This is a genomic window from Kocuria sp. HMSC066H03 (assembly GCF_001812045.1).
In the GTDB taxonomy this organism is placed as follows: Bacteria; Actinomycetota; Actinomycetes; order Actinomycetales; family Micrococcaceae; genus Kocuria; species Kocuria rhizophila.
This window is the reverse complement of the sequence record NZ_KV807505.1, coordinates 169,733-285,075: the sequence shown is the minus strand read 5'-3', so window position 1 is coordinate 285,075 and position 115,343 is coordinate 169,733. Positions and strand designations below refer to the sequence as shown.

At 71.2% G+C, this 115,343-nt stretch carries 91 protein-coding genes and 4 tRNA genes (2 of these 95 running past the window's edge); 33 read left to right on the top strand and 62 right to left on the bottom strand.

Annotated elements, in window-relative coordinates; all coding sequences use genetic code 11:
* From glgB to HMPREF2833_RS03435, 3 genes are all read right to left on the bottom strand, one after another.
* Nucleotides 1-2,302, bottom strand: partial view of a 1,4-alpha-glucan branching protein GlgB gene (glgB, locus tag HMPREF2833_RS03445; RefSeq protein WP_070636692.1) — the 5' portion only. 2,036 nt of this gene lie to the left of the window's left edge; the window shows 2,302 of its 4,338 coding nt (coding positions 1-2,302); its start codon is at nucleotides 2,300-2,302; the stop codon falls past the left edge of the window.
* Between the two features lie 62 nt (nucleotides 2,303-2,364).
* On the bottom strand, nucleotides 2,365-4,134 hold the full coding sequence (treS, locus tag HMPREF2833_RS03440) for a maltose alpha-D-glucosyltransferase (RefSeq protein ID WP_070636691.1): 1,770 nt from the start codon (nucleotides 4,132-4,134) through the stop codon (nucleotides 2,365-2,367).
* Nucleotides 4,135-4,228: 94 nt separating this feature from the next.
* A complete protein-coding gene (locus tag HMPREF2833_RS03435; protein ID WP_070636710.1) occupies nucleotides 4,229-6,421 on the bottom strand; it encodes an alpha-1,4-glucan--maltose-1-phosphate maltosyltransferase in 2,193 nt (730 codons plus the stop codon).
* A gap of 200 nt (nucleotides 6,422-6,621) precedes the next feature.
* Between HMPREF2833_RS03435 and glgP the strand changes: the two genes are divergently transcribed.
* Complete coding sequence (gene glgP / locus HMPREF2833_RS03430; RefSeq protein ID WP_070636690.1) at nucleotides 6,622-9,252, top strand: alpha-glucan family phosphorylase; 2,631 nt, start codon at nucleotides 6,622-6,624, stop codon at nucleotides 9,250-9,252.
* Nucleotides 9,253-9,337: 85 nt separating this feature from the next.
* Here the strand turns inward: glgP and glgX are convergent, their stop codons facing one another.
* From glgX to HMPREF2833_RS03400, 6 genes are all read right to left on the bottom strand, one after another.
* Nucleotides 9,338-11,284 carry a glycogen debranching protein GlgX gene (gene glgX, locus HMPREF2833_RS03425; protein WP_246829068.1) on the bottom strand — a complete coding sequence of 649 codons (1,947 nt, stop codon included), beginning with the start codon at nucleotides 11,282-11,284 and terminating at the stop codon, nucleotides 9,338-9,340.
* Between the two features lie 197 nt (nucleotides 11,285-11,481).
* Complete coding sequence (gene rlmB, locus HMPREF2833_RS03420; protein WP_070636709.1) at nucleotides 11,482-12,450, bottom strand: 23S rRNA (guanosine(2251)-2'-O)-methyltransferase RlmB; 969 nt, start codon at nucleotides 12,448-12,450, stop codon at nucleotides 11,482-11,484.
* Between the two features lie 85 nt (nucleotides 12,451-12,535).
* The gene (gene cysS / locus HMPREF2833_RS03415) at nucleotides 12,536-13,978 is read right to left on the bottom strand and encodes a cysteine--tRNA ligase (RefSeq protein ID WP_070636689.1); all 1,443 of its coding nucleotides are present in this window, start codon (nucleotides 13,976-13,978) and stop codon (nucleotides 12,536-12,538) included.
* A gap of 92 nt (nucleotides 13,979-14,070) precedes the next feature.
* Nucleotides 14,071-14,610 (bottom strand): 2-C-methyl-D-erythritol 2,4-cyclodiphosphate synthase, encoded by a 540-nt coding sequence (gene ispF / locus HMPREF2833_RS03410; RefSeq protein WP_070636708.1) that lies wholly within the window; start codon nucleotides 14,608-14,610, stop codon nucleotides 14,071-14,073.
* Between the two features lie 123 nt (nucleotides 14,611-14,733).
* Complete coding sequence (ispD, locus tag HMPREF2833_RS03405; protein ID WP_070636688.1) at nucleotides 14,734-15,474, bottom strand: 2-C-methyl-D-erythritol 4-phosphate cytidylyltransferase; 741 nt, start codon at nucleotides 15,472-15,474, stop codon at nucleotides 14,734-14,736.
* Between the two features lie 13 nt (nucleotides 15,475-15,487).
* Nucleotides 15,488-15,973, bottom strand: a complete 486-nt coding sequence (locus tag HMPREF2833_RS03400) for a CarD family transcriptional regulator (protein WP_019310495.1) — start codon at nucleotides 15,971-15,973, stop codon at nucleotides 15,488-15,490.
* A gap of 197 nt (nucleotides 15,974-16,170) precedes the next feature.
* Here HMPREF2833_RS03400 and HMPREF2833_RS03395 point away from each other — a divergent pair, with 197 nt between their 5' ends.
* Nucleotides 16,171-16,710: a hypothetical protein gene (locus tag HMPREF2833_RS03395; RefSeq protein ID WP_070636687.1), complete on the top strand. Its 540-nt coding sequence runs from the start codon at nucleotides 16,171-16,173 to the stop codon at nucleotides 16,708-16,710.
* A 151-nt stretch (nucleotides 16,711-16,861) separates the two neighbouring features.
* On the opposite strand, the gene HMPREF2833_RS03390 is transcribed toward HMPREF2833_RS03395, so the two are convergent.
* Together HMPREF2833_RS03390 and HMPREF2833_RS03385 are read right to left on the bottom strand one after the other, a co-directional pair.
* Nucleotides 16,862-17,542 carry a response regulator transcription factor gene (locus HMPREF2833_RS03390; RefSeq protein ID WP_070636686.1) on the bottom strand — a complete coding sequence of 227 codons (681 nt, stop codon included), beginning with the start codon at nucleotides 17,540-17,542 and terminating at the stop codon, nucleotides 16,862-16,864.
* On the bottom strand, nucleotides 17,539-18,732 hold the full coding sequence (locus tag HMPREF2833_RS03385) for a sensor histidine kinase (protein WP_070636685.1): 1,194 nt from the start codon (nucleotides 18,730-18,732) through the stop codon (nucleotides 17,539-17,541). The genes HMPREF2833_RS03390 and HMPREF2833_RS03385 overlap by 4 nt, the downstream gene beginning before the upstream one ends.
* 222 nt (nucleotides 18,733-18,954) lie before the next feature.
* Between HMPREF2833_RS03385 and phoU the strand changes: the two genes are divergently transcribed.
* Complete coding sequence (gene phoU, locus HMPREF2833_RS03380; protein ID WP_039101073.1) at nucleotides 18,955-19,653, top strand: phosphate signaling complex protein PhoU; 699 nt, start codon at nucleotides 18,955-18,957, stop codon at nucleotides 19,651-19,653.
* Nucleotides 19,654-19,728: 75 nt separating this feature from the next.
* Here phoU and HMPREF2833_RS03375 read toward each other — a convergent pair whose 3' ends face one another.
* Entirely contained in the window at nucleotides 19,729-20,487 is a 759-nt protein-coding gene (locus HMPREF2833_RS03375) for a phosphoglyceromutase (protein ID WP_039101072.1), read from the bottom strand.
* Between the two features lie 67 nt (nucleotides 20,488-20,554).
* Here HMPREF2833_RS03375 and HMPREF2833_RS03370 point away from each other — a divergent pair, with 67 nt between their 5' ends.
* Nucleotides 20,555-21,346, top strand: a complete 792-nt coding sequence (locus HMPREF2833_RS03370) for a class I SAM-dependent methyltransferase (RefSeq protein WP_070636684.1) — start codon at nucleotides 20,555-20,557, stop codon at nucleotides 21,344-21,346.
* Between the two features lie 98 nt (nucleotides 21,347-21,444).
* Here the strand turns inward: HMPREF2833_RS03370 and HMPREF2833_RS03365 are convergent, their stop codons facing one another.
* Complete coding sequence (locus tag HMPREF2833_RS03365) at nucleotides 21,445-21,795, bottom strand: DUF2516 family protein (RefSeq protein ID WP_039101070.1); 351 nt, start codon at nucleotides 21,793-21,795, stop codon at nucleotides 21,445-21,447.
* Nucleotides 21,796-21,804: 9 nt separating this feature from the next.
* A complete protein-coding gene (locus tag HMPREF2833_RS03360) occupies nucleotides 21,805-22,935 on the bottom strand; it encodes a trans-sulfuration enzyme family protein (RefSeq protein ID WP_070636683.1) in 1,131 nt (376 codons plus the stop codon).
* 95 nt (nucleotides 22,936-23,030) lie between these two features.
* Between HMPREF2833_RS03360 and tmk the strand changes: the two genes are divergently transcribed.
* From tmk to HMPREF2833_RS03340, 4 genes are all read left to right on the top strand, one after another.
* Complete coding sequence (gene tmk, locus HMPREF2833_RS03355) at nucleotides 23,031-23,687, top strand: dTMP kinase (protein WP_039101099.1); 657 nt, start codon at nucleotides 23,031-23,033, stop codon at nucleotides 23,685-23,687.
* Nucleotides 23,684-24,811 carry a DNA polymerase III subunit delta' gene (locus HMPREF2833_RS03350; RefSeq protein ID WP_019310505.1) on the top strand — a complete coding sequence of 376 codons (1,128 nt, stop codon included), beginning with the start codon at nucleotides 23,684-23,686 and terminating at the stop codon, nucleotides 24,809-24,811. The genes tmk and HMPREF2833_RS03350 overlap by 4 nt, the downstream gene beginning before the upstream one ends.
* Before the next feature lie 17 nt (nucleotides 24,812-24,828).
* On the top strand, nucleotides 24,829-26,403 hold the full coding sequence (locus HMPREF2833_RS03345; RefSeq protein WP_070636682.1) for an alpha/beta hydrolase: 1,575 nt from the start codon (nucleotides 24,829-24,831) through the stop codon (nucleotides 26,401-26,403).
* Nucleotides 26,404-26,490: 87 nt separating this feature from the next.
* Nucleotides 26,491-26,566, top strand: a tRNA-Thr gene (locus tag HMPREF2833_RS03340).
* Nucleotides 26,567-26,657: 91 nt separating this feature from the next.
* Here HMPREF2833_RS03340 and HMPREF2833_RS03335 read toward each other — a convergent pair.
* The 5 genes from HMPREF2833_RS03335 to HMPREF2833_RS03315 all read right to left on the bottom strand — a co-directional run bounded on the left by HMPREF2833_RS03335 (nucleotide 26,658) and on the right by HMPREF2833_RS03315 (nucleotide 33,982).
* Nucleotides 26,658-29,333: an HAD-IC family P-type ATPase gene (locus HMPREF2833_RS03335; RefSeq protein WP_070636681.1), complete on the bottom strand. Its 2,676-nt coding sequence runs from the start codon at nucleotides 29,331-29,333 to the stop codon at nucleotides 26,658-26,660.
* Nucleotides 29,334-29,708: 375 nt separating this feature from the next.
* On the bottom strand, nucleotides 29,709-30,326 hold the full coding sequence (locus HMPREF2833_RS12840) for a hypothetical protein (protein ID WP_039101067.1): 618 nt from the start codon (nucleotides 30,324-30,326) through the stop codon (nucleotides 29,709-29,711).
* A gap of 46 nt (nucleotides 30,327-30,372) precedes the next feature.
* Nucleotides 30,373-30,597: a YbdD/YjiX family protein gene (locus HMPREF2833_RS03325; protein ID WP_039101066.1), complete on the bottom strand. Its 225-nt coding sequence runs from the start codon at nucleotides 30,595-30,597 to the stop codon at nucleotides 30,373-30,375.
* Nucleotides 30,597-32,882, bottom strand: coding sequence for a carbon starvation CstA family protein (locus tag HMPREF2833_RS03320; RefSeq protein ID WP_039101065.1), 2,286 nt, complete (start codon nucleotides 32,880-32,882; stop codon nucleotides 30,597-30,599). Before HMPREF2833_RS03320 ends, HMPREF2833_RS03325 begins: the two co-directional genes overlap by 1 nt.
* Before the next feature lie 116 nt (nucleotides 32,883-32,998).
* Complete coding sequence (locus HMPREF2833_RS03315; protein ID WP_070636680.1) at nucleotides 32,999-33,982, bottom strand: NAD(P)H-quinone oxidoreductase; 984 nt, start codon at nucleotides 33,980-33,982, stop codon at nucleotides 32,999-33,001.
* A gap of 223 nt (nucleotides 33,983-34,205) precedes the next feature.
* Here HMPREF2833_RS03315 and HMPREF2833_RS03310 point away from each other — a divergent pair.
* Nucleotides 34,206-34,293 (top strand) — tRNA-Ser (locus HMPREF2833_RS03310).
* 97 nt (nucleotides 34,294-34,390) lie between these two features.
* Here the strand turns inward: HMPREF2833_RS03310 and HMPREF2833_RS03305 are convergent.
* From HMPREF2833_RS03305 to HMPREF2833_RS03295, 3 genes are all read right to left on the bottom strand, one after another.
* Entirely contained in the window at nucleotides 34,391-36,094 is a 1,704-nt protein-coding gene (locus HMPREF2833_RS03305) for a phospho-sugar mutase (RefSeq protein ID WP_070636679.1), read from the bottom strand.
* On the bottom strand, nucleotides 36,094-36,750 hold the full coding sequence (gene deoC / locus HMPREF2833_RS03300; RefSeq protein WP_039101062.1) for a deoxyribose-phosphate aldolase: 657 nt from the start codon (nucleotides 36,748-36,750) through the stop codon (nucleotides 36,094-36,096). The genes HMPREF2833_RS03305 and deoC overlap by 1 nt, the downstream gene beginning before the upstream one ends.
* A 92-nt stretch (nucleotides 36,751-36,842) precedes the next feature.
* Nucleotides 36,843-38,138, bottom strand: a complete 1,296-nt coding sequence (locus HMPREF2833_RS03295) for a thymidine phosphorylase (protein WP_019310514.1) — start codon at nucleotides 38,136-38,138, stop codon at nucleotides 36,843-36,845.
* 174 nt (nucleotides 38,139-38,312) lie between these two features.
* Between HMPREF2833_RS03295 and HMPREF2833_RS03290 the strand changes: the two genes are divergently transcribed.
* Both HMPREF2833_RS03290 and HMPREF2833_RS03285 read left to right on the top strand, forming a co-directional pair.
* Complete coding sequence (locus HMPREF2833_RS03290; RefSeq protein WP_019310515.1) at nucleotides 38,313-39,530, top strand: NupC/NupG family nucleoside CNT transporter; 1,218 nt, start codon at nucleotides 38,313-38,315, stop codon at nucleotides 39,528-39,530.
* A gap of 31 nt (nucleotides 39,531-39,561) precedes the next feature.
* The gene (locus HMPREF2833_RS03285; protein WP_070636678.1) at nucleotides 39,562-40,497 is read left to right on the top strand and encodes a sugar-binding transcriptional regulator; all 936 of its coding nucleotides are present in this window, start codon (nucleotides 39,562-39,564) and stop codon (nucleotides 40,495-40,497) included.
* 48 nt (nucleotides 40,498-40,545) lie between these two features.
* On the opposite strand, the gene HMPREF2833_RS03280 is transcribed toward HMPREF2833_RS03285, so the two are convergent.
* Nucleotides 40,546-42,549, bottom strand: a complete 2,004-nt coding sequence (locus tag HMPREF2833_RS03280) for an FAD/NAD(P)-binding protein (protein WP_019310517.1) — start codon at nucleotides 42,547-42,549, stop codon at nucleotides 40,546-40,548.
* Between the two features lie 87 nt (nucleotides 42,550-42,636).
* Complete coding sequence (locus HMPREF2833_RS03275) at nucleotides 42,637-44,613, bottom strand: S8 family serine peptidase (protein WP_070636677.1); 1,977 nt, start codon at nucleotides 44,611-44,613, stop codon at nucleotides 42,637-42,639.
* Between the two features lie 342 nt (nucleotides 44,614-44,955).
* Here HMPREF2833_RS03275 and HMPREF2833_RS03270 point away from each other — a divergent pair, with 342 nt between their 5' ends.
* Nucleotides 44,956-46,440, top strand: coding sequence for an MDR family MFS transporter (locus HMPREF2833_RS03270; RefSeq protein WP_070636676.1), 1,485 nt, complete (start codon nucleotides 44,956-44,958; stop codon nucleotides 46,438-46,440).
* Between the two features lie 79 nt (nucleotides 46,441-46,519).
* Here the strand turns inward: HMPREF2833_RS03270 and HMPREF2833_RS03265 are convergent.
* A tRNA-Ser gene (locus HMPREF2833_RS03265) sits at nucleotides 46,520-46,609 on the bottom strand.
* Between the two features lie 77 nt (nucleotides 46,610-46,686).
* A complete protein-coding gene (locus HMPREF2833_RS03260; RefSeq protein ID WP_070636675.1) occupies nucleotides 46,687-47,811 on the bottom strand; it encodes a glycosyltransferase in 1,125 nt (374 codons plus the stop codon).
* 77 nt (nucleotides 47,812-47,888) lie between these two features.
* On the opposite strand from HMPREF2833_RS03260, the gene HMPREF2833_RS03255 reads away from it, so the two are divergent.
* Complete coding sequence (locus HMPREF2833_RS03255) at nucleotides 47,889-49,391, top strand: lipopolysaccharide biosynthesis protein (protein ID WP_070636674.1); 1,503 nt, start codon at nucleotides 47,889-47,891, stop codon at nucleotides 49,389-49,391.
* Between the two features lie 99 nt (nucleotides 49,392-49,490).
* Here the strand turns inward: HMPREF2833_RS03255 and HMPREF2833_RS03250 are convergent, their stop codons facing one another.
* A complete protein-coding gene (locus tag HMPREF2833_RS03250; protein WP_083310920.1) occupies nucleotides 49,491-50,645 on the bottom strand; it encodes a glycosyltransferase in 1,155 nt (384 codons plus the stop codon).
* A gap of 91 nt (nucleotides 50,646-50,736) precedes the next feature.
* Complete coding sequence (locus HMPREF2833_RS03245; RefSeq protein WP_070636672.1) at nucleotides 50,737-52,893, bottom strand: RecQ family ATP-dependent DNA helicase; 2,157 nt, start codon at nucleotides 52,891-52,893, stop codon at nucleotides 50,737-50,739.
* A gap of 611 nt (nucleotides 52,894-53,504) precedes the next feature.
* Between HMPREF2833_RS03245 and HMPREF2833_RS03240 the strand changes: the two genes are divergently transcribed.
* Nucleotides 53,505-53,897 carry an SRPBCC family protein gene (locus HMPREF2833_RS03240; protein ID WP_035885296.1) on the top strand — a complete coding sequence of 131 codons (393 nt, stop codon included), beginning with the start codon at nucleotides 53,505-53,507 and terminating at the stop codon, nucleotides 53,895-53,897.
* 249 nt (nucleotides 53,898-54,146) lie between these two features.
* Here HMPREF2833_RS03240 and HMPREF2833_RS03235 read toward each other — a convergent pair.
* Nucleotides 54,147-54,222, bottom strand: a tRNA-Lys gene (locus HMPREF2833_RS03235).
* Nucleotides 54,223-54,481: 259 nt separating this feature from the next.
* Here HMPREF2833_RS03235 and glsA point away from each other — a divergent pair.
* The 4 genes from glsA (at nucleotide 54,482) to HMPREF2833_RS03215 (ending at nucleotide 59,214) form a co-directional block, all read left to right on the top strand.
* Entirely contained in the window at nucleotides 54,482-56,323 is a 1,842-nt protein-coding gene (glsA, locus tag HMPREF2833_RS03230) for a glutaminase A (RefSeq protein ID WP_052239247.1), read from the top strand.
* Nucleotides 56,324-56,598: 275 nt separating this feature from the next.
* Nucleotides 56,599-57,219: a hypothetical protein gene (locus tag HMPREF2833_RS03225; protein ID WP_019310525.1), complete on the top strand. Its 621-nt coding sequence runs from the start codon at nucleotides 56,599-56,601 to the stop codon at nucleotides 57,217-57,219.
* 339 nt (nucleotides 57,220-57,558) lie between these two features.
* The gene (locus HMPREF2833_RS03220) at nucleotides 57,559-58,176 is read left to right on the top strand and encodes a hypothetical protein (protein WP_019310526.1); all 618 of its coding nucleotides are present in this window, start codon (nucleotides 57,559-57,561) and stop codon (nucleotides 58,174-58,176) included.
* Nucleotides 58,177-58,182: 6 nt separating this feature from the next.
* Nucleotides 58,183-59,214: an inorganic phosphate transporter gene (locus HMPREF2833_RS03215; RefSeq protein WP_039101054.1), complete on the top strand. Its 1,032-nt coding sequence runs from the start codon at nucleotides 58,183-58,185 to the stop codon at nucleotides 59,212-59,214.
* 101 nt (nucleotides 59,215-59,315) lie between these two features.
* Here HMPREF2833_RS03215 and pstB read toward each other — a convergent pair whose 3' ends face one another.
* From pstB to pstS, 4 genes are all read right to left on the bottom strand, one after another.
* A complete protein-coding gene (gene pstB / locus HMPREF2833_RS03210; RefSeq protein WP_019310528.1) occupies nucleotides 59,316-60,095 on the bottom strand; it encodes a phosphate ABC transporter ATP-binding protein PstB in 780 nt (259 codons plus the stop codon).
* A gap of 34 nt (nucleotides 60,096-60,129) precedes the next feature.
* Nucleotides 60,130-61,248 carry a phosphate ABC transporter permease PstA gene (pstA, locus tag HMPREF2833_RS03205; RefSeq protein WP_039101053.1) on the bottom strand — a complete coding sequence of 373 codons (1,119 nt, stop codon included), beginning with the start codon at nucleotides 61,246-61,248 and terminating at the stop codon, nucleotides 60,130-60,132.
* Entirely contained in the window at nucleotides 61,248-62,195 is a 948-nt protein-coding gene (pstC, locus tag HMPREF2833_RS03200) for a phosphate ABC transporter permease subunit PstC (protein ID WP_047979436.1), read from the bottom strand. Before pstC ends, pstA begins: the two co-directional genes overlap by 1 nt.
* Before the next feature lie 148 nt (nucleotides 62,196-62,343).
* On the bottom strand, nucleotides 62,344-63,450 hold the full coding sequence (gene pstS / locus HMPREF2833_RS03195; RefSeq protein ID WP_039101051.1) for a phosphate ABC transporter substrate-binding protein PstS: 1,107 nt from the start codon (nucleotides 63,448-63,450) through the stop codon (nucleotides 62,344-62,346).
* 236 nt (nucleotides 63,451-63,686) lie between these two features.
* Here pstS and HMPREF2833_RS03190 point away from each other — a divergent pair, with 236 nt between their 5' ends.
* The 3 genes from HMPREF2833_RS03190 to disA all read left to right on the top strand — a co-directional run bounded on the left by HMPREF2833_RS03190 (nucleotide 63,687) and on the right by disA (nucleotide 67,545).
* Nucleotides 63,687-64,844, top strand: coding sequence for an FUSC family protein (locus HMPREF2833_RS03190; RefSeq protein ID WP_083310919.1), 1,158 nt, complete (start codon nucleotides 63,687-63,689; stop codon nucleotides 64,842-64,844).
* Nucleotides 64,845-64,949: 105 nt separating this feature from the next.
* A complete protein-coding gene (gene radA / locus HMPREF2833_RS03185) occupies nucleotides 64,950-66,341 on the top strand; it encodes a DNA repair protein RadA (RefSeq protein WP_039101096.1) in 1,392 nt (463 codons plus the stop codon).
* A gap of 127 nt (nucleotides 66,342-66,468) precedes the next feature.
* Nucleotides 66,469-67,545 carry a DNA integrity scanning diadenylate cyclase DisA gene (gene disA, locus HMPREF2833_RS03180; RefSeq protein ID WP_039101049.1) on the top strand — a complete coding sequence of 359 codons (1,077 nt, stop codon included), beginning with the start codon at nucleotides 66,469-66,471 and terminating at the stop codon, nucleotides 67,543-67,545.
* Nucleotides 67,546-67,573: 28 nt separating this feature from the next.
* Here disA and HMPREF2833_RS03175 read toward each other — a convergent pair whose 3' ends face one another.
* Nucleotides 67,574-68,311, bottom strand: coding sequence for a DUF4232 domain-containing protein (locus HMPREF2833_RS03175; protein WP_070636671.1), 738 nt, complete (start codon nucleotides 68,309-68,311; stop codon nucleotides 67,574-67,576).
* Between the two features lie 25 nt (nucleotides 68,312-68,336).
* Between HMPREF2833_RS03175 and HMPREF2833_RS03170 the strand changes: the two genes are divergently transcribed.
* A complete protein-coding gene (locus HMPREF2833_RS03170) occupies nucleotides 68,337-69,320 on the top strand; it encodes an HhH-GPD family protein (RefSeq protein WP_052239250.1) in 984 nt (327 codons plus the stop codon).
* Here HMPREF2833_RS03170 and HMPREF2833_RS03165 read toward each other — a convergent pair.
* The 20 genes from HMPREF2833_RS03165 to dacB all read right to left on the bottom strand — a co-directional run bounded on the left by HMPREF2833_RS03165 (nucleotide 69,304) and on the right by dacB (nucleotide 89,935).
* Nucleotides 69,304-69,822, bottom strand: coding sequence for an amino-acid N-acetyltransferase (locus tag HMPREF2833_RS03165; RefSeq protein WP_029603384.1), 519 nt, complete (start codon nucleotides 69,820-69,822; stop codon nucleotides 69,304-69,306). The genes HMPREF2833_RS03170 and HMPREF2833_RS03165 overlap by 17 nt on opposite strands.
* 121 nt (nucleotides 69,823-69,943) lie before the next feature.
* A complete protein-coding gene (locus HMPREF2833_RS03160) occupies nucleotides 69,944-72,562 on the bottom strand; it encodes an ATP-dependent Clp protease ATP-binding subunit (RefSeq protein WP_070636670.1) in 2,619 nt (872 codons plus the stop codon).
* A 283-nt stretch (nucleotides 72,563-72,845) separates the two neighbouring features.
* Nucleotides 72,846-73,187: a histone-like nucleoid-structuring protein Lsr2 gene (locus HMPREF2833_RS03155; RefSeq protein ID WP_019310539.1), complete on the bottom strand. Its 342-nt coding sequence runs from the start codon at nucleotides 73,185-73,187 to the stop codon at nucleotides 72,846-72,848.
* Nucleotides 73,188-73,407: 220 nt separating this feature from the next.
* Entirely contained in the window at nucleotides 73,408-73,695 is a 288-nt protein-coding gene (locus HMPREF2833_RS03150; protein WP_019310540.1) for a hypothetical protein, read from the bottom strand.
* Nucleotides 73,696-73,744: 49 nt separating this feature from the next.
* Nucleotides 73,745-75,277 carry a lysine--tRNA ligase gene (gene lysS / locus HMPREF2833_RS03145; protein WP_070636669.1) on the bottom strand — a complete coding sequence of 511 codons (1,533 nt, stop codon included), beginning with the start codon at nucleotides 75,275-75,277 and terminating at the stop codon, nucleotides 73,745-73,747.
* A gap of 24 nt (nucleotides 75,278-75,301) precedes the next feature.
* Nucleotides 75,302-76,150 (bottom strand): pantoate--beta-alanine ligase, encoded by an 849-nt coding sequence (gene panC / locus HMPREF2833_RS03140; protein ID WP_053069381.1) that lies wholly within the window; start codon nucleotides 76,148-76,150, stop codon nucleotides 75,302-75,304.
* Nucleotides 76,147-77,136 carry a Rossmann-like and DUF2520 domain-containing protein gene (locus tag HMPREF2833_RS03135; RefSeq protein WP_019310543.1) on the bottom strand — a complete coding sequence of 330 codons (990 nt, stop codon included), beginning with the start codon at nucleotides 77,134-77,136 and terminating at the stop codon, nucleotides 76,147-76,149. The genes panC and HMPREF2833_RS03135 overlap by 4 nt, the downstream gene beginning before the upstream one ends.
* 52 nt (nucleotides 77,137-77,188) lie before the next feature.
* Entirely contained in the window at nucleotides 77,189-78,925 is a 1,737-nt protein-coding gene (locus HMPREF2833_RS03130) for a PH domain-containing protein (RefSeq protein ID WP_039101043.1), read from the bottom strand.
* Nucleotides 78,922-79,437 carry a PH domain-containing protein gene (locus HMPREF2833_RS03125; RefSeq protein ID WP_019310545.1) on the bottom strand — a complete coding sequence of 172 codons (516 nt, stop codon included), beginning with the start codon at nucleotides 79,435-79,437 and terminating at the stop codon, nucleotides 78,922-78,924. Before HMPREF2833_RS03125 ends, HMPREF2833_RS03130 begins: the two co-directional genes overlap by 4 nt.
* The gene (locus HMPREF2833_RS03120; RefSeq protein ID WP_019310546.1) at nucleotides 79,421-79,975 is read right to left on the bottom strand and encodes a DUF3180 domain-containing protein; all 555 of its coding nucleotides are present in this window, start codon (nucleotides 79,973-79,975) and stop codon (nucleotides 79,421-79,423) included. Before HMPREF2833_RS03120 ends, HMPREF2833_RS03125 begins: the two co-directional genes overlap by 17 nt.
* Complete coding sequence (gene folK, locus HMPREF2833_RS03115) at nucleotides 79,963-80,484, bottom strand: 2-amino-4-hydroxy-6-hydroxymethyldihydropteridine diphosphokinase (RefSeq protein ID WP_019310547.1); 522 nt, start codon at nucleotides 80,482-80,484, stop codon at nucleotides 79,963-79,965. The genes HMPREF2833_RS03120 and folK overlap by 13 nt, the downstream gene beginning before the upstream one ends.
* Nucleotides 80,484-80,897 carry a dihydroneopterin aldolase gene (gene folB / locus HMPREF2833_RS03110; RefSeq protein WP_019310548.1) on the bottom strand — a complete coding sequence of 138 codons (414 nt, stop codon included), beginning with the start codon at nucleotides 80,895-80,897 and terminating at the stop codon, nucleotides 80,484-80,486. Before folB ends, folK begins: the two co-directional genes overlap by 1 nt.
* 7 nt (nucleotides 80,898-80,904) lie before the next feature.
* Entirely contained in the window at nucleotides 80,905-81,939 is a 1,035-nt protein-coding gene (gene folP, locus HMPREF2833_RS03105) for a dihydropteroate synthase (RefSeq protein ID WP_019310549.1), read from the bottom strand.
* The gene (folE, locus tag HMPREF2833_RS03100) at nucleotides 81,936-82,586 is read right to left on the bottom strand and encodes a GTP cyclohydrolase I FolE (RefSeq protein WP_019310550.1); all 651 of its coding nucleotides are present in this window, start codon (nucleotides 82,584-82,586) and stop codon (nucleotides 81,936-81,938) included. The genes folP and folE overlap by 4 nt, the downstream gene beginning before the upstream one ends.
* Nucleotides 82,587-84,716, bottom strand: a complete 2,130-nt coding sequence (ftsH, locus tag HMPREF2833_RS03095) for an ATP-dependent zinc metalloprotease FtsH (protein ID WP_019310551.1) — start codon at nucleotides 84,714-84,716, stop codon at nucleotides 82,587-82,589.
* A 253-nt stretch (nucleotides 84,717-84,969) separates the two neighbouring features.
* Complete coding sequence (hpt, locus tag HMPREF2833_RS03090) at nucleotides 84,970-85,521, bottom strand: hypoxanthine phosphoribosyltransferase (RefSeq protein WP_019310552.1); 552 nt, start codon at nucleotides 85,519-85,521, stop codon at nucleotides 84,970-84,972.
* The gene (tilS, locus tag HMPREF2833_RS03085) at nucleotides 85,518-86,639 is read right to left on the bottom strand and encodes a tRNA lysidine(34) synthetase TilS (RefSeq protein WP_070636668.1); all 1,122 of its coding nucleotides are present in this window, start codon (nucleotides 86,637-86,639) and stop codon (nucleotides 85,518-85,520) included. The genes hpt and tilS overlap by 4 nt, the downstream gene beginning before the upstream one ends.
* A gap of 4 nt (nucleotides 86,640-86,643) precedes the next feature.
* Nucleotides 86,644-87,105 carry a hypothetical protein gene (locus HMPREF2833_RS03080; protein WP_019310554.1) on the bottom strand — a complete coding sequence of 154 codons (462 nt, stop codon included), beginning with the start codon at nucleotides 87,103-87,105 and terminating at the stop codon, nucleotides 86,644-86,646.
* Between the two features lie 55 nt (nucleotides 87,106-87,160).
* Nucleotides 87,161-88,258 carry a zinc-dependent metalloprotease gene (locus tag HMPREF2833_RS03075; protein WP_039101040.1) on the bottom strand — a complete coding sequence of 366 codons (1,098 nt, stop codon included), beginning with the start codon at nucleotides 88,256-88,258 and terminating at the stop codon, nucleotides 87,161-87,163.
* A gap of 132 nt (nucleotides 88,259-88,390) precedes the next feature.
* A complete protein-coding gene (dacB, locus tag HMPREF2833_RS03070) occupies nucleotides 88,391-89,935 on the bottom strand; it encodes a D-alanyl-D-alanine carboxypeptidase/D-alanyl-D-alanine endopeptidase (protein ID WP_070636667.1) in 1,545 nt (514 codons plus the stop codon).
* A gap of 291 nt (nucleotides 89,936-90,226) precedes the next feature.
* On the opposite strand from dacB, the gene HMPREF2833_RS03065 reads away from it, so the two are divergent.
* Together HMPREF2833_RS03065 and HMPREF2833_RS03060 are read left to right on the top strand one after the other, a co-directional pair.
* Nucleotides 90,227-90,742: an inorganic diphosphatase gene (locus HMPREF2833_RS03065; RefSeq protein ID WP_019310557.1), complete on the top strand. Its 516-nt coding sequence runs from the start codon at nucleotides 90,227-90,229 to the stop codon at nucleotides 90,740-90,742.
* 175 nt (nucleotides 90,743-90,917) lie between these two features.
* On the top strand, nucleotides 90,918-91,739 hold the full coding sequence (locus tag HMPREF2833_RS03060) for a hypothetical protein (protein ID WP_070636666.1): 822 nt from the start codon (nucleotides 90,918-90,920) through the stop codon (nucleotides 91,737-91,739).
* A 53-nt stretch (nucleotides 91,740-91,792) separates the two neighbouring features.
* On the opposite strand, the gene HMPREF2833_RS03055 is transcribed toward HMPREF2833_RS03060, so the two are convergent.
* From HMPREF2833_RS03055 to serS, 3 genes are all read right to left on the bottom strand, one after another.
* Complete coding sequence (locus HMPREF2833_RS03055) at nucleotides 91,793-92,425, bottom strand: hypothetical protein (protein ID WP_019310559.1); 633 nt, start codon at nucleotides 92,423-92,425, stop codon at nucleotides 91,793-91,795.
* 63 nt (nucleotides 92,426-92,488) lie between these two features.
* Complete coding sequence (locus HMPREF2833_RS03050) at nucleotides 92,489-93,403, bottom strand: HAD family hydrolase (protein ID WP_019310560.1); 915 nt, start codon at nucleotides 93,401-93,403, stop codon at nucleotides 92,489-92,491.
* A 163-nt stretch (nucleotides 93,404-93,566) separates the two neighbouring features.
* Entirely contained in the window at nucleotides 93,567-94,871 is a 1,305-nt protein-coding gene (gene serS, locus HMPREF2833_RS03045; RefSeq protein WP_019310561.1) for a serine--tRNA ligase, read from the bottom strand.
* A 129-nt stretch (nucleotides 94,872-95,000) separates the two neighbouring features.
* Here serS and HMPREF2833_RS03040 point away from each other — a divergent pair, with 129 nt between their 5' ends.
* Entirely contained in the window at nucleotides 95,001-95,981 is a 981-nt protein-coding gene (locus tag HMPREF2833_RS03040; protein ID WP_100205746.1) for a diacylglycerol/lipid kinase family protein, read from the top strand.
* An 84-nt stretch (nucleotides 95,982-96,065) separates the two neighbouring features.
* Here the strand turns inward: HMPREF2833_RS03040 and HMPREF2833_RS03035 are convergent, their stop codons facing one another.
* From HMPREF2833_RS03035 to HMPREF2833_RS03020, 4 genes are all read right to left on the bottom strand, one after another.
* Nucleotides 96,066-97,460, bottom strand: coding sequence for a GntP family permease (locus HMPREF2833_RS03035; protein ID WP_070636706.1), 1,395 nt, complete (start codon nucleotides 97,458-97,460; stop codon nucleotides 96,066-96,068).
* 5 nt (nucleotides 97,461-97,465) lie between these two features.
* On the bottom strand, nucleotides 97,466-98,467 hold the full coding sequence (gene pheA / locus HMPREF2833_RS03030) for a prephenate dehydratase (protein ID WP_019310564.1): 1,002 nt from the start codon (nucleotides 98,465-98,467) through the stop codon (nucleotides 97,466-97,468).
* Nucleotides 98,464-98,799: a rhodanese-like domain-containing protein gene (locus HMPREF2833_RS03025; RefSeq protein ID WP_019310565.1), complete on the bottom strand. Its 336-nt coding sequence runs from the start codon at nucleotides 98,797-98,799 to the stop codon at nucleotides 98,464-98,466. Before HMPREF2833_RS03025 ends, pheA begins: the two co-directional genes overlap by 4 nt.
* Before the next feature lie 184 nt (nucleotides 98,800-98,983).
* Nucleotides 98,984-100,483 carry an amino acid permease gene (locus HMPREF2833_RS03020; RefSeq protein ID WP_019310566.1) on the bottom strand — a complete coding sequence of 500 codons (1,500 nt, stop codon included), beginning with the start codon at nucleotides 100,481-100,483 and terminating at the stop codon, nucleotides 98,984-98,986.
* 377 nt (nucleotides 100,484-100,860) lie between these two features.
* Between HMPREF2833_RS03020 and HMPREF2833_RS03015 the strand changes: the two genes are divergently transcribed.
* The 3 genes from HMPREF2833_RS03015 (at nucleotide 100,861) to HMPREF2833_RS03005 (ending at nucleotide 106,065) form a co-directional block, all read left to right on the top strand.
* Nucleotides 100,861-102,591, top strand: coding sequence for an amidohydrolase (locus HMPREF2833_RS03015; protein ID WP_070636665.1), 1,731 nt, complete (start codon nucleotides 100,861-100,863; stop codon nucleotides 102,589-102,591).
* A 78-nt stretch (nucleotides 102,592-102,669) separates the two neighbouring features.
* Entirely contained in the window at nucleotides 102,670-104,316 is a 1,647-nt protein-coding gene (locus HMPREF2833_RS03010; protein WP_070636664.1) for a thiamine pyrophosphate-binding protein, read from the top strand.
* 120 nt (nucleotides 104,317-104,436) lie between these two features.
* Nucleotides 104,437-106,065, top strand: coding sequence for an amidohydrolase (locus tag HMPREF2833_RS03005; protein ID WP_070636663.1), 1,629 nt, complete (start codon nucleotides 104,437-104,439; stop codon nucleotides 106,063-106,065).
* Nucleotides 106,066-106,170: 105 nt separating this feature from the next.
* Here the strand turns inward: HMPREF2833_RS03005 and HMPREF2833_RS03000 are convergent, their stop codons facing one another.
* Nucleotides 106,171-107,550 (bottom strand): NAD-dependent succinate-semialdehyde dehydrogenase, encoded by a 1,380-nt coding sequence (locus tag HMPREF2833_RS03000; RefSeq protein WP_039101028.1) that lies wholly within the window; start codon nucleotides 107,548-107,550, stop codon nucleotides 106,171-106,173.
* Between the two features lie 324 nt (nucleotides 107,551-107,874).
* On the opposite strand from HMPREF2833_RS03000, the gene HMPREF2833_RS02995 reads away from it, so the two are divergent.
* From HMPREF2833_RS02995 to pgm, 5 genes are all read left to right on the top strand, one after another.
* Nucleotides 107,875-109,350: an NAD-dependent succinate-semialdehyde dehydrogenase gene (locus HMPREF2833_RS02995; protein ID WP_070636662.1), complete on the top strand. Its 1,476-nt coding sequence runs from the start codon at nucleotides 107,875-107,877 to the stop codon at nucleotides 109,348-109,350.
* 90 nt (nucleotides 109,351-109,440) lie between these two features.
* Entirely contained in the window at nucleotides 109,441-110,784 is a 1,344-nt protein-coding gene (gabT, locus tag HMPREF2833_RS02990; RefSeq protein ID WP_070636661.1) for a 4-aminobutyrate--2-oxoglutarate transaminase, read from the top strand.
* A 305-nt stretch (nucleotides 110,785-111,089) separates the two neighbouring features.
* Complete coding sequence (locus HMPREF2833_RS02985; RefSeq protein ID WP_019310573.1) at nucleotides 111,090-112,559, top strand: amino acid permease; 1,470 nt, start codon at nucleotides 111,090-111,092, stop codon at nucleotides 112,557-112,559.
* Between the two features lie 35 nt (nucleotides 112,560-112,594).
* A complete protein-coding gene (locus HMPREF2833_RS02980) occupies nucleotides 112,595-114,187 on the top strand; it encodes an amidase (protein WP_070636660.1) in 1,593 nt (530 codons plus the stop codon).
* A 274-nt stretch (nucleotides 114,188-114,461) separates the two neighbouring features.
* On the top strand, nucleotides 114,462-115,343 hold the 5' portion of the coding sequence (pgm, locus tag HMPREF2833_RS02975; protein WP_070636659.1) for a phosphoglucomutase (alpha-D-glucose-1,6-bisphosphate-dependent). It continues 753 nt past the right edge of the window; the window shows 882 of its 1,635 coding nt (coding positions 1-882); it begins with the start codon at nucleotides 114,462-114,464; the stop codon falls past the right edge of the window.

The following is a 115,343-nucleotide window of genomic DNA, read 5'->3' as shown; positions in this document are numbered from 1 at the left end:
AGATCCCCCCCCACTCGTGCTCCAGGGGGAAGATGCCGTCCGGCGTGCGCACCGCCACGGACGTGGCGAAGCGCCTCAGGGTGCGGATGGTCACCGAGCCGTCCGGGTTGGGGTGCGCTCCGAGCACCGAGTGCGGATCGTGGTGTCGCCCCTCGGCCACGGCCGCGAGGACCTCCTCGGTCACGGGCGCGGGCCCACCGGCCGCAGTGCCCGACGACGTCCGGCCGACCCGCGAAGCCGCACCGTTCCCACCGGTCTGCGCAGCCGCAGGAACCACCCCGGCCCGTGCGTCGGCGGCATCGCCGGCCCCGGTTCCTGAGGACGTGCTGTCCCCGGCCGTGGTGTGCGCTGCGTTCCCGGCACCGGGAGTCGACGCCGCACCGTCACCGGTCCTCGCCGCGGCACCGCTGTCCGCCGCGTCGACGGAGGCCGTGCTCTTGCCGGCGGTTCCCGCTGCGGCAGCGGTGCCGGACACCGCACTCCCGTCGGCCACGGGCGTGGACTCCGCGCGCACGGCGCCGTCCGGACGCGCAGCCGGGCGGGCGGCGTCGGCGGCGTCCTGCGACACGGGCGCAGTGCCGGGCGCACGGTCGGAGGCGGCGTGGGGATCTGAGGGACGGGGGTGCTCGGTGGTCACGAAATCCTCGGTTCTGGACGGGGTTGATGGGCTCTCGTGGTTCTCACTGTTCACGGTACGGGAGCGGGCATGCTCAAGCGAACGAACCACGGCGTCCGCCGGCACCCGGACCCAGTCGGGCCGGTTGCGCTCCTCGTAGACGACCTCGTACAGGGCCTTGTCCAGCCACAGGGCGCGGAACAGGACACCGTCCGTGTCCACGGGGACTCCGCTGCGCGAGCTGTAGCCCTCCAGGAAGGCGTCGGACACCGCCCTGGTCCACTCGCCCATGTCCCGGCCGTTCTCCCTGCCGGCCATGGCGCCCGCGTAGTCGAACGAGCGCAGCATGCCCACCACGTCCCGGAGGGCGACGTCCGGGCGGACCCGCTCCTTGATGGGGCGCAACGGCTCACCCTCGAAGTCCAGGATGCGGAACCCCTGCGCGTCGCTGTGCAGCACCTGTCCCAGGTGGTAGTCGCCGTGGATCCGCTGCAGCGGGGGGATCTCGCGGATCTCCGCCAGCTCCTCCAGAACACGTTCCAGCTCGGGGCGCAGCTGCTCGAAGCGCTCCCCGCAGGACTCCCAGGCCCACCTCACGCGGCCGGTGAGGTCCTCCAGGAAGCGGCGCCGGGCGTCGTCGTCCGCCTCCGCGGGGTCGAAGGCCGCCAGCAGGTCCGCGTGGACGCGAGCGGTGGTGACCCCGAGGTCCCGGGCGAGCTCCGTGAAGTCGCGGCCCTCCGTGGCCGCGGCCACCGTCATCTCCCAGGCGTCGCGCGAACGGTCCAGGAACTGCGCGGCCACGGCCAGCTGCCCCGAGGTGGTCACGAGGCCCTGACGCCACTGGGCGTCGATCCACCCCGCCGTGGCGGGCACCGCAGAAGAACGGTGCGCCGTGAGCCTGACGCCCACCTCGACGTCCGGGTTGCGCCCCTCGCCCACCACGCGGAAGAACTTGACGATCACCGCGTCCTCCCGCAGCGCCGACTCGTCCTTCCCGCGGTCCGCGGGCCGCAGGATCACGGACGTGTTGGACTGCTCGGAGGTGATCACGTGGATCTGCTCCGCGCCGGCGATCCGGTAGTCGGTGTTCAGCGCGCCCGTGTGGCGACCGTGCAGGCCCATGCCGTGGCGCAGCACGCCGCCCTCCGTGAGCTGCGCGTCCATCATCCGCAGCACGCGGTCCATGAACACCGGGTCACCCACGGCGTCGTAGACGTGGACCGTGCTCCCGTCCGCCGGCCGCGCGGTGTCCCGGGGGACCCCCGTCTGCTGCCCGGAGGGCGTGTCCCGGGCCTGCGAACGGCGCCGGTCCAGCAGCGCCCCCGCCTGGGACACGGCCCGGCGCAGGAACGACGACGCTCCGTCGGCGGCCGAGGCAGTCCCCTCTGGAACGGAACCGTCCCCGCCGGTCCGGTAGGAGCCAATCTCGAAGTCCGCGAGCTCCGGCACGGCCTCCTCCGAGAGGAGCACGGGGATGTTGAGCAGCTCGCTGCGCTCCCCCACCGTGACCTCCACCAGGAGCACGATGCGCTCGCGCCCCGGCTGGGACTCCCACCTGTCACCGGCGTCCACCCCGGCACGGCCCACCACGCTCAGCCGCAGCTGGTCCGGGGTGGCCGTGAACGGGAACCACCGCCGGCTCGGCAACCAGTCGCGCAACCTGTCGAGAACCTGCTGATCCGTCATGGGGATCCCCCGCTTTCGTCCGGAAGTCACTGTCGCGCTCGCGCGGGCGGACCCGCGCGGGCTCACTCGCCTCGCGCGGGCTTGATGATCGGCATGGCCACCGTCTCCGGGTGGTTGCCGTCCGTGCTCTGAGCCTGGCGCAGGCGCAGCCAGAAGAAGTCCTGCGAGCCCAGGGTCACGCGGTAGTCACCCGTGTCCGAGAACTCCCCGAACGGCTCGCCGCCGAACAGCTCACGCGTGCCCCGCCCCGCGTACTCCGGTAGGTGCACGGAGCAGCTCGCGGGCGTGTGCGCGAGGTTGAACACGCACAGCACGGTCTCCCCCACGCCGTCCTCGGCGTCCTCGGGCGCCAGCCGGCGCAGGAACGCCAGCACCGACTCGTGGTCCGTGTCCACGTTGACGTACTCTCCCATCCCGAACGCGGGGTGGGCCTTGCGCACCATGAGCATCTGGCGGATCCAGTGCAGCAGCGATGACGACGACGCCAGCTGGGTCTCCACGTTGGTCTGCGTGTAGTTGTAGACCAGCGACTGCACCACGGGCAGGTACAGCTTGCCCGGGTCCGCCGTGGAGAACCCGGCGTTGCGGTCCGGGGTCCACTGCATGGGGGTGCGGGAGGCGTCCCGGTCGTCCAGCCAGATGTTGTCGCCCATGCCGATCTCGTCCCCGTAGTACAGGAACGGGGAGCCCGGCAGGGAGAGCAGCAGGGCGTGGGCGAGCTCGAGCTCCGCGCGGGAGTTGTCGAGCAGCGGGGCCAGGCGGCGCCGGATGCCAATGTTCGCGCGCATCCGGGAGTCCGGGGCGTACCAGCCGAGCATGGCTTGGCGCTCCTCGCTGGTGACCATCTCCAGCGTGAGTTCGTCATGGTTGCGCAGGAACGTGCCCCACTGCGTGCCGCGCGGGATCTGCGGGGTGTTCGCCATGGTGGAGACGATCGGCGCGGCCTTCTGGTCACGCAGCGAGTAGTAGATCCGCGGCATGATCGGGAAGTGGAAGCACATGTGGCACTCCGGGGACTCCTCCGTGCCGAAGTACTCCACGACCTCGTGGGGCATCTGGTTGGCCTCCGCGACGATCACGCGGCCCGGGTACTCCCGGTCCACCATCTCGCGCAGCTTGACCAGGAAGTCGTGGGTGCCCGGGAGGTTCTCGCAGTTGGTGCCCTCCTCCTCGATGAGGTACGGGATGGCGTCCGCCCGGAAGCCGTCGATCCCCACGTCCAGCCAGAACTTCACCACGTCGAACACGGCCTCGACGACCTTGGGGTTCTCGAAGTTCAGGTCCGGCTGGTGCGAGAAGAACCGGTGCCAGAAGAACTGCCGACGCACCGGGTCGAAGGTCCAGTTGGAGACCTCGGTGTCCACGAAGATGATGCGGGCGTCCTGGTACTTCTCGTCCGTGTCCGACCACACGTAGAAGTCCCCGTAAGGGCCCTCCGGGTCCTCGCGGGACGCCTGGAACCACGGGTGCTGGTCCGAGGTGTGGTTCAGGGGCAGGTCCGTGATGACCCGAAGCCCGCGGGCGTGGGCCTCTGCCACGAGCCGCTTGAAGTCGCTCACGGTGCCGAACTCGTCCAGGACCGAGTAGTAGTCCGAGATGTCGTAGCCGCCGTCGCGCAGCGGGGACTCGTAGAACGGCGGCAGCCACAGGCAGTCGATGCCCAGCCACTGCAGGTAGTCGAGCTTCTCGATCAGACCGGTGAAGTCCCCGGAGCCGTCGCCGTTCGCGTCCGAGAAAGCCCGCACGAGCACTTCGTAGAACACGGCCTTGCGGAACCAGTCGGGGTCGTGGGCGATCCCGGGAGCGTTGAGGTGGAAAGGAGTGGTGCTCATGGTCGGCGGGGCTGCCCTCTCGAGGAGACGTTGTGGCGTACGGCTGGTGCTCGGTGGCCGCCGCCGCGCGGGTGCGCACGGCGGCGGCGCGGACTCACTTCACGTCGCGGCGGATGCTCAGGACGTGCACGGGCTCCACGTACGGGTCCAGCCGCACGTAGTTGTGGGTGCCCCACTTCCAGCTGGAACCCGTGATGAGGTCGTCCACCCAGAAGGAGCCGTCCTCGTTGAAGTCCTGGTCCCGCAGGTCCAGGGCGTCCAGGTCCAGCCACACGGTGGCCTCGCGCGTGGCGTGGGGATCGGTGTTGACCACCACGACCACGGTGTCCTTGACCTGCACACCGTCCCGGTCCACGGTCTTGGTCTTGCTGAACGCCACGATGGCGTCGTCCGAGGCGCTCTGCAGCGTGAGGTTCTGCAGGTCTCCCAGCGCCGGGTGGTCCCGGCGGATCTGGTTCAGCCGCGTGAGGTACGGGGCGAGGGACTCGCCGCGCTGCACCGCGCCGTCGAAGTCGCGGGGGCGCAGCTGGAACTTCTCGTTGTCGATGTACTCCTCCGCGCCGGGGCGGGCCACGTGCTCGAACAGCTCGTACCCCGCGTACACGCCCCACAGCGGGGACGCGGTGGCCGCGAGCGCCGCGCGCACCTTGAACGCGGCGGGGCCGCCGAACTGCAGGTACTCCGTGAGGATGTCCGGGGTGTTGACGAAGAAGTTGGGGCGGTAGAACCCGGAGGTCTCGTGGGAGACCTCCTGGAGGTACTCCTCGATCTCCTCCTTGGTGTTGCGCCACGTGAAGTAGGAGTAGGACTGCTGGAAACCGGCCTTGGCCAGCCCCTGCATCATGGCCGGTCGCGTGAACGCCTCCGCCAGGAACACCGTGTCCGGGTGCTCCTCGCGGACTCGGGCGATCAGCCACTCCCAGAACCACAGGGGCTTGGTGTGGGGGTTGTCCACGCGGAAGATGTCCACGCCGTGGGAGATCCACAGCTCCACGACGCGCAGCACCTCGGCGGCGAGCCCCTGGGGATCGTTGTCGAAGTTCAGGGGGTAGATGTCCTGGTACTTCTTGGGCGGGTTCTCGGCGTAGGCGATGCTGCCGTCCGCGCGGGTGGTGAACCACTGCGGGTGCTCGGTGACCCACGGGTGGTCTGGGGAGGCCTGCAGTGCGAGGTCCAGGGCCACCTCGAGGCCCAGCTCGTGGGCGTGGGCCACGAACGCGTCGAAGTCCTCGAACGTGCCGAGGTCCGGGTGGATGGCGTCGTGCCCACCCTCCGGACCGCCGATCGCCCACGGGGAGCCGGGATCCTGCTCACCGGCGGTGAGGGTGTTGTTCGGGCCCTTGCGGTGGTTGCGTCCGATCGGGTGGATCGGGGGCAGGTACGCCACGTCGAAGCCCATGCGCGCGGCGCGGTCCAGGGCCGCCGTGGCCGTGCGGAACGTGCCGGAGCTCCAGGTGCCGGTCTCGGGGTCGAAGGTGGCCCCCTCGGAACGGGGGAAGAACTCGTACCAGGAGCCGCGCCCGGCCGCCTCGCGCTCCACCTCGATCGGGTAGTGCTCGGAGCTGCTCAGCAGGTCGCGGAGAGGGCGCTCGGCCACGTGGTCCCGGATCGTGTCGGACGTGGCGATCTGCCAGCGCTCCTCGACGCTGAGCGAGGTGTCCAGCACGGCCTCGGCGGCCTCCTCGAACGCACGGACCTCGTCCTGGCCGCGGTCGGACTCCTTGGACGCGGCGTCGAACAGCAGCGAGGCCTCCTGGAACATGAGCTCCACGTCCTGCCCCACCCCGAGCTTGATCTCTGCGGCGTGGTGCCACGTGTCGTAGAGGTCGGACCAGCCCTCCACGGCGAAGCTCCAGCGGCCCTCGTACTCGGGCCGCAGCCACGCTTGGTAGCGGTCCGTGCCGGTCTCCACGAGCGTCATGGTCCGGCGCTGCGCCTCACGCCCCTGCGGGTCGTAGAGAACGGCGGTCACACCCAGGGAGTCGTGCCCCTCGCGGAACGCCGTGGCCATCACCCGGATGTCCTCCCCGGGGATCGCGGTCGCGGGGAAGCGCCCGCCCTCGACCACGGGGCTGACGTCGGAGACGGGGATCCGGCCGTAGACGAGGTCCTCGGACGGGAAGTCCGCACCGCCCTCCTCGACATCGGCCGCGACGGCCGCGACGGCCGCGACGGAGGGTTCGTGCGCCTCCGGCTCGGCGGACGGAGCGGGACCGGCGCGGTGCACGGAAGGAGCGACGTCGGGAACACCGGAGGCGGGGACGGGCGGCGTCAGGCGCGATCCCACATCAGGGAGCGCACCCCCCGCGCGGGCGTCCGGCGTGGTCTCGGGAAACGGGTGGCGGCCTGAGGGCTGGTTCTGCTGCGACACGTGGCCCACGTTACCGACTATCGCCGGGATTCTTAAGGCTGCGAAGCATCACGGCGGCGCGGCAACGTCCGGTGACACCCGTGCGGCAGCGGGCCGTGGCCGATAAGCTCTCAAGGGTGAAGGCCATCCGAAGGTTCACCGTCCGCACCGTCCTCCCCGAGTCCATCGCCCCGCTGGGGCGCCTGGCCAGGAACCTCCGCTGGTCCTGGCACAAACCCACCGAAGACCTCTTCGCCGAGCTCAGTCCCCACGCGTGGGAGACCGTGCACGGGGACCCCGTCAAGCTCCTGGGGTCCCTGACCCGCGAGGAGATCCAGCAGATCTCGCAGGACCCCGATCTCGTGGCGCGCATCCGGGCGCTCGACGCCGACCTGGAGACCTACCTGAGCGAGCCGCACTGGTACCAGCGCACCCAGGGCGACGACGCACCCGCGGCGACCGCGTACTTCTCCGCCGAGTACGGCATCACCTCCGCTCTCCCGCAGTACTCGGGAGGGCTGGGCATCCTGGCCGGCGACCACCTCAAGACCGCCTCCGACATGGGGATACCCGTGGTCGGGGTGGGGCTGCTCTACCAGGCGGGCTACTTCAAGCAGTCCCTGTCCCGCGACGGCTGGCAGGAGGAGACCTATCCCGTCCTGGACCCCGACGAACTCCCCCTGTCCCTGCTGCGCGAGGCCGACGGCTCACCCGCGCGCGTGACGCTTCCCCTGCCCGACGGGCGCTCGCTGTCCGCACAGATCTGGCGCGCGGACGTGGGCAGGGTCCCCCTGCTCCTGCTCGACTCGAACATCCCGGACAACGACGACGCCGCCCGCAACGTCACCGACCGGCTGTACGGCGGCGGCAGCGACCACCGCCTGCAGCAGGAGCTGCTGCTGGGCATGGGTGGGGTGCGCGCGCTGCGTCTGCACAGCCGCCTGACCGGAGCACCCGCGCCCGAGGTGTACCACTGCAACGAGGGCCACGCCGGCTTCCTGGGCATCGAGCGGGTCCAGGAGCTCATGAACCCCGGCGCCGGGGCCGCACCCATGACGTGGGACGAGGCCCTCGCCCAGGTGCGCGCGAGCACCGTGTTCACGACCCACACCCCGGTGCCCGCGGGCATCGACCGCTTCGAGCGCGCCCAGGTGGAGCACTTCTTCGCCGCGGGCCTGGCTCCGGACGTCCCCGTGGACCACGTGCTGGACCTCGGCGCGGAGACCTACCCCGGCGGTGACCCGGGCAAGTTCAACATGGCCGTCATGGGCCTGCGCCTCGCCCAGCGCGCCAACGGTGTGGCCAAGCTGCACGGCGCGGTGTCCCGGTCCATGTTCCAGGGACTGTGGCAGGGCTTCGACGCCGACGAGGTGCCGATCTCCTCCGTGACCAACGGGGTGCACGTGCCCTCGTGGATCGACCCCGAGGTGGCGGCGCTGACCCTCGAGCCCGGGGAGAACGACCAGGATCCCGCGGCCCGCTGGCGGAAGATCTACGACGTCCCCGACACCGAGCTGTGGGCCGCCCGCCGCGTGCTGCGCGAGCGCCTCGTGCAAGACGTCCGCGAGCGGCTCCGCGCGTCCTGGAAGAAGCGCGGTGCCACGGACGCCGAGCTGGGTTGGACGGAGAGCGTGCTGGACCCGGACGTGCTCACCATCGGCTTCGCCCGCCGGGTCCCCACGTACAAGCGGCTCACGCTCATGCTGCGGGACCCCGAACGGCTCAAGCGCATCCTGCTGGACCCCCAGCGCCCGGTGCAGCTGGTGGTGGCCGGCAAGTCCCACCCCGCGGACGAGATGGGCAAGCGGATGATCCAGGACCTCGTGCGCTTCACGGACGATCCCGAGGTGCGCCACCGGATCGTCTTCCTGCCCAACTACGACATCGCCATGGCCCGGGTGCTCTTCCCGGGGTGCGACGTGTGGCTCAACAACCCGCTGCGCCCCCTCGAGGCGTGCGGCACGTCCGGCATGAAGGCCGCGATCAACGGCGGGCTGAACCTCTCCGTGCTGGACGGCTGGTGGGACGAGATGTACGACGGACAGAACGGCTGGGCGATCCCCACCGCGGACGGCAAGGCCAGCACGGACGAGCGCGACGACGTGGAGGCCGCGGCCCTCTACGAGCTGATCGAGAGCCACGTGGCGCCGCGCTTCTACGGCGAGACGCCCGGGACCGCGACCGACACGCCGGAGGCCGACACCGCGCAGAGCCCCTCCGCCGCCGTCCCGCACCAGTGGCTCGCCATGGTGCGGCACACGCTGGCGACCCTCGGTCCTCGGGTGTCCTCCCGACGCATGCTCACCGACTACGTGGAGCAGCTCTACGTCCCGGCCAGCGTGTCCGGGCGCCGGGCGGCCGCGGACGACGGCGCCGCCGCACGCGCCACGGCCCACTGGATCGAACGGGTGCGGGAGGCGTGGCCCCGGGTCCGCGTGGAGCACGTGGACGCGCAGGGTGTGCACCAGGAGCCGCAGATCGGGGACGAGCTCGGCATCAGCGCGTACGTGGACCTCGGCCCTCTGTCCCCCGAGGACGTCACCGTCCAGGTGGGCTACGGCCGGGTCAGCGAGACCGACCACCTGCACGAGCGCTCCTACGCCGTGCTGGCCCCGGTCAAGGACCTCGGGGCGGGCCGCGTGCAGTTCAGCGGCCCCATCACGATCGACCGCTCCGGGCCGTTCGGCTACACGGTGCGGGTGCTGCCCCGACACGACGAGCTGGCCGATCCGGCCGAGCTGGCGCTCGTGAGCAACGCCGCGGGCTGAGCTCCCGCAGCACGCAGAACGCCCCCTTCCGCACCGGAGCACCGGTTGGGCGGGAGGGGGCGTTCTCGCACGTGCGTCCGCCGCGTCAGGTGACGGCGAACATGGCGACGCTCTGCGCGGGCACCTCCACCGTGTCCCCGGTGTGCCAGCGGTTGCCCGTGAGCTCGTCCAGCTGGGGGTCCGTGGCGAGCACGAGACGGAAGGTGGCCTCCCGCGGCGGCAGCGCGGCGGCGTCGTCGTGCGGGGACTCGAGCAGGGGCAGCACGGCGTTCACCGGTGCCTGCGTGCCGTTGAGCACGAAGAGCCCCGCGAGGTCTCCCCCGCGCGCGGCGATGACCACCTGCAGCGCCCGCTCCCCGTCGGTCTGCCACCGCTCCGCCGTCATGTGATCCCCGGTGCTCGCGTACCAGAGCAGCACCACGTCCTCGGGACGCGTGGGGAACTGCCGGGGCTGACCCGCGAGGAACGCGCGCCGGGCGCGGATCAGTCGCTGGGTGGTGCGGAACATCGAGCGCGCCAGGGGTGTGGGGCGCCAGTCCACCCAGGAGAGCCTGTTGTCCTGGCAGTACGCGTTGTTGTTGCCGTCCTGGGTGCGCAGGAACTCGTCGCCCGCGGTGATCATGGGTATCCCCTGGGAGAAGAGCAGGGTGGCCATCATGTTCCGCGCCGTGGCGGCCCGGGCGGCGCGGACCCGGACGTCCGGGGCGAACCCCTCGTGGTCGTGGTTCCACGAGTGGTTGTCGTTGGTGCCGTCCGCGTTGTTCTCGAGGTTGGCCTCGTTGTGCTTGGCGTCGTACGCCGTGAGGTCGTAGAGCGTGAACCCGTCGTGGGCCGTGACGAAGTTGACGGACGCCAGGGTGCTGCGCCCGTGCGGGGCGAACAGCTCCGCGGAACCGGACATTGCCCCCGCGAGGCGGGCCGCCGTGCCCCCTCCTCCGCCGCGGCGCATGGTGCGCTGGCCAGCGAGCCAGAAGTCCCGCACGGTGTCCCGGTAGTGGTCGTTCCAGTCCGCCCACCCCACCGGGAAGCGCCCCGTCTGCCAGCCGCCGGCGCCCACGTCCCACGGTTCGGAGATCATCCGCACGCCCTGCAGCACGGGGTCCGCGGCCACGGCCACGAAGAACGGGTGGTTGCGCGTGAACTGGTGGTGCTCGTCCCGCCCGAGCTCGGGCGCCAGGTCGAAGCGGAAGCCGTCCACGTGGCACTCGGTGACCCAGTACCGCAGGGAGTCCAGTGCCATGCGCACCACCTGCGGGTTGGAGAAGTCCATGGAGTTCCCGCAGCCCGTGACGTCCACGGACACGCCGTGCTGGTCGTGCCGGTAGTACGCGCGGTCCCCGAGCCCCCGCCAGCAGTAGGCCCGCTGGTCCGGGCCGCCCTCGGCCGTGTGGTTGTAGACCACGTCCAGGAACACCTGCAGCCCGGCCCCGTGCAGTGCGTCCACCGCGGCTTTGAACTCGTCGAGCACCGCCGTGGGCCCGGCGGCCTGCGCGGCCGCCGTGGCGTAGCCGGCGTGCGGGGCGAAGAAGCTCAGGGTGTTGTATCCCCAGTAGTTGGTGAGCCCATTCGCCGTGAGGTGCTGCTCGTCCAGGTGCGCGTGCACGGGGAGAAGCTCCACGGCGGTGATTCCCAGGCCGCGCAGGTGCTCCAGCACCACGGGGTGCGCGAGACCCGCGTAGGTTCCCCGGAGATCGTGCGGGATCTCGGGGTGGAGCATGGTGAGGCCCTTGACGTGCGCCTCGTAGACCACGGTGTCCCGCCACGGCGGGGTGGGTCGGGATTCGTCCTGCCACGTGTGGTTCTGGGCGGTCACCACGGACACGTACATGCCGCCGTACGCGTCCGGGCCGGGGTTGACGACGCCGCTGGGCGGAGCCACGCGCTCGAGTCCCCGCCCGTAGGGGTCCAGCAGCACGGGTTCCACGGCAGGGTCCGGCGCGGGGGTCCCTGCCGGCGCCGCTGCGACGAACCCGTAGCGGGTGCCCTCGGGCATGGCCGGGCACACGTCCCGGGCGATCTCCTCGGGCGTCAATCTCCTGAGCGGGGACGCTGCGCGGCCGGGGCACGGTGGCGTAGTGGGTGCCGTGGTTCTCGCCCTCCAGCCGCAGCCGCTGCCAGGTCTCCCCCGGGCGTTGGAACACGAGGTCCACCGCGTCCAGTCCGGGCGCGTGGACGGCCACGTTGGCCGTGCCGTCCCCGGACCGCGAGGGGTGGACCCCCAGCGGGTGGCTACGCGCCTGCACGCCGGCGCGCGATCTCGTACAGCGTGATCCCCACGGCCATGGAGGCGTTGAGCGACTCCATGGCGGACTCGATGGGGATGGACACGATCGCGTCGCAGTGCTCGGTCACCAGGCGGGAGAGCCCCTTGCCCTCCGAGCCCACGACCACCACGAGAGGCTCGGTGGCCAGCTCGAGCTGCGGCAGGGACATGTCCCCGCCGCCGTCCAGGCCCACCACGAAGTATCCCTGCTTCTTGCAGTTCTCCAGGGTCCGCGTGAGGTTGGTGGCCTTGGCCACGGGCACGCGCGCGGCGGCACCCGAGCTGGTCTTCCACGCGGTGGCGGTGACCCCGGCGGAGCGGCGCTCGGGCAGGATCACACCGTCCCCGGCGAACGCGGAGACGCTGCGGATGATCGCGCCCAGGTTGCGGGGGTCGGTGATGCCGTCCGCCGCGACCAGCAGGGGCGGGTGCCCCTGGTCCGCGCCCCGCATGAGTGAGGCCGCGAGCTCGTCCGCGTCCTGGTACTCGTACGGCGGCACCTGCAGCACCACGCCCTGGTGGATCGCGTCCGCCGAGAGCCGGTCCAGCTCACCGCGGGAGGCCTCCAGGGTGGGCACCTGGCGCTCGGCGCACAGCTGCAGGATGTCCTTGACGCGGTCGTCCACCTCGATCTTGGACGCGATGAACAGCGTCTTGGCGGGGACGCCCCCGCGCAGCGCCTCGAGCACCGAGTTGCGGCCCGTGACGAGATCCTCCTTGATGGGACCAGTGCCCGAGCGCTGGGGACGGCGCGGCTGGTTCTGCTGCTTGCGGGCCGCGGCCTGCTTGGCCTTGTACGCCTTGTGGTAGACCCGGTCCTCCGCCTTGGGGGTGGGGCCACGGCCCTCGAGGCCCTTGCGGCGCTGCCCGCCGCTTCCCACGACCGGGCCCTTCTTCTTCTTGCGGACTGCTCCGGGGCGGCTGTTCTGGGCCATGGTCATCACTTCCGTGTCTGTCACGGGTCACGGCCAGAGGGCCGCCCCGGGGTGGTCGGCGATCTGGGTCCAGTTTAGGTCAGCGTCACGATTCCACGGACCACGCGGAGCCCTGCGCACCGTCCTTGACGACGACGCCCGCGGCCGCCAGCTGGTCCCGGATGGTGTCCGCGAGGGCCCAGTCCCGGGCTTCGCGTGCCGCGGCCCGGCGCGCGAGCAGGTCCTGCACGAGGGCGTCCAGCGCACGGTGCTCCGCGCCGCTCGCGTCCCCGGCGGCGTCGAGCGCCATGAGCTGCAGCAGCCCGAGAACGTCCGACATCCCGGCGACGGCCGCCACGAGCGGCTGCGCTGCGCGGTGCTCCCCCGCGGCGAGCGCCGAGTTGGCCGCCCGGACCGTCTCGTGCAGCACGGCGAGCGCGCGCGGGACGTTGAGGTCGTCGTCCATCACGGCCACGAACTCGGCGGGGACGTCCTGCGTGCCCCAGTCCAGGGTGAGCCCCGCGTCGCGGGCCGAGAGCAGCACGGACTCCACTCGCTCCACCGCGGCGGTGGCCTCCTGCAGGGAGGTGGGCCGGTAGTCCAGCACGGAGCGGTAGTGGGCCTGGCCCAGGTAGTAGCGCACCGCGAGCGGGCGAGCCTCGCGCAGCATGTCGTGCGGGGAGACCGTGTTGCCGATCGACTTGGACATCTTCTCGCCCTGGTACGTGACCAGGCCGTTGTGCAGCCAGAAGTTGGCGAACTCCCGGCCGGCGGCCGTGGACTGGGCGAGCTCGTTCTCGTGGTGCGGGAAGCGCAGGTCCAGCCCGCCGCCGTGGATGTCGAAGTGGGAGCCCAGGTACTTGTCCGCCATCGCGGAGCACTCCAGGTGCCAGCCCGGGCGGCCGCGGCCCCACGGGGAGTCCCAGGAGGCCGTGAGCGGCTCCCCCTCCTTGTGGCCCTTCCACAGGGCGAAGTCGCGGGGGTCCCGCTTGCCGCGCGGATCGGCGTCCGGGGCGTCTTGCATGTCCTCGACCCGCTGCCGGGTCAGCTCCCCGTAGCGGGGCCAGGACCGGACGTCGAAGTACACGTCCCCGGAGCCGTCCGTGGCCGGGTAGGCGTGCCCGGCGTCGATCAGCTCCTGGATCAGGGCGTGCATCTCGGGCACGTGGCCCGTGGCACGCGGCTCGTACGTGGGGCGGTCGATGCCCAGGGCCGCGTACGCCTGGCCGAACACACCCTCGAAGCGGTAGGCCAGCGCCCACCACGGCTCCCGCGCGTGCTCGCCGCGGTAGTCCTGCTCGTAGGACGCGCGGGAGTTCACCAGGATCTTGTCGTCGATGTCCGTGACGTTGCGGACCGTGGTGACCTCCAGGCCGCGGAAGCGCAGCCAGCGCGCGAGCACGTCGAACACCAGGGCGGAGCGCACGTGGCCGATGTGCGGCGCCCCCTGCACCGTGGCCCCGCAGTAGTACAGGCGGGCCTCCCCGGGGTGCACGGGGGCGAAGTCCTTGATGGTCGCGGACGCGGTGTCGTAGAAGCGCAGAGTCACCGGACCAGTCTAGCGGGGCACCCAACGCGCACGACGGCGCCCGGGCGACTCCCGGCGGCCGTCACCACAACTCGGACTGCGGCGCCCGGGGCTCAGGAGGTGCGCACCACCAGGGCCGTGGCGATCGCGGCGATGCCCTCCCCGCGGCCGGTGAGCCCGAGGGCGTCCGTGGTGGTGGCGCTCAGGTGCACGGGTGCTCCCGCGGCCTCGGACAGCACCCCGGCCGCCTCCTCGCGGCGGGGTGAGAATTTGGGGCGGTTGCCCACCAGCTGCACCGAGATGTTGCCCACCGTGAACCCGGCGGCCCCCACGATCCGCACGGCCTCCGCGAGGATCCGGCAGCCGGAGGCCCCGGCGAACTCCGGGCGGTCCGTGCCGAAGTGCGCCCCGAGATCGCCCACCCCCGCGGCCGAGAACACGGCGTCCGCGGCGGCGTGGGCCACCACGTCCCCGTCCGAGTGCCCGCTCAGTCCACGCTCGCCCGGCCAGTGCAGACCCCCGATCCACAGCGGGGTGCCCTCCGGCCCGAACGCGTGCACGTCCACGCCCACCCCCACGAGGGGCAGCGGGTACGGGAGGCCGGCACGGGGCGGGGACGCGGCGGCCGTGGGGTGAGCGGGTTCGTCAGACATGCCCCCATTGTCGCGGATGAGGCGGGAGGGCGCGGAGTCAGGGGACATGACGTCTCGGCATCCAGTGCCGCTGCCGGCGAGCACCGGGTGGCGGGTGCCCGGAGAATGTGGCTCGGCTGGGTTTCAGCCCCGCGCGTCCACCACGGCGCCTGCCAGCAGCAGATCGAGAGGGCGGGTGATCTTGAAGGACTCGACGTCCCCGGCCACGAGAACCACGGGGTGCTCCGGGGCGAACCGCTCCACCAGACTGGCGTCGTCCGTGATGCCGGCGGGATCCTCCGCGCCGCGGTCCGGCAGCAGCCCCGCGGCCTCGTTCACGCGCTCCAGCAGTGCGCGGTCGAACCCCTGGGGCGTCTGGACGGCCCGCAGCCCCGCACGGTCCACCGTGCCGGTGCTGCACCCGCCGGAGTCCACCCCGCGCACCGTGTCCGTCACCTCGACCACCGGCACCACGGCCTCCGCGCCGTCCTGCAGGGCGGCGACCACCCGCTCGAACACGGCGCGCGGAGTGAGGCAGCGAGCGGCGTCGTGCACCAGAACCCGCTTCGTGTCCGGGGGCAGCGCTGCGAGGGCGCGGGCCACGGACTGCGCGCGCGTGGCACCGCCCGTGACCGCCTGGGCACCGCACGCTGACGCCACCGCGGTGAGCTCGGTGTCCCCCACCGGCACGGTGACCAGCAGCGACGCCGCGGGCAGGGCCTCGCGCACCGTGGCCAGCGCGTGCTCCAGCAGCGGGTGGCCGGCCACGGGCACGAGCGCTTTGGGCATCCCGTAGCCGAGCCGCGTGCCGGAACCCGCGGCGACGACAACGACAGCGAGCCCGTCCAGTGCGGACGGGCTCGCGAGGTCGTGGTGGTGCGTCACGGGAGGACGGGGATCAGGCCGCGGACAGGATGTCGTCCAGGCGCTTCTCCGCCTCTTCCTCGTCGATCTTCTTGGCCAGCGCCAGCTCGGAGGTGAGGATCTGGCGGGCCTTGGTCAGCATGCGCTTCTCGCCGGCGGAGAGGCCCTTTCCGCGGTCCCGGCGCCAGAGGTCGCGGACGACCTCCGCAACCTTGAGGACGTCACCGGAGGCGAGCTTCTCGAGGTTGGCCTTGTAGCGGCGGGACCAGTTGGAAGCCTCCTCGGCGTCCTGCGCCTGGAGGACCGAGATGACCTGCTTGAGGCCGTCCTCGTCCACGACGTCACGGACGCCCACGAGGTCCACGTTCTCCGCCGGGACCTCGATCATGAGGTCCCCCTGGGTCACCTTGAGCCGGAGATACATCTTCTCTTCACCCTTGACGGTGCGAGTCTTGATCTCCTCGATGGTCGCCGCACCGTGGTGCGGATAGACGACCGTTTCGCCAACCTCGAAAACCATGCACAAACCCCTTTCAGCCCGCCAAGTCTACCACGGTGTATGATGCTCGATTCCTCGCTCCCGGCCGTCCGCGGGGCGTCCTGCGGCCCCGTGAGACCGCGCCACGGGCGGCGCGGGGTTGCAGACGATCCGTGGCCAAACCGATAGACTGAGCGGAGATTGAGTCCCACCGTCAGAGAGCCCGAGGAGTTCGTGCCGTGAAGAACGCCGCCCACAAGAAGTTGCAGCAGCTCGGACTGGGCGCGGCAGCGCTTGCCGTCCTGACCGGCGTGAGCGGATGCGCGTACATCAGCCCTCAGGCCACCGCAGACACCTACGCACCGGCGGACGGTGTCCAGATGGACCTGGGAGACGTCCAGCTGCGCAACGTGCTCGTGGTCGCGGAGGACGCGGACTCCCAGGGCCGTGTGCTCGGCACCGTGATCAACAACGGCGACACCGCCCAGACCGTCACCATGGACGCGGACGGCGCCACGGCCACGATCGAGGTCCCCGCCAACCAGAAGGTCGTCCTGGAGAAGTCCAAGCCCGTGATGCTGGACAAGGCCGGCGCGGACCCCGGACTGATGGTGGACACCTCGTTCACCGCGGACGGCCAGGACAGCAACGCCTCCGTGCCCGTGCTGGACCACACCTACCCGCGCTACGCCTCCTTCGTCCCGGGTGGCGCTCCCACCACTCCGGCCAACCCCTCCAACACCAAGGCCCCGGAGGGCCACTCCGAGGGCGGTCACTGACCCACCCGTGACGGCGCTGCTGCCGTGACCACCAGAGGGGTCGCACCCGCGCGGGTGCGACCCCTCTGTCTGTGCCCGGTGCGCTCGTGCACTGGCCCCACTCTCACCGGGCCTTAGTGGTGCCCGGTGCCCGCATGAACCCGCGGCGCGCTCAGGCCTCGAACTTGTAGCCCAGCCCCCGCACCGTCACGATGTGCTGCGGTGCGGAGGGGTCCGGCTCCACCTTGGAGCGCAGCCGCTTGATGTGCACGTCCAGGGTCTTGGTGTCCCCCACGTAGTCGGAGCCCCACACCCGGTCGATCAGCTGCCCGCGGGTCAGCACCCTGCCCGCGTTGCGCAGCAGCATCTCCAGCAGCTCGAACTCCTTGAGCGGCATGGCCACGGGCTCGCCATCCACGTGCACCACGTGCCGCTCCACGTCCATCCGCACCGGCCCCGCGGCCACGGTGGCGGTGATCAGGTCCTCGGGCTCCGCACGACGCCGCAGCACGGCCCGGATGCGGGCCACCAGCTCGCGGGAGGAGTACGGCTTGGTGACGTAGTCGTCCGCGCCGAGCTCCAGACCGAGCACCTTGTCGATCTCCGCGTCCTTGGCCGTGAGCATGATGATCGGCACCGTGGAGCGCTGCCGGATCTGCTTGCAGACCTCGGTCCCGGACTGGCCCGGGAGCATGAGGTCCAGGAGCACGAGGTCCGCGCCCGATCGGTCGAACTCCGCCACGGCGCGGACGCCGTCCGCCACGACCGTGACGTCGAAGCCCTCACGCCCCAGGAGATAGGCCAGGGGGTCGCTCAGGGACTCCTCGTCCTCCACCATCAGAATCTGGGTCACGCGCGTTCCTCCACTCGCTGTCTTCGGTGCGCGCCACCGGACGGTGGCGGCCCGTTCTGTTCGTCGGGATCCTCCATGAGCGGGATCTGCAGGGTGAACGTGGAGCCCCGGCCCGGCTGGGACCACACGGAGACCTCTCCGCCGTGCTGCGCCATCACGTGCTTGACGATGCTCAGCCCCAGTCCGGTGCCCCCGGTCTGGCGCGAGCGTGCGCTGTCCACCCGGTAGAAGCGCTCGAAGATCCGGTCCTGCTCGGTCTCCGAGATCCCCGGCCCCTGGTCCGTGACCGTGATCTGCGCCATGCCGTTGCGCTCCCGCAGCCCCACGCCCACCCGGGTGTGCTCCGGGGAGTACCGCACGGCGTTGTCGATGAGGTTGCGCACGGCCGTGACGAGCATGTCCGGGTCCCCGAACACCGGGGTGTCGATCCGCCCGCCCACCTTGACCTCGATGTGCCTGGTCTCCGCCGCCAGCCGGTTGCGGTCCACGGCCTCGCCCACGGTGCGGTTCAGGGCCACCGCGGTGCCCTTGGACACCACGTCCGTGCCCTGGAGCCGGGAGAGCTCGATGATGTCCTGCACGAGCGCGCTCAGCCGCCGTGACTCCCGCTGCAGGCTCGCGGCGAAGTGCCGCACGGAGTCCTGGTCCGCCGCCGCGTCCTCGATGGCCTCGGACAGCAGGCTGACGGCGCCCACGGGGGTCTTGAGCTCGTGGGAGACGTTGGCCACGAAGTCGTTGCGGATGGACTGCGCGCGCACGATCTCGGTCTGGTCGTCCGCGAGCAGCAGGATGTACTCGTCCGCAATGGTCACCACCCGGATGTCGAGCACGATCACGCCCCGCTGCAGCTGGCCGCGGGTCAGCTCCAGCCGCTTCTCCTCCACCACGCCGTTGCGCCGGGTGCTGCGGACCATGTCCAGGAGCTCCTGGTGCACCACGGTGTGGCCGCGCACGATGCCGTACGCGTACGCCGCAGGAGAGGCCCGGACCACGCCGTCCACGCCGTCCACCACCACGTAGGCGAGTCCGAGTGCCGCGAGGATCTCCGCGGTGCCCTCCGGCAGGGTGGGCTCCTGGACGTCCGCATAAGCATGACGACGGCGCTGGCTCACCCGCACGGCGATCAGTCCGCTGATGCCGAGCAGGAAGCCGATGAACCCGGCCAGCAGGGCAATCGTCGTCTCGCTCACGGTGTCAGCTTAGACTCCCGGGTCGGCGCAGAGCCCCCGACCGACTGGTCCGGCCACCCGGTTCAGCCAACGTTCACCTGGGGATGGCGGCGCGTTCACGACCGCCTGTGAACCTGGTGAGACGTGTGCGACGTCGTCGCACCGATCCCCCGGTGGCACCCGACCCGCTCGAGACGCGTAGGCTACGGGACCAAGAACTGCCGTGAATGAAAGGACGCCCCTGTGCGCAAGGTTTTCCAGGCCGAGCTCCACCAGGTCGGTGAGGAACTGATCCAGATCGCCACGCTCGTGCAGCAGGCACTGGCCAGCGCCCGAACCGCCTTCCTCGACGCCGACATCCAGGTGGCCGAAGAGGTCATCTCCAACGACGCCCGCATCGACTTCCTGCAGAACGACCTGGACGAGCGCTCCATCGACATCCTGGCCCTGCAGGCCCCCGTGGCCTCCGACCTGCGCATGATCGTGGGCGCCCTGCGCATGAGCGCCTCCCTGGAGCGCATGGGGGACCTGGCCCGCCACCTGGCCCAGCTGGCCCGGCTGCGCTTCCCCGAGCCCGTCCTTCCCGAGGCCATGCGCGCCCACTTCGACGAGATGTTCGAGATCGACCTCAAGCTGATCTCCCGCGTGATCTCCGTGCTGGGCAACCGTGACATCAGCCAGTCGGACGAGATCTTCGCTCTGAAGTCGGAGCTGAACCTCAAGCACCAGCAGGTCTTCGAGATGCTCGCCGCCCCGGGGTGGGACTCCTCCGTGCCCACCGCGGTGGACGTGACCCTGGCCTCCCGCTACCTCGAGCGCATCGGCGACCACGGCGTCTCGGTGGCTCGCAAGGTGTCCTACCTGGTGACCGGGGACTGGGCGCCCGCCACGGACACCCACCCCACGGGCCACGGCCACTACGGCACCGACGCCGGGGAGTGATCCTGCGGGCCCCGGCCCGTTCTCGACGAAGGCCCCGCCCTTTCGGGCGGGGCCTTCGTCACGGGGTGGTGACCCCTACTTCTTGCCCTGGTTGGCCACGGCCTTGATGGACTCCGCGGCGGCGTCCGGATCGAGGTACCGACCGCCCGGGGTCACGGGCTTGAGGTTCTGGTCCAGCTCGTAGTACAGCGGGATTCCCGTGGGGATGTTGAGCCCGGCGATCTCCTCGTCCGAGATCCCGTCCAGGTGCTTGACCAGGGCGCGCAGGGAGTTGCCGTGCGCGGCCACCAGGACGGTCTTCCCGGCCTTGAGGTCGGGGATGACCTGCTCCTCCCAGTACGGCATGAACCGCTCCAGCACGTCCTTGAGGCACTCGGTGCGGGGCAGGTTGGCCACGTCCGCGTAGCGGGGGTCCCCGGCCTGCGACCACTCGGAGGAGTCGTCCAGCTCGGGCGGCGGGGTGTCGTAGGAGCGGCGCCAGGTCATGAACTGCTCCTCGCCGTACTCCTCGCGGATCTCGGCCTTGTTCTTGCCCTGCAGCGCACCGTAGTGGCGCTCGTTGAGACGCCACGAGCGCTTCACGGGGATCCACAGCCGGTCCGCGGCGTCCAGCGAGAGGTTGGCGGTGTTCATCGCGCGGCGCAGCAGGGACGTGTGGACCACGTCCGGCAGCAGCTGGTTCTCGGCCATGAGCTCGCCGCCCCGGGTGGCCTCGGCGCGCCCCTTCTCCGTGAGGGGGACGTCCACCCAGCCGGTGAAGAGGTTCTTCTCGTTCCACTCGGACTGGCCGTGGCGCAGGAGGATGAGCTTGTAAGTCGCTGATTCGTTAGCCATGGCTCCATTGTTCCACCCCTGACCACGCGGGGGAACGGGCGACGCGCACCGGACGTACAGTGGCCGTGTGCCCCTTCAGCAGCGCCCCGTTGGATCCGTCACCAGGGGCACCACCAACCCCAACCGGCTGCGCCGCGCGGACCGCTACCTCACGGGCGTGCTGGCCCCCGTGCTCCGCGGCGCCACCGATCCCCTGCTGGTGGACCTGGGCTTCGGGGCCGCGCCTGTGACCACGGTGGAGCTGTGGGAGCGCGCCCGCACCGTCCGGCCGGACGTGGAGCTCACGGGGATCGAGATCGACCCGGCCCGCGTGGCCGGCGCGCAGTCCCACGCCCGCCCGGGGTTGTCGTTCCAGCGCGGCGGTTTCGAGATTCCCACCGGCGCACGGTCGCCGGTCTTCGTGCGCGCGTTCAACGTGCTGCGCCAGTACCCGGTGGAGGACGTGCCGGCGGCGTGGGAGCTCGCGTGCTCCCGCCTGGCACCGGGCGGTGTGCTCATGGACGGCACGTGCGACGAGCTGGGGCGGCTGGCCACGTGGCTGTGCTGCACCGCCCAGGGGCCGCAGACCTTCACCGTCAGCATGCGCCCGGGCGCCTTCGCGCTGCCCTCGGACGTGGCCGCCCGGCTGCCCAAGGTCCTGATCCACCGCAACGTGCCGGGGGAGCGCGTCCACGACCTCCTGGCCGCCGCCGACGCCGCCTGGCTGGCAAACGCCGCACTGTCACCGTTCGGGCCGCGGCAGCGCTGGAACGCGATGTGCCGCGATCTGAAGGCCACCGGATGGCCCGTGCTGCACGGACCCGCGCGGTGGCGACTCGGCGAGCTCACGGTGCCGTGGGATGCGGTGGCGCCGCACTGAGCCGTGTGCGGCACTGCTCCGAGCGTGGACCCCGCTGGATCCCAGCGGGCCCGACGGACCACGCTGTCCGGGCGCTCAGCGCAGTGTGTTCGTCCGCGTCACCAGGACCCGGGATTCTTGGACTCCCCCGCCACGGCGGGGCGCACGTCTGCGAAGTACACACCGGCGATCGTGGCCGCAATGAGCATGAGGATCAGCGACCCGGTCCCCGGGATGCCCACCCGCAGGATCGACAGGGTGGAGAAGACCGCGCTGAACACGGTGACCACCGCGGCACCACCCGTGAGGGCGAGCCAGAAGGACTTGGTGCGCTTCCACGCCCGTTCGAACTGCACCGGGGAGCGCCGCACGCAGTCGAGTGCCGCGAGGAGGGCGAGCACTGCCACCACCACGGTGATGGCGTAGTCCAGGTAGTTCGCCAGAGTGAGGGCCCACGGGTAAGAAGTCACGGGAGCAGTCTACCGATCGGCGAGCGCGTCGAGCCCCGCGGCGAGGTCGCTCCACAGGTCCTCCACGTTCTCGATCCCCACCGACAGCCGCAGCAGGTTCTCGGGAACGGTGGTCGGCTCCTCCGGGTGCCGGCGCCGTCTCTCCACGAGGGACTCCACACCGCCGAGCGACGTGGCGGGGGTCCACACGCGCAGGCCCGCGACGAGGCGCTCGGCCGCGGCGGCGTCGTCGTGCAGCACCACCGAGAGCACCGCGCCGAAGCCGCCCGTCAGCTGCGCGGCGGCGCGCTGGTGCCCGGGATCGCCCGGCAGACCGGGGTAGCGCACCCGGGCCACGGCGGGGTGCTCCTGGAGCCTCAGCGCGAGCACCGCCGCGCTCGCCACGGCGCGTTCGAGGCGCACAGCGAGCGTGCGCAGCCCCCGCAGGGCGAGCCACGACTCGAAGGGGCCCGGGATGCCGCCCTCCAGGGTGCGCTGGGTGTGGAGTCGACTCCGCAGCTCGGGTGACGCGCACACCACGGCACCCATGAGGACGTCCGAGTGCCCCGACAGGTACTTGGTGGCCGAGTGCACCACGAGGTCCGCACCGAGTGCGAGCGGCTGCTGCAGCAACGGCGTGGCGAACGTGTTGTCCGCGCACGTGAGCACGCCCCGCGCACGGGCCCCCGTGATCAGCGCGGGGAGGTCGGCGACCTCCAGCATGGGATTGGTGGGGCTCTCGACCCACAGCAGGTCCGCGCCGGGCAGGGCGCGGAGCACGGCGGTGGTGTCCGCGATGTCCACGGCTCGCACGGTGAGGATCCCGCGGTCCTGCAGGCGCCGGGCCAGCTGCAGGGTGCCCTGGTAGCTGTGCCGCGGCACCACCACCGTGCCGCCCACCGGCACGAGGCTCAGCGCCGCGGAGATCGCGGCCATCCCCGATGCGTGGGACAGCGCCGGGCAGGGCGCGCCCTCGAGCTGCCCCAGGACCTCCTCGAACGCCTCCCACGTGGGATTGGCGGAGCGCGCGTAGGAGCGGTCGCCGTCCGCGACGTCCCCTGTCCCCCGGTACGTGGAGCTCAGCACCACGGGAGGGTTCACGGGGGCGTCGTGCACGGGCTCGGGGCGACCGCCCGTCACCACCAGGGTGTCCTTGTGCATGCCCGTCAGCCTACGACCGTGGGCCCGTGCTGTGCTCCCTGCCCAGCCCTGGGCGGGACCCGAGGGTGTCGGGGGCGCTGGTTAGAGTGGTGCGCGTGAAGGATTCAACGCGCGGGGCGCTCATCGTGTTCGAAGGCGGTGACGGCGCCGGGAAGTCCACCCAGGTCAGTGCCCTCGCCGCGGCCCTGCGCAGTGCCGGGCACGAGGTCACGTGCACGCGCGAACCCGGGGGCACGCCGCTCGCGGAGGCCGTGCGGGCTCTCGTGCTGGACCCATCCCACGCCCCGGTCGACGCCACCACGGAGGCCCTGCTGTTCGCGTCCGCCCGCGCGGACCACGTGTCCCGCATGATCCGGCCAGCCCTGGAGCGCGGCGAGATCGTGCTGTGCGACCGATTCGTGGACTCCTCCGTGGCGTACCAGGGGGCGGGGCGGGGTCTGGGCACCGAGCACGTGCTCGAGCTGAACCACTGGGCCCTGCAGGGACTGGTTCCGCAGCTCACGGTGGTCCTGGCCGTGGCCCCGGCCACCGCCGAGTCCCGACGCCTCCACCGCGGCGTGGCCGTGGACCGCATGGAGGCCGAGGACCGCGCCTTCCACCACGCCGTGAACGCGGCGTTCCTCGAGCTGGCCGCCCGCAGCCCCGAGCGGTACCTGGTGCTGGACGCGGCCGAGCCCGTCGAGGCGATCACGCGCGCGGTGGCAGCTCGCGTGGCGCCGCTGCTGCCCGGAACCCCGGGAGGCGCACTGTGAGCGTGTGGGACGAGGTCGTGGGGCAGCCCCGCGTGGTGGAGCAGCTGCAGCGCGCCGCGCGGGACAACGAGCCCACCCACGCCTGGCTGTTCACGGGCCCACCCGGTTCGGGCCGCTCCACCGCAGCACGCGCGCTGGCGGCCGCGCTGCTGTGCGAGCACGGCACCGGGTGCGGGCAGTGCCACGCGTGCCGCACGGCGTTCGCCGGCACCCACGCGGACGTCACCAACTTCGTCACGGAGAACCCCCAGATCAGCATCGAGGAGGCCCGTGAGCTCGTGGTGCGGGCTCAGGACCGGCCGTCCGTGGGCTCCTGGCGCATCATGATCGTGGAGGACGCCGACCGCATGACGGAGCGCACCTCCAACGTGATGCTCAAGAGCATCGAGGAGCCGCCCCCGCACACCATCTGGCTGCTGTGCGCACCCTCCCCCATGGACGTGCTCGTGACCATCCGCTCCCGGTGCCGCGCCGTGACCCTCAAGGTCCCCTCCCCCGAGGACGTCGCCCGGCTGCTCGTGGCCCGCCACGGCGTCACCGAGGAGCGGGCCGTGGAGTGCGCGCGGCTCGCCCAGTGCCACGTGGGCGTGGCCACGCGCCTCGCCCTGTACGACGACGCCCGCACCCGCCGGCAGGAGGTCGTCTCCCTCCCGCTGTCCATGCGCGGGGTCACCCAGGCCGTCCGCGCGGCGGACCGGTTGCACCGCCTCGCCGTGGACGAGTCCGCGGCGGACGCGGAGGCCCGCAACGACGAGGAGCGGGCCCAGCTGCTCGTGTCCCTGGGCGCCCCCGAGACGGGTCGGGTTCCTCCCGCCATCCGGGGGGCCCTCAACCGGCTGGAGGCGGATCAGAAGCGCCGCTCCCGCCGGATCCAGACCGACACCCTGGACCGGTTCCTGATCGACCTCACCACGTTCTACCGGGACGTGCTGAGCGTGCAGCTGGACACCGGGATGCCCCTGATCAACGTGCACCTGAGCGATCAGATCCGCGGCTACGCCACCAACACCGCCGCGGAGCAGACGCTGCAGACCATCGACGTGATCAGTGAGACGCGCCGGAGGATCCGCACGAACGTGAGCGCGCAGCTGGCGTTCGAGGCCATGATGGTCTCCATCGTCTGACCCGCCGAGAGGACCCCGTGAACCGCAGACTCCCCCACCGCGCGCTCGTCCTGCTGTGCGCGGCCGCGCTGTCCCTGTCCGCGTGCTCGAGCGGGGGCACCGGGGCGTCCGACGCCACCGGCAGCGCCGACCCCGAGGTCGCGGCCGGCACGGATCCTGCGCTGACGCGGTTCTACACGCAGACCCCGCAGTGGGGCGAGTGCGAGAAGACCTCCGAGCAGCAGGAGTTCCCCCGGGGCCTGGAGTGCGCCGGCGTCACGGTGCCCGTGGACTACGCCCGACCGGACGCCGGCGACACCACCGTGGAAATCGCGCGGCTGAAGGCCTCGGACGGGGACGCCGCCGGGACCCTGTTCCTCAACCCCGGTGGCCCCGGTGGCTCGGGCGTGGACATGATGGCGTCCGCGGACTACTTCTCCTCCAAGGACATGCGCAGGGAGTACGACCTCGTGGGCTTCGACCCGCGCGGGGTGGACCGCTCGGACGGCATCGAGTGCCTCACGGACCGTGAGATGGATGCGTGGCGCTCCGAACCCGCGTTCGACCCCGAGAAGCAGTCTCTCGACGAGCTGCGGGCGAGCTCCCGGGAGGTCGGGGAGAAGTGCCACCAGAACTCCTCGGCCGTGGTGTCCCACATGGACACCCAGAGCGTGGCCCGGGACCTCGACGTCCTGCGGGCCGTGCTGCAGCAGCCCACCACGCACTACCTGGGCTTCTCGTACGGCACGGAGATCGGTGCCACGTACGCCCACCTCTTCCCCGCCCGCACCGGACGCATGGTGCTGGACGGCGCGGTGGACCCCATCCTGGACGAGCAGTCCGCAGCACTCGCGCAGGCGAAGGGATTCGAGAACAACCTGCGCCACTTCGTGGCCGACTGCCAGGAGACCACCAAGGACTGTGCGGTGGCCGGCGCGGACGTGGACGCGGGGATCTCCCGGATCCAGGACATGCTGGCCACCGTCTCCGAGGGGCACGCCAAGACGTCGGACGGGCGCACCGTGACCGCCACGAACGCGATCGAGGGGATCCTGGTGCCCCTGTACTCCACCACCGGCTACTCCCAGCTGAACTCCGCACTGCAGGGGGCCTTCGACGGGACCTACGACGCCCTGATGGCCTTCAGTGACTCCAACCACGGGCGCAGCCCCTCCGGGGAGTACACCTCCAACGTGTCCATGGCCTTCACCGCGGTGAGCTGCCTGGACACCTCCTCCGCAGAGGTCACGGACCAGCAGATGGCGCGGGCTGCCCGCGACATGGCTCAGCAGGCCCCCACGTTCGGCCCCTACCTGGGCTACGGGGCCGCGGCGTGCCAGGGCTGGCCGGACGAGCCCGTCACCCCGCTCGAGGACTACCGCGCGGACGTGGAGACCCCGGCCATGGTCATCGGCACGACCCACGACCCGGCCACGCCCCACGCCTGGGCCGAGTCCCTGACCGATCAGCTCGGGGACGCCCGTCTGCTGACCCACGACGGCTACGGCCACACGGCCTACACCTCCGGCTCCTCGTGCATCACGGACGCCGTGGACGACTACTTCCTCCGGGGCCGGCTGCCGGACGAGGGCACCGTGTGCGAGCAGAGCTGAGCTCGCCGCGCAGGGCGTGATTGGTGGTGCCTGACCGGCATCTGATACTGTTTCGGCGTGCATCTGGGGTGTCCGCATCCCGGTCACGCCGCCTTAGCTCAGTCGGTAGAGCGATTCACTCGTAATGAATAGGTCGCCGGTTCGATTCCGGCAGGCGGCTCCACACGGTCCCGGGCAGCTTTTCCGCGGCCACAAAACGGGCGGTTCCGAGGATTCCTCGGGCCGCCCGTTCTGCGTGTTCGGTGGGCACGGTGCTACTGCTGCGCGTTCTCCACCGCCCGGTACGCCTCCCGCTGCGTGCGCCGCAGCCACCGCGTGTGCACCTGGAAGTTGATCTCCACGAGCACGGAACCCGCCACCGCAATCGCCAGCGACGCCCAGAACAGCGACTCGTGGGGCAGCTCGAACTGGTGGTACGCCAGGGAGAGGGGCACCACCAGGACCAGCACGAGCCCCGCGTACATCGCCAGCACCAGCGCGAGGCGCACGGGCGTGAGCGGCCGGGAGCCCACGCACAGCACCCACAGGCCCACGAGCACGAGCACCATGAAGCTGGCGGTCTGGAACGCCTCCGTGCTGTGGGCGGGATCCACGGTGCGCTCGTAGAAGTTCAGACCCACCACGCAGAGCGTCACGATCGCCGCGCTCGGCAGCGCGAAGTGCAGGGCCCGGCGCAGGTACCCGGGGACGTAGCGGCGGGTGTTCGGGAGCATCGTGAGCACGAAGGACGGGATGCCGATCATCAGCGCGTCCGCTGTGGAGTACTGACGCGGCAGGAACGGGAAGGTCCAGGCCAGCAGCCCGAGCGCGAGCCCCATCATGACCGCGAAGCCCGTCTTGGTGAGGAACAGGTTGGTGACCCGTTCGATGTTCGCGATGATCTTGCGCCCCTCGCCCAGCACCGAGGGCAGCCGGGAGAACTGCCCGTCCAGCAGCACGAGGCGGGACACGGCCTTGGTGGCCGGCGCGGCGTTGCCCATCGCGATCCCCAGGTCCGCGTGCTTGAGGGCCAGGGCGTCGTTGATCCCGTCGCCCGTCATGGCCACCACGCGCCCGCTTTGCTGCAGTCCGAGCACCATGTTTTTCTTCTGGTGGGGTGACACCCGGCCGAACACGCTGTGCTCCAGCGCGGCGCGGTGCAGCTCCTCGCCGTCCTCCGGCAGCGTGCTCGCGTCCACGGCCCCGTGGGTGACGTCCATCCCGGCCGTGGCCGCGGCCGCCGCCACCGTGGCGGGGTTGTCCCCGGACAGCACCTTCAGGTCCACACCCTGCTCCCGGAAGTACTCGAGGGTCTGCCGTGCGTCCGAGCGCACCTGTTCCGAGAAGGTCAGCAGCAGCTGGGGTTCGTGCCCGGGGGGCAGCACTTGCGCGGCGCGCGGCTTCTCGTCCGCCCCGCCCTCGTCCGCGAGGAGCAGGTGGGGCGCGTGGGAAAGCACCATGGTGCGCATTCCCGCGGCCGCCAGGGCGTGCGCGTGCCCCCGCGCCGCGTCGTGCTCCGGCGCCGCGAGCAGCACCTCCGGGGCACCCAGGATCCAGGCCCCGCTGTCCGGGAACTCCACGCCGGAGAACCTGTTGGCGGAGGAGAAGGCCAGCACGGCCACCGGCGGCAGCGGGTTCGGGTGCTCGAAGCCTTCGGCGAGCGCGGCCGCCGTGGGGTTCGCGTGCGGGTCCGCTCCGAACCACGCGAGCGCGGCCGCGGCGTCGGGCTCGGGCGTCACCACGTCGGTGGCCTCTCGTCCCGTGACGCCGTCGGGCCTGTCCCCGGCAGACGTCGACGCCGCGGTGCAGGCTGTGGTGGTCGCCTCGCAGGCGGCGCTCCGCCCGGGAGCACGGTCAGCGCGGCCACGGTCCGGCGTGGCGGCGGTGCGCTCGCCGACGCCGCCGGGAGACGGGCGCGCCCCGGCCGTCAGGCTGCGGGCGGCGTCGAACGAGACCCCGCCCTCCGTGAGCGTGCCGGTCTTGTCGAAGCACACGGTGTCCACGCGGGCGAGCACCTCGACCGCGGGCTGCTCCTGGATCAGCACCTCGTCACGGGCGAGCTTCACGGCCGCCACCGCGAAGCTGATGGTGGTCATGAGCGCCAGACCCTGCGGGATCATGGACGCCACGGAGGAGACGGCCGCGACCAGGGCGTCCGCCCAGCCCCCCGAGGTGAACGCGTGCTGCCACCCGCCGGCGGCCAGCATCTGCCCGTTGAGCACCACGGCCACGATCGGCAGCAGCGCGATGGTGAGCCACCGCACCACGCGAGCCAGCGAGGCCCGCAGCTCTGAGTTGATGGGGGCGAACTGCCTGGCCTCGGTGGCAAGTCTGGAGGCGTGGGACGCCTCCCCCACGGCCGTGACCCGTACTTTCCCTGCGCCGCCCGTGACGCTCGAGGCGGAGAACACCTGGTCCCCCCGGCGCTTGACCACGGGGTCGCTCTCCCCCGTGAGCAGCGACTCGTCCAGGTCCAGGCCGTCCGCCTCGAGCACCACGGCGTCCGCCGGGACCTGGTCCCCGCGGGAGAGCAGCAGGACGTCGTCCAGCACGATCTCCTCGAGGGGGATCCGAACGGTGGCACCGTCGCGGAGCACCCGCGCGGGGTCCCGGCGCAGCAGGGCGATCCTGTCCAGCTGCCGCTTGGCGGAGTACTCCTGGACGAAGCCGATCACCACGTTGCTCACCGCGGCCAGGCAGAACAGCAGGTCCAGCCACCGGCCCAGTGCGATGATGACCGCCGCGCACAGCCCCAGCACCAGGTTGAAGAGGGTGAACACGTGGGTGCGGACGATGGCCCACACGCTGCGGGACGTGGTGCTGGAGGACGCGTTGGTCAGTCCGAGGGCGATCCGCTCGGCAACGGCGTCCGAGCTGAGACCCTGGCGGACGAGGACGCCGTCGTCGACAGTGGCCGGCTTGGGCGACGGGCTCTGCGTCCGCTGGGGCATGGTTCTCCTCGGGTCGGCACCGCTACACCCTTCAGTCTATGAGCACCGCGAACGCACCGGGGGCGGCAACAATCCCGCGCAGGCCTACCGTGGCACAACGGTGTTTTATAAACTTGCGACCAGGACGGTGCGGCTCAGGCGGCCGCAAGGTCCACCACAGGGGACACACCGGTGCCCCGGAGACGCTTCCGGTGACCGGAGACGGTCGAGGGCTGGAGGGGTCCCGGGGCACCGCCCGGACACAACCCGGCAGACCTCTCCACGGCCCCTGGCCAGCACCTGGAGTGCCCGCCCGCCCAACGCCGCTCGGCGCGTCTCTGCCCGACCGGTCGTTCGGCTCACCGCAGTCCAGGGATGCCCTCGGCGGCCGCCCGCTCAGCGTGCGGCTCGATCTCCCTGGTGGGCCGCCAAGAGGGACTCCGCCGAATCCACGTGCTCTTGTACCACCGCGAAGCGGCGCTGGACGGAGCCGACCCCCGGGCTCGGCGCGTCGGGTCGCCGCATGGCCCCGGCGGCGTCGCCCCCCGCGGACAGCCCCTGCCGGGGGACCCGCGCGCCCTCCGCAGAGCCGGCAGCTCCGGGACCCCGGTCACCCTCCGCGGAGTCGGGAGCCCCGGAGCGCTGAGTGCCCTGGGCGGCGAAACGCGCCATGGTTAGAGCCTCCGCGGTCTGTGCCATGGCGTTGCCGGCACGGGAGAGCTGGCGGTGGACGTCCGAGAGGTAGCCGGACGAGGAGTGCGGAATGTCCTGGGTCTGGGACGGGGCACGGAGGTGGGCCTCCGTGCACACGGCACGCACCCGCGGCAGCAGGTCCGCGAGGTCGTTCGCCACCGGGACCGCGGCCTCCCGCAGCTCGGGGTCCCGCACGGACTCGAGGATCTGGTGGTACCGGTCCAGGCCCCGCTTGAAGCGGTCGTGCGCGCGGCGCCATACGCCCTCCCCGAGCTCGCGCTCGTCACGGCGCGTGGCCCTGTACTCACCGAAGAATCCCACCGAAGCCTCTTTCCCGTGTCCGCCGGCAGCGGTCCATGCTATCCCCTCAGCAGCACCGCCCCTCGGGGTGCGCATCCTGCCAGTCCTGGTAGTCGCGCCAGAACTCCCGCTCCGTCATGGGAGCCGCAGCACTCCCGGTGGCCCGGTGGTACTCGAGGTAGCGCTCGTACTTGTCCGCGCCCAGCACACCGTTGCCGAAGCGCAGCGCGCGCTGCCACCAGGACACGAGCACACCGCGCGTGGTGAGCTCCGCCTCCTCGGCCCCGGGCATCAGTGGTGGCCTCCGCCCGTGGGGGTGCGCAGCTCGAGCGGAAGGGCCGCCCACTGCTTCTCGAGCGCCTTCTCGGACGGGGTGGCGATCAGCCCCGACGGCGCGTAGATCCGCGACTCGACGAAGGGGTCCTCGCGCGTGCGGCGCTGGTGGCCCCGCAGGGCCTTTACCGTCTCCACCACGGCCATCACCACCACGATGATCGTGAGCACCACGAACAGGATGGACAGGCTGCCCTGCACGAACGTGTTGCGGACCACCGCCTCCATGGCCGCGACGTCCTTGGCCGCCCCGAAGCTGGTCCTGCCCTGCTCCAGGGCGTCCTTGACCGCGAAGTGACTGGCCCAGTACCCCACCTTGGGGTCCGAGGAGAAGATCTTCAGCCACGAACCGGTCACCGTGACCACCACGTCGAACGCGAGCGGCAGCAGGATGATCCAGAGGTACTTGAACCGCCCCATGTTCGCGGCGATCGCGAGGCACACGGCCAGGGCGATGGCCGCCAGGAGCTGGTTGGCGATGCCGAACAGCGGGAAGAACGTGTTGATCCCGCCGAGGGGGTCGGTGACGCCCAGGATCAGGATGGAACCCCAGCCCGCGACCATGACCGCGGTGGTGAGCCACGCTCCGGCGCGCCAGTTCGCGTCCCGGAACCTGGGGAAGAAGTTGCCCAGGGTGTCGGTGAGCATGAACCGGGCCACGCGGGTCCCGGCGTCCACCGCCGTGAGGATGAACAGCGCCTCGAACATGATGGCGAAGTGGTACCAGAAGCTCATCATGGAGGCTCCGCCGAACCACTGGTTCATGATGTGGGCCAGTCCCACCGCGAGGGTGGGGGCGCCGCCCGTGCGGGAGACGATGGACTCCTCGCCCACCGCGTCCGCCGTCCCCTGGAGCATCTCGGGGGTCACGTGCACGCCGGAGAGCCCGAGGGAGTTCACGTAGGCCGCCGCGCCCTCCACGGTGCCCATGGTGGCGGCGGGAGAGGCGTTCATGGCGAAGTAGATGCCGCGGTCGATCGACACCGCGGCCACGAGCGCCATGATGGCCACAAAGGACTCCATGAGCATGCCGCCGTAGCCCACGAACCGCGCCTGGCGCTCCTTCTCGATCATCTTGGGGGTCGTTCCGGAGGCGATCAGGGCGTGGAAGCCGGACAGCGCTCCGCACGCAATGGTCACGAACAGGAACGGGAACAGCGAGCCCGTGAAGGCCGGCCCGTCCGTGCGGCTCGCGAACTCGCTGACGGCCGGCGTGGTGATCTCGGGCCGAACGACCACGATGGCCACGGCGAGCAGCGCGATGGTGCCCACCTTCATGAAGGTGGACAGGTAGTCGCGCGGGGAGAGCAGCAGCCACACGGGCAGCACGGCGGCCACGAAGCCGTAGCCGATCACGCACCACGCGAGGGTGACCCGGTCCAGGGTGAACAGCTGGACGCCCAGCTCGGTGTTCGCCACCCAGCCGCCGCCCACAATGGCCGCCATGAGGAGCACGAAGCCGATCACGGAGATCTCCATGACCTTGCCGGGGCGCAGGTAGCGCAGGTACACGCCCATGAACAGGGCGATGGGGATGGTCATCCCCACCGAGAACACACCCCACGGGGACTCGCCCAGCGAGTTGACCACCACGAGGGCCAGGATGGCCACGATGATGACCATGATCGCGAGCGTGGCCACGATCGCGGCGTAGCCACCGACCACGCCCAGCTCCTCACGGGCCATCTGCCCGAGGGAGCGCCCGCCCCGGCGCATGGAGAAGAACAGCACCAGGTAGTCCTGGACCGCGCCGGCCAGGATGACGCCCACGATGATCCAGATGGTCCCCGGCAGGTAGCCCATCTGCGCGGCCAGCACGGGTCCCACGAGCGGTCCCGCCCCCGCGATCGCGGCGAAGTGGTGTCCGTAGAGCACCCGCCGGTCCGTGGGCATGTAGTCCTTGCCGTTGGCGTGGTACTCCGCGGGGGTCGCGCGCCGGTCGTCCGGCCGGGTCAGCTTCATCTCGATGAACTTGGAGTAGAAGCGGTACGCGATGAAGTAGCTGCACACGGCCGCGAACACGAACCAGATCGCGTTGATGGACTCCTCGCGCGCGAACGCGATCATGGACCAGGCCACCCCACCGAGCAGGGCCACGCCCACCCACAGGGCGATCCGCAACGGGGTCCACCGGGTCTGTTCGCGGTCCAGGACCTCGGGGTCCACGTGGTTGGGCGGAAGACCGGCGTGGCTCTCGTCCGCCGGGCGGGGTGCTCCCGCCGCCTGGTGGTGTGTGGTGCTCATGGGGAAGGCTCCGAACGTCGTGCCAGCACGCTGGAAAACGCGTGTGATGGTGCGCACGATTGTATGCGAGCCGCGCCACGCGCCCGCCCAGGTGGCCCCGCCCGGCGCCGCGCGCGTCACATGCTCAGCAGCACCTTGCCCACGTGGGAGCCGCTGTCGAAGTACTCGTGGGCCTCACGCACCTGGTCGAGGGGGAACGTGCGGGACACGAGGGGCCGCACGGCACCGGAGGCCAGCAGCGGCCAGACGTGCTCACGCACCGCGGCCATGATCGCCGCCTTCTCCGTGGCGGGGCGTGCCCGCAGCGTGGTGCCGATGAGCGCGGCACGCTTCTGCAGCAGCAGGCCCACGTCCAGTTCACCCTTGGCCCCGCCCTGCATCCCGATGACCACGATGCGCCCGTTCGCGGCGAGCGCCCGCAGGTTGGGCTCGAGGTACTTGGCGCCCACGACGTCCAGGATCACGTCCACCCCGCGACCGTCGGTGAGTTCCCGGGCGCGGACCACGAAGTCCTCGTCCCGGTAGCTGATCGCGGTGGCGCCCAGTTCCTCCACCACCCGGGCCTTCTCCGCACTGCCCACGGTGGCCAGCACCCGCATGCCCAGGGCCCGCGCCACCTGGATCGCGTGCGTGCCGATCCCACCCGCACCGCCGTGCACCAGGAGGGTCTCCCCCTCGCGCGCGGCGGCGGCCATGAACACGTTGGAGAACACCGTGGCGGCAACCTCCGGCAGTCCCGCGGCAGCCACCGGGTCCACGCCGTCGGGCAGCGGGAGCACCTGCTCCCACGGAGCCACCGCGCGCTCGGCGTAGCCCCCGGAGTCCACCAGCGCGACCACGCGGTCCCCCACGGCGAAGCCCAGCGTCTCCGGCACCTCCTGTCCGAGCTCCAGCACGGTCCCGGAGACCTCCAGACCGAACACGTCCGTGGCGTCCTCGGGCACCGGGTAGTGGCCCTGCCGCTGCAGCATGTCCGCGCGGTTCAGCCCGGCGGCGGTCACCTCGATCAGCACCCCACCGGGGGTCAGCTCCGGTTCCGCCACCTCGGTGACCTCCAGGACCTCGGGGCCACCGGACCGCAGATCTCGTACGGCTCGCATGGTTGCTTCCTCTCGCTCGTCGGCTCGTTCGTGCCCATCCTCCCGCCGGTGCCGCCGCCCGCGCCAGGGGACGACGCCGCTGTTCCCGCCTGGCGGACAGCCGCACCGCCCCGTGGGAGGCGGCGGAGCGGCGTCGTCCCCGGGCCGGCACGGTGGCACCCCGTGCGCGCCGCGTGGAATAATGGCCACTTGTCCGAGACCGCCCCGTGCGGGACCGGGCGAAGGAAGGTTGTCCGAGCGGCCTAAGGAGCTGGTCTTGAAAACCAGTGTGCGGTAAACCCGTACCAAGGGTTCAAATCCCTTACCTTCCGCGCAGCACGAAGCCCCTGTCCCCTGGATCGCCAGGTGACAGGGGCTTCGTCGTGGGCTGCGGTCACCGCCCCGGGGAGGCGGCGCCGGGCCCGGAACTCACAGACCCACGACCTCCCGCAGCTGCGTGCTGATCTGCTGCAGCCGGTGGGCGGCGTCCTCCCGCGGGACCACGGCGTCGTCCAGCACCGGGAGCACGACCTCCAGGTAGCACTTGAGCTTGGGCTCCGTGCCGGAGGGTCGCACGATCACGCGGTCGTCGGCCTCGGTGCGCATGAGGATCCCCTCGGTGGGCAGCAGCTCGGGGCTGCCCTTGGCCAGGTCCACGAACTCCGCGATCGGGGACCCCGCGAGCTCCGTGGGCGGGTTCTCGCGCAGCCGCTGCATGCCGCGGGTGATGAGCGAGAGGTCCGCCACGCGGAACGTCAGCGGTGCCGTGGCGAAGAGCCCGTGCATGTGGGCCAGCCGGTCCAGCTCGTCCTGGACCGTGGTGCCGCGCTCCTTGAGCCGGGCGACCAGCGAGGCGACGCGCACCGCGGTGGACACCCCGTCCTTGTCGCGCACGGCGGTGGGGTCGGTGCAGTAGCCGATCGCCTCCTCGTAGCCGAAGCGCAGCCCGGGGGTGCGGGCGATCCACTTGAAGCCCGTGAGGGTCTGGCGGAAGGAGAGCCCGTGGTTCTCGGCAATGCGCCCCAGCAGCCGACCGGAGACGATCGAGCACGCCAGGGTGTCCCCCGCGCGGTCGGGGTCGGAGGCCGCGTCCTCGCCGAGCAGGGCCCCGATCTCGTCGCCGCTCAGACGGCGCCAGTCGCGCAGCGGGTCCCCGGTGCCTGCGCCGGTGGGGATGGCCACCGCGCAGCGGTCGGCGTCCGGGTCCATGGCGATGGCCACGTCCGCGTCCTCCTGGGCCGCGAGCGCCATGAGCAGGTCCATGGCGCCGGGCTCCTCCGGGTTGGGGAACGCCACGGTGGGGAAGTCGGGGTCCGGCTCGGCCTGCTCGGCCACCACCGAGACGTTCGGGAAGCCGGCCTCGTCCAGGACGCGCAGGGCGGTGCCCAGACCCACGCCGTGCATGGGCGTCAGGGCGATCCGGATCTCCTGGCCCTCGCCCGCGCCGGCCCGCAGGGAGGCGGCGCGGCGGACGTAGCCGTCCAGCACCGAGTCCTCGGCGCTGGTCACGGACTCGGGGTCGCGGGGGACCTCGTCCGCGAAAGGGGCGGCCGCGATGCGCTCGGCGATCCGGGCGTCGTCCGGCGGCACGATCTGCACGCCCATCTCGTCGTCGCCGGCCACGGCGCGGGCACCGAGGTACACCTTGTAGCCGTTGTCCGCGGGCGGGTTGTGGGAGGCCGTGACCATCACACCGGCGTCCGCGCCGAGCTCACGCACGGCGTAGGCCACGAGCGGCGTGGGCAGCTGGGCGGGCAGGCGCACCGCCCGGCAGCCGGCCGCGGCGAACACCGCGGCGGCATCGGCGGCGAAGTCCTCGGAACCGTGCCGGGCGTCGCAGCCCACCACCACGAGGGGCTCGGAGCCCACGCGGTCCACGAGGAACGAGGCCAGCCCGGCGCTCGCGCGGATCACCACGGCGCGGTTCATGCGGGACTCCCCCGCACCGACCGCGGCGCGCAGCCCGGCGGTGCCGAACATGAGGGGCCCCTCGAAGCGGGACTCGAGGTCCGCCGCGGCGGCGTCGTCCCCGCCCCGTGCTTTCTCCAGCAGCGCGCTCAGCTCGGCGCGCGTGCGCTCGTCGGGGTCGTGCTCCAGCCACTGCTGGACGCGATCTGCCAGCTGCGTGTTCATCAGGAATCCAGTCCTTCCAGTACAGAAGCCGTGCCGGAGAGCCCCAGGCGGGTGGCCCCGGCGTCGATCATGGCCAGTGCGGCCTCCGTGGTGCGGATGCCACCCGAAGCTTTCACACCCAGGCGGCCGCCGACCGTCTCGGCCATGAGCCGCACGGCCTCCACGCTCGCGCCGCCGGCGGGGTGGAAGCCCGTGGACGTCTTCACGAAGTCCGCCCCGGCGGCCTCGGCAGCCCGGCACGCGGCCACGATCTGCTCGTCGTCCAGCGCCGCGGACTCGATGATGACCTTCAGGACGGTGGGCTCGGGGCACGCGGCACGCACGGCCTCGATGTCCTCCTGCACGCCGTCCCAGTCGCCGTCCATCGCGAGACCGAGGTTGATGACCATGTCCACCTCGTCCGCGCCCTGGGCCACGGAGTCCGCGGCCTCCACGGCCTTGACCTCGGAGGGGTGGGCGCCGGAGGGGAAGCCGCACACGGTGGCCAGCTTCACGCCCTCGGGAAGCTCCACGTCCAGACGGGACGGCGAGACGCAGATGGAGTAGGCCCCCAGGTCAGCGGCCTCGCGGGCGAGGTCCGCGACCTGCTGGGCGGTGGACTCGGGCTTGAGCAGGGTGTGGTCGACCATGGCGGCCAGCTCTGCGCGGGTGATCATGTGGTTCTCCTCAGTGGTTTCGGGCTGCCGTGCGGTCCGCACCGGCAACGGTCGTGGAGCACGCCGCGGGCACGGCAGTGCGGGGCGCTGACTCAGTCGATCCTGTCGATGACGACGTCTTCGCGGGCGCCGGTGCCGTCCGCGGCGTCGGGGTCGATGGTCGCGCCGCCGGTCAGGGACTCCAGCGCGCGCTCGAAGCGCTCCGGGGTGTCCGTGTGCAGGGTAAACAGCTTCTGCCCACGGGTGACCCGCTCGCCGGGCACCGCGTGGATCTCCACACCGGCACCGGCCTGCACGGGGTCCCCCTGCCGGGCGCGGCCCGCGCCGAGGCGCCACGACGCCACGCCCACGGACATCGCGTCCATCTCGGTGAGCACGCCGTCCGTCTCGGCCAGCACGTCCTGCGTGTGCTTCGCCACGGGCAGCGGAGCCTCCGGGTCGCCACCCTGAGCGGCCACCATCTTCTTCCAGGAGTCCATGGCCCGGCCGTCCCGCAGCGCGGCCTCCACGTCCGCGTCCTTCACACCGGCCGCGGCGAGCATCTCCTGCGCGAGCGCCACGGTCAGGCGCACGACGTCGCTGGGCCCGCCCCCGGCGAGCACCTCCACGGACTCGCGCACCTCCAGGGCGTTGCCCACCGTGCGTCCGAGCGGGCGGGACATGTCCGTGAGCAGGGCGACGGTGTTCACGCCGTGGTCCTTGCCCAGGTCCACCATGGTGCGCGCGAGCTCGCGGGCGTCCTGCTCGAGCTTCATGAACGCGCCCGGGCCGGTCTTGACGTCCAGCACCAGGGCACCCGTGCCCTCGGCGATCTTCTTGGACATGATCGAGGACGCGATCAGGGGGATGCACTCCACCGTGGAGGTGGTGTCGCGCAGCGCGTAGAGCTTCTTGTCCGCGGGTGCCAGGCCGCTGCCGGCCGCGCAGATCACCGCGCCCACCGTGTCCAGGATCTCCATCATGCGCTCGTTGGACAGATCCGCCTGCCACCCGGGGATGGCCTCCATCTTGTCCAGGGTGCCGCCCGTGTGGCCCAGCCCGCGGCCCGAGAGCTGCGGCACCGCCACCCCGAAGCTCGCAACCAGCGGGGCGAGCGGCAGCGTGATTTTGTCCCCCACGCCCCCGGTCGAGTGCTTGTCCGCGGTGGGCCGGGACAGCGCCTGGAAGTTCATGCGCTCGCCGGAGTCGATCATGGCCTGCGTCCACCGGGAGATCTCGGTGCGGTCCATGCCGTTGAGGAAGATGGCCATGGCCAGGGCGGACATCTGCTCGTCCGCCACCACACCGCGGGTGTAGGCGTCGATCACCCAGTTGATGGCCTCCGGGGACAGCGTCTGGCGATCCCTCTTCATGCGGATCACGTCAACGGCGTCGAACGATTCGACCATCGTGCTCACTCCCTCGTGTAGATGCGGCGCCGTGCTGGTGCGGGTGCGCGCCCGCGACACGACTCGTTCTCCATCCTATGCGTCGATTCGGAAATTCTGGCACTTATAGTTTTGACAAATGTGCACGCTGCGGCACCGTCGCCGCCGTGCCGGACAACGAAAGCTGGGGTCACCGTGGGCCGTTTCCAGGGCCTGGTGGGCATTGCGCTCATCCTGGGCATCATCATCCTGTTCTCCCGCCACCGGCACGCCATCAAGTGGCGCACGCTAGGCGTGGGGCTCGCCCTGCAGGCGGGGGTCGCGCTGCTGATCCTCAAGTGGGAAGCCGGCTACGCGGCGTTGAAGTGGGTCTCGGACCTGATCCAGAAGCTCATTAGCTTCACCAACGAGGGCGTCATGTTCGTCTTCGGCGGGCTGGTCAGCGAGGACAACGGCTTCGTCTTCGCGCTGAGCGTCCTGCCCGTGATCATCTTCCTGGGCGCGCTCATCGGTGGCCTGTACTACCTGCGGGTGATCCAGGTTTTCGTCCACGTCGTGGGCACGGCGCTGAACAAGATCATGGGAACCTCCAAGGTGGAGTCCGTGTTCGCGGCCACGGTGATCTTCCTGGGGCAGAGCGAGGCTCCGCTGGTGATCAAGCCCTACCTGAGCAAGCTGACCCGCTCAGAGCTGTTCACGTGCATGACCGGTGGCTTCGCCGCCGCGGCGGGCTCCACCCTGGTGGGCTACTCGCTGCTGGGCGCGCCGCTGCCCTACCTGCTCGCGGCCTCCGTGATGAACGCTCCCGGCTCCCTGCTGATCGCCAAGGCCCTCATGCCGGAGACCGAGGAGTCCGTGGCGTCTGTCAACACGCTCAAGGTGAAGGACACCGAGTCCAAGAACCTCATCGACGCCATCGGCAACGGCGCCCTGAGCGGCGGCAGGATCGCGGTGATCGTGGGCTGCCTGCTCATCGCCTTCATCGCCCTGATCGCCATGGTGTCCGGCGGTCTGGAGTGGTTCGGCTCGCTCTTCGGCTTCGAGGGCTGGTCCCTCGAGGGCCTGTTCGGGATCCTCTTCGCACCGCTCGCCTGGGCCATCGGCGTGCCGTGGGAGGACGCCGCACAGGTGGGCAACTTCATCGGCCAGAAGACCATCCTCAACGAGTTCGTGGGCTACACGTCCTTCGGCCCGGCCATCCCGGACCTGCAGCCCCAGTCGGTGCTGATCACCACGTTCGCCCTGGCGGGCTTCGCCAACCTGTCGTCGATCGCCATCCAGATCGGCTCGTTCGGCGGGCTGGCACCGGACCGGCGCGCGGACGTGGCCCAGCTGGGCATGTTCGCCCTGTTCGCCGGCTTCCTCACCAACATGCTCAACGCCGCGCTCGTCGGCGTGATCATGGGCCTGTGACCGGCTCCCTCCCCGGACGGGAGCTCGGCGCGTGGAGCTGAGCTCACGGGACGCCCAGTCCCTGGACGTGGCGCGGCTGTACTACCAGCGCGGCCTGCCCCAGGCGGACATCGCCCGGAAGCTGTCGATCTCCCGGCCCACGGTTTCCAAGCTGCTGCAGCACGCCAAGGACCGGGGGTTCGTGAGCATCGAGATCCGCGATCCCCGCGCCGTGTCCTCGGACGTGGGCCGGCAGCTGTGCGAGCGCTTCGGCCTCGCGCAGGCGCGCGTGGTGGCCGCGGCGGACACGGACGAGGAGCTGCTGCACGAGCTCGGCGGCATGGGTGCCCAGGTGCTCGAGGAGAACGTGGCCGACGGCGATCTCGTGGGCATCACGTGGGGCCGGACCATGCGGGCGGTGGCCCAGGCACTGACGCCCCAGCCGCGCAGCGGGGTGCACATGGTCCAGCTCAAGGGCGGCAGCAGCCTGGCCTCACCGCTCGTGGGCCACCACGAGACGATCCGGCTGCTGTGCGCCGCGTTTTCCGCCTACCCCCACACCCTGCCGCTGCCCATGCTCTTCGACAGCCACGAGGTCAGGCAGGTGGTGGAGCAGGACCGGAGCATCAAGTACGTCCTGGACCTGGGCCGCAGCGCACGCACCGCGATCTTCACCGTGGGATCGGTGCCGGAGGACTCTCCCCTGCTCATGAGGGACGTCCTGTCACCCTCCGAACGCGCCGGGGTCACGCGCGACGCCGTGGGCGACCTGTGCTCACACTTCATCGACGAGCACGGCCGGGTGGCCGTCCCCGAGCTGGACGAACGCACCGTGTCCATCCCCCTGGAGGCGCTGCGCCGCAAGGAGATCCGGATCTGCGTGGCCGGAGGGGCCGCCAAGGTGCCCGTGCTGCGCGCAGTCCTGCAGGCGGGTTTCGTCTCCCACCTGGTCACGGACGAGCGGACCGCCCGCGCCGTCCTCGGCTGAGCACACCGCCCCACGACGACGACGCCGCCCGCGCCCCGGGCGCCCCGCTCACGGTTCGCGCCGCGCCCCCGCGAAGACGTCCTGCGCGATCTGGTCCGCGTCCGCGATCGTGCGGGAGCCAAGGTGAGCCGGAGCCTCGGCCTCCGCGGCGATGGACACGCCCCACTGCACCGAGGACAGCTGCAGGCCGATTACGTAGATCCCCTCCTCCGCCTGGTCTCCGGCGCCCACGGCGCGGTAGACGAAGGACCGGGACGCGGCGTCGTCGTCCCGGGTGCCGCGGGCGCGCTCGATGCTCACGTCCAGACCCGAGCTGGACTCGGGGCTCGCGCCGTCCTGGGTCTCCATGAGGCGGGCGCGCACCAGCCCGCGCTCGTGCATGTGGGTGAGCAGCGGCGAGATGTTGCGGTGGACGTCGTTGGTGGGGGACATCGCCTCGATGAGCCACCGCGAGCGCACCGGTGCGTCCTCGACCCACGGAGAGGCCGCCACGAAGCACCCCTCGGTGCGGTCCACCACGAAACGGGGCTCGGGGCCGAGGAAGCGGACCACGCCCGCCCGGGTGAGCGCCGCGAGCTGCTGGATCCGCAGCACGGGCGGGCCCGAGGCGAGGCCTTCCACGAGGGGCTCGAACTGGCGGCGCAGCTCGTGGACCCACGAGGAGTCCGAGATCCCGATCTCCGCGAGGACGCACTTGAGCACCGTGCGCGCGGCGTTGAGGGACGCGATCGCCATCTTCACGGGGTCGTCCTCGCCGCGCAACGAGCCGTGGACATCGCGGTCCAGGTAGTGCACGACCGCCGCAGCGTACTCGTCGTGGCTCGCGAAGCTAACGTCCTCGAACGGACGGGCCAGCCGTGCCTGCTGCAGCTGCCGGCCGGGGACCACGGCGTCGGAGATCAGGGCGTCACTGTGGTGCGACCAGCCGGGGTCGGTGGTGTCCAGGAGGATCTCGTCCAGCTCCCGCAGGAACTGCTGCGGATCGGACTGGAAGGCCTCGGGCGCGGTGCGGGCCAGGACCGTGTAGTAGTTCCAGATCACGTCCTTGCGGATCAGCGGCCACAGCTGCCGTTCGAAGGACAGGGCACGCTGCGAGTCCTCCGCCAGCTCCTGCACGGCGTCCAGGGTGAAGAACCGGGTCTGGAGGGACTGCGCGTAGTAGCCCTGCAGCACGGGCTTCGCGCGGTAGGGGGTGCCCCGCCGGGACCCGGCCACGATCTTCGGCTCGCGCCCCGAGGGCTGGTAGACCAACCGTTCGGGGTTGTTCGGGTCGGTGTCGAACGAGCCACCACGGCCCTCGGTGAGCCGCGCCAGCGCGTCGCAGAAGTTCAGACCCATGCCGCGCACGAGGACCGTCTCACCGCTCGGCAGCTCGGACCAGAAGGCGTCCGCGGGGACGGTGGGCGGCCAGTACGTGAGGCCGTGCTCGGCGGCCCCGTCCACCAGGTCCTTCTGCGCCGGGCGCAGGTGCGCGTCCAGGTGGCCCAGGGCGAGCACCACCGCGTCCGCTGGGAGCACGAGCCCGCCCGACAGCTCCACCGCGTAGCGGTGCCGGCCCTCGGAACGGACCCACGCGTCCACGGCCTCTCCGCGGTGCACCTGCAGGCGCACCGTGTCCGGGAGGTTCTCCTGCAGCGTGGCGAACACCCACTCGAGGTAGCGCCCGTAGACGGCGCGCGGCGGGTAGCCCTGGGGGGTGAGCTCCGCGAGCGCCGCGCTCTGCTCCGGCGAGAGCGGCGTCACGGGCGTGATCTCCCCGGTGACGACGCCGCGGCGCCACCGCTCGAAGCTCATCCCCCGCAGCGGTTCCGGCGAGGGCACCTCCAGGGCCCCGGGTGCCGCGATGACAGTGGGGAACAGGGAGGGTGTGTTCATGAGGAACACGTCCGACTGGTCCGTGCGCCACACGTGCCCCGGGCCAGGAGGGAAGGGATCCACCAGGTCGATGTGGACGCGGTCCCCCGTGTGCGCCGAGCGGGCCACGAGCCGCTCCACGACCGACAGACCACGGGGACCGGCCCCCACCACCACCACGCGCTGCTGAATACCCATGCCGTCCAGGATATCGACGGGCAGGGCGGGGCAGGTTCATCCCGGAGTCAGGCGCCCGAGCCGCACCCCGGGCCGTTCTGCGGGCGGTCAGCGGACGGCGGTGCGGACCACCTTCCCCGTGCTCCGTGTCCAGGTGTACTGCGTGGTCTCACCGGTCTTCACGTTGCGGAAGCGCTGGTACGCACCCGTTGAGGTCTTCACCTCGGGTGAGGTGGGGTAGCCGGCACCGGCCTCGTAGCCGTCGCGGGACCACCGCTGCCCGATGGCTGACGTCTCCACCACGGGCTGCGCGCCGGTGGCCTTGCTCCACATCATCTTGGTGGCACGCCGGGTCTGCGGGTCCACGAAGCTCTGGTAGGCCCCGCCCGTGGCGGTGGGCTGCTCGTCCTTGTGCGGCAGCCCGAGTGCTGCGTGTCCGCCCAGCTTCACGTAGCGCGCACCAATCCCCGTCCAGGTGTCCACCCTGTGCGCTCCTGTGCCGGGAGACCAGTAGATCCGCGTGGTGCGGCCGTTCTTCACGAAACTTTGGACCACCCCGCCCGTTCCCGTGCTCTGCTCCCCCGTGGTGGGTGCACCCATGGCAGCAGCGCCGCCGTGGGCGTTGTAATAGGTGGCAATGGCGCCGCGCACCGTGGGCTTGGCCTTGGGCACGGCTCGCGCCGCCGCATAGCCGTTCACCTTCCGGTAGCCGTTCACGGGGGTGCCGGTGCTGCGAAGAGTGCTCCGGATGGCCTCGACGCCCAGATCCGGGTTCCGCTCCTTCATGATCGCGATCACCCCGGCCACGTGCGGGGCCGCCATGGAGGTTCCACTGAGGTCTCCGTAGCTCGGCTTGCCGATCGAGTAGGTGCCCGTGTTGACCGTGGACCAGATGGGGGCGCCCGCGTCTCCCCCCGGAGCCACGACGTCGAGCATCGGCCCCCAGTTGGAGTATCCGGTGAGCTGGTTGTGGGAATTCGTGGCCCCCACCACGATGGCGCCCCCGCAGTTGGCGGGCGCGGCCAGGTTCGCGCTCTTGGCCGCGTTGCCGGCCGCCACCACGAGCGGCACGTTGATCTTGTGCATCCGGTTGATCGCGTTCTGCATCACCGCGGGACAGCTACCGGAGTCCCACGCCTCCGACAGGTTGACCACCTTGGCCGGGTTCGTGTTCCGGGGCACTCCCGGGATGGGAATGCCCGCAGACCACATCACGCCGTCCGCGATGTCCGATACGTACCCGCGGCCGTCCGCCCCGAGAACGCGGGCATGCTGGACCTTCGCGTCGGGGGCCACACCGGCGATGCCCATCCTGTTGTTCGTCTGCGCGGCGGCGATGCCCGCCACGTGCGAACCGTGCCACCAGGACGGCCGCCCCGGGCTCCAGTCCCCCTGGTCCTGCGGGTTCGCGTCACGCCCGTTGCCGTCCCGCGAGTGGTAGGTGTCGGAGAGGAAGTCGTAGCCGGGCACCGTCTTGGCGTTGAGGTCCGGGTGGTTGATCTGGCCAGTGTCCGCAATGCCGATCACCACGCCCTGACCGGTGCCCTGCCACCACGCGTTCGGCACGCCGATGTTGCGCGGGCCCCACTGGTAGTTCCAGTTCGTGTCGTTCGGGGTGGCGGGAGGTGTCGCGGCGAGCGCCCCCACCACGATCTGGTCGGGCTCCGCGGACTCCACGGCAGGGTTGGCCTCGATAGCGGCCACCATGTCCTTCTGCTCCGCAGGGGAGAGCATGGTGTCCGTCTCCACGACATCCTCACCGCTGCCCGTGGCCCGGACCGTCTCCGCCCGCGGGACGTCAGCGGTCTGCGAGGCTTGAGCGAGCGCGGCACTGCGGTGCTCCCGGGGCACGCCCTCCTTGTACTCCACCACGAACCGGTCCGTCTCGGGGAGCACACGGCCCTGCCCTGCCGACCCCCGGCCCAGGGTGGCCACTCCCCCGGTCACCGCCGGCTGCGCCTGCGCGGCCTGCTCTCCCGACGACGCCGCTCCATCCGGGGGCGCCGCAGCCGCCGGTACTGCCGCGGCGATCACTGCCAGCGACACTCCCGCCGCGATCCAACCCCGCACTCGTGCACTGCCCATGCCCGTTCCTCCTGCTCCGGCCCGGGTCCGGTACGCCGCGGACCCGAGCGGGCGGGAGTGGACCTGGTGCTGTTTTGGAGTGTATCCATGTGCATCGATATGCGGGAGCAAACACGGTGCCGTCCGAATTGTGACGGGGGGGCGGGCGGCACGCCGCCCACCAGACCGCGCACGACGCCCCGCTCGTGACCCCCGGACGGTGCGCAGCGCCCGGCGGCTCGCGTTCTCCCGTGAACGTGTGACAGCCTTGCCGCTGCGCGGACACGCCGCTATGCTTGCGCGGCCCCCGCCGGTCTCCCCTGCGGACGGGCACCACCTCCCCAGACCGTTCGGAGCTCCCCCATGTCCTCTGCCGCACAGGCCGAAGAACGACCGCAGTCAGCCGCCGGAGCCACCGCGACCATCGCGGTGCTGCTCGTGGCCGCGTTCGTGGTGATCCTCAACGAGACCGTTCTCAACGTGGCGCTGCCGCACATCATGGAGGACATGTCCGTGAGCGCCGCCACGGTCCAGTGGGTCACCACGTCCTTCATGCTCACCATGGCGGTGGTCATCCCCACCACCGGGTTCCTGCTGCAACGCTTCAGCACCCGCGCCGTGTTCGCCCTGGCCATGGGCAGCTTCGCCCTGGGCACCCTGCTGGCGGCGGTGACCCCCAGCTTCGGGGTGCTGATCCTCGCCCGCGTGGTCCAGGCCTTCGGCTCCGCCATCATGCTGCCCCTGCTGATGACCACCATCCTGATGCTCGTGCCCCGTCAGCGCCGCGGTGTGGTCATGGGCAACGTGTCGATCGTGATCTCCGTGGCTCCGGCCCTCGGGCCCACGCTCTCGGGCCTGATCCTGGCCCACTTCCCGTGGCGCACCATCTTCTGGTTCGTGCTCCCCATCGCCCTGCTGGCCCTGGCGATCGGGCTGCTGCGGCTCAAGGACGTGAGCGAGCGCGGCACCCTTCGCCTGGACCTGCCGTCGGTGGTGCTGTCCGTGCTGGGTTTCGGCTCCCTGGTGCAGGGGCTCTCCGCCGTGGGCGCGGCCGGTTCCGAGACCGGGTCCGACCCGAGCTGGTTCTCGTCCGCCGCGGGCGGCGCCACCGTACTTGCGCTGGGCGTGGTGCTGGTGGGTCTGTTCGTGTGGCGCCAGACGCGCCTGCAGCGGCGCAACGAGCCGTTCCTGGACATGAGGACCTTTCGCTACCGGGAGTTCACTGTCTCGGTGGCTGTCCTCGCCCTCGGCATGATGACGCTGTTCGGCGGGGTCATCGTGCTGCCCCTCTACCTCCAGACCGGCCGTGGCCTGGACACCCTGGAGACCGGGCTGATCCTGCTCCCCGGCGGCCTCGTGATGGGTCTGCTGGGCCCCGTGGTCGGCAGGCTCTTCGACGCGTGGGGACCCCGCCCTCTGACCGTTCCGGGTGCCGCTCTGCTGACCCTCGTGATGTTCGGGTTCTCCCGCCTGGAGGCGGACACCCCCGTGTGGTGGATCGTGACGCTGCAGATCGCGATGTCCGTGGGGCTGGCACTGATCTTCACCCCGGCTTTCACCTCCGGACTGAACCCGCTGCCGCCGCACCTGTACTCCCACGGTTCGGCGATGCTCTCCACGCTGCAGCAGGTGGCCGGCGGTGCCGGCACCGCACTGCTCGTGGGCGTGCTGCAGGCCGGCACGGTGGTCTCTCAGCGCCCGGACGGCACCACGGTCACGGACTCCATCCCGGGCGTGCACGCCGCGTTCGTCACGGCCACGGTGATCGGCGCCCTCGTCCTGGTGCTCACGTTCTTCATGCGCCGCGGCGAGCCCAGGGAGCTCTCCCGCACGGGCGACGTCGCCTGAGCGCACCGCCCGGCCCGGGTATGCGAAAGGCCCCTGCTCCCCCGGGTGTTCCCGGAGAGGCAGGGGCCTTCTCGTAATGCGGAGACGGGGGGATTTGAACCCCCGGCCCGGGGTTAATCCGAGCCCTTCATTAGCAGTGAAGTCCATTCGGCCGCTCTGGCACGTCTCCACGCTGTCAACCCTGGACTGAGTCCAGGAAAACAACGGTGTCAAGACTATAGGGCCCGAGAGTGCCGGGTCAAAGCGTCAACGTCCTCGAGCCCGACGACTATTGCGGCGGCGGCCGACCGTGCCGTCCGTGACCTCCTGGTAGAGCCCGGTGAGCTGGTCCGCGACGGCATCGCGCCCGTACTCCCGGCGGATGGTGTCCGCCAGCGCCTGGGGGGGCTCGGTGCCGGGGTCCGACACGAGGTCCACAACGGCGGAGCCGAAGGCCTCAGCGCTGCGCGTGGGCACCATTCGACCGTTGGACGGGCGAATGAAGTCGCGCTGACCCCCCTGATCGCCCATCACCCCCGGCCGGCCGGCCGCGAGTGCCTCCGCGGCCGCCACGCAGAAGGTCTCTGATCTGGAGGGCAGCACGAACACCGACGACTCCGCGAAGTGCTGCCAGAGCTGCTCGGGGCTGCGGAATCCGGGGAACGACACGTGGTCGGCGACTCCCAGCTCCGCGGCCCGCTCCAGGGCCGCCGCACGACGAGGACCGTCTCCCGCCCACACCAGAGAGGCGTCGTGGCCGCGGTCCCGCAACCAGGCCACCGTCTCCACCGCGAGTTCGGCCCCCTTGTGCTCCGTGGCGGCTCCCACTGCCATCAGCGCGAAGGGCTGAGCCGCTTTGGGCGGCACCAGTTCGCTGTGCTCCACCACATTGCCGATGCGCTGGACGGTGCCGGGACGCGCGAAACGCTCCAACGTGCTGGTCATGAGGGAACTCACCCCCGTGACTGCGTCGGGGAGACGCAGCACGTGGCGCAACCAGGCCACCCGTTCCCAGACCGGATGAACGTGCTCGGGGAAGATCACGCCGTTCCAGTGCTCCGTGTGCACCCACGGCCTGGACCATGCCAGGGACGCGGCGACAAGCGCGGAGGACAGCGCCATGGTGTGCACCACGTCCGCGTGCGACGCCCAGGTCCTCAGCACCCCCAGCGTCCGGAGCACGCTCATGGGGTGGCGGGGATCCAGGCCCACCCGGGTGACGCCCACTCCGTCCCAGCTCTCCTCGCACGGGGCGCCGTGGTCGAGGAGCCGGATGTGAACCACGTGCACCTCGTGGTCGCGCGCGATGGCGGCAACGTGCCTGGGAACGAACGGCGTGCGGAACGGCGCGTCCCGATCGGGGTACCACGTGGAGACCACCAGAATTCGCATGCGCCCACTCTATCCACGCGCTCTCAGTTCCCGCCCGACCACCGGCACACGCGCACCCGTGAACTAGACTCCCCGTGATGACCACGCCCCCAGCACAGCCCAGACCCACCGGGCGGTGGCGGAAGATCCTCTTCCCTCCTCCCAACCACGAGAACAGGGACAACCCCATCGGTTCGTCCTTCGCTCTGACCGTGGTGGCGGTGTTCGTCCAGGGGCTGTCCCGGTTCGGCTACAGCCTGCTGATCGGCAACATGCTGGGCAGCGAGATCCTCGGTCAGGTCAACCTGGCGATCTCCCTGGCGCTGTTCCTCGTGCTGCTGTGGCCACAGGCCTCAGGCAACGCCGCCTCCAAGTTCATCGCCATGGCGCGCGGACAGCAGCACCGCGAGGAGCAGCTCTCCGTGGCGGTCTACACGTCCCGGACCGCCGCGCTGGCCACCGCCGTGCTGGCCGTGGTGGCGGTTGGGGTGGCCACGTGGTCTCTGCACCTGCCACCCTCCTACGCGGTCTCGGCGGGTCTGCTGGTGGTCGCACTGTCCGCCTACAACTTTGTGCGTGGAGTGCGTACCGGCAACAACCAGTTCGTCACCACTGCCGTGTGGGACTGCATCAGCTCGGGTGTCACCCTCACCCTGCTGCTGCTGGTCCTGCTCGGAGGGTTCACTCCCCTGCTGCTGCTCCCACTGAGCCTGGGGTACCTCATCTACGCGATCCCCGGCTGGCCCCGCACCTCCGGCGGGCCTCTGCCCCGACCGCTCAAGCGGGAGATCAACACGTTCACCGTGTGGGCGGCCATCAACATCCTCACGGCCTCCGGGCTGCTGCAGCTCTCCATGATCATGGGCAAGCACTACGACACGGCCTCGGCCGTGGGTCAGTACTCCGCAGCAGTCAGCATCGCCACGCCCGCGAGCATGCTGTCCTCCTCCATGCTGGTGGCGCTCGCGCCGGCGGTGGCACGCATGTTCACGGCCGGGGACTTCCCCGGCATGCGCCGGCAGCTGGATTCGATCCTGCGGATCATGGTGCTCGTGTTCCTGCCCGTGTTCGGGGTGGGAATCCTGTGGGCGGAGCCCATCATCCACCTGCTCTACAGCGCGCGCGCCGCAGAGTTCACCCAGGCCGCTCCTCTGCTCATCGTGCTCTTCTTCGCGGTCTCCGCCACGAGTTTCAACGCCTCCAACTCGCGACTCAACGGCGGCGAAAACTGGGGCGTGCGCGCCCTCGCCGCGTGCAACGCCGTGGGCCTGCTGCTGGGCGTGGGAACCATCCTGTGGTGGGGCCCCGAACTGGGGGTGATGGCCGCGGCCCTGGGCTACCTGGTGGGCTGCCTGGTGAGCTCCCTGGGCCCTCTGGTGATCGTGTGGATCCACGACCGCATGTCCTGGACGGGACTCATGCTGCGCGTGGTGTCGGGCTACGCACTGGTTCTCCTGGGACTCTGGTTCGAGAAGGACCACGCGAGCCTGGCATCGCACGTGCTCGTCACCGTCCTGTTCCTCGCGGCCTGGTGTGCCCTCTCCTGGCGGGACCTCGCTCCGCGCGTCACGCAGCTGCGCCGCAGGACTCGTCGCTCCTGAGTCGCGCCGGGCACCCTTCAACGAGCGGAATAGCTGCAGCCCCGGTGACGGTCGGCGAGGCTCGACGCGGTTGCTCAGGTCTCCTGGCCTCAGCACCTGTCAGGGCATTCCCCGGTGTGGCTGTCGGGCGATGGGACCGCGACGTCGTCCGGCTCGGTAGCGCAGGATCTGCACGGCACTGGCCGCAGCGATACGCATCGGAGCCTGCCGGTCGAGCACCCGCCGGGGGTCCTCGGTGAGCAGGGCAGCGGGGGTTGCGAACCGCCGTCGGGCGGCCAGGGCACCCAGCAGGTCCACGCGGTCCGCTCCATGGCGCAGCAGACGCAGCACCTCGACGTCGGCGCGGGAGAGACACCCCTCCGCACCGGGAGCGAGCGCCAGCAGGTCGTTCACCGTTCGGAGGACGGTCTCAGCACGCGCTTCGTCCCACTCCTCCGACCGCACCGCAGACTCCACCGCGGGGAAGCAGTTCACGCGGAGGCACTTGAGAATGTACGACCTCCGCAGTGACGGCGCAGCCGCGAACCACGGCTGGGCTTCGAGTCGCAGGGTGGCCTCCACGCTCCGGCGCACCGGAACCACCTGGCCCGAGACCCGGTCTGCGGCATCCGCATGCATCAGCAGTCCTGGCCCGCCCGGCGCGTAGTCGATGCGCTCCGCCGTGGCGTAGAGCCCGACGACGAAGGACTGGTCCTCCCCCGTGGCGACCGACTCGTCAAACTCCAGTCCGCACTCTCGCACCACGGCGGTCCTCACCAGACCGAAGGCGGTGCTGCGGTAGCTCAGCCGATCCTTCACCGGGTCCAGACGGGAGCTGCGGAACGGGCGGAGGATGGGGGTGATGTCCACTCGATGGCCCGTGTGGTGCTGGAAGGGGATCACGAGGTCGCTGCCCCTGCGCTCGGCGATCCCGAGCCACCGGGTCACCGCGCCCGCGTCGAGGGTGTCGTCGCTGTCGAGGAAGCTGATGTAGCGTGCCCTGGTGCGGCGAAGGGCTTCGTTGCGGGGCACCGCCGCCGTGCTCCCACGGTCCTCGCACTCGATCACCGTGACCGCTGCGCGCTGCTCAGCGGACAGGACGGCCCGGACCTCGTCAGCGGACACGTGGTGCGCCACCACCGTCACGCGGCACTGCCCCGGGCGGGCTCCTCGGCTCGCACGAAGCGCGGAGGACACGGCGCGTTCGATGGGACGTGATGTGGAGTGGACGGGAATGACGATCTCCACGAGCGGATCACCTGAGTGCTGGGCCATGCCGTCAGGATAATTCAGTATCCGGAACCCGAGCTGGGGACACTCCGGGGGGGGGGGCGGCGGCCCCGGCCCGGTCGGGCACTCAAACCGCTCAGCCCTGTGCCGCGAGCACGAACGGCAGCACGGCCTCAGCACCGGCCAGCCGCAGCTGCTGCGCCGCGACCGTGAGGCTCCAGCGGCTGTCCACGAGGTCGTCCACCAGCAGGACCACGGGACGCCCCGAAGCGCTGAGCTGCTCCGTCACGTCCGGCGGAACGGTGAACCGGTCCCACACCTCGGCAAGCCGGTAGGCACTGTTGCCCCCGTGGCTGCCCCGGGGGACGTCGGGATTCAGCTCCAGCGCGCCCCAGAACGGGAGGTGGCCCGCCGACGCAATGCCCCGTGCCAGGGAGTCCACCAGCTGCGGTCGGGACTGGGACGGCATGGCCACCACGGCCGTGGGCCGCTGCTGCCAGTCCCACTGCGACAGCACCGTGAGGGCGGCCCGTCCGAGGTCCCTGGTGACCTGGGAGTCCACCGGCTGCCCGTTCGCGTCCGCGCGGAAGATCTCCCGCAGCCGGGCCCCCCAGCCGAGATCGGTGAGGCGCGCCACGGCGCGACCGCGCTCCGCGCGCTCCGTCTCCGGGATCTTGCCCTTCACACGGATGCCGAGACGCTCCATTCCCGTGGGCCACTGGGCGCGCGGCTCGAGGGGGACACCGGCGCGGTGCAGGGCGGCATCCGCCGCGGAGGAGACCTCGGGATCGACGTCGGTGGGGTACCACGGCCCCGCGCACACGTCGCACCGCCCGCACGGTTCCCCCGAGGGGTCGTCGAGCTGGCGCGTGAGGAACTGCATGCGGCACCCGTCCGTGACCTGGTAGTCCAGCATGGCCCGCTGCTCGGCCTCCCTGGCGCGGCCCACACGGTCGTACCGCGGAGCGTCGTAGTGCCACGGCCTGCCGGTGCTCTGCCATCCCCCGCCCACGCGTTCCACGGCTCCGTCCACGGCGAGCACCTTGAGCAGCAGCTCCAGCGGCGAGCGCTTGATGTTGACGCGGGGCTCCAGCGCCGCGACGGACAGCGGCCCGCCGTGCTCCGCAAGTGCGGTGAGGACGGCGGTGGCCTTCTCCTCGGTGGGCATGGACGCGGTGGCGAAGTACTCCCAGATGTCCCGGTCCTCGCGCCCGGGGAGCAGCAGGACGTCCGCGGTGTCCGTGGCGCGCCCGGCACGCCCCACCTGCTGGTAGTAGGCCACGGGGGACGACGGCGCACCGAGGTGCACCACGAAGCCCAGATCGGGCTTGTCGAAACCCATGCCGAGCGCGGAGGTGGCCACGAGGGCCTTGACCTGGTTGTCCTTCAGCGCCGCCTCGAGGTCCTCCCGCTCCGCGGCGTCGGTGCGGCCCGTGTAGGCGGCCACGCGGTGACCCGCGTCCGTGAGGGCCTGGGCGGTGTCCTCCGCCGCACCGATGGTCAGGGCGTAGATGATCCCGCTGCCCGGCAGCTCGTCCAGATGGGCCAGCAGCCAGGCCAGCCTCGCCGAGGTGGAGGGCAGGCGCAGCACCCCCAGCCGCAACGACGCGCGGGACAGCGGACCGCGCAGGGTGAACACCTCGCCCCCGTACCCGGAGCCCACCCCCAGCTGCTCCCTGACGTCCTCGATCACGCGCTCGTTCGCGGTGGCCGTGGTGGCCAGCACCGCCACGGAGTCCGGCAGCTGCGCCAGCATGTCCTTGATCCGCCGGTAGTCCGGGCGGAAGTCGTGGCCCCAGTCCGAGATGCAGTGCGCCTCGTCCACGACCAGCAGCCCCAGCCGGTCCATGAGCTGAGGCAGCTGCTCGTCCCGGAACCGCGGGTTGTTGAGCCGCTCCGGCGAGACCAGCAGGACATCCACCTCACCGCGGTCCAGGGCACTGGAGATCTCCGCCCACTCGGTGGGATTGGCGGAGGAGATCGCGGCCGCTCGGACCCCGGCACGCTGGGCGGCCGAGACCTGGTCCCGCATGAGCGCGAGCAGCGGGGAGATGATCAGCGTGGGCCCGTAGCCCTGCGTCCTCATGAGCAGCGCGGAGAGGAAGTAGACGGCGGACTTTCCCCAACCAGTCCGTTGCACCACGAGAGCCCGCCGGTGCCCCTCCACCAGCGCCGAGACGGCCTCGAACTGGCCCGGGTGGAAGTCCGCGGACGGATTGCCCGTGAGGTCTCTCAGGTGCCCCAGGGCACGGGCTCGCAGATCGGACGGGGTGGACGGCTCGGACGGAGTCATGTGCTGCAGTGTCGCAGGGGGTCCGGACACGCACAACGAGCGGCGACGGCACGACGTCGAGCAGCGGTCGCGAGGAGATGGCGGGCGCGCGGCGCACCTTAACGTGATGCGCCCGCTGCGCCCCGGCCCGTTCCCCCGAACGGGCCGGTGTGGGCGCAGCGGACGCACACGCCGGCAACCGGCGCGGATCAGATCCGCTCGAAGCCTGTGCCCCCCCCCGGCACTGGCTTCGTTCCAACGCCACACGGAGGCTCCGAACACACCACACCCCCCAGCGTGGTGGACGTTCGGATCAGCGGCGGCACAGGCGGCCCGTTTTCCCCCCGGTCATGACCGCACCGCACCATCCAGCTCCGTGTTGCGATGTCTTCATGCTGGCACGCACCCACCCGTATTTCCACCGGTTGCGAGTGCGCCCCCGAACCATCCCCATTTTGTGGACAAGCCGACCATTTCGCATGTTTGCCCAGGTCAGGCCGACCTTTCGCGAGACCGGACAGCGCACGGCGCAGCCTCGACCGCACGGGACGTAGCGCAAAGTGGGGACAGCCTCACCCCCTCGGCGCCGGTGGCGCTTCCTGTGGCACGGGGGCAGACTCGACCTCGTGAAGATGACAGTGACCCGCACCGGACCGGCACGCACCTCGGACGCGTGGGAGCACTACGAGCGCCTCGACCTGTGGACCGCGTGGGCACCGCACCTGACGAACGTGCGGGCGGACTCCGAGACGCTTCTGCCCGGCACCGAGGGCACGGTGCGGGCGCTGCGCGTGGTTCCCGTTCCGTTCCGCGTGCTCTCGGTGCAGGCCGCTCAGGGCCGCTGGTCGTGGCGGGTGCGCCTGGGACCGCTCGAGCTGACGCTGGCGCACTGGGTCTCCCCGTCCTCGAGCGGCGGCACCCGCGCGGGAGTCACGGTCCACGGACCGGCCGCGGTGCTCGTGGCCTACCGCCCCCTCATGGGCTGGGCGCTTTCGAGACTCGTCAGGGTGGGCACCGGGCGCTGACCGCGGAGGTCCGGCGGTCCCGGCGCCACGGACCAGGGTGAGGGCACCGGACTCCCCACACGCCGCCCCTCCCGGGCAGGAGCACCACGGCCTGGGCACTGGCCGTGAGTGGGGGCCGTGGCCAGAGCAGGGTCTGTGACCCTGGGCATGCGCACGGGCGAGGCCGCAGCTCCCGGAGAACGACGCCGCGTGCCGCGCAGCGGCCGGACATGGAACGTCCCGCGCCGGTTGGGACCGGCGCGGGACGGGTGGTGCGCCCTGTGGGGCTCGAACCCACGACCCATGGATTAAAAGTCCACTGCTCTACCAACTGAGCTAAAGGCGCGTGCTCGCCGCCGGGTCACCCCGCGCACGAGCAGCCCCACTCTACCGCAGCGCCGACCCGCTGCCAGTTCACCCGTGCGCAGCCCGGGCCACCAACCGCGCCGGGCCGTGGGTCGGGGAAGCGGCCGTGCGGCATCGTCGTCCGGGGCCCGGCGCGCCGGGTCCGCGCGGATGTGGGACCCTGGAGGCCGAGAGGAACGCGGCGTGCACGGCCGCGCTCCGCCCCGGCGCACCAGCCCACCGATCCCCGAGGAACACCCATGAGCACCGTCCCCATGTCCAAGCTGGGCCCGTCCCCGGTGACCGAGTACCTGCGGCGGGTCGTGGCGGAGCTGCGTGAGGTGGAGGGCGGTGCGGTCAACACCTCGATCCCGGAGCTCGCCGGGGCGGATCCGGGGACCGTGGGGATCGCGGTGGCCACCGTGGACGGCGCCCTGTACCAGGCCGGGGACACCAAGCACGAGTTCTGCATCCAGTCCATCTCCAAGGCGTTCACATACGCCCAGGCGCTCACGGACCGCGGTGCGGACGGGGTGTTCGAGAAGATCGACGTGGAGCCCAGCGGGGACGCGTTCAACGAGATCTCGCTGCAGCCCGAGACGGGGCGCCCGTCCAACCCCATGATCAACGCCGGGGCGATCGCGGCCACCTCCCTGGTGCGCAACACGTCCCACGGGACGCGCATGGAGCGGATCCTGCGGCTGTACTCGGCGTGCGCGGGGCGCCGGCTACGGATCAACAAGAACGTGCAGGCCCAGGAGCGCCGGGCCGGGGACCGCAACCGGGCCCTCGGGTGGCTGCTGACCTCGCGGGGCATCATCGACGGGGACCCCACGGGCGCCCTGGACGACTACTTCGGCCAGTGCGCGGTGATGCTCAACTGCGTGGACCTCGCGCGCATGGGCGCCACCCTGGCGGCCGGCGGGCGCAACCCCGTCACGGGAGAGCGGGTGCTGGAGCCCGCCGTGGTCTCCGACGTGCTGTCCGTGATGAGCACGTGCGGCATGTACGACGACGCCGGGCGGTGGGCGCTGCGCGTGGGCCTGCCCGCCAAGTCGGGGGTCAGCGGCGGCGTGATCGCGGTGCTCCCGGGTCAGCTCGCGGTGGCGGTGTTCTCCCCGCCCCTGGACCGGCACGGGAACTCCGTGCGCGGTGTGGCCGCGTGCGAGCGCCTGACCCAGGACCTGGATCTGCACTTCGCACGCACCGAGCGCAACGGCCACTCCACGGTGCGCTCCGAGTACACCCTGGCGGAAGCCCCCTCTCTGGTGCGCCGCAACGAGGCCGCCAGCGAGGTCCTGGAGCAGCACGGTGAGGACGCCCGGATCATCGAGCTGCAGGGGGACCTGCGGTTCGCGGGGGCGGAGACCGCCGTGCGCACGGTCCGCGACGCCGCCCGGCGCTCCCAGTACGTGCTCGTGGACATCCGGCAGGTCGACGACATGGCGCGGTTCGTGATCCCCATGCTCTCCCGCACCGCGGAACAGGTGGAGAGCACCGGGCACCACATGGTGCTGATCGCGGAGAAGAGCAACGAGCACACCCGCGGGATGGAGCATCCCATGACGGTGTTCGCCACCCGCGCGGAGGCCCTGACGTGGGCTGAGGACAGGATCCTGGAGCAGTTCGGGGACCCCGACTGCATGCCGGACAACGTCCACTCCACCCGCTCGGAGCTGCTGAGCACCCTCGCCGAGGACGACGTCCGCCAGATCCGCTCCCACACCGAGGCCGTGGAGTGGGACGCCGGGACCACGCTTCTGCGCACGGGTCAGAAGTTCAGCGGCGTGTACATGGTCACCTCCGGCAGCGTGGAGGTCTCGCGCCGCTCTCCCCAGGGGGACCGCGTGGAGCTCGAGGTGATCGGCCCCGGCATGAGCTTCGGCGAGATCGCCCTGGGCACCGAGCTGCGCTACCTCGTGAGCTTCACCGCGCTCACCCACGTGACCGCACGCCGACTCTCCCCCGAGGCCATCACGCGCATCGAGGAGCAGGACCCCGCCCTGGCCCTGCGCTGGTGGCGCGCGGTGAGCCAGCAGGCCATGCTGCGCCTCGAGGAGCGCTGGCGGCAGCAGGCCGGCGAGACGTACACCGCGGACTGAGCCGGGCGGCGTCGTGCGCGCCCCGGACGACGCCGCCCGCGCACCTGGTCTGGCCCGGTCGCCCGGCATGCACCGGAGCGCCCGGCCTGTGGGCGGGCGCCTGGTCTGCGCGGGTGCGTCCGACCTGCGCACGGGAGTGCGCGGCCTGCACGGGGCGCGGGGGCCCCACGGGCCCGACGGCGCCCGGGGTGCGCCCGCGCCACGGCCCACCGTCCGCGCCGGGGGACGTCCCCGGGCCGGTCGGACCGGACGACCCCGGGCGTACACTCGAGCGCATGTCCGAACGCCGCATGCACCACTCACCCGTGAAGTTCTCCCCCGAGAAGTTCGAGGCCCACGAGGGCGGGACGGACCCCGCGCGGGTCTCGGAGGCGGCGCACCTGGCGGCGCAGGCGCTCGTGTCCAGGGGGCGGCGCTCCCGCGACCCCGAGGTGCACGAACGTCTCGTGCGGCTCACGGACGAGCAGGGGCTGGACGGGATCGCCGAGATGTGGGCCGAGGCCCCGGCCGTCTCCCTCCCAGGAGCGCTGTGGCGGCTCTACGCGCTGCGCGCGGCGGCCCGCACCGATCCGCATCGCATGGGACGGTGGTTCGCCACGGGCCGCCACGCCGCCCAGGTCTCGAACGTGGTCGCGGGCGTGGCGGACCCTCCAGGCGCGGAGGAGATCTGCGACGTGGCGGACGTCATCCTCTCCGGGGCCTTCGACGGCGAGTTCGACGTGGCCCTCGAACGGTTCGCCGCGTTCTGCCGTGTGATCGCCGTGGGCCAGGAGCACACGCTGGACGCACCCGGGCTCACCGTGGACCGTCCGTGGGAGCGGATCCCCCGGCTGCTGCGCACCGCCGACGAGCTCGACGCCGCCGCGCGGGCCTGGCGCCACGGCCACCTCGAGTGACCGGCACCCACCGGGCGCCCAGGTGCCTCTTCCCGGCGGGCACGGTCCGGTGGCCGCGCCTTGGCCGGTGCGACACACCGTTGGTGATCGCCGGCGAGCGCGGCCCGGTGGGTGCGCTCCGGTTGGTGGGCCCCCGGGGGCCGGCGCTAAGATGATGAGCAGGTGTCGGGCCGTGGCAGCCCCGGGCTCCATCATTCAGCCGCTACGAGCGGCCTTCCGCCGAGAGGCGCTCCCGGTCCGGCACCGCTTCCTCACCGGTTCGTGGCGAATCCGACCGGTTAACCTTCGTTGGGTAGCATGACGCCGAAACTTCACGGTGCGTAACCCAAGGACGGACGGATGGCCTTTCGGATCTTCCCGGAGGACGAGCGGGTCACGGACCTGCTGGTCCAGATGAGCCGATGCGTCGTCACCGCGGTCGAGCAGCTCTCCGAGCACGTGGGGCAGGTGGACAAGGTCTGGGAGCAACCGCTCACGGACCTGCTGGAGACCGAGGACCGCTGCACCAACCTCTACTTCTCGCTGATGACCACCACTCGTTCCTCGTACGTGGTGCCCATCCCCCGCCAGGACGTCTACGTCCTGGGCCACTGGTTGCTGCGCTCCGTGCAGTGCCTCGTGGCGTGCGCCGAGCTGCACCGCCAGTACAAGGTGGAGCGCCCCAGCTCCCAGGCCACCGAGCAGCTGGCCGTGATCCAGCACATGGCCCACATGACCTGCAAGGCCATGGGGCGTCTCACCAGCATGGACGAGCTGGACGACTACTGGTTCGAGATGATGCGCCTCACCCGCCAGGCGGAGCGCACCCAGCGGGCGTACCGGGCCCGCCTCATGGAGGACTACAAGGCCGCCCAGGCGATCCGCCGCATGGACACCGCCCAGCAGCTCTTCGACGCCGCCCAGGCCCTGGGCCAGGTCTCCTCCGAGGTGGGCCGGATCCTCGTGGCGGAGTACTGACCCGTCATGACCGAGGTGCTGGCCTTCGCGGGCATCCTGCTGACGCTCGCGTTCACCGTGATCAACGGTTTCCACGACGCATCCAATGCCGTGGCACTGCCCGTGCGCTTCAACGCCCTCACACCGCGAGTGGCTCTGTGGATGGGGGCCGTGTTCAACCTCGTGGGTGCCCTCCTCGTGGGGATCGTGCTGACCGACATGATCACCTTCGAGATCCCCGTGCCCCTCAACGGCGTGGGGACGGTCGCCCTGATCTGCGCGCTGCTCAGCGCCATCGGCTGGGACCTGCTCACCTGGTGGTGGCGCATGCCCTCCTCCTCGACCGCGGCGATAGGCGGCGCCCTCGTGGGATCGCTGCTGGGCGCTCGTGCGGTGGGACTGTCCGGCGGCGACCTCTCCCTCGGTCCGTACCTCTCGTGGAACGTGGTGGCACCTCTCGTCGTGGCGCCGATCATCGCGTTCGTGCTCGCGTTCCTGCTGGTCATCCCCATGGTCCACCTGGTCAAGCACCAGTCCCCGGGCCGTGTGGGCTTCCGCGCGGGCGTGGTGCAGGCCACCGGCGCCGCCGCCATCCACTTCGGCCACGGGATCCAGCACGCCCGCCGCACCCTGTGGCTGCTGGTCCTGCTGCTGCTGATGGCCGGTGAGGGCGGCTCCCGGGACGGCATCCCCGTGTGGCTGAGCCTGCTCGTGGGCCTGTGCCTGGCGTTCGGCACCCTGCTGGGCGGCTGGCGCATCTCCTACACGCTGTCCTCCCGCGTGGTCTCCCTGGACCCGCTGCGCGGGGCGATCGCCCAGACCGTCTCCGGCACGCTGCTGTTCCTGGGCGCCTTCCTCTCCCCCATCCCGCTGTCGAGCTCGCAGACGAGCACCGCAGCCATCCTGGGCGCGGGCTCGGCCCAGAAGTTCCGCACCGTGTACCACTCCACCCTGGTGCGGGTCCTCGGCACGTGGCTGCTCACCGTGCCCGTGTGCGGCGTGGTCTCAGCGGTTCTCTTCCTCGCCGTGTCCCCGCTGATCCCCACCCCGGCCGGCTGACCCTCGCGCGCAGGTCCCGCGCACCAGTGTCCCGGCACGACGACGCCCGGCCCGCCACCGCGGTCAGCGGTGACGGGCCGGGCGGGCGCAGGAGGACGCGATCAGCCGAAGCGGCCGGAGACGTAGTCCTCGGTCTCTTTTTTCTGCGGGGTGTTGAAGATCTCGGAGGTCGGTGCGTACTCGATCAGGCGGCCGGGCTTGCCGGTGCCCTCGATGTTGAAGAACGCCGTCTTGTCCGAGACACGGGAGGCCTGCTGCATGTTGTGCGTCACGATGACCACCGTGTAGTCGGTCTTGATCTCGTTGATCAGGTCCTCGATGGCCAGGGTGGAGATGGGGTCCAGCGCGGAGCAGGGCTCATCCATGAGGATGACGTCCGGCTTGACCGCGATGGCACGGGCGATGCACAGACGCTGCTGCTGACCTCCGGAGAGCCCGGAGCCGGGCTTGCCCAGCCGGTCCTTGACCTCGTTCCAGAGGTTCGCGCCGCGCAGCGAGCTCTCCACCAGGTCGTCCGCCTCGCTGCTGGAGATCCGCTTGTTGTTGAGCTTCACTCCCGCCAGCACGTTGTCCCGGATGGACATGGTGGGGAACGGGTTGGGGCGCTGGAAGACCATGCCCACCATGGACCGCACGGTCACGGGGTCCACACCCTTGCCGTAGAGGTCGTCCCCGTCCAGGAGCACCTTGCCCTCGGCGTAGGCGCCGGGGATGACCTCGTGCATCCGGTTCAGGGTGCGCAGGAAGGTCGACTTGCCGCAGCCCGACGGGCCGATGAAGGCCGTGACGGAGCGGGGCTCGATGTTCATGCTGACGTCTTGGACCGCCAGGAAGTCGCCGTAGTAGACGTTGAGGTGATCGACGTCAATGCGTTTCGACATGGTTGCTTGTCCTTAGCTCAGGTGGGTCGGAAGATCAGCGGCCGGCGGTCTTGGGAGCGAACGCCCGGGCGACGAGGCGGGCCACGAGGTTCAGCAGCATCACGATCAGGATCAGGATCAAGGCCGCGGCCCAGGCTCGCTGCAGGGACGGATCCGGGTTCGTGGGCGACGTGGGGTTCATGATCTGGTAGTAGATGTACGTGGGCAGCGTGGTCATCCAGCCGGAGAACGAGTTCCAGTTGATGGCCGTGGCGAAGCCCGCCGTGACGAGCAGCGGCGCGGTCTCACCGATCACGCGGGCGATCGCGAGCGTCACGCCGGAGGCGATGCCCGAGATCGAGGTGGGGATGACCACCTTGAGGATGGTCCGCCACTTGCGCACACCCAGCGCGTAGGAGGCTTCACGCAGCTCGTTGGGAACGATCCGCAGCATCTCCTCGGTGTTCTTCACCACCGTGGGGATCATGAGCACGGTCAGGGCCACGGCGGCCACGAAGCCGGTACGGGTGGACGGGCCGAAGATCAGCCCGAACAGCGCGGCGGCGAACAGGCCGGCCACGATGGACGGGATGCCCGTCATGACGTCCACGAAGAACGTGATGGCCTTGCCGAGCCAGCCTCCGCGAGAGTACTCCACCAGGTAGATGGCCGTGAGCAGGCCCACCGGGACGGACATCAGGGTGGCCCAGAAAGTGATGGACACGGTGCCCACGATCGCGTGGTAGGCACCGCCGACCACGTCGCCGGAGGTCTTGGCCTGGTTGTCCTGGAACCCGGTGACCCCGTTCATGGACGTGGTCAGGAAGTCCGCGCTGAGACCGGGCAGGCCGTTGGCCAGCACGGTCCAGATCACCGACACCAGCGGGATCACGGCCAGCACGAAGGCGCCGTAGACCAGGAAGGTCATCATGGAGTCCGCACCGGAGCGGCGGCCCTCGATGAGGCCGACGGCCAGGGGCCCCGCGATCAGGAAGATCACGGCGGCGAACAGTGCCCACAGGGCGATGCTGAAGCCCACCAGGGCTGCGATGGCGGCCCCCGCCACCACGGCACCCAGGCCGATGGCCGGGACCAGCCACCCGGGGCGCTGCCCGCGGGTCAGTTTGGACTGCCGGACGGGTGAGACGCCCGGAGAGTTCGTGGTCGATGACATCAGTTGGCCCCCGAGAATTCCTTGTAGCGAGCGATGATGGCACGGGCGATCATGTTGACCACCAGGGTGATGAGGAACAGCACGAGGCCGGCGGCAATCAGCTCGGACAGCCGCAGTCCGTAGGCCTCGGGGAAGTTCAGGGCGATCTCCGCGGCGATGGTCTGGTTGCCGGACTTGATGAGCGAGGCGATCATCGGGCCCGAGGAGAGCACGAGGGCCACGGCCATCGTCTCACCGAGCGCGCGCCCCAGGGCCAGCATCACGGAGGAGATGATGCCCGGACGGGCGAACGGCAGGACGGACATCCGCACCATCTCCCACCGGGTGGCCCCCAGTGCGAGCGCAGCCTCCTCGTGGAGCTTGGGCGTCTGCGTGAAGATCTCGCGGGACATGGAGGTGATGATCGGCAGGATCATGATGGCCAGCACCACACCTGCGGTGAGCATCGTCTTGCCGGTCTGCGAGGCGGGGCCGGCGAAGAACGGGATGAATCCCAGGTGCTCCGCGAGCCAGTTGTACAGCGTCACCATCGCGGGGGCCAGCACCGTGGCACCCCACGCGCCGAAGATCACGGAGGGGATCGCGGCCAGGAGGTCGATCACGTAGCCCACCGGCTTGGAAACCCTCGCGGGCGCGTAGTGGGAAATGTACAGGGCCACCAGGATCCCGATCGGTGTGGCGATCAGCAGCGCGATGACGGACGAGATGATCGTGCCGACGACCAGGGGACCGATGTAGGCGCCGAAGCCCTTTCCACCGGTGATGTCCTCGGGTGCGGCGGTGAATGTGGGCACGGCCTGCAGGAACAGGAAGATCGCCACGGCCGCCAGGACCACGAAGATCAGGATGCCGGCGGCCAGGCTGAGCCCGGAGAAGATGGAGTCCCCGGCACGACCGGCCGAGGAGGACTTCGACTCCGGTTTCTGTGTGCTGACGGTGGTGGACATGGACCAGTCCCTTCGTTCAGGTGTGGTGCGAGCTGGGCGGTGGCCACCGCCCAGCGTAGGACGTGGCGGCGGTCGACGACCTCGTGCGCGAGTGCGGCGTCGGCGCGCTCAACGCACCGACGCCGCACTCGAGGGTCCTCGGGCCGGATCAGCCCTTGGCGGAGATGGTGTCCACGGCGGCCTGGGTCTGCTTGCGCAGGGACTCGGACAGCGGGGCGGAGCCGGAGGAGTCCGCAGCCGCCTTCTGGCCCTCCTCGGAGACCACGTAGGTCTCGAAGGCCTTCACGAGGTCGGCGGTCTCCTTGGAGTCGTACTGGGCGCACACGATGTGGTAGGACACCAGCACCAGCGGGTAGGCGCCGGCCTCCTTGGTGTCGCGGGCGATCTCGATCGCCATGTCGTGCTCGCCGCGGCCCTCGACCTGCTTGGAGACCTCCACGGCCTTTGCCGCGGCCTCGGGCGAGTGCTTGACGTACTCCTCGCCCACCTTGATGGCGGCGGTGCCGAGGTCACCCACGGCGGAGGAGTCAGCGTACGTGATGGCGCCCTCGGTGCCGGAGGTCGTGGTGACCACACCGGAGGTGCCCTTGTTGTTCTCCGCGGCGTACTTGGAGGGCCAGGCCTGGTCCGGCTCGTCGGTCCAGTCCTTGGGAGCGGCCTGGCTGAGGTAGTCGGTGAAGTTCTCGGTGGTGCCCGAGTCGTCGCTGCGGTGCACCACGGTGATCGCGGTCTCCGGCAGGTCGGCGTCCGGGTTCTGCTTCTTGATCTCCTCGGCGTTCCACTTCTTGATCTCGCCCTTGAAGATCTTGGCGATGGTGGGGGCGTCCAGGTTCAGGCTCTCCACGCCGGGCAGGTTGAACGCCACGGAGATCGGGGAGATGTACACGGGCAGGTCCATGGCCCCGGCGTCGCCGCACTGCTTCTTGGCGTCCGGGATCTCCTTCTCGGAGAGGTAGGCGTCCGAGCCGGCGAAGTTCGCGCCGCCAGCGAGGAACGCCTCGCGGCCCGCGCCGGAGCCGTCCGGGGAGTACTGCACCGTGGCGCCGCTGTTGGAGGACTGGAAGCCGTTCTGCCAGGCGGTCATGGCGGCCTGCTGGGAGGAGGCACCGATGCCGGTCAGGGTGCCGGAGACACCGCTGCTCTCGCCGCCACCGCCACCGCTCTCGCCGGTGGGGTTGTCGGAACCGCAAGCGGTCAGGGCGAGGGCGCCAATGGCCAGGATTGCGGCCGAGCGGCCGACGTTCGAAACCTTCACTGTTTCTCCTTCGAAAACGGTTGCCGGCGATTCCGGCGGCGTGTGGCGTCGCAGCCCGACGCCCATCTCCGCTGCGTGCGCAGCGTGCCCGCGGATCACGGTAGGGAGCAGATGTTGCCAGATTCAGCCAAGAAGGTGAACGGACGATTAACAACGCCGGGGGATGCCGGAACCGACTCCACCCCGTGGCACCGGGTGGCGCCAGAGCGGGGTCCGGTCCCGCCTAAGATGGCGTCATGGCGTCCTCGGAAGCAGCACTCCCCCGCTCCCGGACCCGCCGTGCCGCGGACCTCGTGTGGCAGCGCTGCCGCACGGGCTGGGACCGCATGACGTCCGGCCTGTTCCAGGCCGTGCAGATGACCGTGGCCGCGGTGGGCGCCTACATCATCGCGGAACGGGTGCTGGGCCACCACGGCCCCATCTTCGCGGCCACGGCCGCCCTCGTGTCCCTGGGCTACGCCAAGGGCGGGCTGCGCTACCGCCGGGTGCTGGAGGTCTCGGTCGGCTGCACGCTCGGAATCATCATGGGGGACCTGCTCATCCACGTGCTGGGCCCCGGGGAGTGGCAGGCGGCCGTGGTGCTGCTGATCTCGCTGCTGCTGGCCCGCTTCCTGGACAACGGCGCGATCTTCACCACGCAGATGGGCCTGCAGTCCGTGCTCGTGGTGCTGCTGCCGCCATCCCAGGACGGTGTGTTCGCCCGTTCCCTGGACGCCGTGGTGGGCTGCCTGTGCGCCCTGGTGCTCGCGTACGTGGTGCCCAGGGACCCGCGCCGGGAGCCGCGACAGGACCTCACCGTCCTCATCACCGAGTTCACCCGGATGCTCTCCGACTGCTCCCGCGCCGTGGCGGACACCGACTCGCAGCTGGCCTGGCACGCACTCGTGCGCGGACGCCAGACCCAGCCGCTCGTGGACTCCGTGCGCACCGGCCTGACAGGCTCCAAGGAGATCGCCCACGCCTCCCCCATCTACCGGCGCCACCGGCAGGAGATCGACGAGCTCAGCGCGAGCATCCGCTACCTGGACCTCGCGGTGCGCAACTCCCGCGTCTTCGCACGCAGGCTCGCCTCGGTGCTCAACCGTGTGACCCTGGCCGACGCCGCCGTCGAGTCCCTCTCCGAGGCCCTCGCAGACCTCTCCGACGCGGTGCTGAGCTACGGCCACGCCCTGCGCGAGAGCCACGCCCAGAGCCGTGAGAGCTACCTGCGCCAGACCCGCAACGAGCTCTTCTCCGTGGCGGAGCGGCTGTCCCCCGCGCAGATGGGCATCCGCACCATGGAGGGCGAGGCTCTCGTGCTGCTGCTGCGCCCCATGGTCGTGGACCTGCTGGAGGCCGCGGGCGTCTCCCACGAGACCGCGGCCAAGCACCTGCCGCCCCTCGAGCGCTGCTGATTCGGCGCACGACGCCGCCCGCTCACCTCCCGCCGACCAGGCCCGCGGAGCGGCGTCGTGCGCCGGAACGCTGTGCGCGTCGGAACGGGGACCTACCGTGTGGGCATGGCCACAAAGACCCGCAAGCAGTCCACCGTCTACCGCTGCACCGAGTGCGGCTGGACCACGGCCAAGTGGGTGGGCCGGTGCGGCGAGTGCCAGGCCTGGGGCACCGTCCAGGAGATGGGCGCGGAGCAGGAGCACGGCCGCACCAGGGCCGCGGCGGCCGTGACCACCCCGGCGCAGCCGATCGCCCGGGTGGACTCCTCGCTGGCGCAGTTCACCCCCACCCGTGTGGAGGAGCTGGACCGCGTGCTGGGCGGGGGTCTCGTGCCCGGCGCGGTCATCCTGCTCGCGGGAGAACCGGGTGTGGGAAAGTCCACCCTGCTGCTGGACGCGGCCGCCAAGGTGGCCGGCGGGGACACGCCCCGCACCGTCCTGTACGTCACGGGCGAGGAGTCGGCGGCGCAGGTCAAGCTGCGCGCCGAACGGATCGGTGCCATCTCCGAGACCCTCTACCTCACGGCGGAGTCCGACCTCTCCGTGGCCCTCGCCCACGTGGCGCAGCTGGAGCCGGACCTGCTGGTCGTGGACTCCGTCCAGACGCTCGCGAGCCCGGAGATCGAGGGATCCGCCGGCGGCGTGAGCCAGGTGCGGGAGGTCGCCGCGAGCCTGATCCACGCCGCGAAGACCAGGAACATGACCACTCTGCTGGTGGGCCACGTGACCAAGGAGGGTTCGATCGCGGGGCCCCGGTTGCTGGAGCACCTGGTGGACGTGGTGTGCCAGTTCGAGGGGGAGAAGCACTCGCGCATCCGGCTGCTGCGCGCCGTGAAGAACAGGTTCGGACCCACGGACGAGGTCGGGTGCTTCGACTTGGAGGAGAACGGCATCCGCTCCGTCTCCGACCCCTCGGGACTGTTCGTCTCGCGCACCCCCGTGCCCGTGGCGGGCACGTGTCTGAGCGTCACGGTGGAGGGGCGCAGACCGCTGCTGGCCGAGGTCCAGGCGCTGCTGGACACCTCCAGCACCGCTCAGCCACGCCGCGCCACGTCCGGGCTGGACGGCTCCCGCGTGGCCATGCTGCTGGCCGTGCTGCAGCGCCGGGCGGGCCTCGCCCTCGCCTCCCTGGACTGCTACGTCTCCACCGTGGGCGGGGTGCGCCTCACGGAGCCCGCCACCGATCTCGCGGTGTGCATGGCCCTGGCCTCCGCGGCCCAGGACCGCCCGCTGCCCCAGCGCCTCGTGTGCTTCGGGGAGATCGGCCTGGCCGGGGAGGTGCGGCCGGTGCCCGAGATCAACCGACGCATCCAGGAGGTCGCGCGCCTCGGGTTCACCCACGCCGTGGTGCCGGCCTCCCCCACCGGCCCGGGGAAGATCCCCGCGGGGTTCTCGGTGCGCGAAGTGACCACCGTGGGGCAGGCCCTGGAGCTGCTGTTCCCGGCGCGCCCGGACTGAGGCGCCGGGGTCGGCTGTCCGGCGTCCCCCCGTGCCGCGCGTCCCCCGTGCCGCACGCCGCCGTGCAGCGCGCCAGTGCCGCGCGCGGTGCCGCCGCGCGTCCCCGCCCCGACCCTAGAATGAGCCCGTGGCCAAAACTCGCGAAACCTCCCTGCGCAGGACCCTCGCCAGGGTCGCCCCCGGCACGGAGCTGCGCACCGGCCTCGAACGCATCCTGCGCGGACGCACCGGAGCCCTGATCGTGCTCGGATTCGACCGCTCGGTGGAGTCCCTGTGCTCCGGGGGATTCGACATCGACACCGACTTCACCCCCACCAAGCTGCGCGAGCTCGCCAAGATGGACGGCGCGATCGTGTGCGACAAGGACGCCACCCGCATCCTGAAGGCCGGCGTGCAGCTCATGCCGGACGCGGACATCACCACGCTGGAGTCCGGAACCCGGCACCGCTCCGCAGAGCGCACCGCCAAGCAGACCGGGGTGCCGGTCATCTCCGTGAGCCAGTCCATGAACGTGATCACCATCTACAAGAACGAGGAGCGCTACGTCATCGAGGGCTCCCAGGCCATCATGGCCCGGGCCAGCCAGGCCCTGCAGACCCTCGAGCACTACAGCAACCGGCTCGAACAGGTGCTGGGCAGCCTCTCGGCGCTGGAGATCGAGGCCGCGGTCACCATCCGGGACGTGGCCCTGACGCTGCAGCGCATGGAGATGGTGCGCCGGATCTCGGAGGAGATCGGCTGGTACGTGCTGGAGCTCGGCACGGACGGCCGGCTGATCTCCCTCCAGCTGGAGGAGCTCACCGCCGGCAACGGCCCGGGCCCGGACGTGGTGCTGCGCGACTACCTCCCCGAGGGCACAGACGCGGAGGCCCTGGCACAGTCCCTGGCCGCGCTCGCCGAGCTCTCCTCCGTGGACCTCATCGACCTGCAGAAGGTCGCGGTGGCCGCAGGACTCACGGGTCCCCAGGGCACCCTGGAGACGGACCTGCACCCGCACGGGTACCGCCTGCTGGAGGGCATCAAGTCCATGCCCGGCGCGGTGGCCAAGCGACTGGTCGCCCAGTTCGACGGGCTGCAGTCGCTCATGGCGGCAAACCTGGAGGACCTGATGTCCGTGGAGGGCATCGGCGAGCAGCGCGCCCGCACGGTGCGGGAGTCCCTGTCCCGGATGGCGGAGACCAGCCTGCTGGACCGGTTCATGTGAACCGGGCGCGGCCCCCGAGGGTGCCGCGCTACTGCAGCACGAAGGCGGCCTGCTCGCTGGTGGTCTCTCCCAGGGACACCGCCAGGTTGTAGTACCCGGCGAGTGCCTTCGGCTGTCCCGCGGGGCAGCCCTCCGCGGTGCGCACGCGGTTCCAGGTGAGGTTGGAGGTCTCCTTCTGCCCGGGGGCCAGGGTGACCTTGCGGTCCTCGCCGCCCGCGGCGCAGTGCCGGGAGTCGAACACGGTGTCCGCGCCGGAGGTGACCACGAACGCCATCAGCTTGGTCCCGGCATTGACCGTGCAGGGCTGCTCGCCCGTGTTCTCCAGGGTCATGGTGAGGACCGGTTCCTCCTCCCCCGCGTAGCTCTCCTTGCTCGTGGAGGCCCTCACGGAAAGGTCCGCCTGGCACTCGGCGGCCGCCGTGCTCGAGGCACTCGGGCCGGCCGAGCCACCGGGCGATGCCGAGCCGGAGGGGCTCGGGCGCGGCGTGAAGTCCGCGAACTTCTGCGCCGGATCCGCGCTCACCTGCGGGGAGGTGGCCGGCTCCTGTGCCGTGGCCGGGGCGTCGTCGGGCGCGTCTCCCGCGCCGGTGACCGCACGCACCCCCTTCGTGACGCCCCAGACCAGCAGAAGCAGGAGCAGGACGACGACGCCCAGCGCCACCAGGCGGCGTCGCCGGTAGACGTGCTGCGGGAGCCTGGCCTCGGTGTCCTCGTGGTCGGCGGGGGAAGCAGGAGGATCGTGCCGATCGGAACCGTGGGAAGCCATGCGCTCCAGGCTACCGTGGTCCGTGATGAACTCGAGTGCCGAAACCCATGGACAGCCCGCCACCCACCACGTCCGCCAGGCGGTGCTCCGGTGGTACCGCGCGAACGCGCGCGAGCTGCCGTGGCGCGCGGCCGAGCGCACCCCGTGGGGCGTGATGGTCAGCGAGATCATGCTCCAGCAGACCCCCGTGGCGCGGGTGCTGCCCGTGTGGCGGCGGTGGCTGGAGCGCTGGCCCATCCCGGGTGACCTCGCGGGGGCCGCGCCGGCGGACGTGGTGCGCGAGTGGGACAGGCTGGGCTACCCGCGGCGAGCACTGCGTCTGCACGCGGCCGCCCAGAAGATCCGGGACGAACACGGCGGGCGGGTGCCCGGCGACCACGCCGAGCTGCTCGCCCTGCCCGGCATCGGGACCTACACCGCCGCGGCCGTGGCCGTGTTCGCCTTCGGGCAGCGCCACACAGTGGTGGACACCAACATCCGCCGTGTGGAGGCCCGGCTGTTCTCGGGCCGCGCGCTTCCCTCACGCTCCCTGACCGCCGCGGAGACGAGGCTCGCGGACTGGCTGCTCCCCGAGGACGTGGCCGAGTCCGTTGCGTGGAACCAGGCCGTGATGGAGCTGGGCGCACTGGTGTGCACCGCCCGCGCCCCGCGCTGCGGGCAGTGCCCCGTGCGGGACGCGTGCGCGTGGGTGGCCGCAGGCAGTCCTCCTGCTGAGGAGACGCCCCGCGGGCAGTCGTGGCACGGGACGGACCGGCAGGTCCGGGGCGCCGTCATGGCCGTGCTGAGGGCCGCCACCGCTCCGGTGCCGGAGGCCCTCCTGCTCACGGACCTCGCGGGCTCGGAGCAGCTGGCGTCCGAGCACCAGGCGCCACCCGCCGTGGTGGTGGACGAGCTGAAGGCCCTGTGGCGGCTGCCGGCCCCGCCGGAGCAGCGCCGTCGTGCCCTGGCCGGCCTGCTGACCGACGGTCTCGCGGCCGCGGACGACGCCGGGGTCAGCCTTCCGGTGTGAGCTGCCGGATCATCCGGGTGTTGCCCAGCGTGTTGGGCTTCACCCGCGCGAGGTCCAGGAACTCCGCGACGCCCTCGTCGTGCGAGCGCAGCAGCTCCGCGAACACCTCCGCGGGAATGGTCTCCTGGTTGGCCATGACCTCGAAACCGTGGGCGGCGAAGAACCCCACCTCGAACGTGAGGCAGAAGACCCGGCTCACCCCCAGCCGTTCCGCCCGGGACAGCAGTTCGCGCAGCATCCGCCCGCCCACACCGTGGCCGCGCGCGGCCGGTGACGTGGCGAGCGTGCGCACCTCCGCGAGGTCCTCCCACATCACGTGCAGCGCGCCGCAGCCCACCAGCGCCCCGGACTCGTCCTCCGCGACCACGAACTCCTGGATGCTCTCGTAGTAGGTCACGGTGTCCTTGGTGATGAGGATGCGCTCCGTGGCCATGGGGGCCACGAGCTCCTTGATCCCGTGGACGTCCGACGTGCGGGCTGGGCGGATGCGGATCTCGGTCATGGCCACGACTGTACGCGGGCCGACCGCGCCCCCCGGGACGCGAGCGGGCGGCGTCGCGAACCGCTGTGGTTCACGACGCCGCCCGCCGGCAGCTTCCGGGGCCCGCCCGGGCCGGGGTGGGTCAGGCCTGCGCCTGGGCCGCTCCCCCGCCCGTGTCCCCGCCGGTGTGCGGCGAGCGCGGGACGTCCTTGCCGGACGTGCTGTCGTCGTTGTCCGTCAGGGTGGGGGTGTTCTCGATCTCCGCGATCTCCTCGTCGGAGAGCTCCGACATGGGAGTGGAGGAGAAGGTGAACGAGGCGTCGTCACCCTCGCCCTCGACGCCCACGGTGATCTTCTCGCCGGAGGCGATCTCACCGAACAGGATCCGCTCCGAGAGCTGGTCCTCGATCTCGCGCTGCATGGTGCGGCGCAGCGGGCGGGCGCCCATGGCGGGGTCGTACCCCTTCTTGGCCACCAGTTTCTTGGCCTCGTCCGTGAGCGTGATGGACATGTCCTGCTCGCGCAGCCGCTGCTGCAGCCGCGCCACGAACAGGTCCACGATCTGCACGATCTCGGACTCGCTCAGCTGCGGGAACACGATGATCTCGTCCACGCGGTTGAGGAACTCCGGACGGAAGTGCTCCTTGAGCTCCTCCTGCACCTTGGCCTGCATGCGGTCGTAGGAGGTGGCGGCGTCCCCGCTGGCCTGGAAGCCCACGGGAACCGTGCGGGAGATGTCCCGGGTGCCCAGGTTGGTGGTCATGATGATCACCGTGTTCTTGAAATCCACCACGCGGCCCTGCGAGTCGGTCAGGCGGCCGTCCTCGAGGATCTGCAGCAGGGAGTTGAACAGGTCCTGGTGGGCCTTCTCCACCTCGTCGAAGAGCACCACGGAGAACGGCTTGCGACGGACCTTCTCCGTCAGCTGGCCGCCCTCCTCGTAACCCACGTAGCCGGGAGGGGCACCGAAGAGCCGGGAGACCGTGTGCTTCTCCTGGTACTCGGACATGTCCAGGGTGATCAGGGCGTCCTCGTCACCGAAGAGGAACTCCGCGAGCGCCTTGGCCAGCTCGGTCTTGCCCACGCCGGTGGGCCCGGCGAAGATGAACGAGCCACCGGGACGGCGGGGATCCTTCAGACCGGCGCGCGTGCGGCGGATGGAGCGGGAAAGGGCCTTGATGGCCTCGTTCTGCCCGATGACGCGCTTGTGCAGCTCGTCCTCCATGTGCAGCAGACGCCCGGACTCCTCCTCGGAGAGCTTGTAGACCGGCACACCCGTGGACGCCGAGAGCACGTCCGAGATGACCTCGGGGGTGACCTCGGAGATCTGGTCGTCGCCCTCGCGCCAGGCCTTGTCCTTCTCGTCCCGCTCGGCAATGAGCTTCTGCTCGGTGTCACGCAGGGACGCGGCCTTCTCGTAGTCCTGGCCCTCGATCGCGGCTTCCTTGGCGGTCTTGGTCTCCGCGATCTTCTCGTCCAGCGCCTTGATCTCCGGCGGGGCGGTCATGCGCTTGATGCGCAGGCGGGCACCGGCCTCGTCGATCAGGTCGATGGCCTTGTCCGGCAGGAACCGGTCGGAGACGTAGCGCGCGGACATGTGCACCGCGGCCTCCAGGGCGTCGTCCGAGATGGACACGCGGTGGTGCGCCTCGTACTTGTCGCGCAGCCCCTTGAGGATCTCCACGGCGTGGGCCTCGGAGGGCTCGTCCACCTGGATGGGCTGGAAGCGACGCTCCAGGGCGGCGTCCTTCTCGATGTGCTTGCGGTACTCGTCCAGGGTGGTGGCGCCGATGGTCTGCAGCTCACCGCGGGCCAGCATGGGCTTGAGGATCGAGGCGGCGTCGATCGCGCCCTCGGCGGCACCGGCACCCACGAGGGTGTGGATCTCGTCGATGAACAGGATGATGTCCCCGCGGGTGCGGATCTCCTTGAGCACCTTCTTCAGGCGCTCCTCGAAGTCACCGCGGTAGCGAGAACCCGCCACCAGGGAGCCGAGGTCCAGCGTGTAGAGCTGCTTGTCCTTCAGGGTCTCCGGGACGTCTCCGCGGACGATGGCCTGCGCGAGGCCCTCCACCACGGCGGTCTTGCCCACGCCGGGCTCGCCGATCAGCACGGGGTTGTTCTTGGTGCGTCGCGAGAGCACCTGCATCACGCGCTCCATCTCGCGGTAGCGCCCGATCACCGGGTCCAGCTTGGACTCGCGAGCCGCCGCCGTGAGGTTGCGCCCGAACTGGTCCAGCACGGCGGAACCGGCCGGGGTTCCCTCGGCACGTCCACCGCCGCCGACGCCGGCCGCTTCCTTCTCGCCGCCGGAGTTCCCGGACTGGTAGCCCGAGATCAGCTCGAGCACCGTGGCCCTCACCTTGGCCGGGTCCGCGCCGAGCTTCACGAGCACCTGGGAGGCCACACCCTCACCCGCGCGGATGATGCCCAGCAGGATGTGCTCGGTGCCGATGTAGTTGTGGCCCAGCTGCAGGGCCTCGCGCAGCGAGTGCTCCAGCACCTTCTTGGCGCGCGGCGTGAACGGGATGTGGCCCGAGGGCGCCTGCTGGCCCGGGCCGATGATGTCCTGGACCTGCTCGCGCGCGGCGCTCAGGGTGATGCCCATGGACTCGAGGGCCTTGGCGGCGACGCCCTCCCCCTCGTGGATCAGACCGAGCAGCAGGTGCTCGGTGCCGATGTAGTTGTGGTTGAGCATCCTGGCCTCTTCCTGGGCCAGCACGACCACCCGGCGGGCACGGTCGGTGAAGCGTTCGAACATGGATACTCCTTCATTGATCTCTGCCCACGATGCTAGGCACCGCAATGGCCGCCATGGGCACTGTTCGCCACTGGCGCACGGTGCTCGGCCGGGGGCGAAATCGCCCTTCCACCCCCGGCCCCGGGGGTTCCGCAGCCCGATCCCGGCACGAACGTCGACGGCCGGGGCACACCAGATCTGGTGTGCCCCGGCCGTCGTGGAAAGGGCCCCGAGTCGTTCGCCGGGGACCCGGGCGCGGGGCCCGGTGGGAGAGCTCTTCCCGCCGGTGCGCCCGGCGTGCGGCTCAGCTGCTGTGGGCCGCGTAGTACTTGTCCTGGATGTCCTGGTGGATGCGCCCGCGGTCCGAGACCTGCAGGCCCTGCTCCTTGGCCCACGCCCGGATCTTCGGGGTCTCGGGGTTGCCCGAGCGGCTGGGCCGCGTGGTGGTGGTCGCACTGCGGCCGGTCTTGGCGGTGGCGCGGCGACCCGCGGAGATGAAGGGACGCAGTGCGTCGCGCAGCTTGGTGGCGTTCTCCGAGCTCAGGTCGATCTCGTACTGGCCGCCGTCGAGGCCGAAACGCACGGTCTCGTGGGCCTCTCCGCCGTCGATGTCGTCTTCCAGGATGATTTTCACGGTCTGAGCCATGGTCAGCTCCTCCAAACGCCCCGCGGGCTGCATAGGTCTTTTGTTCGTGTGCAAAGATATGTGGTCCGTGCGGAGATTCCCCGGGCATTCGCGCGATGTGCCCGATCAATGCCCCAGCGCGACACCCTGGATCAGACGGTTATCGCGGATCCTGGAACAGAATTCATCTCCGAATCACGTGGCCCATCATGGCACGCAATTCCTGAATTGTCATCACGGGCTATTCCGCAGGATTCCGGTCTTCCGCCGAATCACGAATGGGAATGCTGTGCCGCAGCCCCAGACCCCTCTGCTGACGGGGATTCTCCTCCTGGTGGCCGAAGGGCGTCCTGTCACCCTCGCGCTCCCGGACGGCCTGGTACCAGCGCTCGGCATCCGCCTGCGCCTCGCCCTGCGCAGACCGCTCGGCGCGGTCCCCCCGAAGCAACCACCTCATGATCAGGTAGAACACCAGACCCACGCCCAGCGAGGGCAAAAAGACCGCCACGTATTCCATGATGCAGATCATCCTCTCCGGGACTGTGCGAATGCTGTGCGGAGGATTCCGCGGGTCCGGCTCACTCCGGCTTCATCAACGGGAACAGAATGGTCTCCCGGATTCCGAGGTTCGTGAAGAGCATGATCAGGCGGTCGAGACCGAGGCCCAGACCACCCATGGGGGGCGCACCGTGCTCCAGGGCCCGCAGGAAGTCCTCGTCCAGCTGCATGGCCTCGTCGTCCCCGGCCGCGGAGAGCAGCGACTGCTCCGTGAGCCGCTCCCGCTGCACCACGGGGTCGATGAGCTCGGAGAACGCCGTTCCGCGCTCCATGCCGCCGATGATGAGGTCCCAGGCCTCGATCAGCCCGGGCTTCTCGCGGTGCGGGCGGGCCAGCGGCTGGGCCGCCGGCGGGTAGTCGTAGACGAACGTGGGCTGGATGAGGGTGGGCTCCACGATCTCCTCGAAGAGCTCCATCACGAGCTTCTGCTCGTCCCACGCGGGGTTGACCGGGATCTCCCGCTCCGCGGCCAGGGCCCGCAGCTGCTCCGCGGGAGCCTCCGGGGTGATCTCCTGCCCCACGGCCTCGGACAGGCCCGGGTACACGGAGACCCACTGCCATTCACCGAACAGTTCGATGCGCCCCTGCGGTGTGTCGATGCCCTCGACGCCCAGCTGCCGGGCGCACTCCTGGATGATCTCGCGGATCCGGTCCGCCATGACGAACTGGTCCGCGTAGGCCTCGTACGCCTCCAGGGTGGTGAACTCCGGGCTGTGGGAGGAGTCCACACCCTCGTTGCGGAACACGCGGCCGATCTCGAACACCCGGTCGATGCCGCCCACGACCGCGCGCTTGAGGAAGAGCTCGGTGGCGATGCGCAGGGTCATGTCCTGGTCGAAGGCGTTGAGGTGGGTCTCGAAGGGACGCGCGGCCGCTCCGCCGTGGACGAGCTGCAGCATGGGCGTCTCGATCTCCACGTATCCCTGCTCCTCCATCACGCGGCGCACGGTGCGGGTGATCAGGGAGCGGGTCAGGACGACGTCGCGGGCCTCCTGGCGCACGATGAGGTCCAGGTAGCGCTGGCGCACCCGGGTCTCCTCGTTGAGCTCCTTGTGCATGGTGGGCAGGGGGCGCAGCGCCTTGGACGCCATGGTCCAGGAGCCCGCCATCACGGACAGCTCACCGCGCCGGGAGCTGATGACGTTGCCGGTGACCGCCACGAAGTCCCCGAGGTCCACGAGGGCCTTCCACTGCGCGAGGGAGTCCTCCCCCACGTTCGCCTTGGACAGCATGACCTGCAGCCGGGTGCCGTCCCCCTCCTGCAGGGTCCCGAAGCACAGCTTGCCGGTGTTGCGCACGTGCACCACACGCCCGGCCACGGTCACGCGGTGCTCGGTCTCCTCCCCCGCCTCGAGGTGGGCGAACTGCTCGCGCACGTGCGCGAGGGTGTCCGTGCGCCCCACGCCCACCGGGTACGGCGCCATTCCGGCGTCCGCGGCCGCCTGTCGCTTGGCGGCGCGCACGGCCATCTGGTCGTTGAGCTCGTGCGCGCTCAGCTCCGGATCGGTGCTGGCGGGCTGGGCGGGAACGGTGGTTTCAGGCTGCTCGGTCACAGTGGACCAGGATACCGGTAGCGCTCAGATCCGCATGTTGTCGATGAGCCGGGTGGGACCGACCCACGCGGCCACGAGGGCCAGCACCCCGGGCTCCGGCGCGACGAACTCGAGAGTGCGCGGGTCCACGGTCTCGAGGTAGTCCAGGGAGACCTCCGGTTCCGCGTCCACACGCTGACGGGCCTGCTCCAGGGTGAGTTCCCCGGCCGCGAGGGCGCGCAGGGTGCTGTGCAGCACGAGAGCGTGCTCCGCCTGCTCCTCGGAGAGGTACTGGTTGCGCGAGGACAGGGCGAGGCCCCGTTCCGAGCGGACGATGGGCACCGGGCGGATCTCCACGCGGTGATCGAAATCACGGGCCATGCGCTGCATGAGCAGCAGCTGCTGGGCGTCCTTCTCACCGAAGTACGCCCGGAAAGGGGTTCCGGGCCCGGGCGCCATGATGGTGAACAGCTTGTTCACCACGGTCAGGGCGCCGTCGAAGTGTCCGGGGCGAGTGGCCCCCTCGAGGACTCCTCCCGCGGCGCCGGACGTCACCGAGACCACGGGGACACCGTCCGGGTACATCTCCTGCACGTCCGGGGCGAACACGAGGTCCACGCCCACCTCCGCGAGCAGGGCGAGGTCCTGTTCCAGCTGCCGGGGGTAGCTCTCGAAGTCCTCCCCCGGTCCGAACTGCAACGGGTTGACGAACACGGACACGACCGCGAGGTCGTTCTCGTCCCGCGCCCGCCGCGCCAGCTGCACGTGCCCGTGGTGCAGCGCCCCCATGGTGGGCAGCAAACCCACGCTGCGGGCGCCCCGCGCCACGCGGGACTCGATCTGTTCGCGCACCTGCGCAATGGACGTGCACACCAGGGGTCCGGTGCTGCTCACTGCTCCTCCTCGATCGCCGCCATGACGGCTCGGTAGCTCGTCTCGTCCAGTCTGCCCGACGCCGCCGCCCGCCGGGCCGTCTGCCTCGCCAGGGCGCGGTAGCCGGCCAGCAGCTGCCGGGCGGCGTCGTGGTCGGCGTTCCCGGTGGGGCCCGCGGCGTCGTGGTCGGCGCTGCCAACGGGGCCCGCGGCGTCGTGCCCGGCCCTGGCACCGCCGCCCGCCAGTTCCCGCAGCGCGGCCACGTGCGCGGCCACCGTGGTGACGTCACCGCGGGCCACGGGACCCGTGAGGGCGTTCTCCCCGGAGGCCAGGGCGTTGTCCACCGTGGCGCGCACGAGCGGGCCCAGCACGCGGTCCGGGTGCTCCACCCCGATCTCCCCGAGCAGCTGCATGGACTCTCCCAGAACCGTCATCACGTGGTTCGAGCCGTGGGCGAGCGCCGCGTGGTAGAGCGGGCGGTCCGCCTCCGCGACCACCACCGGCTCGGCTCCCATCTCCACCACGAGGGCCTGGGCGATGGGCAGCACGGGTGCCGCGGCGGTGACCCCGAAGCTGCAGTCCGCGAGGCGCTGCAGGTCGAGGCTGAGCCCCGTGAAGGTCATGGCGGGATGCACGGCGAGCCCGATGCCACCGGCCGCCCGGACGGGTTCCAGGACGCCCGTGCCGTGGCGGCCCGCCGTGTGGACCACGAGCTGGCCCGGCTGCCACGCACCGGTGGCCGCGAGCCCGCTCACCAGACCGGGAAGCTGGTCGTCCGGCACGGCGAGCAGGACCAGCTCGCTGCGCTCCACGATGCTCTGCACGTCCAGCACGGGAACGTCCGGGAGCAGGGTCGCGGCGCGTTCGCGGCTGGCCTCCGACGACGCGTGCACACCCACCACGGCGTGGCCCGCGCCCCGCAACGCCGCACCGAGCACGGCACCGACCCTGCCCGCGCTGATGACGCCCACGCCGAGACGGCCGGGACGGTGACTGGGTTGGGACACGCGGGAACTCCTCACAGGGGGACGACGGCACGCACAGGGTAGCGCACGGCGCTCACACCTCGGACGCGGATCCCTCGGGCGGGAGCGCGGCCCAGGACCCGCCGGCGGCGTCCCGCTCCCTGGCGGCGCGGGACAGCTGCGCGTGACGCCACTGCAGCTCCCGGGCCGTGCGGACGTCCAGGTGGTCGAGCGCGGTGGTCACGGCGCCCGGGGTCACGTGCACCGCCACACCGCTCAGACCCATCCGTCGCTCCACCGGGCCCTGGCGAACGGCCACGGACTGTGTCTTGTGGTGCGGCACCACGCAGGCGTGGCGAGTGATCCGGCCCCAGCGCAGCACCAGGGAGGAGTCGTCCAGGGCGAAGCCGTTGCGCCGCCACGTGACCGGGTCCAGCCACCGGCTGCGGCGGGGGTTCGCCGTGAACCGTGACGAGCCCCCGACCCCCGAGAGTCCCTCCCGCACGAGGTCACGCGGGGCGTGCTCCAGAGGCAGCACCAGACGCAGGATCTCCTGGACGTTGTCCCACGTGCCCACGGGCAGCACCACGGAGCCGAGGTCCTCCGTCTCCCCTGCGCCGCCCTTGCCCGCGGTGGTGACCACCACCCTGTGACCGCCGAAGAAGCGCCACAGCAGGGGCCGGGTGACCTGCAGGGCCTGCACCCGGCCGGTGGGGATCGTGGAGGAGCGCTCGTTGAACAGCCCCGCGCGCGTGCGCACCCCGGAGGGGACCTCGCTCAGCGTGAATCCCCAGCTGCGCTCCAGCCGCGTGTACAGCCCGGACAGCACACCCAGCAGCGGCGCGATCGCCGAGGGCAGCACGATGATCAGGGCCTCCGGGAACCACAGCGCCAGACCCGCGGTGATGAGCGCGATCAGCACCAGCGCCACGGCGGGCGGCGAGCAGACCAGCCCGAGCAGCACGCGCCCCGTGGGCACGATGAACACGCGCCGCAGCTCGTCCTGCTGGTTCAGCAGGCCGTACTTCTCGGCCATGCGCAGGTCCATGCCGGTGCGGCGTCGTACGGCCGCCCCCTGCGTCCCCGCACCGGAGTGGGCGACGCCGCCCGGGCCGTCCGCGGGGGCCAGCGCCCACGGGGCCACCCGCCCGGACCCCCGGTCCGTTCCCACCGTGGCACCCGCCCCCGGATCGGAGCCGGCGGCCGCCCGGTCCGCCTCCGAGGACGCGGGCCCGAGGTGGTCGGTGGCCGCGCGCTGGGCGGCCACGAGGAGCTGGCGGCGCAGCTGCTGCGCGTGCTCCCGCCCGAGGTAGGACAGCTCCAGAACGCTCGACCCGCCGTCGGCCACGTCGAACTTGAGGGACGCGAGGCCCAGGATGCGTGGCAGGAACCGGCGTTCGATGTCGATGCCCTGCACCCGGTCCAGGCGCGCCTGGCGCTGGGTGCGGAACAGCCACCCGCTGCGGAAGCGCACGTGGTCCTCCGTGATCTGGTAGCGGATGAACCACCAGGAGAGCAGACCCAGGGCGATCAGCACACCCAGGGCGCCGCACAGCACGGCGAGCGCCAGGCCCAGGCCGACGACCTCGACCGCCCCGCTCACGTTGACCTCAAGGGGCTCGTGCTTGACCAGCGAGGACACGAGGTCGTCCACGAACGCGTTGCCGATGCCCCACACCAGGGCCACGAGCAGCAGCCAGCTGCGCACGAACGGGGTCAGCGGGTGCACCCGGTGCCACACGCCCTCGGCGTCACCGCGCACGGTGATCTCCGGGGCGTGGCCGACGGGCCGTTCCGCGGGTGCTCCTGCGGCGGAGTCCCGGCCCGTCACAGGCCCACCATGTGCTCTTCCCCGCGCTCCGTGAGCTGCTCGCGCAACCGGTCCGCCTCCTCGCGGGGCAGCCCGGGCAGCACGGCGTCGGTGCTCGCGGCGGCCGTGTGCAGGGTGACGGACGCGAGGTTGAACGCGCTGAGCAGGGGCCCGGTCTTGATGTCCACGTACTGCATGCGCCCGTAGGGCACCACCGTGACGGTGCGGAAGAACAGGCCCCGGCGCAGCCACAGCTCGGTGGGTGCCTCCGCATAGCCGATCGCCCGCACCCTGCGGGGCACCAGGGCGAGGTTGATGCCACCCCACACGAGAGCCACCGCGGGCAGCAGCCACAGCCACTGCGCGGTCCCGCGGTCCCAGAGCCCCAGCAGCGCGAGCACGAGGGGCACCGCCATGAGGACCACCCACACCACCGTGGCCGTCACCGCGCCGATCACGCGCACCGTGACGTACTTGGGTGAGACCCGCCGCCAGGACAGATCCGGCGGGCTGAGCTCATCGGTGGCGGGCATAGCCTCCCTCTCCAGTGGCGTACGGTTCCTGCCGTCCACCGTAAGGGGTCTCCTCCTCCGCGTCCGGGTCATCGGGAGGAAGCCTGCAGGATTTCTCCACGATCCACCCGAGCACGGTGAGGCCCACTCCCACCACCACCTGGGCAACGCACTGCCACAGGGACTGCTGCGTTGAGCGCACGCCCAGCAGCGTGAGCTGGTCCAGCCCGACCCCCGCGTGCCATCCCGCGCACAGTGCACCGTAGTAGGCCACCGCCTGCGCCGCCGCCGCCGTGCCCACGGCCCACACGGGATCGTAGGGCTTGCGCTTCGCGGGGTCACGACGCCGCCCGGCGCCCTTCCCGGGGTCGCGGTAGGCACGCAGCCGCAGTCCCAGGTAGGCCAGCACGACTCCCGCCCCCACCTCGGCGAGCACGCTGATCCAGGGCAGCACCAGCAGGCTCTGGCGGCCACCGGCCACCACCTGGGTCATGCTCCAGCCGATGGCGGCGGCCACGAGTGCCGCGGCCGCGAGGGACAGCGGGTTCAGGTAGCGCACGGCGGCTCCTCCGGTCGCAGGGTGTGCTCGGTGACCACGAGGTCCTCGCGGTCCGGGGCGGCGTCCGCGAGACGCGCCACGGGCACGCCGTCCAGCTCCGCAGCGGGGTCCATCAGGGCCCACGGGCGCAGGACGAAGGCGCGCTGGGCCGCGCGCGGGTGCGGCAGCTCGAGCCGGGGGTCGGTGCTGCGAACTCCCGCCACGCAGATCACGTCCAGGTCCAGGGTGCGCGGGCCCCAGCGCACCTCGCGCGTGCGACCGTGGCGGTGCTCGATCCCCTGGCACACCTCCAGCAGCTCGAACGGGGTGAGGTCCGAGGACAGCTCCACCACCGCGTTGAGGTAGTCGGGTGAGCCCTCGGGCCCGCCCACCGAACGGGTGCGCACCACGGGAGAGGTTGCCAGCAGAGCAATGCCCGGGGTCGCGGCCAGCTCCCGGACGGCCTCTCTCAGCGCCGTGATCCGGTCCCCGAGGTTGGCCCCGAGCGCCACGACGCACCGCAGCGGCATCAGCTGCCGTCCTCAGAACGGACGGGGCGGCGTCGGACGATGCTCACGGCCACGTCCGAGAAGGTGACGTCGATCGGCGCCTTGGGCTTGTGCACCGTGACCTCCAGCACCGCCACGGCGGGGAAGGTCTCCAGCAGGCTGCGCGCGATCTCCTCCGCGAGGGCCTCGATGAGCTGGAACCGCGTGCCGATGATGATCTCCCGGACCATCTCGGCCACTTCGCCGTAGTGCACGGTGCGCGTGAGGTCGTCGGTGCTCCCGGCGGGGCGCAGGTCCATGTGCAGGACCAGGTCCACGAAGAAGGGCTGACCGCTGCGGCGTTCCTTCTCGAAGACGCCGTGGTAGCCCACCGCGCCCAGTCCGGTGAGGACGATGCGGTCGTGGCTGCTCGGATCGGGGGTCGTGGTGGTCATGGTGGCCTCAGCTCTCGGTGTCACGGGGGCGCAGGACGGGTGGCTCGATCCCCCGCCACGCGTGGGCGGCGGCGACCGCGTCCACCGAAGCGGGCACGTCGTGCACGCGCACGGCCCAGGCCCCGCCGAACGCGGACAGCGCGCTCACGGCGGCCGTGGCGCCGTCGCGCTGCGTGACCGGGCGCGGGGTGCCGCCCTCCGCGAGCAGCGCCCCCAGGAACCGCTTGCGGGAGGCTGCCACGAGGACCTTGTGGCCGAGCTCCCGCAGCCGCGGCAGCGCTCGGAGCAGCTCCCAGTCCTGGCCACCCGCCTTGGCGAAGCCCAGCCCGGGATCCACGACGAGCCGCTCGGGACGGACCCCGGCCGCGAGCAGACGGTCGCGCACGGCCGTGAGCTCCGAGAGCACCTCGCCCACCGTGTCGGTGTAGGTGGCCAGACCGGTCATGGTCTGCGGGGTGCCACGAGAGTGCATCAGCACGTACGGCACGCCGCTCTGCCCGACCAGCTCGATCATCTCGTCGCTCGCGGCGGTTCCCGAGACGTCGTTGACGATGTGGGCGCCGGCCTCGATCGCGGCGCGCGCGGTGTCCGGGTGGAACGTGTCCACGCTCACCACCACGCCGTGCCGGCTCAGCTCGCGGATGACGGGCAGCACCCGACGGCGCTCCTCCGCGGGGTCCACTCCCTGCGCGTGGGGCCGGGTGGACTCCCCGCCCACGTCCACGATGTCCGCGCCCTGCTCGGCGAGACGCAGGCCGTGCTCGACGGCGGCGGCCTCGGAGTCGTGCCGACCACCGTCGCTGAAGGAGTCGGGCGTCACGTTCAGCACGCCCATCACCAGGGTGCGCCCGGTGGGCAGCGCGTCGAAGGAGCCCCACCCGAGGGGCGCGCCCCCGCCCGCTCGGGCCGGTGCGTCCGGACGAGAACCGTGGCGGGCGGCGTCGTGGACGCCGGTTGCGACGTGAGAAGCGCCTGTCGCGACGCCCCGGGCGCCGGTCGCGGCGGCCGGGAGGCCGGTGGCGGCGTCGCGATCGCCCGTCACCGCGAGTGCCCCGCGGCGATCAGGTTCATGGCCTCGGCCCGCGTGGCGGGATCGCGCAGCTGGCCCCGCACGGCGGACGTCACGGTCTTGGCTCCCGGCTTGCGGACGCCCCGCATGGACATGCACAGGTGCTCGCACTCCACCACCACGATCGCGCCGGCGGGGTGCAGGTGCTCCACGAGCGCCTCGACCACCTGGGTGGTCAGCCGTTCCTGGACCTGCGGCCGCTTGGCGAAGAGGTCCACGAGGCGCGCGAGCTTGGACAGCCCCGTGACCTTGCCCTCGGGACCGGGGATGTAGCCCACGTGCGCGACCCCGTGGAACGGCACCAGGTGGTGCTCGCACGTGGAGTAGAACGGCACGTCGCGCACCAGGACCATCTCCGAGTGGCCGATGTCGAAGGACGTGGCCAGCAGCTCGGCCGGGTCCTCGTGGAGCCCCGCGAAGACCTCGGCGTAGGCGCGAGCCACCCGTTCGGGGGTGTCCCGCAGACCGCTGCGGTCCGGGTCCTCCCCCACGGCCAGGAGGATCTCCCGGACGGCCGCCGCGATGCGGGGCTGATCCACGGCGGCGGCCGTCTCCGCACCCGCCACGTGCTCCAGGTACGAGCCGGAGACGGGCTCACCGGGTTCGTGCTGGTGCGTCATTCAGCGGTTCTCCCGCCGGACACCACCCGGTTCCTGGCCGGGCTCCCCGCCCGGCGTGCTCCCGGAACCGGAGGAGGACTGGCCCCCGGGCTGCGGGTCCTGGTGCTCCGGGACCTCCAGCGGGTGCTCCGGCTTGGCGGCAACCGCCTGGTCCTGGGGCGCCATGGTGCTGGGGTCCTGCAGGTTCTTGCGGCGGGCCTCCTCGTGCTCGGCGGCGGTGACCACCGGGGGCACGTGGGAGATCTCGCGCTCCTCACCGGACTGCCACACGGGACGCACGTCCCGCAGGGTCACGTCCCGGAAGATCTCGCGGATCTGGGCCTCGTTGAGGGTCTCCTTCTCCAGCAGCTCCAGCGCCAGGCGGTCCAGCACGGGCCGGTTCTGCAGCAGGATCTGGTGGGCCTCGTCGTGCGCCTGCTCGAGCAGCAGCCGCACCTCGTCGTCCACCACGGCCAGGGTGCGATCCGAGTACTCCTTGGAGCCGGAGCCCATCTCACGGCCCACGAACGGGTCCGAGTTGTCCCCGCCGATCTTCACGGAGCCGATCTTGGAGCTCATGCCGTACTGGGTGACCATCTTGCGCGCGGTGTCCGTGGCCTTCTGGATGTCGTTGGAGGCCCCGGTGGAGGGGTCGTGGAACACGATCTCCTCCGCGGCGCGCCCACCCATGGCGTAGGCCATCTGGTCCAGCAGCTCGTTGCGGGTGGTCGAGTACTTGTCGTCCGAGGGCATGACCATGGTGTAGCCCAGGGCCCGGCCACGCGGCAGGATGGTGATCTTGGTGACCGGGTCCGTGTTGCGCAGGGCCGCCGCCACCAGGGCGTGGCCGCCCTCGTGGTAGGCCGTGACCTTGCGCTCGAGCTCCTTCATCACGCGCGAGCGCTTCTGCGGCCCCGCGATCACGCGGTCGATGGCCTCGTCCACGGCGCGGTCGTCGATCAGCTGGGCGTGGGAGCGGGCGGTCAGCAGCGCGGCCTCGTTCATCACGTTGGCGAGCTCCGCACCCGTGAAGCCCGGGGTCCGCTTGGCCACCGAGGCCAGGTCCACGTTCTCGGCCAGCGGCTTGGTCTTGGCGTGCACGCGCAGGATCTGCTCGCGGCCCTTCATGTCCGGCGCGTCCACGCCGATCTGACGGTCGAACCGGCCCGGGCGCAGCAGCGCGGGGTCCAGGACGTCCGGGCGGTTGGTCGCGGCGATCAGGATCACGTTGGTGTTCGCGTCGAAGCCGTCCATCTCCACCAGGAGCTGGTTCAGCGTCTGCTCGCGCTCGTCGTTGCCGCCGCCCATGCCGGCGCCGCGCTGGCGGCCCACGGCGTCGATCTCGTCCACGAAGATGATCGCGGGGGCGTTCTCCTTGGCCTGCTGGAAGAGGTCCCGCACGCGGGAGGCACCCACGCCCACGAACATCTCCACGAAGTCCGAGCCGGAGATGGAGTAGAACGGCACGCCGGCCTCACCCGCCACGGCCTTGGCCAGCAGGGTCTTGCCCGTGCCGGGAGGACCGTAGAGCAGCACACCCTTGGGCACCTTGGCGCCCACCGCGGTGAAGCGGTCGTGCTCCACCAGGAACTGCTTGATCTCGTCGAGCTCCTGCACGGCCTCGTCCGCGCCGGCCACGTCCGCGAACGTGACCTCGGAGTTCTCCTTGTTGAACATCTTGGCCTTGGAGCGGCCAAACTTCATGGCCTGCCCGCCGGTCTGCATGCGGGAGAAGATGAACCAGAACAGGCCCATGATGATCAGGAACGGGAGCAGGAAGCGCACCAGGGACAGGAACCAGTTGTTCTCCACCGGCTGGTCGGTGAAGCCCTCCAGATTGGCCTCGTCCATGGTCTTGACGACCTCTTCGGCTCGGGGCTTCACGTAGTAGAACTCCACCTCCTTGCCCAGGTTCTGGTCACCCTGGTGGTAGTCCTCCTTGAGGGAGAGCTCCACCTTCTGCTCGCCGTCGTAGATCTTGGCCTCGTTGACCTTGCCCTCGTCCAGCAGCTCGAGGCCCACGTTGGTGTCCACACGCGCAGTGGTGGGGCTGAAGAAGCTGGCGCCCACGGGCACCAGGACCACAATGGCCAGGAGGATCCAGAAGAGGGGACCTCTAAAGAAACTGGTGGGTTTTTTTGCCGTGGCCAAGCCGTTGATCCTCCCGTGGACGTGTCACGCTCTGCCGCGGTTCACCGTTTCTGAGTGCCGTCCCCGGGGCCCGGGGCGGACACGGCGGCCGTGGCGCGTATCGCACAATCTATCGTTTCGAGTGGCGCCGCAGCGCCTCGGGTGCCGTTCGTTCTTTCACAGCGCACACGATCGGATCACGGTACACGCGCCGTCCCGGTGTTCTCTAGGAGTCGTGCGAGCGCACCCTGGACCGGGTGTGTGCGCCGCCCACTCACTCGTAGACGTGCGGCGAGAGCGTGGCGATGCAGTCCAGGTTCCGGTACTTCTCCGCGAAGTCCAGGCCGTAGCCCACCACGAACTCGTTGGGGATGTCCCAGCCCACGTAGCGGACGTCCACGCTGGTCTTCATGGCGTCCGGCTTGCGCAGCAGCGTGCAGATCTCCACGGACCTGGTGCCGCGGGACTCCAGGTTGGTGCGCAGCCAGGACAGCGTGAGCCCGGAGTCGATGACGTCCTCCACGATCAGCACGTCCTTGCCGTGCAGGTCCGTGTCCAGGTCCTTGAGGATGCGCACCACGCCGGAGGACTTGGTCCCGGAGCCGTAGGAGGACACCGCCATCCAGTCCATGGGGTACTGGCCGTCGAGCTCGCGCATGAGGTCAGCCATGATCGGCACCGCACCCTTGAGCACACCCACCAGCAGGACGTCGCGTCCCTCGTAGTCGCGGTCGATCTGCTGGGCGAGGTCGCGGACCTTCTCGGCGATCTGTTCCTTGGTGAACAGGACGCCGCTGAGGTCGTCCTTGACGTGTTCGGCCTTCACTGGGCGCTCCCGGGGTTGTTCTGGGTGGACGATGTCTGCTGAGCCGCCGGGGTGGGCTCCCCGCGCAGCTCCAGGCACCCCCGCGCGTGGTCCGCGTCCGAGCGGTGCCGCCACGCGGCCACTTTACCCGCCATCTGCACGGGCCCGGCGGCGCCGTAGCCCAGGGCGAAGTCCTCCAGTGCGCCCAGCCGCTCGAACGTGGGTGTCTCCCCGCCCGCGTCCACGCACGCCCGGGCCAGCACACGACGCCGCAGCGCGGTCGGCATCTGCTGGAGCCCCGCGCCGTCGAGCAGCACGGACGACGCCGCTGTGCCCTCCACCTGCACCCGGGCGTCGTCGTACGCGGCGGCGGCCTGTTCCTCGAGGAAGTCGGCGTCCGCCCCCAGGACGGACGCGGTGCGGGCCAGGGCGCGCGCGACGCCGGGACCCAGCTGGGACTCCAGGAACGGCAGGACCTCGTGGCGGATCCGGGACCGGGTGAGGGCCGTGTCCGCGTTGCTGGGGTCGTGCCAGGGCTGCAGACCCTCCGCCGCGCACACCGTCTCAGTCTCCGCGCGGGTGATGTTGAGCAGCGGACGCAGGTAGCGCACACCGTCCTTGACGAGGCTCTCGGGCATGCCCGAGAGCGAGCGCGTGCCCGATCCTCTGGTGAGACCCAGCAGCACGGTCTCCGACTGGTCGTCGCGGGTGTGGCCCAGCAGCACCGCGGCCGCGCCCGTGCGCTCGGCGACGGCGCGGAACGCCTCGTACCGGGCGAGGCGTGCGGCCATCTCCGGACCGGTGCCGGTGCGGGCCACGTGCACCCGTTCCACGTGAACCGGATCCAGTCCCATGCCCCGCAGGGTGGCCGCCGTGCGTGAGGCCACCTCCGCCGAGCCCTCCTGCAGCTGGTGGTCCACCACCATGGCCCCCACCCGCAGCCTTCCCCGGCGCAGCAGGTGGGCGGTGGCCGCCGCAAGGGCGAGAGAGTCCGCGCCTCCGCTGCAGCCCACGAGCACCAGGGGCGGGGCGGTGCCGTTCCCCAGGTCCGGCCCGAGCGCCGCGTCCACGGTGCGCTGCACCGCGCGCCGCGCCCGTGCCACGGCGGGATTCAAGCGCCCGGTGCGTCCCTGCTGCACGCGCTCAGTCCTGGGTGGTGCCGGTGCGCCGAGCGCACTCCTCGGCCATGGCCAGCACCTTGGAGAGCACCGGGGTGCTGTCCCCGAGCATCACCAGGGCGCGTTCCAGCTCCCCCGCCGGCACCACGCCGGCCAGCGCGGACACGGCATCCGTGTCCTTGGTGATCCCCGTGCGGATCTGGGACGTGGAGAGCACCGGCTGCGATGCCTCCACCCTGGTGAGGACCGCCTCGAGGTCCGAGGCCCCCGTGCTGTCCTCGAGCATGACCAGCCGTTCGTAGACGGCCGGATTTCCGATCTTGATGCGTCTGCCGCTGATGAGTTGGGAGAGCATGGGCGCGGACAGGCCCAGGACCTGTGCCAGTCTGCGCTGCGTAATGCCGTAGGCCCCCACCACGGCGCCAAAACGCTCTGACAGCGGCTGACCGTACAGCCGAATCTGCTGATTGATGTTTTCAGAGCTCACGGGCTCATCTTGACACACCGGACCTGGGCGTCGCCCCCGGGTGTGGAACCGGGTCTCAGGCGAGAACCCGCCGCATCCAGGCCTGTGGGTCGTGGATCTCGGCCTCGGTGGGCAGCGTCTGTGGGGAACTCCACACCGTGTTGAACTGCTCCATCCCCACCCGCTGCACGATGTGCTCCACGAACTTCTGGCCGTTGCTGTACTGGCGCATCTTGGCGTCCATGCCCAGCAGGGAGCGCACTAGGCGGTCCAGGGCGCCGTGCGTGGAGGAGCGGGAGTCGAACCGGCGCCGGATGGTCTTCACCGACGGCACGATGCTCGCGTCCACCGCGTCCATGACCGCGTTCGCGTGCCCCTCCAGCAGGGACATCACCGCGGTCACGTGGGACAGGGTGGCGCGCTCGGCGTCCGTGAGGAGGTGGGTCATGGGACCGAGTCCCGCGTCCGGGCGGGGGTCCTTGGAGCGGCCCGCGAGCGAGGCGCCCACGGAACGCAGTCTCTGCCACGCGGTCGCATCCAGCGAGCCCAGCTGGGAGATCTGGCCCAGCATGTGGTCCCGCAGCCACGGTGCGGCCGCGAACTGCACCCGGTGCGTCTGCTCGTGCAGGCACACCCACAGCCGGAAGTCCTCCGGGGAGACGTTGAGCTCCTGCTCGGTCCACAGCACGTTGGGAGCCACGAACATGAGCCGCCCGCCCGGGTGGGAGCGGGCCGCCTGCTCGGACACGAGACCCGCGTACGGGTCGTACTGCCCCAGCACCTTGGAGGACAGGAAGCCCACCAGCGCACCCATCTCCGCGGCGGCGGCCGTGGGTGCCATCCCGCGTCCGGCGGCGTCGAACGTGGCCGGGTCCTTGCTGCGGAGCCTGTCGAAGACCGGCTGCAGGAGCACGGAGAACGTCTGCGTGTTGGCCTTGGACCACCCCGCCCGGTCCACCACGAGCACCGTGGAGTCCCGCAGGTTCTCGGCGGCGTCCAGTCCCGTGATGGTGTGCACGTGGTGCACGGACTCGTGTGCGAAGTAGCGCAGGGACTCCACTGCTCTGGACATCTCCCGCGGGGAGGGGGTGGGTCCTGCGGGGGTCACCTTGGCGGCGATCTGGGCGGCGGCGTCCCAGTCGACCAGCGAGCGGCGGGTCAGTTCTCGGCTCATGCGCTCACTCAACCACACCGGGCTGACGTGCTCGGTGGGAAGTCACCCGCCGCAGACCGCCGAGCGGAGGGAGCGCACCACGCCGGCACGCGCGGGTCAGCCGTCCCGCACGACCGTGCGTGCGACCCGGAGTCACCCGGTCCGCGCGAGCTCCGCGACCGTGCGGTCCACATGGTCCTTGGCCTCGTCCGTGCTCCCCGTGACGCCGTTGAGCACCACGGAGTACACCAGCACGCGCCCGTCCTCCCGCTGCACGTACCCGGTGAGCGCCACGACGTCCAGCAGCGTGCCCGTCTTGGCACGCGAGACGCCACGGGCGGCTGCCTCCTGCGGATCGTCGAAGCGCTCCGAGAGCGTGCCGGTGCCCCCGGCCACGGGGAGACCCCGGGCGTACGGGGCGAAACGCGGCTCGGTGAGCAGCGTGTCGAGGGCGCCCGCCAGCGTGGTGGGGGTGACCCTGTTCCCCGGTGCCATGCCGCTGGCGTCCAGGACGTGCAGGCCGGTGGCGTCGATCCCGTGCTCCCGGAGGGTGGCCGGCAGCATGTTCTGGACACCGGCCACGCCGGCCTCCCGCCCGGAGCGCCCAGCGGCCACACGGGCCAGCGTCTCCGCGAGGGAGTTGTCCGAGTGCGCGAGCATGTAGGCGCTCTGCTCGTGCACGGGTGCCGACTCCACGCGGGCGACCTCCCGGGCCTCCGCGGGCGCACGGGCCCGACCGCGCGCGGTGACCCGGGCGGCGTCGCCGAGCTCTGCCTGCAGCTGGCGCGCGAACTCGTCGAGGGCCGCCACCGCGGGATCCTCGGGCCGCTCCCCCGCGGCCCCCGGATCCGTGCCGTCCCGGGCGGGCACACGGTGCGAGTACAGGGCGATCGGGGAGACCCGCGTGATCTCCCCGGAGGCCACGTCCTCGTCCTCCCAGGCGGGGTTGCGGTCCGGTCCCGCGAACAGACTCGTGTCCACCGTGACGGACACCGGCCCCGAGACGCCTCCCGGGGTCTCCTGGCGCATGGTCTCGGCGGTGCGCTGGGCGAGTGTGCCCAGCCCGGCGTGGCCGTTGACGGCCCCGGGATCCCCCGCGCCGGGGGCGAGCAGCGTGTCCCCGCCCGCCACGAGCGTGAGCTCCCCGGGTTCCTCGCCCGCGACCACGGTGGTGGCCAGCCGCTCCTGGGGCGCCACGTGCTCGGCCACGCTCAGGGCCGTGAGCACCTTCTGGTTGGAGGCCGGGACCATGGGCTTTCCGGGTGACCGCCCCGCGAGCGCGGTGTCCTGCCCAGCCTCTTTCACGGTGGCCGCCGCGGTGCCCGGCGCCCCGGCCAGCCCCGCGTGCAGAGCGCGCTCCACCTCTGCGGGGTCCAGGGGCGCGGGGGCGGCGGCTTCCTCGGACGACGACGCCGCCCGGGGCCCCGCGTCCTCCGCACCTGCGGACGCGCTCGAGGTTCCGGACCCCGCTTCTCCCGCGGCGGCGTCGTGAGCCTCCGATCCGGCGGAGGACGACTCCGGTGAGGCGCCGGCCCCGAGCTCCGCGTGGGTCCGCCGCCACTGGGCCGCGGGTGCGAGCTCGCCCGCGATCGCGGGGACCGCGAGCACACCCGCCACCGCCACGGCGAGTGTGAGCAGCACGCACACGAGCACCCACGGGAGGCGGGCGGCCCGCGAGCGCCGGGAGGAAGATGGCATGGCCCCATTGTTCTGCACCGCTCCGACGGGGACAACGCGCCGCCCGGTTCTCAGGACTCGCGAGGTCCGTGTCCCTGGACGAGAGGGACGACCCGCGCCCCGGGGTGCCCGCGGTGACCGGGGTGACGGCCCGGAACCCCGGGCAACCGACGTGCGGTCGGCGGGCGGCCGGTGGGACCGTGACGGGCGTGGCCGGTATCGTGGAGTCATCTGCCCACGCGCCCGGTGCGCCGTGGGCGCCGGGTGAGCGCGCTGCCCGGGTCACATCATCACGACTCAAGGAGTGTCACCATGGAGCTGGACGTCACCATCGAGATCCCCCGCGGCTCTCGCGTGAAGTACGAGATCGACCACGAGACCGGCCGGATCCGCCTGGACCGCGTGCTCTTCACCTCCATGCAGTACCCCACGCACTACGGCTACTTCGAGGACACCCTGGGCGAGGACGGCGATCCCCTGGACGCCATGGTCATCATGGACGTGGACATCATGCCCGGCGTGATCGTGGAGGCCCGTCCCATTGCCGTGTTCAACATGACGGACGAGGCCGGCGGGGACGCCAAGGTGCTGTGCGTGTCCACCGACAAGCGCTACGACGAGATCCAGGGCCTGGAGGACGTCAACGAGTTCCGCCAGAAGGAGATCCAGCACTTCTTCGAGCGCTACAAGGACCTTGAGCCCAACAAGTGGGTCAAGGGTGAGGGCTGGGAGGGCAAGGAGACCGCCGAGCGTCTCATCGTCGAGGCCCAGCAGCGCTTCGAGCAGTCGCAGTACGACTCCGCCGCGGAGGCCGAGCAGGACGGCTGATTCCCACAGGACTCCGAGGGGTCCCCGTTGCCGGAGCGCTCCGGCGGCGGGGACCCCGTCGTCTCACGGCTCCTTATGCGTGTCGCCGGGCCGTGGTCGGATGATCCTGGATCGTCGCGGCGCCACCTGGAGGGCTCGGCGGCGCGATGGTCTCTGACGAAGCTCTCCCGCGGCGGTGACCCCCACCGCACACCCGTTGTCCACCCCGGAGGTGACCGTGCACGACCCGCAGGACGAGAGCGCCGCGCGCGTCTACGTCTTCCACGGCACGGACTCCACCCAGGTGCTCGGTCCGGAGCACCTGATGGACCGGGTCCGCACCTTGCTCTCCGCGGCCGGGGCCGTGCCGCTGCCCTCACCCACCGCCCACCCGGACATCGCCTCCCGACCGTTCACCTCGGAGGCCGCTCAGCTGCCCGGTGACACCGGGCCCGTCCCGTGGTCGCGGGAGCGCAGCAGCGTGGCCGAGGTCTCCGTGGACCTGGGTGCCGAGCGGTTCTGGGACCGGATCGAGGCGGGCAGCTTCGCCACGTGGCGGGACCGGTGGCCGGAGTCGCCGCAGGCGCCCCTGTTCCCTCCCACCACTCCGGACTGGCTCGCTGGAGCACCGCGCTGGGAACTGGATCCGCTGGCCCCCGCCCTGGGCCCGGCGGCGTCGGGCGGGTGGGTGCGCAGTCCGTCCCGGGCCTGGGACCAGCCCGCAGCTGCCAGGCCTCCCGCGCAGACGCACGGTCCGGCCGGGTCGCGGCACCACGGGATCGGACTGTTCCAGCTGACTGACCTCGAGTCCTTCTGGGTGTTCCCTCCCGAGGAGGACGTCCCGGCCGTGGTGGCCCGCTGCGAGGCCCTGGCGCAGGACCACCCCGCGTTCTCGTGGCTCACGGGCTACTTCGACGCCCGGGACGTGGCTGGTTCGCTGCGGCTGCCCGCAGAGTGCCTGCCCCTGCTGGCGGCGGACCTGACGGGGGCCGGACATCCCGTGGACACCTGGTGGTGAGAACCGGGGACGCGTTCTCCCCGGGTGAGAGCGTGCGCTCTTGGTCCAGGGCGCTATCCCTCGAACGTGCCGGGGGCCTCGCACAGCCGCAGCAGCGTGGCCGCCGCGGGGCGGGCCCGCCACTCCTCGTTCCACAGGGAGCGGACCACGGCCTTGGACACCGCCTGCGGGGTGATGCCCAGCTGCTGCGCGGCGGCCTTTTGCTGTCCTCGCGCACCGGGGACCATGAGGTCCACCACGCGCCACTCGGCCTCGCTGCGCACGGCCACGATGTGGCCCACGATCCGCAGCACGGCCTCCGCCTGCGCCGCGGCCTCCGGGTCCGCCGCGCTCACACGCACGGCCACACGGTCGGTGCTGCGGGTGTGCTGGGCGGCGTGGTGCCCGAAGCCCATGCCCGGGCCCTCCGCGGTGACGGCCACCCGGCCGTCCGGCTGGTCAACGCGCGTGAGGTACACGTCCCCCACCCCGATGCCCACGGCGTACGCGCTGTTCCGCAACCCGGTCATGGCGGCGTCCACCGCGGCCTGCGGGTCCTCCGTGAGACCGCGGACCACACCGGGGGCCGAGGGCTGGAACGGTGCGCGGGTGGGCAGCGCGCTGAGCCGCCGACACACCTCGCGGTCCGTCTCGGGATCCGGGCGGGATGCGTCCGCCACGCGCTGGGTCAGGGTCAGGACGAACACGGTCTCAGTATCGCAGTTCCATGAGGTTTCACAGGTCGTGTCCCGCGCCGGTGAGCGTGGACCTCAGAGCAGGGTGCGCAGGACGGTCGCCGCGCCGTCGTCGTACACGCTGCCCGTGACCTCGCGGCTGACCTCGGCCACCTCGTCCGGGGCCTGGCCCATGGCCACGCCGCGGGCGGCCCACTGCAGCATCTCGATGTCGTTGCGGCCGTCCCCCATGGCCACGGTGTGGGCGGGGTCCACGCCCAGGTGCTCGCGGATCTGCTCCAGGGCGCTGGCCTTGGAGACGCCGTTCGCGGCCACGTCCAGCCACGAGGACCAGCCCACGGAGTAGGCCACGCCGTGCAGACCGGCCTGCTCGATCGCGTCCGCGAAGTCCCCGGGGGCGTCCGTGGCGCTGTAGACCACCAGGCGCACGGCCGGGATCTCGGCGAGCTCGTGGATGTCCACGCCCACGGCCTCGATGCCGAAGGAGGCGTCCTGGAAGCGCTCGGTGGAGTAGAACCGCCCGTCCGCCCCCTCGAGCGCGAACTTGGCGGTGGGAAGCTTGCTGGCCAGTGCCTTCAGGGCGTTGGCGGGGTCGAAGCTCACGCGGTCCGTGACCTCGTAGTGCTCCGGCAGCTCGGGGTCCAGCCGCAGGGTCACTCCGCCGTTGGAGCACACGGCGAAACCGGACTCGATGTGCCCCTGGCGGATCACGGGCAGGGTGGCGCCCATGGACCGGCCCGTGGAGATCACCACGTGGTGCCCGGCACCCACCACGGCGCGCAGGGCATCCTTGACGCCGCGGGACATGTGGCCGTCGTGGTCCACGAGCGTGCCGTCCACGTCCAGCGCCACGAGGTACTGGACGCCGTCCTCCCTGGTCCAGGAGCTGGAGCGCGGGGTCTGGATCTTCATGGGCGCGAACGCGTCCGCGGCGCTCGTCGCGCGGTCGTCGGTGCGCCGGTCGTCGGTGCCGGCCTGGATGTCAGTCATGAGAGTCATGGTGTCACATGAGCACGGGGGCATGTCCGCCGGTGGACGCCCGGGTGACGCGGGGGTGAAGTCCCCTGCGCACCGCCACGCACGACGCCGCCCGCTCGCCGCGCGTGGGCACGGTGGGCGGGCGGCGTCGTGGACGGGCCGCGGCAGAACGCGGTCAGGCGACGGGACGCAGGACGTCCTGGCCCCGCAGGTAGGGCCGCAGGATCTCGGGGACCGTCACGGAGCCGTCGGCCTGCTGGTGGGTCTCGAGCAGGGCCACGAGCCAGCGGGTGGTGGCCAGCGTGCCGTTGAGGGTGGCGACGGCGCGGGTGCCGCCCTTCTTGGCCTTTCCACCGGCGTCCGTGGTCTCGGGCAGCCGCTCGCGGATGTTGAGGCGGCGGGCCTGGTACGTGGTGCAGTTGGAGGTGGAGGTCAGCTCGCGGTACTTGCCCTGGGTGGGGATCCACGCCTCGCAGTCGAACTTGCGGGCGGCGGACGTGCCCAGGTCACCTGCGGCGGTGTCGATCACGCGGTACGCGAGCCCGCACGCCTGCAGCATCTGCTCCTCCCACGCGAGCAGCCGCTCGTGCTCCGCAGCGGCGTCCTCGGGGTGGCAGTAGACGAACATCTCCAGCTTGTTGAACTGGTGCACGCGGATGATCCCGCGGGTGTCCTTGCCCGCCGAACCGGCCTCGCGGCGGTAGCACGAGGACCACCCGGCGTAGCGCAGCGGGCCGTCCGAGAGGTCCAGGATCTCGTCCGCGTGGTAGCCGGCCAGGGCCACCTCGGAGGTGCCCACCAGGTAGAGGTCGTCCTTGCCCACGCGGTAGATCTCGTCGTCGTGCTCCACGTCGAAACCCGTGCCGTTCATGATGCCCGGGCGCACCAGGTTGGGCGTGGTCATGGGGACGAAGCCGTTGTCCAGGGCAAGGTCCTGCGCGGCCATCAGCAGCGCGGTCTCCAGCCGGGCGACGTCCCGCTTGAGGAAGTAGAAACGGGAGCCGGAGACCTTGGCGCCGCGCTCCATGTCGATGCCGTCCAGCAGCTCACCGATGGCCAGGTGGTCGCGCGGCTCGAAGCCCTCGGCCGCGAAGTCCCGGGGCGTGCCCTCGGTGCGCAGCTGCACGAAGTCGTCCTCACCGCCGGAGGGGATGCCCGCCACGACGAGGTTGGGGAACTGGGCCACGAGCTCCTGCTGCGTGGCCTGGGCCTCGTCCGCCGCGGCCTGGGCGGCCTTCACGTCCGAGGCGAGCTGCTTGACCTGCGCCAGCAGCTGCTGCTTCTCCTCACCCTGGGCCTTGGCCACCTTCTTGCCGAACGCGTTCTGCTCGGCACGCAGGGACTCGAACTCGGTGATCGCGCTGCGGCGCCGGGAGTCCGCCTCGAGGATGCGGTCCACGAGTCCCGGGTCCGCCTCGCGGGCGGTCTGGGAGGCACGGTAGGTGTCAGGGTCGGCGCGCAGCTCGTTGATGTCGATCACCCGTCCAGGGTATCCAACGGAGGCTCGGGGGCGCGATACAGCGTCCCGGACCGCCACGGCGGCCCTGCCACCGTAGACTGGCCGCTACCGTCTCCACCCCCTTCTCAACCGATCCAGGAAAGGGTGCCCGTGCAGGATCATCCGTGGGAACCCCAGCGAGTGGCCGTCGTGGTCAACCCCATCAAGGCCCTTGCCGACGTCGCCCGGGACTCGGTCATCATCGCGTGCCGCAAGGCAGGCTGGGCAGATCCCGTGTTCTACGAGACCGAGGCGGACGATCCCGGGTTCTCCATGGCGCGCCGCGCGGTGGAGCAGGGCGCCGACGTCGTGCTGGCCGCGGGCGGTGACGGCACCATCCGCGCGGTGGGCGAGTCCCTCGCCGGCGGCGACGTCCCCCTGGGCCTGGTGCCGCTGGGCACGGGCAACCTGCTGGCCCGCAACCTCGAGGCGGACCTCGCGGATCCGCACCACTCCGTGGACGTGGCCCTGTTCGGCTCGGAGAGGTCCATCGACACCGTGGTCATGCACCTGGAGACCGCTGACGGCCGCACCGAGGACCACCGCTTCCTGGTCATGGGCGGTGCGGGCTTCGACGCGCAGATCATGGCCGACACCAAGGACAACCTCAAGGACCTCGTGGGCTGGGCCGCGTACGCGGAGGCGGGGGCGCGCCACCTGTTCAGCGGCCCCCGGTGGGCCCGCTTCAGCCTGGACGGCGGGCCGTGGGTCTCGCGCCTGGTGCGCTCCGTCATGATCTGCAACTGCGGGGAGCTCACGGCGGGGATCGTGCTGGTGCCCAACGCCAAGCTCGACGACGGCTTCCTGGACCTCGTGGTCATGACCCCCCGCTCCGTGGTGGGCTGGCTGCGCATGATGGCCAAGGTGGTGCTGCAGCACCGCCACGAGCCGCCGGTGATCGACTACTTCAGCGGCAAGACCGTGCGGGTGGAGTTCCACGAGCCGATCGAGTCCGAGGTGGACGGCGACCCCCTGGGGGACGTCAAGGCTTTCGAGACCACCATCGACCACCGCTCGCTCAAGGTGCGCGTCCCACCGTCCCAGGCCGACGACGCCGGCATCCGTCAGCGGGATCCCGAACGGGGCGCCTGAGCGGCTCCCCGTCCAGAACGGAGAGCGCCCCGGCCCGGAAGATGCTCTTCCGGGCCGGGGCGGTCTCGTTCAGGCGGTGGCGCGTCAGAAGGCGCCGGCCAGCCCGAAGATCACGGCGGCCACCGTGAAGCCCACCACGCCGATGATGGTCTCCAGCACCGTCCAGGTCTTGAAGGTGGTGCGCACGTCCATCTCCAGGAAGCGGCCCACCAGCCAGAACCCGGAGTCGTTGACGTGGGAGAGCACCACGGAACCGGCCGCCACGGCCACCACCATGGCGGCCAGCTGGACCTCGTTGTAGCCCCCGGCCAGCACCGCCGGGGCGATCAGCCCGGCGGCCGTGGTCAGCGCCACGGTCGCGGAGCCCTGCGCCACGCGCATCACGGCGGCGATCAGGAACCCGGCCAGGATCACGGGGATGCCGAGGTCCGAGAGGACGTCCTCGAGGGCGTCGCCGATCCCGGAGGTGCGCAGCACACCGCCGAACATGCCACCGGCGCCGGTGATGAGGATGACGGAGCAGACCGGGCCCAGGGCGGACTCGAAGGTCTTCTCGATCGCGGAGCCGCTGAGCCCGCGGGCCCTGCCGATGGCCAGGGCCGCGACGATCAGGGTCAGGGTCAGGGCGATCGGGGTCTCACCGATCGCGCGCAGCAGCTGGAACCATGTCTGCGACGCCGTCTCCTCGGACACGGCCCCGGACTTGGCCAGGGTGCCCAGCCCGGTGTTGAGGAAGATCAGGAGCATGGGCAGCAGCAGGATGCCCACCACGGTGCCCACCGCGGGAGGGTTCGCCACGTCCTCCGCGCGGCCCAGGATGGTGGGCACGGGGAGGTTGATGCGCCGGCCCACGATCTTGCCGAACAGGTAGGAGGACAGGTACCACGCGGGGATCGCGCAGATCAGCCCCACCAGGATGATGTAGCCCACGTTGGCCTCGAAGAACGTGGCCGCCGTGACCGGCCCGGGGTGGGGCGGCAGGAACACGTGCATCACGGAGAACGCGCCCACGGCGGGCAGAGCGTAGGTGAGCACGCTGCCGCCCAGCCGACGCGCGACCGAGAAGACCACGGGCAGCATGACCACCAGACCGGCGTCGAAGAAGATGGGGAAGCCGAAGAGCAGGGAGGCCACACCCAGTGCGAGCGGTGCCCGCTTCTCGCCGAAGACCCCGATGAGCTTGTCCGCGAGCACCTGCGCGCCGCCCGAGGTCTCGAGCAGCCGCCCGAGCATCGCCCCGAGGCCCACGAGCAGAGCTACGTTGGCCAGGGTGTTGCCGAAGCCGTAGAGCATCACGGGGACCACCTGGTCGGTGGGGATGCCCGTGACGAACGCGGTGAGGGCCGAGATGATGATCAGAGCCAGGAACGCGTGCACCCGGAACTTGATGATGAGCACCAGCAGCACCGCGATGGCCGCCGCTGCGATGAGTAGGAGCGGGCCCGCTGTCAGCGTCTGGCTCCAGCCCTCGATCTCCATGGACGTCACTGTCCTTTCAGGTTGTCGACCCACGAACGGGCCTGGACGAACGCGGCGTCGCTGTGGTGCGAGGCCACGGGGACCACGAGCTGGTCAGCCCGGGGGTACGACCCGAGGAACCGGGTGCGGGGACAGATCCGGCGGACGCCCATGAGGGCGTCGGCCACCCGGTCGTCCTGGATGTGCCCGTCGATGTCCACGGAGAAGAAGTAGTCGCCCAGGTGGGTCTTGGCGGGGCGGGACTCGATGCGCGTGAGGTTGACCCCGCGGGTGGCGAACTGCTCGAGGATGTCGAGCAGCGCCCCGGGGCGGTCCTGCCACAGCGGCACCACCAGGGAGGTCTTGTCCGCTCCGGTGGGGGCGGGCATCCGGGCGTCCGGGCGGGCCACGAGCACGAAGCGGGTCACGGCCTGCTTGTTGTCCCCGATGTCCTCGGCCAGCACGTGCAGCTCCGGGTGGGCCGTGACGACCACGGGTGAGCACACGGCGGCGTCGTAGCCGAGGCCCTCGGTGCTCACACCGCCCGCGCCGTCCAACATGGCCACGGCGGACGCCGCAGTGGAGGGCGCCGGAACGTATGCCACATTCGGCATGTTTTCCTCCACCCAGCGGCGGATCTGCGCCCACGCCACCGTGTGGGTGGACACGGTGCGGACGTCCGCCAGCTCGGTGCCCGGCGGCGCCACGAGCGAGAACCGGATGGGGACCACGATCTCCCGCAGGATCCGCAGCTCGGCGCCGAAGGAGACGTCGTCCAGCGTGGCGGTCACCCCGCCCTCCACCGAGTTCTCGATGGGCACCACGGCGGCGTCCACGCGTTCCTCACGAACGGCGGCCAGCGCGGCGGGCACCGAGTTCATGGGAGTCCGCTCGGCGGCGTCGGCGCCCGGGACCTGCATCAGGGCGGCCTCGGTGAACGTGCCCGCCGGGCCCAGGAACGCGTACCGACGGGCGCGTGGCCCCGGGTCCACCGGACCCGGGGCCACGCCGGAGACAGCGGCGTTCACAGAACGCGCGCCGCTTCCCCGGTCTCGGACACGATGGGCTTGCCCGCGTCCGCCCACGCACCCATGCCGCCCAGCACGTTCACGGGGTCGTAGCCGTACTGCGCGAGGTACGCGGTGGCGCGCAGCGAGCGGCCGCCGGAACGGCAGATCACGTAGACGTCCTGGTCCAGCGGGACCTCCTCGGAGCGCTCCGCGAGCTCGGACAGCGGCAGGTGCTGCGCGCCCTCGATGTGCCCCGCGTCCCACTCGTTCTGCTCGCGCACGTCCAGCACGGGAGCGCCCGCCGGGATCTCGTCCACGGTTGCGGACGGCAGGTTGTTCACGTTGTCCATGGGTTCCTCCGTAGTGGGCCCGGGCGTTTCTTCCGGTGCCCCACCATAGTGCCCATGAGCGCGATCACGTTCCGCGCCACGGTTCAGCGCGAGCCGGACCCGGCGCGGCACCCTCGTCCGAACGCCCGGGTGCCGTGCGCCGCCGCCCCTGGTGCGCCGCGCCGACCGCCGGGGACGACGCCGCTCAGCGCACCTCGTTCTCGCCGGGCTCGGCGGCCACGTGGTCGTCGTCCTCACCGGTGGTCTTGAGCTCGGGCAGGCCCTTCTTGGCCACGTGGCGCTTGGAGAACTCGTAGCCCACGGTGGTGGCCACGATGATCAGCACACCGGCCAGCAGGCTGTAGTACCAGTGCGGGTTGCTGAAGTCGAACATGATGTAGAGGGAGAGCACCACCAGGAACGTGAGGCACACGTAGTTGGTCACCGGTGCGCCGGGCATCCTGAAGTGCACCGGCGCCACCTGGCCGCGGTCCACCTGGCGGCGGTAGCCCAGGTGGGACACGAAGATCGAGATCCACCCGAAGAGCACGAACACGGAGCACGCGCTCAGCACCACTTCGAACGCGTCCGCGGCACCCAGCGCGTAGATGAGCACGATCCCGAACAGGTCGAAGACGAAGATGCACAGCAGGGCTCCGGAGGGGACGCCGCGGTGGGAGACCTTGGACATGACCTCCGGGGCCTGGCCGTGGGCCGCGAGGTTCCGCAGCAGCCGCACGCACGCGTAGAGCGTGGCGTTCACACCGGAGATCGCCGCCGTGAGCACCACGAAGTTCATGATGCCCGCGAGCGCCGGGATGTTGAGCGAGGACAGCGCGGTGACGAACGGCGACTGCTCACCCGAGTACTCGGAGGTGGGCAGCAGCATGGACAGCACCAGGATGGAGCCGATGTAGAAGATGGCGATGCGCAGCACCACGGAGTTGATGGCCTTGGGCATCGACTCCTCGGGGTCCTTGGCCTCGCCCGCGGAGACGCCCACGATCTCGATGGCCGAGAAGGAGAACACCACGCCGGTCATCACCACCACGAGCTGCAGCGCCCCGTTGGGTGCGAAGCCCTGGTTCCACAGGTTGGTCACGGACGCCGCGGTGGGGGCGTTGAAGATGTCGCCGGCCACCACCAGGATGATGCCCGCGCCCAGGAACAGCAGGATGGCGAGCACCTTGATGGCCGCGGCCCAGGTCTCGATGAACCCGTAGAGCTTCACGCTCAGCAGGTTGCAGCCCACGATGGTCATGGCCGCCACCAGGGAGGGGATCCAGCCCGGGATCTCGGGCCACCAGAACTGCACGTACACGGCGAGCGCCGCGATCTCCCCCACGCCGGCCACCGCGGAGAGCGCCACGTAGATCCACCCGGTCATGAACGCGAACCGGTTGCCCACGAACTCGCGCGCGTAGGAGACCCACGCACCCGTGGTGGGGCGGTGGATCACGAGCTCCCCGAGCGCCCGCATGAGCAGGTACACCACGGTGGAGACCACCAGGTAGGACAGGACCAGGGCAGGTCCAGCAGTGGCCAGGCGCTCGCCGATGCCCAGGAACAGGCCCACTCCGATCGCACCGCCGATGCCGATCATCTGGATCTGGAAGTTGCCCAGGGACTTCTTGTACCCCTGGTCGCCCCTCTCCTTGTAGACGGGCATGGGGCCGGTGGCCGGCGCCTTGGGGTCGAAGGGCATGAGTTCTCCTGGGTGGGAGGGGGTGTGCGTCCGTGGCGCTCGTGATGCGCCCGGCGTCCGGCACTCGCACCGGAAGCACACTTCGTTGTCCACGAGGTTAGCGGCACACAGTGCGCCCGGGGTGACACTGCGGCGTCGTGACGGGACCCGGGCAGCGTCCGCGCCGCGGGACGGACCGCGTTCCGCGGCGCCTGCGTCCACGGTCCCCGCGGCGTGTCGTCGCGCACGCCGCAGGGCCCGTCGCCGCGCACGGCGCGAGGCGTGACACGGGCGACGGCGCGCGAGACGATGGGCTTCTACCCGCGAGTCGTGGACCGGCCCGCGCGGCACGCAGCGGGCCCGTGCGGCCCGAACCGACCGGAAGCAGGACGGCACCCATGGCCCTCGACGTCATCTTCACGAACGGCACCATCCGCACCCAGGACCCGGAGCGACCCGTGGCCCGTGCCCTGGGGGTCCACCACGGCCGGGTGGTGAGCCTGGACGACGACCTCGCACCGGAGCTCTTCGACCGCACGGTGGACCTGCGCGGCGCCACCGTGGTCCCCGGCTTCCACGACGCCCACTGCCACCTCACCATGCTGGGCGAGGCCCTCGTGCAGGTGGACCTGCGCCCGATGACCGTCCCCACCCTGGCCGAGCTGCTCGACGCCGTGGCCGCCGCCGCGCGGGATGCCGCGCCGGGCGAGTGGGTCCTGGGGCAGGGCTACGACCAGAACCACCTGGGCGGCTCCCACCCCACCGCCGAGGCGCTGGACGCCGTGGCGCCGGAGAACCCCGTGTGGCTGTGGCACAACTCCCGCCACATGGCCGTGGTCAACACCGCCGCGTTCGAGGCCGCCGGGTACCCCGGACGCACCGGGTTCACCGTCCCCGAGGGCGGCAGCGTGCCGCTCGACGAGCACGGCGCCGCGCTGGGGCTGCTCGAGGAGACGGCGCGCGGCCTGGTCTCCGGGGCCATGCCGCCCAAGACCACCGCACAGGTGGCCGAGCAGATCGGGGCCGCGAGCGACGTCGCCCTGGCCGCCGGGATCACGTCCGTCACGGAACCCGGGCTGGGCGCCCCCGAGCACCTGGGGCAGTCCGTCACGGACCTCGCGGCATACCAGCTCGCGCGGGAGCAGGGGCGGCTGGGCGTGCGCGCCACCGTCATGCCGTACCTCACCACGCTGCACCCGGTGGGCGCACAGGACGCGCCGGACGCCGCAGACGCCCGGGGTGACGACGCCGCTGGGTCCCCTCCCGGAGGCGCGGCCGGTGCGGGCGGGGACCTCGCGGACCGGCCCTTCGGCCTGGACCTGGGGCTGCGGACGGGGCTGGGAGACGACCGGCTGCGCATCGGCGCGGTCAAGGTGCTCGCGGACGGTTCGCTCATCGGCCGCTCCGCGTTCATGACCGAGGACTACGCGGCGGACGCGGAGGCCGGCGTCTCCAACGCCGGGTACCTGCAGTTCCCACGGGAGTGGCTCGAGGAGCGACTGACCGCCGCGCACGCGAACGGCTGGCAGCTCGCCGTGCACGCCATCGGGGACGGGGCGGTGGACGTGGTCCTGGACGTCCTCGAGGCGGCGCAGCGGCGGTTCCCCCGCGAGGACTGCCGCCACCGCATCGAGCACTTCGGTGTGGCCAGCGACGAGCAGGTGGCCCGGGCGGCCCGGCTCGGCGTGGTCCCCGTGCCCCAGGGCCGGTTCGTGAACGAGCTCGGGGACGGCATCGCCCGGGCCATGGGCGAACCGCGCACCCGGTTCTGCTACCGCATGAGATCCCTGCTGGACGCCGGCATGGTGGTTCCCGCCTCCACGGACGCCCCCGTGGTGGACTACCCGCCGCTGGCCAACATCCACGACATGGTCAACCGGTCCACGTCCTCCGGCGCCCCGTTCGTGCCGGAGGAGCGCGTCACGGTGGCCGAGGCGGTGCACGCGTACACCGTGGGCAGCGCGTACGCCTCCCACCAGGAGCACGAGAAGGGGCGGCTGGTGCCGGGGATGCTCGCGGACTTCGCGGTCCTCTCCGACGACATCCACACGGTGGACCCCGCGACCATCCGTGACCTGCGGGTGACCGCCACGGTGGTGGGCGGCGAGGTGGTGCACGGCTCCGTGTGACGCCCCGGCGGTAGGATCGCCGGACAAGCCCCAGAACGGTGATTCGGGCCACACTCGACCCGGAGTCAGGAGAACCCCATGCCCCAGCAGTCCGCCGGCCACCTCATCGTCGAGTCCCTCAAGGCCCACGGCGTGGACCGCGTGTTCAGCGTGCCCGGGGAGAGCTTCCTGGACGTCCTGGACGGGCTCTACGACTCCGGGGTGCAGAACGTGGTGTGCCGCCAGGAGGGCGGGGTCACCTACATGGCGGAGGCGCACGGCAAGCTGACCGGTCGCCCCGGTGTGGCCATGGTGACCCGCGGTCCGGGGGCCTCCAACGCCTTCGTGGGCATCCACCTGGCATGGCAGGACTCCACTCCCCTGGTGCTCTTCGTGGGACTCGTCCCGGTGGCCCACCGGGAGAAGGAGGCGTTCCAGGAGTTCGACCCGCACCAGTGGTTCGGCTCCCAGGCCAAGCGCGTGATGGTCCTGGACGAGGCGGACCGCGCGTCCGAGTACGTGGCCGAGGCGTTCTTCGCCGCAAGCTCCGGACGGCCCGGGCCGGTGGTGGTGGGTCTGCCCGAGGACGTCATCACCCAGCTCACGGACGCGCCCGTGGTTCCTCCCGTCCCCGTGGCCGAGGGTGCCGTGGGTGCCGACGAGCTGGCCGAGCTGCGGGAGGCACTGGAGCGAGCGGAACGCCCCGCGATCCTCGTGGGCGGACCCCGCTGGAGCCCGGAGGCCGCGCGGCAGGTCACGGACTTCGCCGAGCGCCACGGCATCCCCGTGGTCTCCGACTGGCGGGCGGCGGACCGGGTCCCGGGCACCTCCCCCGTGAACGCGGGCGAGACCGGCTACGGCCGCAGCCGGGAGACGATCGAGACCCTGGAGCACGCGGACGTGCTGCTCGTGGTCGGCGGGACGCTCTCGGACATCCCCACGGACGGGTTCACCGTGCGCCAGGACCGCTCGGCCGTGAACTGGATCGTCAACATCGACACCTCCCTGCGCCAGCACTCCGGTGCCGTGACCCGCCAGATCCTGGCCTCACCGGTGGCCTTCGGCCGCGTCCTGGCGGATCTCCAGCTGGGTGGGCACCCGGACTGGTCGCAGTGGCTCGAGAAGCCCGTGGCCGCCCGCCGCGCCCGCTACGAGATCCCGGCCTCCGCGGGGGACAACGCGCCCGGCACCGCGGACATGACCCTGGTGATGAAGGCGCTGATCCCCCACCTGCCCGAGGACGCGGCGGTGGTCTACGGCTCCGGCAACCACACCGCGTGGGCGAACACGTACGTTCCCACGGGGGCCTACCCCTCGCAGCTGTCGGTGCGCAACGGCACCATGGGCTACTCCGTGCCCGGCGCGGTCTCCGTGTCTCTGGAGCAGCCCGAACGTTTCGTGTTCGCAGTGGCCGGCGACGGCGAGTTCCTCATGAACTCGCAGGAGCTCGCGACCGCCCGGCAGTTCGGCGCGCACCCTCTCATCATCGTGCTGGACAACGGCCAGTTCGGCACCATCCGCGCGCACCAGGAGAACCACTACCCCGGCCGCGTGTCCGGCACCCAGCTGGAGAACCCCGACTTCGCCACCGTGGCCCGCGGCTACGGGGCCTTCGGTGCGCGCCTGGAGCGCAACGAGGACATCGAGGGGGTCGTCGCCGACGCCGTGCGGGCCGTCACCGAGGACCGGATCCCGGCCGTGGTGCACGTGGTCGCGGACCCCGCGAAGCTGCTGCCCGGCATGTAGCTGTCCCCGCAACGGCGACGCACCGCGCCCCTCGGGTCCGGCGCGGCGTCGTCGTAGGGTGGTGCCTGACGATCGGAGGCCACCGCGCCGCCGTCGCCCCGGCGCACCACGAGGAGTCCCATGCACCGCCTGTTCCACAACGCCACCGTCCACGCCATGAACCCGGCCACGGGCTGGACCCCACAGGGCCAGTGGCACTCCCACGACATGCCGCACCCCGATGCGATCCTCACCTCGGAGGACCGGATCGTGGCGGTGGGCGAGTACCGCGCACTGCGTGACATGGCTCCGCTGGGGACCGAGCGCACGGACCTGGGCGGAACGTATGTCCTGCCGGGCATGGGCGACGGGCACATCCACTCGGCCATGTACTCGCGCTCCCTCATCGAGCCGGACATGCGCGGCTGCGTGAATCTGGAGGAGGCCCTGGCGGTGCTGCGGCCCTACGTGGAGCAGGCCAGGACGGACCCGTCCATCACGTGGATCTTCGGCGGTCAGTGGAACATCAACGCGTGGACGGGCCCCGAGCGTCCGGACCGCCACGTGCTGGACTGGGTGGCCCCGGACGTTCCCGTGGCGCTGAGCTCCCTGGACCTGCACACCCTCTGGCTGAACTCGCGTGCGCTGACCGAGCTGGGGCTGGACCGCACCGTGAAGGACCCGGACGGCGGGGAGTTCGAGCGGGACGAGCACGGTGAGCTCACCGGGGTGCTCAAGGAGGCCGCCGCGATCCCCATCCGGGACGGCCTGATGCAGTCGGACGTCTCCGGGAGCATCGACAGCTACCTGCCCCTGGGCCAGCGTGAGCTGCTCCAGCGCGGCATCACCTCGATCCACGACATCGACGGAGTGGACTGCCTGCACGCGTACCGCAAGCTCCACGACCGCGGCGAGCTGGACCTCCGGGTGCACAAGATCCTGCGGCAGGAGCAGATCGAGGACTTCATCCGGCGCGGGATCCGCACCCACTCCGGGGACGAGTGGATCTCCATGGGCCCGCTCAAGCTCTTCGCGGACGGTGCCCTGGGCTCCCACACGTGCCACATGTCCGAGGCGTGGCCCGGCACGCAGGACCACGGGATGGCGGTGATGGAGCCCGAGGAGCTGGAGCACTGGATCCACCGGGCGGCCTCGGCGGGGATCGCCGCCGCCGTGCACGCCATCGGGGACCAGGCGGCCACGGAGGCGCTGGACGCGATCGCGGCCAACCAGGCCATTTCCCGGGCCTTCGGGCTGCGCCACCGGATCGAGCACGCGCAGTACGTCAAGCGCACCGACGTCCCCCGGTTCCGGGAGCTGGAGGTCACCGCCTCCCTGCAGCCGATGCACTGCACCACGGACATCCCCCTCAACGGGTTCCTGGAGGACCGGGACCTCGTGGCCTACGGGTGGAACAGCCTGCGGCGGGCGGGCGCGGAGCTGGTCTTCGGCTCCGACGCCCCGGTGGAGGACCCCAACCCGTTCCACGGCATCCACGCGGCCATCACCCGCACCCGGGACGGCTCCCCCGAGGGCGGGTGGCAGCCGCACGAGATCATCTCCCGCCCGGAGGCCGTGTCCCACTACACCCACTCCGTGGCCCGCGCCTCCTACGAGGAGAACCAGAAGGGGTGCCTGGCCCCCGGGATGCTCGCGGACTTCGTGTGCGTGGACCGGGACATCTTCGCGGTGGACGCGGAGGCCGTGCGGGACACCGTGGTGGAGGCCACGGTGGTGGGCTCCCAGATCCGCTACCAGCGCGAGGACTGACTCCCGCGCGCGGCCGGTGCCGTGCGGCGTCGGCGTCCCCGGGCACGACGCCGCCCCCGCACCTGTGCAGGCGCGGGGGCGGCGGTCACGGGGTGGCCCTACTGACTACTTCTTCTTGGGAGTGTGGATCAGCTTCTTGTTGGCGAACTCCTCGATGCCGAACGGGCCGAGTTCACGGCCCACGCCGGAGCGCTTGACGCCGCCGAAGGGCAGGTCCGGGGCGGTGCCGGTGACCTCGTTGACGTAGACCATCCCGGAGTCCACGCGCTGCGCGACCTCCAGCGCGGCTTCCTCGTCCGCGCCGAACACGGAACCGCCCAGACCGAACGGCGAGGAGTTGGCGAGCTCCACGGCCTCGTCCGCGTCCTTGACCTTGTAGACCACGGCCACGGGGCCGAAGATCTCCTCGGCGTAAGCGCGCATCTCGGGGGTGACGTCCGCGAGCACGGTGGCCTCCATCCAGGCACCGGGCTTGTCCAGCTTCTTGCCGCCAGCGAGCACGGTGGCGCCCTTGTCCACGGCGTCCTGGACCTGCTCCATGATCTCGTCACGCGCCTCCACGGCGCACAGCGGGCCCAGGAAGGTCTTCTGGTCCATGGGGTCTCCGGGTGTCACGCCCTGCACGGCCTGCGCGAAGTTCTCCACGAACGCGTCGTACGCCTCTTCCAGCACGATGAACCGCTTGGAGTTGGTGCACGCCTGGCCGTTGTTGAGCATGCGTCCGAAGACACCCTGCTTGACGGTGCGCTCCACGTTCTCGGCGTCCAGCACGATGAAGGGGTCCGAGCCGCCCAGCTCCAGCACGACCTTCTTGAGGTTCTTGCCCGCGGTGGCGGCCACGGCCGAGCCCGCGCGCTCCGAGCCCGTGAGGGACACGCCCTGCACAGCCGGGTCCGGGATCACGATGTCCGCGATCTGCTCGTTGGACGCGAAGATGTTGATGTAGACGTCCTCCGGGAAGCCTGCGTCGCGGAAGAGCTCCTCCTGCACCAGCGCGGCCTGGGGCACATTGCCCGCGTGCTTGAGCAGCACGGTGTTGCCGAGCATCACGTTGGGAGCGGCCAGGCGGGCCACCTGGTAGTAGGGGAAGTTCCACGGCATGATCCCCAGCACCACGCCCGTGGAGTCGAGCACCACGCGGGCCTCGCCGCCGGTGGAGGGCGTCAGGGTGCGGCCCTTCATGAACTCCTCCGCGTTGTCCGCGTAGTAGTCGTAGATGTCCGCCACGAGCCGGACCTCCTCCACGGACTGCGCGAGCGGCTTGCCCATCTCCTCGGTGATCAGGGCGGCGAGCTCGTCCTCGCGGTCGCGGTACAGCCCGGCCATGGTGTGCATCAGCCGCGCGCGCTCCGCCGCCGGGACGGTGCGCCAGGAGGTGTACTCCTTGGCGGAACGGGCCACGGCATCGCGGATCTGCTCGTCCGTGGCGGTCTCGAAGGTCTTGACGGTCTCCCCGGTCGCGGGGTTGGTGGTTGCGTAAGCCATGGCCCCAGCGTATGGCGCGTCACAGCGCGATGGCAGGGGGTTCACCGAGGGCGAGAGTCGAGGACGACGACGCCGCGGCGCGCCGGTCACGGACCGCACCGTGCGGCGTCGTGCGGGGTCACGGGCGAGCAGCACACGGGACCAGGACCAGGACCAGGATGACGTGCGTCACGAACCGGAACAATCGGCGCGCGGGCGTCGACCCCCTGGACAATGGACGGTTCGAGCCCGGAGCCCCTTGCGCCCGGGCATACGATGATCGCAGACAGCCCTGTTCCCAGAACCCAGAGTCCGCAGCGCACCCGAGCGCGTGAAAGGAATCAGATGAGCATCCACGACAAGGTTTCCGCCGTCCTCGAGGCCACGCCCAAGGGTCTGCTGATCAACGGCGAGTGGCGCGATGCGTCGGACGGCGGCACGTTCGACGTCGAGAACCCCGCAACCGGGGAGATCCTGGCCACGCTCGCCTCCGCCACCGAGGAGGACTCGCGCGCGGCCATGGACGCCGCCGCGAACGCCCAGGAGTCCTGGGCCCGCACGAGCACCCGCGAGCGCTCCGAGATCCTGCGCCGCGCCTTCGACCTGGTCCAGGAGCACAAGGAGGACCTCGCGCTGCTGATGACCCTGGAGATGGGCAAGCCGCTGAAGGAGGCCCAGGGCGAGGTGGTCTACGGCGGCGAGTTCCTGCGCTGGTTCTCCGAGGAGGCGGTGCGCCACTACGGCCGCTACGCGTCCACGCCCGAGGGCAACCTCAAGATGTTCGTGTCCCACAAGCCCGTGGGCCCGTGCCTGCTGATCACCCCGTGGAACTTCCCGCTGGCCATGGCCACCCGCAAGGTGGCCCCCGCGGTGGCCGCGGGCTGCACCATGATCCTCAAGCCCGCGCGCCTGACCCCTCTGACCTCGCAGTTCTTCGCCAAGCTCATGATCGAGGCGGGGATCCCCGCGGGTGTGCTGAACGTGGTGTCCTCCAAGTCCGCGTCCAACGTCTCGGACCCGATCATGGCGGACCCGCGCCTGCGCAAGGTGTCCTTCACGGGCTCCACCCCGGTGGGCAAGCAGCTCATGAAGACCGCCACGGACCACGTGCTGCGCACCTCCATGGAGCTGGGCGGCAACGGCCCGTTCATCGTGTTCGAGGACGCGGACCTGGACAAGGCCGTGGAGGGCGCCATGGCCGCGAAGATGCGCAACATGGGCGAGGCCTGCACCGCCGCCAACCGCTTCCTGGTGCACGAGTCCGTGGCCGAGGAGTTCTCGCAGAAGTTCGCGGCCAAGCTCAAGGCGCTCAAGCCCGGCAACGGCCTGGACGAGGACTCCACAGTGGGCCCCATGATCGAGAAGAAGGCCCTGGACTCCGTCACCGAGTTCGTCCAGGACGCGATCGAGAAGGGCGCGAGCGCCGTCGTGGGCGGCAAGCCCGTGGACGGGCCCGGCTACTTCTTCGAGCCCACCCTGCTCACCGGTGTGACCGAGGACTGCCGCGTGTTCCAGGAGGAGATCTTCGGTCCCGTGGCGCCCGTGATCACCTTCACGGACGAGGACGACGCCGTGCGCCTGGCCAACACGACCGAGTACGGCCTGGCCTCCTACGTGTTCACCGAAGACATCCCCCGTGCGCTGCGCATCGGCGAGCGCATCGAGTACGGCCTGCTGGGCCTGAACGTGGGCGTGATCTCCAACGCGGCCGCGCCGTTCGGCGGCGTGAAGGAGTCCGGCGTGGGCCGAGAGGGCGGTGCCGAGGGCATCGCCGAGTACACCACCGTGCAGTACATGGGCATGCCCTCCCCCTGGGCCTGATCCCGCACCTGACACCGCGGGCCCGATCCGTCCGCACCGCATCCCGCGGCGCAGCGACGCGCCGCGCACAGCACGAAAGGACCATCAGAGATGGCAGAGATCGAGTACCGGCTCCCGCAGAAGCGCGAGCTGGTGACCAGCATTCCCGGGCCCAAGTCCCAGGCGCTCGCCGAGCGCCGCGCACAGACCGTTGCCGCCGGCGTCGCCTCCTCCCTGCCCGTCTTCGCGGACGAGCTGGACGGCGGCGTGATCAAGGACGTGGACGGCAACCAGATGGTGGACCTGGGCTCCGGCATCGCTGTGACGTCCGTGGGTGCCTCCGCCCCCAAGGTGGTGGCGCGCGTCCAGGACGCGGTGGCCAAGTTCACCCACACGTGCTTCATGGTCACCCCGTACGAGGACTACGTGGCCGTGGGCGAGAAGATGGCGCAGCTGACCCCCGGGTCCTTCGACAAGCGCACCGCGCTGTTCACGTCGGGCTCCGAGGCCGTGGAGAACGCCGTGAAGATCGCGCGCGTGCACACCAAGCGGCAGGCGGTCGTCGTGTTCGACCACGCCTACCACGGGCGCACCAACCTCACCATGGCCATGACCGCCAAGGTGATGCCGTACAAGCAGGGCTTCGGACCGTTCGCCAACGAGGTCTACCGCGTGCCCATGTCCTACCCGTTCCGCGACCCCGAGGGCATGACGGGCGCCGAGGCCGCCAAGCGCGCCCTGACCATGGTGGAGAAGCAGGTGGGCGCGGAGAACGTGGCCGCCGTGGTCATCGAGCCCATCCAGGGCGAGGGCGGATTCATCGTCCCCGCCGAGGGCTTCCTGCCCGCACTGTCCTCGTGGTGCCGTGAGAACGGCGCCGTGTTCGTCGCGGACGAGGTCCAGGCCGGCATCGCCCGCACCGGCGCGTGGTTCGCGTCCGAGCACGAGGGTGTGGAGCCGGACCTGGTGACCTTTGCCAAGGGCATCGCGGGCGGCATGCCGCTGTCCGGCGTGGTGGGCCGCGCCGAGATCATGGACGCCGTGCACCCCGGCGGCCTGGGCGGCACCTACGGTGGCAACCCCGTGGCGTGCGCCGCGGCCCTCGGCGCGCTGGAGACCATCGAGGAGTGGGGTCTCGTGGAGCGCGCGCGGGAGATCGAGAAGGTCATCCGCGAGGAGCTCGGCTCCGTGGCGGAGTCCTCCCCCGTGGTGGGAGACCTCCGCGGCCGCGGGGCGATGATCGCGCTCGAGTTCGTGAAGCCCGGCACCACGGAGCCCAACCCGGACGCCGCCAAGCAGATCGCCGCGCGCTGCCTCGAGCAGGGCGTCGCGATCCTCACGTGCGGCACGTACGGCAACATCGTGCGCCTGCTCCCGCCGCTGGTCATCGACATGGACCTGCTGCGCGACGCCCTCGGCGTGTTCGCCGCAGCCATCCAGGAGGCCGGCGCCTGATCCTGCTGATCTGACGCCTCGTGCACCGCGGGCGGCCACCGGTTCTCCGGTGGCCGCCCGTTCGCGTGCCGCTCGCCTGCACGGCACGACGACGCCGCGCGGCCCGGACCTGCTGCGGCACCGCGCCCGGTCCGGCACCGTTCCACGGGGGCCGGCCCGGACCTGCGGCAACGGTGCAGATCCACCCGTGCGCCGCACGGCGTACGACGACGCCGCCCGCGCCTCTCGTGTGGTAAAACTCACCTATCCGCACCCAGACCCGGCCGTTCTGCGGGCCCCGTTTCCAGCAGTCGAGAGGACCAGCCATGAGCACCGGCAAGGCACCACAGGGACCAGCACCGGCCGGCAGCTCTGCCGCCGCGGGCGGGGACTCCCCCGAGATCACACACAAGGCGCTGCGCTCGCGCCACGTCACCATGATCACGCTGGGCGGGATCATCGGAGCCAGCCTGTTCGTGGGCTCCGGCAACGTGATCCGCATGGTGGGCCCGGCCGCGGTGCTCTCCTACCTGCTGGGCGGGCTGCTCGTGTTCCTGGCCATGCGGATGCTCGGGGAGATGGCGGCGTCGCGCCCCGCCGTGGGCTCGTTCATGGAGTACGCGCGCGTGGGCCTGGGCGACTGGGCCGGGTACTTCGTGGGCTGGCTCTACTGGTACTTCTGGGTGGGTGTGATCGCGTTCGAGGCCGTGGTGGGCGGGTCGCTGCTCGCGGGGTGGTTCCCGGCCATGCCCGTGTGGCTGGGGTCCGTGATCCTGCTGCTGATCTTCACGGGTACCAACCTGATCTCCGTGCGCTCGTTCGGGGAGGTCGAGTTCTGGCTCGCGAGCGTCAAAGTGGCGGTGATCGTCGCGTTCCTGGTGGTGGGCACCCTCTTCGCGTTCGGGCTCTGGCCGGGCGCGGACTTCTCGATCCCCAACCTGTGGCAGCACGGCGGCTTCGCACCGCAGGGTGGCTGGGCCGTGATTTCGGGCGTGGCCGTGGTGATCTTCTCCTACTTCGGCACGGAGATCGCCGTGATGGCGGCCGCGGAGTCCGAGGACCCCGCCAGGGGCATCCGCCAGGCCACCGTGACCGTGGTGTGGCGCATCCTGATCTTCTTCGTGGGATCCATCCTGCTGATCGTGACCATCGTCCCGTGGAACCAGTTGCCGGATCCTGACGAGCAGGCACCGTTCGTGTACGTCTTCGACCTCTTTGGCGTCCCCGGCGCGGAGATGATCATGAGCATCGTCATCTTCACGGCGGTGTGCTCCGTGCTGAACTCCGGACTGTATTCCGCAGCGCGCATGTTCTCCGCTCTCGCGGGCGAGGGCCTGGCTCCGCGCATCGTGGCACGGAAGTCCAAGAACGGCGTCCCCGTGGTGGCCGTGCTCGCCTCCACCCTGGGCGGCTACGCGGCGGTGTTCGTGAACTTCCTGGCCCCGGAGTCCGGGATCTTCGACTTCATCATGAACTCGGCGGGTCTCGTGGCCCTGTTCGTGTACGTGTTCGTGGCGATCACCCAGATGAAGCTGCGCTCTCAGATGAGCCCCGAGGAGCGCGCGAACCTGAAGCTCAAGATGTGGCTGCACCCGTGGCTCGGCATCCTGGTGATCGTGGCCGTCGCGGGGATCGTGGTGGTCATGCTGGTCTCGGACGATGCAAGCCGCACCCAGGTGTGGACGAGCCTCGTGGCCGTCGCCGTGCTCGCCGTGTTCTGGCCGCTCGTGCGCCGCAACCTGCGACGCCGCCGGGCAGCCGACACCGCGGCTCCCGCCGCGACGCCCACGGCCTGATCCGCCACCGCCCACCGACCGCCCGAGAGGATCCCGTGGCGCACTTCCCCACCCTGACCGAGACCGTGGCCGCCCTGCGCCACGGTGAGACCACGAGTGAAGCCCTGACCTCCGCGGCACTGGATCGCATCGATGCGCTGAACGAGCACCTGGGGGCGTTCGTACGCGTTGAGCGGGAGGCCGCCCTGACCTCGGCGCGCGATGCGGACCAGCGGCTGCGCTGCGAGGGCCTCCTCGAAGCCCCTCGGGCACCGGCATCCGAGCAGTCCGGCGGAACCACCCGGCACGGCGAAACACGCACCTCCGCGGTCCCATCCCGGGGCCACGCGGAGGCGGCCGTCCTGCGCGGCGTCCCCCTGTCCCTGAAGGACGGGCACGACGTCGCCGGGATGCCCACCTCGTGGGGCTCGCTGACCGCGCGCGGGGAGGACGGAAGCATCCCGCGGGCGGAACGCTCGGACGAGCTCGCCGCCACCCTGCAGGACAGCGGAGCCGTGCTGCTCGGCAAGACCCAGGTGCCCGAGTTCCTGCTCAACTGCTACTCCGAGAACCGGGCATACCCTCCAGCGCGCAACCCCTTTGCCCTGGACTGCTCGGCGGGCGGCTCCTCCGGTGGCCAGGCCGCCGCTGTGGCCGCTGGCATCCTCCCCGCGGCCATCGGCTCGGACGGCGGCGGTTCCGTGCGGATTCCCGCCGCGGCGTGCGGGCTCATCGGGCTCAAACCGAACCGGGGCAGGGTGCCCAGCAGCGACGCCCTGTCCAACGTCGGGCAGCTGGGGGTCAACGGACCCATCACCCGCACCGCCGCGGACGCCGCCCTGCTCCTGGACGTGCTGTGCCACACGCCGGGCCGCGAGCGGATCGACCGGCCCGTGGTGGCCGTGCCGGAGCCCTCGTTCGCCGCTGTTGTGGAGCGCGCCCGGGCGGGAGACCTCCCCTGGGGAGACCGCCCCCTGCGCATCGGCGTGAGCACGGCCTCGCCCTTCGACGCCACGTACAAGATCACGGTGTCCCCGGAGGCGCGGGCCGCGCTGGACGAGGGGATCCGCGCGCTCGAGGCGCTGGGCCACACCGTGGAGGATGCTGACATCCACTACGACCCCGCCTACCCCGAAGCCTTCTCGCGGCTGTGGACCACTGCCATGGGCCAGCTGCCGCTCGACGGCGCCGAGCACCTGCTCACCGGGCTGGCCCGCTCGTTCCGCGAGCGTGCCCTGTCCCGCACCGCGGTGGAGCTCGCGGACGCCTTCGCCGTGCTGCGCGGGATCGAGGCGGACCTCATCCGCCAGTTCTCCCGGTTCGACATGATCCTCACGCCGGCCCTGGCCATGCCGCCACGGCCGGTGGGGTGGTTCCACGAGGGCTTCGACATCGCGGATCCGGCGGGCGCGGACCAGGACTACAGGCGCCAGTGCCAGTACACGCCGTGGACATCGGTGGTGAACGTGATCGGGCTGCCCGCGATCACGGTGCCCACCACGTGGCGCATCCCCGAGACCGGCGGATACCCGGGCCCGGTGCCCATGGGCGTCCAGCTCGTGGGGCGCGCGTCCGGTGAGGCGCAGCTGCTCGCGCTGGCCGCCCAGCTGGACCCGCCCACGACGCCGCACGCGCACCTCGTCGCCTGAGCGCACCCGCCCACGGAGGGCCGCAGCCCGGTCCGGCGCCCGCCCACCGGTCTGCTGACGGCCCACCGGTCCTGGGCTCCGCGGTCACACCGACGGCGCGGCCCGGTCTGCGCAAGGGCTCGTGGCGTCCACGCCGCGCCGTCTCCCCGCGGGCAACGGCGGTTCGGCGCGGGAGGTGGCCGCGCGGCGTCGTCGTCCGCCGGGGCGGGGGCGGGGCCCGAAACCGAGCGGCGCACGGCCTGACGGGGCGCGCTTTCGGGACTAGGTTGGTGGCATGACCAACCGTGCGGGCACCGTTGCCCAACCCAGTGACCTCGTGGACATCGACGACCTCGTGGCGGCGTACTTCGACCGCACGCCGGATGCCGGGAACCCGGACCAGCGGGTGGTGTTCGGAACCTCCGGGCACCGCGGTTCCTCGCTGAAGACCTCGTTCAACGAGGACCACATCGCTGCGATCACGCAGGCGATCGTGGAGTACCGCGCCGGGCAGGGCATCACCGGCCCGCTGTTCATGGGCAAGGACACCCACGCGTTGTCCGGGCCCGCGCAGGACACCGCGCTGCAGGTGCTCGCCGCCAACGGTGTGCGCACCCTGCTGGACTCCCGGGACGGTTTCACGCCCACCCCGGCGCTGTCCCACGCGATCCTCACGTACAACGCGTCCGGGCCCGAGGACCGCGCGGACGGGATCGTGATCACCCCGTCCCACAACCCGCCCACGGACGGCGGTTTCAAGTACAACCCCCCGCACGGCGGCCCCGCGGACACGGACGCCACCGGGTGGATCGCGGACCGCGCCAACGAGCTGATCGAGGCGGGCCTGGAGGGCGTGCGGCGCGTGCCCCTGGAGGAGGCGAAGGCCGCGGAGACCACCGGCACGTTCGACTTCCTGGACAGCTACGTCTCCACGTTGCCGGAGATCATCGACCTGGACGCCATCAAGGCCGCGGGGGTGCGCATCGGCGCGGACCCCATGGGCTCGGCCTCGGTGGCGTACTGGCAGGAGATCGGCGAGCGCTTCGGGCTGAACCTGGAGGTCGTGAACCCCACCGTGGACCCGCAGTGGGCGTTCATGACCCTGGACTGGGACGAGAAGATCCGCATGGACTGCTCCTCCCCCTCGGCCATGGCCTCTCTGATCGGGGCCCGGGAC

What these genes read in the sequence shown, in the direction of transcription:
- HMPREF2833_RS03260 (WP_070636675.1), bottom strand. Translation starts at nt 47,811, where the DNA reads ATGCGAATTCTGGTGGTCTCCACGTGGTACCCCGATCGGGACGCGCCG.
- HMPREF2833_RS03315 (WP_070636680.1), bottom strand. Translation starts at nt 33,982, where the DNA reads ATGCGAGCCGTACGAGATCTGCGGTCCGGTGGCCCCGAGGTCCTGGAG.
- HMPREF2833_RS03320 (WP_039101065.1), bottom strand. Translation starts at nt 32,882, where the DNA reads ATGAGCACCACACACCACCAGGCGGCGGGAGCACCCCGCCCGGCGGAC.
- radA (WP_039101096.1), top strand. Translation starts at nt 64,950, where the DNA reads ATGGCCACAAAGACCCGCAAGCAGTCCACCGTCTACCGCTGCACCGAG.
- HMPREF2833_RS03220 (WP_019310526.1), top strand. Translation starts at nt 57,559, where the DNA reads ATGGCCTTTCGGATCTTCCCGGAGGACGAGCGGGTCACGGACCTGCTG.
- ispF (WP_070636708.1), bottom strand. Translation starts at nt 14,610, where the DNA reads ATGTCTGACGAACCCGCTCACCCCACGGCCGCCGCGTCCCCGCCCCGT.
- HMPREF2833_RS03025 (WP_019310565.1), bottom strand. Translation starts at nt 98,799, where the DNA reads ATGGACAACGTGAACAACCTGCCGTCCGCAACCGTGGACGAGATCCCG.
- HMPREF2833_RS03175 (WP_070636671.1), bottom strand. Translation starts at nt 68,311, where the DNA reads ATGGCTTCCCACGGTTCCGATCGGCACGATCCTCCTGCTTCCCCCGCC.
- HMPREF2833_RS02985 (WP_019310573.1), top strand. Translation starts at nt 111,090, where the DNA reads ATGAGCACCGGCAAGGCACCACAGGGACCAGCACCGGCCGGCAGCTCT.
- HMPREF2833_RS03125 (WP_019310545.1), bottom strand. Translation starts at nt 79,437, where the DNA reads ATGCCCGCCACCGATGAGCTCAGCCCGCCGGATCTGTCCTGGCGGCGG.
- HMPREF2833_RS03160 (WP_070636670.1), bottom strand. Translation starts at nt 72,562, where the DNA reads ATGTTCGAACGCTTCACCGACCGTGCCCGCCGGGTGGTCGTGCTGGCC.
- folK (WP_019310547.1), bottom strand. Translation starts at nt 80,484, where the DNA reads ATGCCGCTGCGGTGCGTCGTGGCGCTCGGGGCCAACCTCGGGGACCGG.
- HMPREF2833_RS03000 (WP_039101028.1), bottom strand. Translation starts at nt 107,550, where the DNA reads ATGGCTTACGCAACCACCAACCCCGCGACCGGGGAGACCGTCAAGACC.
- dacB (WP_070636667.1), bottom strand. Translation starts at nt 89,935, where the DNA reads ATGCCATCTTCCTCCCGGCGCTCGCGGGCCGCCCGCCTCCCGTGGGTG.
- glsA (WP_052239247.1), top strand. Translation starts at nt 54,482, where the DNA reads ATGAGCACCGTCCCCATGTCCAAGCTGGGCCCGTCCCCGGTGACCGAG.
- HMPREF2833_RS03155 (WP_019310539.1), bottom strand. Translation starts at nt 73,187, where the DNA reads ATGGCTCAGACCGTGAAAATCATCCTGGAAGACGACATCGACGGCGGA.
- HMPREF2833_RS03240 (WP_035885296.1), top strand. Translation starts at nt 53,505, where the DNA reads ATGACAGTGACCCGCACCGGACCGGCACGCACCTCGGACGCGTGGGAG.
- HMPREF2833_RS03005 (WP_070636663.1), top strand. Translation starts at nt 104,437, where the DNA reads ATGCACCGCCTGTTCCACAACGCCACCGTCCACGCCATGAACCCGGCC.
- HMPREF2833_RS03245 (WP_070636672.1), bottom strand. Translation starts at nt 52,893, where the DNA reads ATGACTCCGTCCGAGCCGTCCACCCCGTCCGATCTGCGAGCCCGTGCC.
- HMPREF2833_RS03275 (WP_070636677.1), bottom strand. Translation starts at nt 44,613, where the DNA reads ATGGGCAGTGCACGAGTGCGGGGTTGGATCGCGGCGGGAGTGTCGCTG.
- folE (WP_019310550.1), bottom strand. Translation starts at nt 82,586, where the DNA reads ATGACGCACCAGCACGAACCCGGTGAGCCCGTCTCCGGCTCGTACCTG.
- HMPREF2833_RS03280 (WP_019310517.1), bottom strand. Translation starts at nt 42,549, where the DNA reads ATGGGTATTCAGCAGCGCGTGGTGGTGGTGGGGGCCGGTCCCCGTGGT.
- HMPREF2833_RS03215 (WP_039101054.1), top strand. Translation starts at nt 58,183, where the DNA reads ATGACCGAGGTGCTGGCCTTCGCGGGCATCCTGCTGACGCTCGCGTTC.
- HMPREF2833_RS03010 (WP_070636664.1), top strand. Translation starts at nt 102,670, where the DNA reads ATGCCCCAGCAGTCCGCCGGCCACCTCATCGTCGAGTCCCTCAAGGCC.
- HMPREF2833_RS03170 (WP_052239250.1), top strand. Translation starts at nt 68,337, where the DNA reads ATGAACTCGAGTGCCGAAACCCATGGACAGCCCGCCACCCACCACGTC.
- HMPREF2833_RS03255 (WP_070636674.1), top strand. Translation starts at nt 47,889, where the DNA reads ATGACCACGCCCCCAGCACAGCCCAGACCCACCGGGCGGTGGCGGAAG.
- pstC (WP_047979436.1), bottom strand. Translation starts at nt 62,195, where the DNA reads ATGTCCACCACCGTCAGCACACAGAAACCGGAGTCGAAGTCCTCCTCG.
- folB (WP_019310548.1), bottom strand. Translation starts at nt 80,897, where the DNA reads ATGACCACCACGACCCCCGATCCGAGCAGCCACGACCGCATCGTCCTC.
- HMPREF2833_RS03295 (WP_019310514.1), bottom strand. Translation starts at nt 38,138, where the DNA reads ATGGTCGAATCGTTCGACGCCGTTGACGTGATCCGCATGAAGAGGGAT.
- HMPREF2833_RS03225 (WP_019310525.1), top strand. Translation starts at nt 56,599, where the DNA reads ATGTCCGAACGCCGCATGCACCACTCACCCGTGAAGTTCTCCCCCGAG.
- pstA (WP_039101053.1), bottom strand. Translation starts at nt 61,248, where the DNA reads ATGTCATCGACCACGAACTCTCCGGGCGTCTCACCCGTCCGGCAGTCC.
- deoC (WP_039101062.1), bottom strand. Translation starts at nt 36,750, where the DNA reads ATGATCACCCGCGCAGAGCTGGCCGCCATGGTCGACCACACCCTGCTC.
- HMPREF2833_RS02995 (WP_070636662.1), top strand. Translation starts at nt 107,875, where the DNA reads ATGAGCATCCACGACAAGGTTTCCGCCGTCCTCGAGGCCACGCCCAAG.
- HMPREF2833_RS03035 (WP_070636706.1), bottom strand. Translation starts at nt 97,460, where the DNA reads ATGGAGATCGAGGGCTGGAGCCAGACGCTGACAGCGGGCCCGCTCCTA.
- rlmB (WP_070636709.1), bottom strand. Translation starts at nt 12,450, where the DNA reads ATGGCCCAGAACAGCCGCCCCGGAGCAGTCCGCAAGAAGAAGAAGGGC.
- HMPREF2833_RS03050 (WP_019310560.1), bottom strand. Translation starts at nt 93,403, where the DNA reads ATGACTGACATCCAGGCCGGCACCGACGACCGGCGCACCGACGACCGC.
- HMPREF2833_RS03165 (WP_029603384.1), bottom strand. Translation starts at nt 69,822, where the DNA reads ATGACCGAGATCCGCATCCGCCCAGCCCGCACGTCGGACGTCCACGGG.
- HMPREF2833_RS03190 (WP_083310919.1), top strand. Translation starts at nt 63,687, where the DNA reads ATGGCGTCCTCGGAAGCAGCACTCCCCCGCTCCCGGACCCGCCGTGCC.
- HMPREF2833_RS03375 (WP_039101072.1), bottom strand. Translation starts at nt 20,487, where the DNA reads ATGGCTAACGAATCAGCGACTTACAAGCTCATCCTCCTGCGCCACGGC.
- pstB (WP_019310528.1), bottom strand. Translation starts at nt 60,095, where the DNA reads ATGTCGAAACGCATTGACGTCGATCACCTCAACGTCTACTACGGCGAC.
- HMPREF2833_RS03065 (WP_019310557.1), top strand. Translation starts at nt 90,227, where the DNA reads ATGGAGCTGGACGTCACCATCGAGATCCCCCGCGGCTCTCGCGTGAAG.
- HMPREF2833_RS03250 (WP_083310920.1), bottom strand. Translation starts at nt 50,645, where the DNA reads ATGGCCCAGCACTCAGGTGATCCGCTCGTGGAGATCGTCATTCCCGTC.
- HMPREF2833_RS03335 (WP_070636681.1), bottom strand. Translation starts at nt 29,333, where the DNA reads ATGCCCCAGCGGACGCAGAGCCCGTCGCCCAAGCCGGCCACTGTCGAC.
- HMPREF2833_RS03015 (WP_070636665.1), top strand. Translation starts at nt 100,861, where the DNA reads ATGGCCCTCGACGTCATCTTCACGAACGGCACCATCCGCACCCAGGAC.
- HMPREF2833_RS03270 (WP_070636676.1), top strand. Translation starts at nt 44,956, where the DNA reads ATGTCCTCTGCCGCACAGGCCGAAGAACGACCGCAGTCAGCCGCCGGA.
- HMPREF2833_RS03325 (WP_039101066.1), bottom strand. Translation starts at nt 30,597, where the DNA reads ATGCCCGGGGCCGAGGAGGCGGAGCTCACCACGCGCGGTGTGCTCGTG.
- gabT (WP_070636661.1), top strand. Translation starts at nt 109,441, where the DNA reads ATGGCAGAGATCGAGTACCGGCTCCCGCAGAAGCGCGAGCTGGTGACC.
- HMPREF2833_RS03150 (WP_019310540.1), bottom strand. Translation starts at nt 73,695, where the DNA reads ATGATCTGCATCATGGAATACGTGGCGGTCTTTTTGCCCTCGCTGGGC.
- HMPREF2833_RS03305 (WP_070636679.1), bottom strand. Translation starts at nt 36,094, where the DNA reads ATGAACACGCAGCTGGCAGATCGCGTCCAGCAGTGGCTGGAGCACGAC.
- treS (WP_070636691.1), bottom strand. Translation starts at nt 4,134, where the DNA reads ATGAGCACCACTCCTTTCCACCTCAACGCTCCCGGGATCGCCCACGAC.
- HMPREF2833_RS03360 (WP_070636683.1), bottom strand. Translation starts at nt 22,935, where the DNA reads ATGCACAAGGACACCCTGGTGGTGACGGGCGGTCGCCCCGAGCCCGTG.
- HMPREF2833_RS03400 (WP_019310495.1), bottom strand. Translation starts at nt 15,973, where the DNA reads ATGGTTTTCGAGGTTGGCGAAACGGTCGTCTATCCGCACCACGGTGCG.
- HMPREF2833_RS03075 (WP_039101040.1), bottom strand. Translation starts at nt 88,258, where the DNA reads ATGAGCCGAGAACTGACCCGCCGCTCGCTGGTCGACTGGGACGCCGCC.
- HMPREF2833_RS03020 (WP_019310566.1), bottom strand. Translation starts at nt 100,483, where the DNA reads ATGCCCTTCGACCCCAAGGCGCCGGCCACCGGCCCCATGCCCGTCTAC.